This window comes from Actinomadura sp. GTD37 (assembly GCF_041951365.1).
Taxonomy (GTDB): Bacteria; Actinomycetota; Actinomycetes; order Streptosporangiales; family Streptosporangiaceae; genus Spirillospora.
The window spans coordinates 223149-336913 of record NZ_JBGNUS010000008.1 but is presented as its reverse complement, the minus strand read 5'-3'; the positions used below and the strand labels follow the sequence as shown (position 1 = coordinate 336913).

At 73.0% G+C, this 113765-nt stretch carries 103 protein-coding genes (1 of these 103 only partly in view); 43 read left to right on the top strand and 60 right to left on the bottom strand.

The window, feature by feature from the left end:
• A protein-coding gene (gene hflX, locus ACA511_RS33670) for a GTPase HflX (RefSeq protein WP_375028724.1) crosses the window boundary here: on the bottom strand, positions 1–710 show its start. The gene continues 739 nt to the left of window position 1, outside the view; the window shows 710 of its 1449 coding nt (coding positions 1–710); its start codon is at positions 708–710; its stop codon lies beyond the left edge, outside the window.
• A gap of 234 nt (positions 711–944) precedes the next feature.
• On the opposite strand from hflX, the gene aceB reads away from it, so the two are divergent.
• The 5 genes from aceB to ACA511_RS33645 all read left to right on the top strand — a co-directional run bounded on the left by aceB (position 945) and on the right by ACA511_RS33645 (position 7411).
• Positions 945–2552, top strand: coding sequence for a malate synthase A (gene aceB, locus ACA511_RS33665; RefSeq protein ID WP_375028723.1), 1608 nt, complete (start codon positions 945–947; stop codon positions 2550–2552).
• Between the two features lie 95 nt (positions 2553–2647).
• Positions 2648–4087: an FAD-linked oxidase C-terminal domain-containing protein gene (locus ACA511_RS33660; protein ID WP_375028722.1), complete on the top strand. Its 1440-nt coding sequence runs from the start codon at positions 2648–2650 to the stop codon at positions 4085–4087.
• Positions 4087–5283: an FAD-binding oxidoreductase gene (locus ACA511_RS33655; protein WP_375028721.1), complete on the top strand. Its 1197-nt coding sequence runs from the start codon at positions 4087–4089 to the stop codon at positions 5281–5283. The genes ACA511_RS33660 and ACA511_RS33655 overlap by 1 nt, the downstream gene beginning before the upstream one ends.
• Positions 5283–6569 carry a (Fe-S)-binding protein gene (locus ACA511_RS33650; protein WP_375028720.1) on the top strand — a complete coding sequence of 429 codons (1287 nt, stop codon included), beginning with the start codon at positions 5283–5285 and terminating at the stop codon, positions 6567–6569. The genes ACA511_RS33655 and ACA511_RS33650 overlap by 1 nt, the downstream gene beginning before the upstream one ends.
• A gap of 122 nt (positions 6570–6691) precedes the next feature.
• On the top strand, positions 6692–7411 hold the full coding sequence (locus tag ACA511_RS33645; protein ID WP_375028719.1) for a hypothetical protein: 720 nt from the start codon (positions 6692–6694) through the stop codon (positions 7409–7411).
• A 19-nt stretch (positions 7412–7430) separates the two neighbouring features.
• Here the strand turns inward: ACA511_RS33645 and ACA511_RS33640 are convergent, their stop codons facing one another.
• The 5 genes from ACA511_RS33640 to ACA511_RS33620 form a co-directional block, all read right to left on the bottom strand.
• Positions 7431–9068 (bottom strand): ABC transporter family substrate-binding protein, encoded by a 1638-nt coding sequence (locus tag ACA511_RS33640; protein ID WP_375028718.1) that lies wholly within the window; start codon positions 9066–9068, stop codon positions 7431–7433.
• A 32-nt stretch (positions 9069–9100) separates the two neighbouring features.
• The gene (locus tag ACA511_RS33635) at positions 9101–10900 is read right to left on the bottom strand and encodes a dipeptide ABC transporter ATP-binding protein (RefSeq protein ID WP_375028717.1); all 1800 of its coding nucleotides are present in this window, start codon (positions 10898–10900) and stop codon (positions 9101–9103) included.
• Positions 10897–11691 (bottom strand): ABC transporter permease, encoded by a 795-nt coding sequence (locus ACA511_RS33630; protein ID WP_375028716.1) that lies wholly within the window; start codon positions 11689–11691, stop codon positions 10897–10899. The genes ACA511_RS33635 and ACA511_RS33630 overlap by 4 nt, the downstream gene beginning before the upstream one ends.
• The gene (locus ACA511_RS33625) at positions 11688–12677 is read right to left on the bottom strand and encodes an ABC transporter permease (protein WP_375028715.1); all 990 of its coding nucleotides are present in this window, start codon (positions 12675–12677) and stop codon (positions 11688–11690) included. The genes ACA511_RS33630 and ACA511_RS33625 overlap by 4 nt, the downstream gene beginning before the upstream one ends.
• Before the next feature lie 124 nt (positions 12678–12801).
• Positions 12802–13071 carry a helix-turn-helix transcriptional regulator gene (locus tag ACA511_RS33620; RefSeq protein WP_375028714.1) on the bottom strand — a complete coding sequence of 90 codons (270 nt, stop codon included), beginning with the start codon at positions 13069–13071 and terminating at the stop codon, positions 12802–12804.
• 86 nt (positions 13072–13157) lie between these two features.
• On the opposite strand from ACA511_RS33620, the gene map reads away from it, so the two are divergent.
• Together map and ACA511_RS33610 are read left to right on the top strand one after the other, a co-directional pair.
• Positions 13158–13949, top strand: a complete 792-nt coding sequence (gene map, locus ACA511_RS33615; protein ID WP_375028713.1) for a type I methionyl aminopeptidase — start codon at positions 13158–13160, stop codon at positions 13947–13949.
• A gap of 244 nt (positions 13950–14193) precedes the next feature.
• Positions 14194–16158 carry a histidine kinase gene (locus ACA511_RS33610; protein WP_375028712.1) on the top strand — a complete coding sequence of 655 codons (1965 nt, stop codon included), beginning with the start codon at positions 14194–14196 and terminating at the stop codon, positions 16156–16158.
• Between the two features lie 256 nt (positions 16159–16414).
• Here the strand turns inward: ACA511_RS33610 and dapF are convergent, their stop codons facing one another.
• Positions 16415–17215 carry a diaminopimelate epimerase gene (dapF, locus tag ACA511_RS33605; protein ID WP_375028711.1) on the bottom strand — a complete coding sequence of 267 codons (801 nt, stop codon included), beginning with the start codon at positions 17213–17215 and terminating at the stop codon, positions 16415–16417.
• A 21-nt stretch (positions 17216–17236) separates the two neighbouring features.
• Complete coding sequence (miaA, locus tag ACA511_RS33600) at positions 17237–18148, bottom strand: tRNA (adenosine(37)-N6)-dimethylallyltransferase MiaA (RefSeq protein ID WP_375028741.1); 912 nt, start codon at positions 18146–18148, stop codon at positions 17237–17239.
• Positions 18149–18270: 122 nt separating this feature from the next.
• Here miaA and ACA511_RS33595 point away from each other — a divergent pair, with 122 nt between their 5' ends.
• Entirely contained in the window at positions 18271–18543 is a 273-nt protein-coding gene (locus ACA511_RS33595; RefSeq protein ID WP_375028710.1) for an antitoxin, read from the top strand.
• Between the two features lie 53 nt (positions 18544–18596).
• Here ACA511_RS33595 and ACA511_RS33590 read toward each other — a convergent pair whose 3' ends face one another.
• Positions 18597–19298: a hypothetical protein gene (locus ACA511_RS33590; RefSeq protein WP_375028709.1), complete on the bottom strand. Its 702-nt coding sequence runs from the start codon at positions 19296–19298 to the stop codon at positions 18597–18599.
• 130 nt (positions 19299–19428) lie between these two features.
• Positions 19429–20964, bottom strand: coding sequence for a tRNA (N6-isopentenyl adenosine(37)-C2)-methylthiotransferase MiaB (miaB, locus tag ACA511_RS33585; protein ID WP_375028708.1), 1536 nt, complete (start codon positions 20962–20964; stop codon positions 19429–19431).
• Positions 20965–21253: 289 nt separating this feature from the next.
• Between miaB and ACA511_RS33580 the strand changes: the two genes are divergently transcribed.
• The 5 genes from ACA511_RS33580 to ACA511_RS33560 all read left to right on the top strand — a co-directional run bounded on the left by ACA511_RS33580 (position 21254) and on the right by ACA511_RS33560 (position 26888).
• Complete coding sequence (locus ACA511_RS33580) at positions 21254–21976, top strand: amino acid ABC transporter ATP-binding protein (RefSeq protein ID WP_375028740.1); 723 nt, start codon at positions 21254–21256, stop codon at positions 21974–21976.
• A gap of 39 nt (positions 21977–22015) precedes the next feature.
• Positions 22016–22885 (top strand): glutamate ABC transporter substrate-binding protein, encoded by an 870-nt coding sequence (locus ACA511_RS33575; RefSeq protein WP_375028707.1) that lies wholly within the window; start codon positions 22016–22018, stop codon positions 22883–22885.
• 142 nt (positions 22886–23027) lie between these two features.
• Entirely contained in the window at positions 23028–23711 is a 684-nt protein-coding gene (locus tag ACA511_RS33570) for an amino acid ABC transporter permease (RefSeq protein ID WP_375028706.1), read from the top strand.
• The gene (locus ACA511_RS33565) at positions 23708–24700 is read left to right on the top strand and encodes an amino acid ABC transporter permease (RefSeq protein ID WP_375028705.1); all 993 of its coding nucleotides are present in this window, start codon (positions 23708–23710) and stop codon (positions 24698–24700) included. Before ACA511_RS33570 ends, ACA511_RS33565 begins: the two co-directional genes overlap by 4 nt.
• A gap of 154 nt (positions 24701–24854) precedes the next feature.
• Positions 24855–26888: an alpha/beta hydrolase family protein gene (locus ACA511_RS33560; protein ID WP_375028704.1), complete on the top strand. Its 2034-nt coding sequence runs from the start codon at positions 24855–24857 to the stop codon at positions 26886–26888.
• A gap of 48 nt (positions 26889–26936) precedes the next feature.
• Here the strand turns inward: ACA511_RS33560 and rny are convergent, their stop codons facing one another.
• The 3 genes from rny to recA form a co-directional block, all read right to left on the bottom strand.
• The gene (gene rny, locus ACA511_RS33555; RefSeq protein ID WP_375028739.1) at positions 26937–28496 is read right to left on the bottom strand and encodes a ribonuclease Y; all 1560 of its coding nucleotides are present in this window, start codon (positions 28494–28496) and stop codon (positions 26937–26939) included.
• A gap of 628 nt (positions 28497–29124) precedes the next feature.
• The gene (locus tag ACA511_RS33550) at positions 29125–29679 is read right to left on the bottom strand and encodes a regulatory protein RecX (protein WP_375028703.1); all 555 of its coding nucleotides are present in this window, start codon (positions 29677–29679) and stop codon (positions 29125–29127) included.
• A 205-nt stretch (positions 29680–29884) separates the two neighbouring features.
• Positions 29885–31006, bottom strand: coding sequence for a recombinase RecA (recA, locus tag ACA511_RS33545; protein ID WP_375028702.1), 1122 nt, complete (start codon positions 31004–31006; stop codon positions 29885–29887).
• A gap of 244 nt (positions 31007–31250) precedes the next feature.
• On the opposite strand from recA, the gene ACA511_RS33540 reads away from it, so the two are divergent.
• Complete coding sequence (locus ACA511_RS33540) at positions 31251–32120, top strand: ATP-grasp domain-containing protein (RefSeq protein ID WP_375028701.1); 870 nt, start codon at positions 31251–31253, stop codon at positions 32118–32120.
• Positions 32121–32127: 7 nt separating this feature from the next.
• On the opposite strand, the gene ACA511_RS33535 is transcribed toward ACA511_RS33540, so the two are convergent.
• Positions 32128–32322, bottom strand: a complete 195-nt coding sequence (locus tag ACA511_RS33535; RefSeq protein WP_375028700.1) for a DUF3046 domain-containing protein — start codon at positions 32320–32322, stop codon at positions 32128–32130.
• A gap of 10 nt (positions 32323–32332) precedes the next feature.
• Positions 32333–33610 (bottom strand): alpha/beta hydrolase fold domain-containing protein, encoded by a 1278-nt coding sequence (locus ACA511_RS33530; protein ID WP_375028699.1) that lies wholly within the window; start codon positions 33608–33610, stop codon positions 32333–32335.
• A 120-nt stretch (positions 33611–33730) separates the two neighbouring features.
• Here ACA511_RS33530 and ACA511_RS33525 point away from each other — a divergent pair, with 120 nt between their 5' ends.
• On the top strand, positions 33731–38437 hold the full coding sequence (locus tag ACA511_RS33525) for a DEAD/DEAH box helicase (protein ID WP_375028698.1): 4707 nt from the start codon (positions 33731–33733) through the stop codon (positions 38435–38437).
• A 245-nt stretch (positions 38438–38682) separates the two neighbouring features.
• Here ACA511_RS33525 and secA2 read toward each other — a convergent pair whose 3' ends face one another.
• The gene (secA2, locus tag ACA511_RS33520; RefSeq protein WP_375028697.1) at positions 38683–41007 is read right to left on the bottom strand and encodes an accessory Sec system translocase SecA2; all 2325 of its coding nucleotides are present in this window, start codon (positions 41005–41007) and stop codon (positions 38683–38685) included.
• Between the two features lie 233 nt (positions 41008–41240).
• On the opposite strand from secA2, the gene ACA511_RS33515 reads away from it, so the two are divergent.
• Positions 41241–41372, top strand: a complete 132-nt coding sequence (locus ACA511_RS33515) for a hypothetical protein (protein WP_375028696.1) — start codon at positions 41241–41243, stop codon at positions 41370–41372.
• An 89-nt stretch (positions 41373–41461) separates the two neighbouring features.
• Here the strand turns inward: ACA511_RS33515 and ACA511_RS33510 are convergent, their stop codons facing one another.
• Positions 41462–42688: an ROK family protein gene (locus tag ACA511_RS33510; RefSeq protein ID WP_375028695.1), complete on the bottom strand. Its 1227-nt coding sequence runs from the start codon at positions 42686–42688 to the stop codon at positions 41462–41464.
• A 254-nt stretch (positions 42689–42942) separates the two neighbouring features.
• On the opposite strand from ACA511_RS33510, the gene ACA511_RS33505 reads away from it, so the two are divergent.
• The 7 genes from ACA511_RS33505 (at position 42943) to ACA511_RS33475 (ending at position 50010) form a co-directional block, all read left to right on the top strand.
• A complete protein-coding gene (locus ACA511_RS33505) occupies positions 42943–44220 on the top strand; it encodes an extracellular solute-binding protein (protein WP_375028694.1) in 1278 nt (425 codons plus the stop codon).
• A gap of 21 nt (positions 44221–44241) precedes the next feature.
• Positions 44242–45213: a carbohydrate ABC transporter permease gene (locus ACA511_RS33500; protein WP_375028693.1), complete on the top strand. Its 972-nt coding sequence runs from the start codon at positions 44242–44244 to the stop codon at positions 45211–45213.
• Entirely contained in the window at positions 45210–46103 is an 894-nt protein-coding gene (locus tag ACA511_RS33495; RefSeq protein WP_375028692.1) for a carbohydrate ABC transporter permease, read from the top strand. Before ACA511_RS33500 ends, ACA511_RS33495 begins: the two co-directional genes overlap by 4 nt.
• A complete protein-coding gene (locus tag ACA511_RS33490) occupies positions 46100–47581 on the top strand; it encodes a glycoside hydrolase family 3 protein (RefSeq protein ID WP_375028691.1) in 1482 nt (493 codons plus the stop codon). The genes ACA511_RS33495 and ACA511_RS33490 overlap by 4 nt, the downstream gene beginning before the upstream one ends.
• A 117-nt stretch (positions 47582–47698) precedes the next feature.
• A complete protein-coding gene (locus ACA511_RS33485) occupies positions 47699–48163 on the top strand; it encodes an RrF2 family transcriptional regulator (RefSeq protein ID WP_375028690.1) in 465 nt (154 codons plus the stop codon).
• A 3-nt stretch (positions 48164–48166) separates the two neighbouring features.
• Complete coding sequence (locus tag ACA511_RS33480) at positions 48167–48946, top strand: DNA-formamidopyrimidine glycosylase family protein (protein WP_375028689.1); 780 nt, start codon at positions 48167–48169, stop codon at positions 48944–48946.
• 161 nt (positions 48947–49107) lie between these two features.
• Complete coding sequence (locus tag ACA511_RS33475) at positions 49108–50010, top strand: LysR substrate-binding domain-containing protein (RefSeq protein ID WP_375028688.1); 903 nt, start codon at positions 49108–49110, stop codon at positions 50008–50010.
• A gap of 107 nt (positions 50011–50117) precedes the next feature.
• Here ACA511_RS33475 and ACA511_RS33470 read toward each other — a convergent pair whose 3' ends face one another.
• The 11 genes from ACA511_RS33470 to ACA511_RS33420 all read right to left on the bottom strand — a co-directional run bounded on the left by ACA511_RS33470 (position 50118) and on the right by ACA511_RS33420 (position 62862).
• Positions 50118–50585 carry a Dps family protein gene (locus tag ACA511_RS33470; RefSeq protein WP_375028687.1) on the bottom strand — a complete coding sequence of 156 codons (468 nt, stop codon included), beginning with the start codon at positions 50583–50585 and terminating at the stop codon, positions 50118–50120.
• 128 nt (positions 50586–50713) lie between these two features.
• Positions 50714–51067 carry a helix-turn-helix domain-containing protein gene (locus ACA511_RS33465; protein WP_132198595.1) on the bottom strand — a complete coding sequence of 118 codons (354 nt, stop codon included), beginning with the start codon at positions 51065–51067 and terminating at the stop codon, positions 50714–50716.
• A gap of 111 nt (positions 51068–51178) precedes the next feature.
• Positions 51179–52474 (bottom strand): CinA family nicotinamide mononucleotide deamidase-related protein, encoded by a 1296-nt coding sequence (locus ACA511_RS33460; RefSeq protein WP_375028686.1) that lies wholly within the window; start codon positions 52472–52474, stop codon positions 51179–51181.
• Between the two features lie 494 nt (positions 52475–52968).
• Entirely contained in the window at positions 52969–53559 is a 591-nt protein-coding gene (gene pgsA, locus ACA511_RS33455) for a CDP-diacylglycerol--glycerol-3-phosphate 3-phosphatidyltransferase (RefSeq protein ID WP_375028685.1), read from the bottom strand.
• Complete coding sequence (rimO, locus tag ACA511_RS33450; protein ID WP_375028684.1) at positions 53556–54977, bottom strand: 30S ribosomal protein S12 methylthiotransferase RimO; 1422 nt, start codon at positions 54975–54977, stop codon at positions 53556–53558. Before rimO ends, pgsA begins: the two co-directional genes overlap by 4 nt.
• A gap of 84 nt (positions 54978–55061) precedes the next feature.
• Positions 55062–55811 carry a helix-turn-helix domain-containing protein gene (locus tag ACA511_RS33445; RefSeq protein WP_375028683.1) on the bottom strand — a complete coding sequence of 250 codons (750 nt, stop codon included), beginning with the start codon at positions 55809–55811 and terminating at the stop codon, positions 55062–55064.
• A gap of 141 nt (positions 55812–55952) precedes the next feature.
• Positions 55953–58565, bottom strand: a complete 2613-nt coding sequence (locus ACA511_RS33440) for a DNA translocase FtsK (RefSeq protein WP_375028682.1) — start codon at positions 58563–58565, stop codon at positions 55953–55955.
• Positions 58566–58683: 118 nt separating this feature from the next.
• Entirely contained in the window at positions 58684–60369 is a 1686-nt protein-coding gene (locus ACA511_RS33435; protein ID WP_375028681.1) for a ribonuclease J, read from the bottom strand.
• Positions 60366–61304, bottom strand: coding sequence for a 4-hydroxy-tetrahydrodipicolinate synthase (gene dapA, locus ACA511_RS33430; protein WP_375028680.1), 939 nt, complete (start codon positions 61302–61304; stop codon positions 60366–60368). Before dapA ends, ACA511_RS33435 begins: the two co-directional genes overlap by 4 nt.
• A gap of 141 nt (positions 61305–61445) precedes the next feature.
• Positions 61446–61667 carry a hypothetical protein gene (locus tag ACA511_RS33425; protein WP_375028679.1) on the bottom strand — a complete coding sequence of 74 codons (222 nt, stop codon included), beginning with the start codon at positions 61665–61667 and terminating at the stop codon, positions 61446–61448.
• Positions 61668–61806: 139 nt separating this feature from the next.
• Positions 61807–62862 carry a hypothetical protein gene (locus tag ACA511_RS33420; RefSeq protein ID WP_375028678.1) on the bottom strand — a complete coding sequence of 352 codons (1056 nt, stop codon included), beginning with the start codon at positions 62860–62862 and terminating at the stop codon, positions 61807–61809.
• Between the two features lie 217 nt (positions 62863–63079).
• On the opposite strand from ACA511_RS33420, the gene ACA511_RS33415 reads away from it, so the two are divergent.
• The gene (locus ACA511_RS33415) at positions 63080–63274 is read left to right on the top strand and encodes a hypothetical protein (RefSeq protein WP_375028677.1); all 195 of its coding nucleotides are present in this window, start codon (positions 63080–63082) and stop codon (positions 63272–63274) included.
• On the opposite strand, the gene ACA511_RS33410 is transcribed toward ACA511_RS33415, so the two are convergent.
• Positions 63264–64208, bottom strand: a complete 945-nt coding sequence (locus ACA511_RS33410; protein ID WP_375028676.1) for a DMT family transporter — start codon at positions 64206–64208, stop codon at positions 63264–63266. The genes ACA511_RS33415 and ACA511_RS33410 overlap by 11 nt on opposite strands.
• Between ACA511_RS33410 and ACA511_RS33405 the strand changes: the two genes are divergently transcribed.
• Positions 64207–65598, top strand: a complete 1392-nt coding sequence (locus tag ACA511_RS33405; RefSeq protein ID WP_375028675.1) for a PLP-dependent aminotransferase family protein — start codon at positions 64207–64209, stop codon at positions 65596–65598. The genes ACA511_RS33410 and ACA511_RS33405 overlap by 2 nt on opposite strands.
• 27 nt (positions 65599–65625) lie before the next feature.
• Here ACA511_RS33405 and ACA511_RS33400 read toward each other — a convergent pair whose 3' ends face one another.
• Positions 65626–65985, bottom strand: a complete 360-nt coding sequence (locus ACA511_RS33400; RefSeq protein ID WP_375028674.1) for a VOC family protein — start codon at positions 65983–65985, stop codon at positions 65626–65628.
• A complete protein-coding gene (locus ACA511_RS33395; protein WP_375028673.1) occupies positions 65982–66278 on the bottom strand; it encodes a hypothetical protein in 297 nt (98 codons plus the stop codon). The genes ACA511_RS33400 and ACA511_RS33395 overlap by 4 nt, the downstream gene beginning before the upstream one ends.
• A gap of 123 nt (positions 66279–66401) precedes the next feature.
• Between ACA511_RS33395 and ACA511_RS33390 the strand changes: the two genes are divergently transcribed.
• From ACA511_RS33390 to ACA511_RS33375, 4 genes are all read left to right on the top strand, one after another.
• A complete protein-coding gene (locus ACA511_RS33390) occupies positions 66402–66959 on the top strand; it encodes a CGNR zinc finger domain-containing protein (RefSeq protein ID WP_375028672.1) in 558 nt (185 codons plus the stop codon).
• Positions 66960–67044: 85 nt separating this feature from the next.
• Complete coding sequence (locus ACA511_RS33385) at positions 67045–67584, top strand: GNAT family N-acetyltransferase (RefSeq protein ID WP_375028671.1); 540 nt, start codon at positions 67045–67047, stop codon at positions 67582–67584.
• A 48-nt stretch (positions 67585–67632) separates the two neighbouring features.
• Positions 67633–69288, top strand: coding sequence for an MFS transporter (locus tag ACA511_RS33380; RefSeq protein ID WP_375028670.1), 1656 nt, complete (start codon positions 67633–67635; stop codon positions 69286–69288).
• Between the two features lie 34 nt (positions 69289–69322).
• Positions 69323–70189 carry a 1,4-dihydroxy-2-naphthoate polyprenyltransferase gene (locus ACA511_RS33375; protein WP_375028669.1) on the top strand — a complete coding sequence of 289 codons (867 nt, stop codon included), beginning with the start codon at positions 69323–69325 and terminating at the stop codon, positions 70187–70189.
• Here the strand turns inward: ACA511_RS33375 and ACA511_RS33370 are convergent.
• On the bottom strand, positions 70153–71169 hold the full coding sequence (locus ACA511_RS33370) for a hypothetical protein (protein ID WP_375028668.1): 1017 nt from the start codon (positions 71167–71169) through the stop codon (positions 70153–70155). The two genes, ACA511_RS33375 and ACA511_RS33370, sit on opposite strands and share 37 nt — an antisense overlap.
• Positions 71170–71243: 74 nt before the next feature.
• Complete coding sequence (locus ACA511_RS33365) at positions 71244–71918, bottom strand: uracil-DNA glycosylase (protein ID WP_375028667.1); 675 nt, start codon at positions 71916–71918, stop codon at positions 71244–71246.
• Between the two features lie 114 nt (positions 71919–72032).
• On the opposite strand from ACA511_RS33365, the gene modA reads away from it, so the two are divergent.
• Complete coding sequence (gene modA, locus ACA511_RS33360; RefSeq protein ID WP_375028666.1) at positions 72033–72812, top strand: molybdate ABC transporter substrate-binding protein; 780 nt, start codon at positions 72033–72035, stop codon at positions 72810–72812.
• Positions 72813–72846: 34 nt separating this feature from the next.
• Here modA and ACA511_RS33355 read toward each other — a convergent pair whose 3' ends face one another.
• The 17 genes from ACA511_RS33355 to rimP form a co-directional block, all read right to left on the bottom strand.
• Entirely contained in the window at positions 72847–73383 is a 537-nt protein-coding gene (locus ACA511_RS33355) for a transglutaminase family protein (protein ID WP_375028665.1), read from the bottom strand.
• On the bottom strand, positions 73383–74120 hold the full coding sequence (dapB, locus tag ACA511_RS33350; protein ID WP_375028664.1) for a 4-hydroxy-tetrahydrodipicolinate reductase: 738 nt from the start codon (positions 74118–74120) through the stop codon (positions 73383–73385). Before dapB ends, ACA511_RS33355 begins: the two co-directional genes overlap by 1 nt.
• Before the next feature lie 37 nt (positions 74121–74157).
• Positions 74158–74781: an FMN-dependent NADH-azoreductase gene (locus ACA511_RS33345; RefSeq protein ID WP_375028663.1), complete on the bottom strand. Its 624-nt coding sequence runs from the start codon at positions 74779–74781 to the stop codon at positions 74158–74160.
• 86 nt (positions 74782–74867) lie between these two features.
• Positions 74868–75242: a phage holin family protein gene (locus ACA511_RS33340; RefSeq protein WP_375028662.1), complete on the bottom strand. Its 375-nt coding sequence runs from the start codon at positions 75240–75242 to the stop codon at positions 74868–74870.
• A gap of 37 nt (positions 75243–75279) precedes the next feature.
• Positions 75280–76599 (bottom strand): M16 family metallopeptidase, encoded by a 1320-nt coding sequence (locus ACA511_RS33335; protein ID WP_375028661.1) that lies wholly within the window; start codon positions 76597–76599, stop codon positions 75280–75282.
• 84 nt (positions 76600–76683) lie between these two features.
• The gene (locus ACA511_RS33330; protein ID WP_375028660.1) at positions 76684–79029 is read right to left on the bottom strand and encodes a polyribonucleotide nucleotidyltransferase; all 2346 of its coding nucleotides are present in this window, start codon (positions 79027–79029) and stop codon (positions 76684–76686) included.
• 263 nt (positions 79030–79292) lie between these two features.
• The gene (gene rpsO, locus ACA511_RS33325; protein WP_021599383.1) at positions 79293–79562 is read right to left on the bottom strand and encodes a 30S ribosomal protein S15; all 270 of its coding nucleotides are present in this window, start codon (positions 79560–79562) and stop codon (positions 79293–79295) included.
• A gap of 227 nt (positions 79563–79789) precedes the next feature.
• Positions 79790–80734: a bifunctional riboflavin kinase/FAD synthetase gene (locus ACA511_RS33320; protein WP_375028659.1), complete on the bottom strand. Its 945-nt coding sequence runs from the start codon at positions 80732–80734 to the stop codon at positions 79790–79792.
• A 96-nt stretch (positions 80735–80830) separates the two neighbouring features.
• Entirely contained in the window at positions 80831–81499 is a 669-nt protein-coding gene (locus tag ACA511_RS33315; RefSeq protein ID WP_375028658.1) for a hemolysin III family protein, read from the bottom strand.
• Positions 81500–81656: 157 nt separating this feature from the next.
• Positions 81657–82529 carry a tRNA pseudouridine(55) synthase TruB gene (gene truB / locus ACA511_RS33310; RefSeq protein WP_375028657.1) on the bottom strand — a complete coding sequence of 291 codons (873 nt, stop codon included), beginning with the start codon at positions 82527–82529 and terminating at the stop codon, positions 81657–81659.
• A gap of 15 nt (positions 82530–82544) precedes the next feature.
• Entirely contained in the window at positions 82545–83618 is a 1074-nt protein-coding gene (locus tag ACA511_RS33305; RefSeq protein WP_375028656.1) for a bifunctional oligoribonuclease/PAP phosphatase NrnA, read from the bottom strand.
• 83 nt (positions 83619–83701) lie between these two features.
• Positions 83702–84241: a 30S ribosome-binding factor RbfA gene (rbfA, locus tag ACA511_RS33300; protein WP_375028655.1), complete on the bottom strand. Its 540-nt coding sequence runs from the start codon at positions 84239–84241 to the stop codon at positions 83702–83704.
• Positions 84242–84386: 145 nt separating this feature from the next.
• On the bottom strand, positions 84387–84695 hold the full coding sequence (locus tag ACA511_RS33295) for a DUF503 domain-containing protein (protein ID WP_375028654.1): 309 nt from the start codon (positions 84693–84695) through the stop codon (positions 84387–84389).
• Between the two features lie 213 nt (positions 84696–84908).
• Positions 84909–88019 carry a translation initiation factor IF-2 gene (gene infB / locus ACA511_RS33290; protein WP_375028653.1) on the bottom strand — a complete coding sequence of 1037 codons (3111 nt, stop codon included), beginning with the start codon at positions 88017–88019 and terminating at the stop codon, positions 84909–84911.
• A gap of 108 nt (positions 88020–88127) precedes the next feature.
• Positions 88128–88430, bottom strand: a complete 303-nt coding sequence (locus ACA511_RS33285; protein ID WP_375028652.1) for a YlxR family protein — start codon at positions 88428–88430, stop codon at positions 88128–88130.
• 4 nt (positions 88431–88434) lie between these two features.
• Positions 88435–89484, bottom strand: coding sequence for a transcription termination factor NusA (gene nusA, locus ACA511_RS33280; RefSeq protein ID WP_375028738.1), 1050 nt, complete (start codon positions 89482–89484; stop codon positions 88435–88437).
• Between the two features lie 25 nt (positions 89485–89509).
• Complete coding sequence (rimP, locus tag ACA511_RS33275) at positions 89510–90181, bottom strand: ribosome maturation factor RimP (RefSeq protein WP_375028651.1); 672 nt, start codon at positions 90179–90181, stop codon at positions 89510–89512.
• A 273-nt stretch (positions 90182–90454) separates the two neighbouring features.
• Between rimP and ACA511_RS33270 the strand changes: the two genes are divergently transcribed.
• The 3 genes from ACA511_RS33270 to ACA511_RS33260 all read left to right on the top strand — a co-directional run bounded on the left by ACA511_RS33270 (position 90455) and on the right by ACA511_RS33260 (position 93084).
• Positions 90455–91420 carry a DUF4439 domain-containing protein gene (locus tag ACA511_RS33270; RefSeq protein WP_375028650.1) on the top strand — a complete coding sequence of 322 codons (966 nt, stop codon included), beginning with the start codon at positions 90455–90457 and terminating at the stop codon, positions 91418–91420.
• Positions 91421–91500: 80 nt separating this feature from the next.
• A complete protein-coding gene (locus ACA511_RS33265; protein ID WP_375028649.1) occupies positions 91501–91887 on the top strand; it encodes a hypothetical protein in 387 nt (128 codons plus the stop codon).
• A 96-nt stretch (positions 91888–91983) separates the two neighbouring features.
• Positions 91984–93084 (top strand): TRM11 family SAM-dependent methyltransferase, encoded by a 1101-nt coding sequence (locus ACA511_RS33260; protein ID WP_375028648.1) that lies wholly within the window; start codon positions 91984–91986, stop codon positions 93082–93084.
• A gap of 5 nt (positions 93085–93089) precedes the next feature.
• On the opposite strand, the gene ACA511_RS33255 is transcribed toward ACA511_RS33260, so the two are convergent.
• Positions 93090–93791, bottom strand: coding sequence for an HAD family hydrolase (locus ACA511_RS33255; protein ID WP_375028647.1), 702 nt, complete (start codon positions 93789–93791; stop codon positions 93090–93092).
• Between the two features lie 105 nt (positions 93792–93896).
• Between ACA511_RS33255 and ACA511_RS33250 the strand changes: the two genes are divergently transcribed.
• The 3 genes from ACA511_RS33250 (at position 93897) to ACA511_RS33240 (ending at position 97117) form a co-directional block, all read left to right on the top strand.
• Positions 93897–95453, top strand: coding sequence for a hypothetical protein (locus tag ACA511_RS33250; protein ID WP_375028646.1), 1557 nt, complete (start codon positions 93897–93899; stop codon positions 95451–95453).
• Positions 95454–95540: 87 nt separating this feature from the next.
• Entirely contained in the window at positions 95541–95810 is a 270-nt protein-coding gene (locus ACA511_RS33245; protein WP_375028645.1) for a hypothetical protein, read from the top strand.
• 113 nt (positions 95811–95923) lie between these two features.
• A complete protein-coding gene (locus tag ACA511_RS33240) occupies positions 95924–97117 on the top strand; it encodes a YbhN family protein (RefSeq protein ID WP_375028644.1) in 1194 nt (397 codons plus the stop codon).
• A gap of 28 nt (positions 97118–97145) precedes the next feature.
• On the opposite strand, the gene ACA511_RS33235 is transcribed toward ACA511_RS33240, so the two are convergent.
• The 6 genes from ACA511_RS33235 to ACA511_RS33210 form a co-directional block, all read right to left on the bottom strand.
• Positions 97146–98372: an ROK family protein gene (locus ACA511_RS33235; RefSeq protein ID WP_375028737.1), complete on the bottom strand. Its 1227-nt coding sequence runs from the start codon at positions 98370–98372 to the stop codon at positions 97146–97148.
• Positions 98372–99130, bottom strand: a complete 759-nt coding sequence (locus ACA511_RS33230; RefSeq protein ID WP_375028643.1) for an ATP-binding cassette domain-containing protein — start codon at positions 99128–99130, stop codon at positions 98372–98374. Before ACA511_RS33230 ends, ACA511_RS33235 begins: the two co-directional genes overlap by 1 nt.
• Positions 99131–99319: 189 nt before the next feature.
• Complete coding sequence (locus ACA511_RS33225; RefSeq protein WP_375028642.1) at positions 99320–100603, bottom strand: sugar ABC transporter permease; 1284 nt, start codon at positions 100601–100603, stop codon at positions 99320–99322.
• Positions 100604–100614: 11 nt separating this feature from the next.
• Complete coding sequence (locus tag ACA511_RS33220) at positions 100615–101400, bottom strand: ATP-binding cassette domain-containing protein (RefSeq protein WP_375028641.1); 786 nt, start codon at positions 101398–101400, stop codon at positions 100615–100617.
• 118 nt (positions 101401–101518) lie between these two features.
• Positions 101519–102601, bottom strand: a complete 1083-nt coding sequence (locus ACA511_RS33215) for a sugar ABC transporter substrate-binding protein (RefSeq protein ID WP_375028640.1) — start codon at positions 102599–102601, stop codon at positions 101519–101521.
• Between the two features lie 366 nt (positions 102602–102967).
• Entirely contained in the window at positions 102968–103261 is a 294-nt protein-coding gene (locus tag ACA511_RS33210) for a hypothetical protein (protein WP_375028639.1), read from the bottom strand.
• Between the two features lie 186 nt (positions 103262–103447).
• On the opposite strand from ACA511_RS33210, the gene ACA511_RS33205 reads away from it, so the two are divergent.
• Positions 103448–104203: a hypothetical protein gene (locus tag ACA511_RS33205; RefSeq protein ID WP_375028638.1), complete on the top strand. Its 756-nt coding sequence runs from the start codon at positions 103448–103450 to the stop codon at positions 104201–104203.
• 54 nt (positions 104204–104257) lie between these two features.
• Positions 104258–106774, top strand: a complete 2517-nt coding sequence (locus ACA511_RS33200; protein ID WP_375028637.1) for a M14 family zinc carboxypeptidase — start codon at positions 104258–104260, stop codon at positions 106772–106774.
• A gap of 30 nt (positions 106775–106804) precedes the next feature.
• Here the strand turns inward: ACA511_RS33200 and ACA511_RS33195 are convergent, their stop codons facing one another.
• Positions 106805–107473 carry a hypothetical protein gene (locus ACA511_RS33195; protein ID WP_375028636.1) on the bottom strand — a complete coding sequence of 223 codons (669 nt, stop codon included), beginning with the start codon at positions 107471–107473 and terminating at the stop codon, positions 106805–106807.
• Between the two features lie 102 nt (positions 107474–107575).
• On the opposite strand from ACA511_RS33195, the gene ACA511_RS33190 reads away from it, so the two are divergent.
• Together ACA511_RS33190 and ACA511_RS33185 are read left to right on the top strand one after the other, a co-directional pair.
• Positions 107576–108646, top strand: coding sequence for a hypothetical protein (locus ACA511_RS33190; RefSeq protein ID WP_375028635.1), 1071 nt, complete (start codon positions 107576–107578; stop codon positions 108644–108646).
• A 415-nt stretch (positions 108647–109061) separates the two neighbouring features.
• Positions 109062–109892: an SAM-dependent methyltransferase gene (locus tag ACA511_RS33185; protein WP_375028634.1), complete on the top strand. Its 831-nt coding sequence runs from the start codon at positions 109062–109064 to the stop codon at positions 109890–109892.
• Here ACA511_RS33185 and ACA511_RS33180 read toward each other — a convergent pair.
• Positions 109889–110470: a TetR/AcrR family transcriptional regulator gene (locus ACA511_RS33180; protein WP_375028633.1), complete on the bottom strand. Its 582-nt coding sequence runs from the start codon at positions 110468–110470 to the stop codon at positions 109889–109891. The genes ACA511_RS33185 and ACA511_RS33180 overlap by 4 nt on opposite strands.
• Before the next feature lie 54 nt (positions 110471–110524).
• Between ACA511_RS33180 and ACA511_RS33175 the strand changes: the two genes are divergently transcribed.
• Complete coding sequence (locus ACA511_RS33175; protein ID WP_375028632.1) at positions 110525–111868, top strand: MFS transporter; 1344 nt, start codon at positions 110525–110527, stop codon at positions 111866–111868.
• A gap of 13 nt (positions 111869–111881) precedes the next feature.
• Here ACA511_RS33175 and ACA511_RS33170 read toward each other — a convergent pair whose 3' ends face one another.
• On the bottom strand, positions 111882–112469 hold the full coding sequence (locus tag ACA511_RS33170) for an HAD family hydrolase (protein ID WP_375028631.1): 588 nt from the start codon (positions 112467–112469) through the stop codon (positions 111882–111884).
• 127 nt (positions 112470–112596) lie between these two features.
• On the opposite strand from ACA511_RS33170, the gene ACA511_RS33165 reads away from it, so the two are divergent.
• Together ACA511_RS33165 and ACA511_RS33160 are read left to right on the top strand one after the other, a co-directional pair.
• Entirely contained in the window at positions 112597–113265 is a 669-nt protein-coding gene (locus ACA511_RS33165; protein ID WP_375028630.1) for a TetR/AcrR family transcriptional regulator, read from the top strand.
• 210 nt (positions 113266–113475) lie between these two features.
• The gene (locus ACA511_RS33160) at positions 113476–113706 is read left to right on the top strand and encodes a hypothetical protein (RefSeq protein ID WP_375028629.1); all 231 of its coding nucleotides are present in this window, start codon (positions 113476–113478) and stop codon (positions 113704–113706) included.
• The last annotated feature ends 59 nt before the right edge of the window (positions 113707–113765 follow it).

The window sequence follows — 113765 nt, the reverse complement described above, 5'->3', positions numbered from 1 at the left end:
CGGCGCAGCTTGGCCATCCGGGTGCGGATCCGCCGCCGGTCCAGCTCGATCTTGGTCTCGCCGGGGCCGCGACCGCCGATGCCGACGCCGCCCGCGGCGCGCCCGCCGACCTGCCGGGACAGGTTGCCGCCCCAGCCGCGCAGTCGCGGCAGCAGGTAGCTGAGCTGCGCGAGCTCGACCTGCGCCTTGCCCTCGCGGCTCTTGGCGTGCTGGGCGAAGATGTCGAGGATCAGCGCGGTCCGGTCGATGACCTTGACCTGGACGGTCTCCTCCAGGTGCCGCAGCTGGCTCGGGGCCAGCTCGCCGTCGCAGATGACGGTGTCGGCCCCGGTGGAGATCACGACGTCGCGCAGCTCCGCGGCCTTGCCGGAGCCGATGTAGGTGGCCGAGTCGGGGCGGGACCGGCGCTGGACGAGCCCTTCGAGCACCTCGGAGCCCGCGGTCTCGGCGAGCAGCGCCAGCTCGCGCAGGGAGTTCTCGGCCTGCTCGGCCGTTCCCTCCGTCCAGACGCCCACGAGGACGACCCGCTCCAGCCGCAGGGCGCGGTACTCGACCTCGGTGACGTCGGTCAGCTCGGTGGACAGGCCCGCGACGCGGCGCAGTGCCCTCCGGTCCTCCAGGTCGAGTTCGCCCGTCATGGGCTGGTACTCGAACTCGTCCTGGGTCTGGTCCTGGGCCTGGGTCTTGTCTGCAGAGAAAGGTTGAGTCATATGTCCTCAGTAGAACGCCGCTTCGCGGCCGTATCTTCCCGGCGATCGTCTCACGCGCGTCCACGGTGGTCACGCGGTTATCGCGGTGTCTTCCCTCCTGGGTTGACGTAAGCGCGCGCGGGGAGATGTGGCAGGGATACCCGCTTTGACCGAGCCTCCCACCGCCGAGTACCGTTCTCCACGTAACAGAAGTTGAATTTCACCATACGAAAAACCGTAGGAAAGGGCGAGCAGATGGCTGGACTGGAAGGCATCGAGGTCACCGGACCCCTCGGCGATCGCTACGAGGAGATCCTGACCCCCGAGGCGCTCGGCCTGCTCGCCGCCCTGCAGCGCGAGCTCGGCGCCCGCCGCAAGGAGCTCCTCGCGGCCCGCGCCGAGCGGCAGCGCAAGCTGTCCGCGGGCGGGACGCTGGACTTCCTGCCGGAGACGGCGGACGTCCGCACCGACGACGCCTGGCGCGTCGCCGAGCCCGCGCCCGGCCTGGTGGACCGCCGCGTCGAGATCACCGGCCCGACCGACCGGAAGATGACGATCAACGCGCTGAACTCGGGCGCGAAGGTGTGGCTGGCCGACTTCGAGGACGCCAACACCCCGCTGTGGGACAACATGATCGAGGGCCAGCTCAACCTGCGGGACGCCCTCGACCGCACCATCGACTTCACCGACGCCAAGTCCGGCAAGAGCTACGCGCTCAAGGCCGACGAGGAGCTCGCGACCATCGTCGTCCGGCCGCGCGGATGGCACATGGAGGAGAAGCACCTCCTCGTCGACGGCGAGCCCATGTCCGGGTCGCTGTTCGACTTCGGCCTCTACTTCTTCCATTCGGCGCGCCGCCAGCTCGGCAAGGGCAAGGGCCCGTACTACTACCTGCCGAAGATGGAGAGCCACCTTGAGGCGCGGCTCTGGAACGACGCGTTCAACCTCGCCCAGGACGCCCTGGAGATCCCGCGCGGCACCATCAGGGCGACCGTCCTGATCGAGACGATCCCGGCCGCGTTCGAGATGGAGGAGATCCTCTACGAGCTGCGCGACCACTCCGCCGGGCTGAACGCCGGACGCTGGGACTACCTGTTCTCCGTCATCAAGAAGTTCCGCGACCGGGGCGCGGACTTCATCCTCCCCGAGCGCAACGCGATCACGATGACCGCGCCGTTCATGCGCGCCTACACCGAGCTGCTCGTCCGGACGTGCCACAAGCGCGGCGCGCACGCGATCGGCGGCATGGCGGCGTTCATCCCGTCCCGCCGGGACGAGGAGGTCAACAAGGTGGCGCTGGAGAAGGTCCGCGCCGACAAGACCCGCGAGTCCGGCGACGGCTTCGACGGCTCCTGGGTCGCGCACCCCGACCTCGTCCCCGTCTGCCGCGAGGTGTTCGACGGCGTCCTCGGCGACCGGCCGAACCAGCGCGACCGCCTCCGCGAGGACGTGCGGGTCTCCGCCGCCGACCTGCTCAACGTCAAGGACACCCCCGGCGCGATCACCGAGGCCGGCCTGCGGGGCAACGTCGACGTGGCGCTGCGCTACCTCGCCACCTGGCTGGACGGCGCCGGCGCGGTCGCGATCCACAACCTGATGGAGGACGCGGCCACCGCCGAGATCTCCCGCTCCCAGGTCTGGCAGTGGATCTACAACGGCGTCTCCACCGCCGAGGGCAGGAAGATCACCAAGGAGTGGGTGGAGCAGCTCCTGGACGAGGAGCTCGGCAAGATCCGCGCGGAGCTGGGCCAGGCGTACAACGAGCCCCGCTACGACCAGGCCGTGACCCTGTTCAAGGAGGTCACGCTGGCCGACGAGTACTCCGAGTTCCTCACCACCCCCGCCTACCAGCAGTTCCCGTAGCGGCGCGCCGGGGGCACGGGGCCGGGCGGCGCGGGCCGTCCGGCCCGATCTTGCGGGGGTGCCGGGGGCGGAGGATGGTGGTAGGGATGGAATCCATGCTCACAGGGCTCGCGGCCCGGCTCGCGGAGATCGCCGGGGCGGAACGGGTGATCAGTGATCCGGTGCGGCTGCGCACGTACGAGTGCGACGGCCTCACCAATCACCGCGCGACGCCCGGGGTGGTCGTGCTGCCCGAGACGGCGGAGCAGGTCGCGGCCATTGTGCGGGCGTGCGCGTCGGCGGGCGTGCCGTACGTGGCGCGCGGGTCCGGGACGGGGCTGTCGGGCGGCGCGCTGCCGCGCACCGACGGCGTGCTGATCGTCACGTCGCGGATGCGCCGGATCCTGGAGATCGACATCCCGGGCCAGCGGGCCGTGGTGGAGCCCGGCGTGATCAACCTGGACGTGACGCGGGCCGTCCGGCCGTACGGGTACTACTTCGCGCCCGACCCGTCCAGCCAGCAGATCTGCTCGGTCGGCGGGAACGTGGCGGAGAACTCCGGCGGCGCGCACTGCCTGAAGTACGGGTTCACCGCGCACCACGTGCTGGCCTGCGAGGTCGTCACGCCGGACGGCGAGCTGGTGGAGCTGGCGGCGGACGCGCCCGGCTACGACCTGCTCGGCGTCTTCGTCGGGGCGGAGGGCACGCTCGGCATCACCACCAAGATCACGGTGCGGCTCACCCGGGTCCCGGAGACCGTGCAGACGCTGCTGGCGGCGTTCGACTCGATCGAGGCGGGCGGGACGGCGGTGTCGGCGATCATCGGGGCGGGCGTCGTCCCGGCGGCGATCGAGATGATGGACGCCCTCGCGATCGAGGCGGCCGAGGCCGCGGTGCGCTGCGAGTACCCGGCGGGCGCCGGGTCGGTGCTGATCGTGGAGCTGGACGGCCCGGACGCCGAGGTCGCGGCCCAGTTCGCCGGGGTGGAGCGGCTGTGCCGGGACGCGGGCGCGTTCGAGATCCGGATCGCCGCGAGCGACGAGGAGCGGGCGCTGATCTGGAAGGGCCGCAAGTCGGCGTTCGCGGCGGTGGGCCGGATCAGCCCCGCCTACCTCGTCCAGGACGGCGTCATCCCGCGGACGGTGCTGCCGCAGGTCCTCGCGAGGATCGACGCGCTGTCGGCCGAGTCGGGCGTGCGGGTCGCGAACGTGTTCCACGCGGGCGACGGCAACCTGCACCCGCTGGTGCTGTTCGACGACGCCGAACCGGGTGCGGAGGAGCGCGCCGAGACGGTGTCGGGCGCGATCCTCGACCTGTGCATCGAGCACGGCGGCTCCATCACGGGCGAGCACGGCGTCGGCGTCGACAAGTCCCGGTACATGCCGCGCATGTTCACCGACACCGATCTGGACACGATGCAGATGGTCCGCTGCGGGTTCGACCCGGCGGGGCTGTGCAACCCGGGCAAGGTCTTCCCGACGCCGCGGCTGTGCGGCGAGGTGCCCGGCAAGCGCAAGGGCCCCCACCCCTACGAGGGAAAGGCGGACATCTTCTGATGCGGCCCCTGGACGCTCTGGCGAAGGTCTGCGCCGACGTGCGGCCCGGCGAGCCCGCGGAGGGCGTGCTCGGCGTCGAGCCCGCGCTCGTCGCCGCGCCCAAGGACCTCACCGAGGCCGCGGACGTCATGCGCGTCGCCGCCGAGAAGGGGCTCGCCGTCGTCCCGCGCGGGGCCGAGACCCGCCTGGACTGGGGGAAGCCCCCGGAACGCTGCGATCTGCTCGTCGACACCCACCGGCTGGACGGGCTCGTAGAGCACACGGCAGGCGACCTCGTCGCGAAGGCGGAGGCCGGGCTGCCGATGGACGTGTTCGGCGAGCGGCTCGCGGAGCGGGGGCAGCGGCTCGCCCTCGACGTGCCGCTCCCCGGTTCGACGGTCGGCGGGACGGTCGCGGCGGGTGCGGCGGGTCCGCTCCGCACGCTGTACGGGACGCCCCGCAACCTGGTCATCGGGCTCACCGTCGTGCGGGCGGACGGCCGGGTCGCGCGGTCGGGCGGCAAGGTCGTCAAGAACGTCGCGGGGTACGACCTGGGCCGGCTCTTCTCCGGCTCGTACGGCACCCTGGGCCTGATCGTGGAGGCCACCTTCCGCCTGCATCCGATCCCGACCGCGTCCGCGTACGTGACGTGCACCGTGGGCGGGGCGGAGGACGCGCATGACGCCGTCCAGAGCGTCCTGCACTCTCCTGTCGCGCCCAGTGCGGTCGAGTACATCGGCCCGGGAACGGTCTCGGTCCTCCTGGAAGGCGTACCGGACGGCGTCGCCGCGCGCGCTGGGCAGACCGCAGAACTCCTCGGGGAGGGCACCGGAGTCTCCGAGACCGCACCGGACGGCTGGGGGCGCTACCCGGACGGCACCACCCTCGTCGACATCAGCGCACCACCGCCTTCGCTCCGCGACGTCCTCGACCTGCTCGGGCGGGACGTCCCCGTCACGTGGAGCGGTAGCGGGCACGGGCACGTGGGTCTGCCCCCGGAGATGACCCCGGACGACGTGGCCGACGTCCTGGGCCGTCTACGGGACGCCCTGGCCCGGCACCGTGGCCACGCCGTCGTCCGCTACGCCCCCGAAGAGGTGCGCGGCGCGATCGACCTGTGGGGGCCGGTTCCGGCGCTCGCACTGATGCGGCGTGTGAAGGACCAGTTCGATCCGGATCGCAGGCTGTCCCCCGGCCGCTTTGTGGGAGGTATCTGATGAGCGCCCAGGACGACCTTCCGGATCTGCTCAGCGACTGCGTCCACTGCGGTTTCTGCCTGCCCACATGCCCGACGTACGTGCTGTGGGGCGAGGAGATGGACTCCCCCAGGGGCCGCATCCACCTCATGCAGCAGCACGTGGACGGCGCGCCTCTCAGCGAACCCATGGTCGAGCATTTCGACCGCTGCCTCGGATGCATGGCCTGCGTGACGTCCTGCCCGTCCGGCGTCCAGTACGACCGTCTCATCGAGACCACCCGCGCGGAGGTCGAGAGCGAGCATCCGCGTCCGCTGAAGGAGCGGGCCATCCGCGAGATGGTGTTCCAGCTGTTCCCGTACAGGCGGAGGCTCCGCGCTCTGCGGGGCCCCCTGCGCGCCTACCAGAAGTCGGGTCTGGAGCGGCTCGTCCGGCGCAGCGGGATCCTGGAGCGCATCTCGCCGTCCATCGCGGCGATGGAACGGCTCGCGCCGCCCCTCGGGAGGGCGCCGCGGCTGCCCGAGCGCGTCGCCGCGCGCGGCGGGCGCCGCGCCACGGTCGGGATGCTGACCGGCTGCGTGCAGAGCGAGTTCTTCCCCGGCGTCAACGCCGCCACGGCCCGCGTCCTGGCGCTGGAGGGCTGCGACGTCGTCATCCCCCGGAACCAGGGGTGCTGCGGCGCCCTGTCCATGCACTCCGGGCGTGCGGACGAGGCCCGCGCCTTCGCCCGCCGGACGGTCGAGACGTTCGAGTCCGTCGACGTCATCGTGGTGAACTCGGCGGGCTGCGGGTCGGCGATGAAGGAGTACCGGGCGCTGCTCGCGGACGACCCCGCCTGGGCCGCGCGCGCCGAGGCGCTCGCGGAGCGGACCCGGGATCTCGCCGAGTACCTCGTGGAACTCGGGCCCCGCGCGGAGCGGAGGCCACTTCCGGTCACCATCGCCTACCACGACGCCTGCCACCTCGCCCACGCCCAGGGCGTGCGGACCCAGCCCCGGGCGCTGCTCGCGGCGATTCCCGGGCTGACCGTGCGGGAGATCGCCGAACCCGACGTCTGCTGCGGCTCCGCCGGAACCTATAACCTGTTCCAGCCGGAGGCCGCCGGAGAACTCGGCGACCGCAAGGCGGTGAACGTCGGCGCCACCGGAGCCGAACTACTGGTCGCCGCCAACCCCGGCTGCTCGATGCAGATCGCCACCGCGCTGCGCCGGCGCGGCGCCGGCATCGCGGTCGCGCACACCGCGCAGGTGCTGGACGCCTCCCTGCGGGGACTCGGCCGCCACGCCCTCATCGCGCGCGGTTCGTAACCCGCGGGCCTGGACCACCGCCGATCCGGGCGTCCGGTATCGTGGCCAGCCACCCTTGCCGACCCCAACTCGATAGGCCGCGCTTACTGAGCCTGGAGAGGCCCGAGGGAGCACGCACCATCATGTCCAACAGCTACCAGCCGCACCGCTCGCACCGCCGGCGCAGGAAGACGAGCGCCGGAAGGCTCGGCCTCGCCGGGGCCCTCACGGGCGCCGTGGGGATCGCCGCGGTGGCCGCCGGGATCGTCTTCCTGCGGCCCGGCGGCGACGGCGTCGAGGAGACCGCCCAGCCGACCCTGGCCAGCCAGGGCGACGGCGGCCCGGCGGGTTCCGCCGTGCCCGCGCCGGAGGCCGGGCCCGCGGTGAACTTCACGACGCCCGAGGGGTACGGGTACAGCCTCGCCGGGGTCAAGGCCGGGACCGGGCGGCAGCCGCTCGGCGCCACCAAGGCGCCGCCGTCGGGGACGACGTACGCCTACGCCGACTACATCCTGACCAACACCCAGCGGCGGCCCGTCCTGCTGGACTTCCCCGGCGACCTGTTCATGCCGAAGGCGCGGATGCCCGCGGCGGCGCGGGACCGGTGCATGCCGCAGGCGGGCATCCCCGGCGACATGTGCACGCTGCCCAACCACAGCAAGATCACGGCGCGGATCGACGGGTCGAAGGCGCCGGTCGAGGACAGCGGCAGCGCGATGATGCCGGCCGGCGCGTCCTACGTGGTCCGGATCGCCTCCGACCTGCCGGTCGACGACGACATCTCCGCCGACGACCTCCGGCTGTACGTGTGGAACGCGCGCTACACCAGCGACCGCAAGGGCATCCGGCTCGCGTTCCCCTGACGGCCGTGCCAGGGCGGGGCTAGGGCCGGCGCGTGAACCCGATGTCCTGGTAGTCGGGCTCAAGGAAGCCGCAGGCGCCCATGTTGGCCAGGTCCGCGCGCGCGGCGACGAGCTGCGGACGCTGGTACAGGGGCAGGACGGACGCCTGGCGCCAGATGAGCCGGTCGGTTCTGTTCACAAGGGCGTGGATCCTCGCCGGGTCGGTCTCCGCGATCGCCCGGTCCATCGACTCGTCTATGGCGGCGGTCCCGGTGCGGGAGTAGTTCTGCTGGACGCGGCCTCCGCGCGGGCGTGCGAACACCGCTCTCATCGGCGAGACCGGGAACGAGGTGCCCAGCCATGAGAACGGGACGATGTCGAAGTTCCCCCGCGTGACGTAGGCGTCCAGCGCGTCGTCGGCCGGGATGAGGTCGATGTCCACCCGGACACCGATCCGTTCGAGCAGCGCGCGCGTCAGCTCCCCTTCACGTCGGCTTATGGGGACGCCGGACGGCACCGCGAACCGGAGTGCGAGCGTGCGTCCGTCCTTGGCGCGGTACTTGCCGTGCCGCCGCCAGCCCGCCTCGTCCAGGAGCCGTCCGGCGCGAGCCGGGTCGTACGCGCCGAGCTCTTCGGAGTTGTCCTGGTAGCCGTCCTGGGTGTTGACGTAGAAGTGGTTGCCGAGCGTCTGGACGGGCAGCCCGAGCCCGGCCATGTCGGACCGCGCGATGACGCGCCGGTCGATGCCCAGGACGACCGCCCTCCGCACGCGCACATCGGACAGGGCGGGAGCGGCCGCGTTGAAGGTGAAGTGCCTCCAGTCCGGTCCCCCTGCCCGGCGAACGTCGGTCTCGGGGACGTGCCGGACGCGTTGCAGCGCGCTTGCGTCGAGGCCGATGTCCATGAGGTCGATCTCGTTGTTGGCGAACGCGCCGGGCATGGCGCTGGTGTCCATGGCGCGGTAGACGATGCGGTCGAGTTTGGCGGGTGGGCCCCACCAGGACGGGTCGCGGGCCAAGATGACCGTCTTGGCGGTCTGGTCGATCCGCTCGATTCTGAAGGGGCCCGCCGTGATGGGCAGGCGGTTCACCCAGCCGGTGTTGAACGAGCGTGGGCTGGAGTAGGCGGCGGCCGGGTACAGCGGGCTGAACAGGCTTTTCCAGTCGGCGTACGTCTGGGCGAACGTCACCTCGACCTCGTGTTCGCCCGCGCCCCGTCCGATGTGCTCGATCAGGCGGTAGCCGCTGACGGTGGAGACCTCGTAGCGCGGGTCGCGTCCGGAGAGCGCATGCGCCTGGGCCGCGAAATCGGCGTAGCCGATGGGCTTGCCGTCGGACCACCTGGCTCGCGGGTTGAGCCTGTAGGTGACGGTCTGCCCGCGCCCGGTGCGTTTCAGCGCGGCCGACTCCAGATACTCCGGGACGGGATGCGGGACGGCCTTCTCGTCCGCGCGCATCAGGTACGGGAGAGCGCCCTGGACAACGTGCCCGACCGCGCCCGTGGTGCCGTTGACGTGGTTGAAGTTCCACTGGGACGGAAACTCCGGCAGCGGCCAGCGGAGCGTCCCGCCGTTCACGACACGGTCGCGCGGGGCCGGGTTGACGTCGGACGCCGGCAGCCGCCCGGACGTGCTGGTCTCGTCCCGCCGCTCCGCGCCGCCGCATCCGGCCACGAGCACGACGCCTAGGAGAACCGCACCGAGTATCCGTTTCAATGGTCGGCCTCGGCTCCGCCGGGAGGGTGATGGCAGGCGACCCATCGGTCCGGGCCTCCGCAGGGCTGCGGGTCTTGCTCTTCGCATACGCGCGCGTCCATTGCGGTGAGCGTGAGGTAACGGGGGCAGCGGCCGCGGAAACGACAGCCTGCGAGGGGTGACATGGGGTCGGGTGGATCTCCTCGTAGAGGGACGCGACGACGCCCCGGGGACGGATCTGGCAGAGGGATCGCGTCCAGCAGCACGCGCGTGTAGGGGTGGGACGGCGCCTCGTACACGTCGCGCACCGGCCCCGACTCGACAATGCGGCCCATGTGCATGACGGCGACCCGGTGGGCGATGCGGTGGACGACGGCAAGGTCATGGGCGACGACCAGATATGCGAGGCCGAGACGATCGCGGAGATCCTCCAGCAGGGCCATGACACTCGCCTGCGCCGATACGTCCAGGGCCGCCACGGGCTCGTCCAGGAGCAGGAGGCGAGGTTCCAGAGCGATCGCCCTGGCGATGCCCACGCGCTGCTTCTGCCCGCCCGACAGCGCGTGGGGGCGGCGTAGAGCGTGCCCTGGCTCCAGGCCCACCAGCTCTAGCAACTCCTTGACGCGGCCACCGATGTGCGAGGACGGGACACCGTGCGCGGTCAGAGGCTCGGCGATGATGTCGGTCACGCGCATCCTGGGGTTGAGCGAGGCGGCGGGGTCTTGGAACACGACCTGGACGTCACGCCGCAACACCTTCCGCCGGGCCGCGCTCAGGGACGCCGTGTCCCGGCCGAGGACGACCACACGTCCCTCCTGCGGGCGTGCGAGCCGCAGGATCTCCATCAGGGTCGTGGTCTTGCCGCACCCCGACTCCCCCACGAGTGCGAGGGTCTCACCCTCCCGGACGTCGAATTCGATGCCGTCCACGGCGCGCACGGTCCCGACCCGGCGCCGCACCAGCGTCCCGTTGAGGACGGGATAGTGCCGGACAAGACCGTCCACGCGCAGCACGACAGGACGCCCGGGACGAGGCTCGGGCGCACCCTTGCCGTCCAGGCGGGGAGCCGAGCGCAGCAATCCGGCCGTGTACGCCGCACGCGGCCGCCGGTAGACCTGCTCCACCGGTCCCGTCTCCACGACCCGTCCCCCGTGCATGACCATGACCCGGTCGGCGAACCCCGCGACGACGCCCAGATCGTGCGTGATCAGGACGATCGCGGCGCCGGTCGCCTCCTTGGCGGTGCGGAGAACGTCCAGGATCTGGGCCTGGACGGTCACGTCCAGCGCGGACGTCGGCTCGTCCGCCAGGATCACGCCCGGATCTCCGGCGATCGCCATGGCGATCATCACCCGCTGCCGCATCCCGCCGGAGAACTCGTGCGGGTACGCGCGGGCCCGCCGGGCCGCGCCCGGGACGCCGACCATGTCGAGCAGCTCCACGGCCCGTCCGGAGGCCGCCGGCCGCGCGGCCCCGGAGTGGACCCGGACGGCCTCGGCGATCTGGTCGCCCACGGTGCGGACGGGCGTGAGCGCCGGCTCCTGGAACACCATCGCCAGGTCCCGGCCCCGCACCCGCGACAGCTCGGCGTCGGACCGCCCGACCAGTTCGGCGCCGCGCAGCCGCACCGATCCCGTCACGGCGGCGCCGTCCGGAAGGAGGCCCATCACGGCGAGCGCGAGCGCGGTCTTCCCCGCCCCGGACCCGCCGACGATCCCGAGCACCTCCCCGGCCTCCACCGCGAAGCCCGCTCCCCGCACGGCGCGCACGCCGCTCCCGAAGCCGACCGTCAGGCCGGTGACCCGCAGAACCGTCACCGCGCGTCCCGCAGCGGGTCGAGGACGTCCCGCAGGCCGTCGCCGAGAAGGTTCACGGCGAGGACGATCAGCACGAGCAGCCCGGCGGCGGCTCCGAAGGGCCACGTGGCCGCAGCGCCCTGCCCGTCCGCGATGACGGTGCCGAGCGAGACGTCCGGCGGACGGACCCCGAGGCCGAGGTAGGACAGCCCGCCCTCCGCGGTGATCGCGACGCCGGCGGTCAGGCTCGCGTCCGCCACCAGCAGCGACGCCGCCTGCGGCAGGACGTGCCGGACGATCAGTCGCGGTACGCCCACCCCCGCGAACCGGGCGGCGAGCACGTGCTCGCGCTCGCGCGCCGCCAGCGTCGCCGCCCGCACCATCCTGGCCGCGGGCATCCACATGAGCGCGGCGAGCAGCGGGACGAGCACCGGCCATCCGCGCGCCGGCGCCAGGACGGCGACGACGAGGAGCGGCGGCGGCACGAGCAGGAGGTCGGCGCCCCGCATCAGCGCCCGGTCGACCGGGCCGCCCGCGTACCCGGCGACCGTGCCGACGACCGCGGCGAGGGCGGTCGAGAGCACCGCGACGAGCAGGCCGATCAGCAGCGACTTCTGCGCCCCGCGCAGGACGAGGGCGAAGACGTCCCGTCCGCCCTGCGTGGTGCCGAGCCAGTGCCGCGCCGACGGGCCCTGGCGAAACGCCGTGAAGTCTGTCTCGTCCCACCGCCAGGGCGACACGAGCGGCCCCGCGAACGCCAGCAGCACCACCGCCGCGAGCAGCACGAGACCCGCGACGCCTCGCCGTGTCACCGCCCGGCCCCGGAGCGGACGCGGGGGTCGAGCACGCCGGTCAGGACGTCCGAGACGAGACCGGCCAGGAGCACCGCGCACGCGGCGACGCAGCCGATCGCCGCGACCGCGTTGACGTCGCCGCGCGCGATGGACTCGACCAGCCACTCGCCCACCCCGTGCCGGCCGAAGGCCTTCTCGACGAACACGCCGCCGAGGACGAGCAGCCCGGACGCATAGGCGAAATACGTCGCCATCGGGATCAGCGCGGTGCGCAGGCCGTGCCGCAGCAGGGCGCTCCGCCTCCGCAGCCCCTTGGCCCGCGCGGTCCGGACGAAATCGGCGTGCAGGACGTCCAGTGTCAAGCCGCGCTGGTAGCGGCTGTAGAGGGCGGCCTGGGCCAACCCGATCACGGCCGCCGGAAGCAGCAGATGCCGGGCCCGGTCGACGACCCCGCCGAGCGGGCCGGGCTCCCCCGGCGCGGACTCCCCGACCCACACGAACACCCGCACGCCCAGGGCGCCGTTCACCCTGACGGCGATCGTCTGCGACAGCACCGCGAGGACGAACACGGGAACGGCCAGGACCAGATACGACCCGATCGAGATGACCCGGTCGGCGACTCGTCCGCGCCTGGCCGCAGCGAGAGCGCCGAGAAGAACTCCCAGAGCGCTCCCCAGAACCGCTCCGGGAACCAGCGACCGCAGGCTCACACCGACCCGGCGCCATAACTCCGCGTTGACCGACTCGCCCTCTTGCGTCCGCCCCAGGTCACCGCGCAGGACGCCCCGCGCCCAGGTGCGGTAGCGGTCGGCGAGGGGCGTCCGGTCGTTGAGGTTGAGCGCGCTGAGCCGGGCGTCGACCACGGCGTCCGGTGGACGCGGAGCCCGCCCCGCGAACCCGGCCCGAGGGTCCAGCGCCGCGGCGGCGAGCAGGTAGGCGAGGCTCCCGGCGAGAAGGACCAGCACCCCGCGGCTCGCCGTCCGCCGCAGCAGGAACCCCGCCAACGCGCCACCTCCCGGACCGTTCAGCACAGAACACGGAATGCTACTGAACGATCACACAACGCGTAGGAAAATCACCGAAGCCGGGAGATCGACGCCCTTCCGCCCGGCCGCGGGCCGCGACCTCCTAGGAGATGGCCTCCAAGGGGAGGGCGGTGCCGCGCCAGGTGGTCGCCAGGTCCTGCATCGGCACGCCGAGGGCCTCGCCGAGGCGGACGACCGTGCCGAACCCCGGGGAGGGCAGGCGGCCGGTCTCGATCTTGCGCAGGGTCTCCGGCGAGATGCCGGCCGCGGCCGCGACCTCCGCGAGGTCGCGGCCCGCCCGCGCGCGGCGCAGCAGTGCGCCGAGACGCCGGCCGGCTTCGATCTGTTCGGACGTGAGCGGTTGGCGGACCATGCCCACAGGGTAGAACTGGTATTTCTATACCGTCAAGCGCTAGAGTTCCGGTATAGAAATACCACACTCCCTTACGCGAGGTACTTGTGATCGAACTGAAGACGCCCGCGGAGATCGAGCGCATGCACGTGGCCGGGCGTTTCGTCGCCGAGGTGCTCTCCGAGGTCCAGAGGATCGCCGCGGTGGGCGTCAACCTCCTGGACCTGGAGCACCACGCGCGCGCCATGATCGAGCGCCGCGGCGCGGAGTCGTGCTACTGGGACTACGCGCCGTCCTTCGGCAACGGCCCGTTCCGCAACGTCATCTGCCTGTCGGTCAACGACGCCGTCCTGCACGGCCTGCCCCACGACTACGTGCTGCGCGACGGCGACGTCCTCAGCGCGGACCTCGCGGTCGGCGTCGACGGCTGGGTGGCCGACTCGGCGTGCACGGTCGTCGTCGGGACCGCCGCCGAGGAGGACCTGCGGATCATCCGCGCCACCGAGGAGGCGCTGGAGGCGGCGATCGAGACGGCGCGCCCGGGCAACCGGGTGGGCGACATCTCCGCCGCGATCTGGGCGGTGGCCCGCGACTACGGCTACCCGGTCAACGACGAGTTCGGCGGCCACGGCCTCGGCCGCACCATGCACGAGGGGCCCCACGTGTCGAACAGGGGCACGGCGGGGCGCGGCCTCACGCTCCGGCCGGGCCTGACCCTCGCGCTCGAACCCTGGTTCGCCCGCACGACCGACCGGATCGTCTACGACCCCGACGGCTGGACCATCCGGTCGGCCGACGGCTCGCGCACGGCCCACTCCGAGCACACGGTGGCCGTCACCGAGGACGGCCCCCTGGTCCTCACCCGGCGCGAAGCGGAGCACCCCCGTACCGGCCGGTAGCGGACACGGAGTGCCGCACTCCGGCCACGAAGCGTACTGGAATGTTACGAAAGACGCTCTGACCTGGGCCTTCCGTTCTCCTTAGCAGATTCCGCGGTTACCATCACGGCACGCCCGCGCGCGCCGTGCCCGCGGGCCGCGCCCACCGGCCGCGGCGGCGTGTCCTGAGCCGGACGCCGCGCAGACTGCAGGACGAGGAGCTGGAAGCTTTAACATTCCATTACTTTCGGGCGGGGAGCGGACGATGGAGACGGCAGCACACGACCGCGCCGCGGGACGCGCAGGCGTCCTGCTCGCGCTGACCGCGGTCGCGTCCGTCGCCGCGTCCTTCGCCATCGGCGCCCGGCTGCCGCCGGACGCGCGGATGGTCTGGTGGCATCCGGAGATCCTCGTCGCGCTGGCCTGGACGCCCGTCGGCGCCGTCCTGCTGCGGCACCGCCCGGGGCTGAAGGTCGCCTGGCTGATGCTCGGCGCCGGGGCCAGCGCGGCCGTGTACGTCCTGGCGCTGAACCTCGGCCCGTGGGCGCAGCGGCACGACTGGGCGTTCGCCGGGTTCGTCGACTGGGTCGGCACCTGGCTGTGGGCGGTCGACACCTACGCGCTGACGCTGGTCCTGCCGCTGATCTTCCCGGACGGCCGGCTGGTGTCGCGCTGGTTCCGCCCCGTGCTCGCCCTCGCCTGCCTCGTCCCCGTCATCGTCTGCGTCCACCTGACGGTCGACCCGGAGGTGCGCGGCTGGCACAACGGGGTGTCGGTCTACCCGTTCGGCGGGATCCCGCTGCCGATCGCCGTCGTCATCATCGGCACCCTGGCCGCGGGCCTGCTCTCGGTGGCCGTCCGGTTCGTCCGGGCGGCGCCGGACGTCCGCCGGCAGATCGCCTGGGTCGTCTACCCCGGCATCCTCGCCGAGGCGGTCATCTACGTCGGGGAGAACGGCCCCATCGGCGACCCGCTCCGCAACATCACGATCGTCGCCGTCCCGATCTGCATCGCCATCGCGATCACCCGGTACCGGCTGTACGACATCGACCTCGTGGTCAGCCGGACGCTCGTGTACGCCGGGCTCGTCGTCGTCATCACCGGCGTGTACTTCGCGCTGGTCGGCGCCGCGAGCCTGCTCGCCCACGGCAAGGGGGGCGCCCTCACCGGCCTGGCGGGGGCGATCGCCGCCGGCGCGGTGTTCGAGCCCGTCCGGCGGCGCCTCCAGCGCACCGTGGACGGGTTCATCCACGGCGAGCGCGACCCGTACCGGATCGCCGACCGCCTCAACCGGCGGCTGCAGACCGCCGCCGACGCCCGCTCCGCGCTCGCCGTGGCGGCCGAGGTGTCCCGCTCCGCGCTGCACGCGTCCGGCGTGGTGATCGAGGTGCTGGACCGCGACGGCCGGACCGTCTCCGCGGAGGACGGCGTGCTCGGCAGGCGCCCCCAGCTCATCCCGCTGGTGTGGCACGGCGAGCCGGTCGGCCGGCTGCTGTTCGGCGTCGCCCGCGCCCCCGACGCGCGGCTGTCCGGCGTCCTCGCCCGCAACCTCGCCGAGCTGGCGAACGCGGCCCGGCTCGCCGCCGACGTCCAGCGCTCCCGCGAGCACATCCTGCGCACCCGGGAGGAGGAGCGGCGACGGCTGCGCCGCGACCTGCACGACGGGCTCGGCCCCACGCTGGCCAGCCTCGCCATGACGGTGGACGCGGCCCGCATCACGCTCAAGACCGACCCCCAGGCGGTGGACGCGCTCCTGGAGGACCTGCGCGCCACCATGGGACGCACGATCGGCGACATCCGCGACCTCGTGTACGGGCTGCGTCCGCCCGCGCTGGACGACCTCGGGCTGGAGGGCGCGATCCAGGCGCTCGGCGGCGTCGTCGCGACCGGGGACGGCCCGCGGGTCGACGTGCGCGTCGAGGGCGACCTGAAGGGCCTGCCCGCCGCCGCGGAGGTCGCCGCGTACCGGATCGTCCAGGAGGCGCTGACGAACGTGCACCGGCACGCCGGCGCCGGCTGCGCCGAGGTCACGCTGTGCCTGAACGGCGACCTGCACGTCACGGTCGGCGACGACGGAGTGGGGCTGCCCGACCGGGTGCGATCCGGTATCGGCATGTCCTCGATGCGGGAACGCGCGGCCGAACTCGGCGGATCCTGCACGGTGGGGCCCGGCCCCGAGGGGGGCACACTCGTCCGGGCCAGGCTGCCGGTCAACGGCGGCCATTCCTGACGCGCGCCTCCCCGGAAGATCCACCGGCCCCACCCTGGTGGGAGGGCCGGTGACCGCCCCCCGCCAAGAAGGTCGCCACCGGCCCTCGGGCTCCATACGGCGCCGGGGCTCCCATCCCGGTCCGTACGGGCCATTCACCAGAGGGTGTGCAAGAAGAAAATTACGCGGCCCACGGTCCCGTTGGAGAGGGACACCTGTCCCGTTCATGCCGGGACCCCTCCGAAACCGCCACAATCCCTGGTGGGGAGGCGTTCGGCTAGAACCAGCCGGGTCGGGTCTCGCCCTCCGCGACCAGGACGGCCGGGCCCCGTAGAAACGCGGTCTCCCCGTCGAAGGCGACGGTCACGCGGCCGCCGGGGACGTCCACGGTCCACTCGGACGCGCCCGCCGTCCCGGAGGCCGCAGCCGCAGCCACGGCCACGGTGCCCGTGCCGCAGGAACGGGTCTCGCCCGAGCCGCGCTCGTACACCCGCATCTCGACGTGCCGCTCCCCGACCGTCCGGAAGAACTCGACGTTCACGCCCTCGGGGAACACGGCCGGGTCGAAGCCGGGCGCACGCGACAGGTCCAGCGCCGCGACGGGCCCGTCCACCCGGCACGCCAGGTGCGGGTTCCCCACCGAGACCCGGCGGCCCTGGAACGTCGTCCCCGCCATGGACGCCTCGCCGTAGCCGAGGACCTCGGGAAGGCCCATGTCCACGCTGACGTCGCCGGACGCGCCGAGCGCGACGCGCCGCAGGCCAGCGCGGGTCGCCACGTCCCACTCGCCGGGCGCGGCCAGGCCCGCGTCGACGAGGTAGCGGGCGAAGACCCGCACCCCGTTGCCGCACATCTCGGCGATGCTGCCGTCCGCGTTGCGGTAGTCCATGAACCACTCGGCGCCGGCCTCGTACTCGGCGGCCTTCGTCCGGACGGCGCGCAGCACGCCGTCGGCGCCGATCCCGGCCCGCCGGTCGCACAGCCGCGCGACGGCCTCCGGCGTCAGGTCGAGGACGCCGTCCGGGTCGGGCAGGATCACGAAGTCGTTCTCGGTGCCGTGGCCTTTGACGAACCGCATACCTCGATCGTATTGCCTCCGTCAGGCGTCCCGCCCGCCCGCCTCCGCGATCATGGCGAGAGCACGTCCGGCCAGGTCGGGGGCGTCGTAGGGGAGCCACTGGACGCGCGGGTCGCGGCGGAACCACGACTCCTGCCGGCGGGCGAAGCGCCGCGTCGTGCGGATCGTCTCCTCCTTGGCCCGCTCCTGCGTCCACTCCCCCGCGAGGAACCGGAGCACCTGCGCGTAGCCGAGGGCCCGCCCGGCGGTCAGCCCGTCCCGCAGGCCGCGCTTCTCCAGCTCCCGCACCTCGTCGACCAGGCCCGCGTCCCACATCCGCTCCACGCGCAGGGCGATGCGCTCGTCCAGCGCCTCGCGCGGGACGCTCACCCCGATCTGCAGGGCCGAGCCGTAGCGGTACCGGTGCTCGGGCAGCGTCGCGGTGAACGGGCGGCCGGTGATCTCGACGACCTCCAGGGCCCGGACGATCCGGCGGCCGTTGCTCGGCAGGATCGCGTCGGCGGCGGCGGGGTCCAGCTCGCGCAGCCGGTCGTGCAGCGCGCCGGGGCCGAGCCGCGCCAGGTCCGCGTCGAGGCGCGCCCGGACGGCCGGGTCCGTCCCCGGGAACTCCAGGTGGTCGAGCGCCGCCCGGACGTAGAGGCCCGACCCGCCCACCAGGACGGGCAGGCGCCCCCGGCCCCGCACGTCCGCGATGACGTCGGCGGCGAGGCGCTGGTACTCGGCGACGCTCGCCGTGCGCGTCACGTCCCACACGTCCAGCAGATGGTGGGGGACGCCGCGCATCTCGGCCGCGGTCAGCTTCGCCGTGCCGACGTCCATCCCCCGGTAGAGCTGCATCGAGTCGGCGTTGACGGCCTCGCCGTCCAGCCGCAGCGCCAGTTCGACGGCGAGGTCGGACTTCCCGGCCGCCGTCGCCCCGACGACGGCGATCACGTACGGAGCATCAGGTGAGGTCACGGGAATGATTGTGGCAACAGAACGGGTATAGCCGGGTTGTACGGGTGTCGCGCGCCTGCGCCGCACCGATCGAGACGAGGGATCCGGGGGGATCGGGAATGTCCATCGTCGACAAGGTCAAGCAGATGCTCGGGCAGCACTCCGACAAGGCCAAGAAGGGCGTGGAGCGGGCCGGGGACATGATCGACGAGCGAACCGGCGGCAAGTACGCCGACAAGGTCGACAAGGTCCAGGAGAAGGCCGGCGACTACATCGAGCGCGGAAGCGACCGGCCCGGCGACACGGGCCGCTCCGACTCGGGCGGGGGCATGGGGCAGGGCGGCGAGCCCGGCCAGGGCGGCATGGGGCAGGGCGGCGGCCGGCAGCCCTAGCCCGGCGGCCCGCCTGCGCCTTCAAACGGCCGCGCCTTCAAACGGCCGCGCCTTCAGCCGACCCGCCGGGACCAGGCCGCCGCGAAGTAGCCGACTCCGTACGGCGCCTCGTCGGCGAGCAGTTCGCCGGTGAGAGCGGCGCCGCCGACCGCGCCGGCCAGCACCTGCCACGCCGCGCGCCCAGCCGCCTGGACGTCCCGGGAGATCCCGGGGTCCAGCGCGGCCAGGGCGGCGGCGTCGGCCGTGCCGAGCGCGCGCGCCACGCCCTCGTCATGAGGGCGCGCGCGCACGTCGAGATAACCGGGCGCCTTCTCCGAGCGGCACGCCGACCCGTCGCCCATCACCAAGAGCGCGACGCGCTCGGCCGACTCCGCCAACTCTCTCCCCAGCGCCGCGCACGCTTCGGGCTCTGTGTCGAACCCCACCGCCTGGTAGCGGGCGCCCGCGGCGAGGCCCTGCCGCTCCAGCAGCCAGCGTCCGATCGTGAGGGACAGCGGGAGCGCCTCGGCGCCCGCCCCGGGGCCGCTGGGACTCGTCCAGCCGAGCCCGTACGGCCTGAGGGACGCGTAGGCGCCCGCCCCGTACGCCCGCGTCTCCGGCCCGCCGCCGACCGCGATCAGCGCGCCGGCGCCGCGGAGACGCCCGACGGCCTCGTCGCACGCGGCGCGCAGCGCGTCCAGTTCCGGCGCCGCCTCCCCCGCCATCTCCGGGACGAGGACGGGCGGATGCGGGCACACCGCCGCCGATACGAGCACGCTGCCTCCTTGGGAACCGGGCCGGACCGCACGGTGCTGATCGACGTGCTGCCGATCGACGTGCTGCTGATCGACACGGGGCCGGACCGCGCGGAACCGGACCGCGGGCCCGATCCGATCATGCCCCAGTTCAGGACCCGGCGGCGCAGCCCTGGCCGGAGGGCGCGGCGGGCGGCGCCGGACGCCCGATCGACGGCATGCCCAGCGAGACGCCGCGCTCCCCGCCCTGACGGGCCTCCCACGCGTCGCCCGCGCGCGTCCTGCGGACGGCCTGCGCGGGCTTGTCGGCGACCAGGTGGTGCGGCGCGGCGTAGGTGACCTCGACGGTGACCATGTCGCCGGGCCGGACCGGCTCCTCCGGCACGCCGAAGTGGACCAGGCGGTTGTCGCGCGCGCGTCCCGACAGCCGGCGGGTCGCCTCGTCCTTGCGCCCCTCGCCCTCGGCGACGAGGACCTCCAGGGTGCGGCCGAGCTGCTTCTTGTTCTCCGCCCAGGAGATCTCCTCCTGGAGGGCGACGAGCCGCTCGTAGCGCTCCTGGACGACCTCCTTCGGGAGCTGGCCGTCCATCGTCGCGGCCGGGGTGCCCGGACGCTTGGAGTACTGGAACGTGAACGCCGACGAGAAGCGCGCCTCCCGCACCACGTGCAGGGTCTGCTCGAAGTCGGCCTCGGTCTCGCCGGGGAACCCCACGATGATGTCGGTGGTGATCGCCGCGTCCGGGATCGCGGCCCGGACCTTCCCGATGATGCCGAGGTAGCGCTCCTGCCGGTACGAGCGGCGCATCGCGCGCAGCACCGCGTCCGAGCCGGACTGGAGCGGCATGTGCAGCGACGGCATCACGTTCGGCAACTCGGCCATCGCGGCGATGACGTCGTCGGTGAAGTCCTTGGGGTGCGGCGAGGTGAACCGGACCCGCTCCAGGCCCTCCACTCCCCCGCACGCGCGCAGCAGCCCCGCGAACGCGGACTGGCCGCCCTCGGTCATGGCGCGCACGTCGTCCGGCGCGGCGGACAGGGCGCCGAAGCCCGAGCCGTAGGCGTTGACGTTCTGCCCCAGCAGGGTGACCTCCAGGGCGCCCTCCGCGACGAGCGCCTCCACCTCGGCGAGGATCTCCCCGGGCCGGCGGTCCTTCTCCTTGCCGCGCAGGGACGGGACGATGCAGAACGTGCACGTGTTGTTGCACCCGACGGAGATCGACACCCACGCGGCGTACGGGGACTCGCGTCGTGTCGGCAGCGTCGAGGGGAAGGTCACCAGCGACTCTTCGATCTCGACCTGCGCCTCGCTCTGCACACGCGCGCGTTCCAGCAGCGCGGGCAGCGACCCGATGTTGTGGGTGCCGAACACGACGTCCACCCAGGGGGCGCGCTTGACGATGGTGTCGCGGTCCTTCTGGGCGAGGCAGCCGCCGACGGCGATCTGCATGCCGGGATGGCCGTCCTTGACGGGCCGGAGATGGCCGAGGTTGCCGTAGAGGCGGTTGTCGGCGTTCTCGCGCACGGCGCAGGTGTTGAACACCACCACGTCGGGCTCGGCGTCCTCCGCGCGGACGTAGCCGGCCGACTCCAGCAGCCCGGACAGCCGCTCGGAGTCGTGGACGTTCATCTGGCACCCGTAGGTACGGATCTCGTACGTACGGGTGGCGGTCTCCATTGGCGCACTCATGACGGTAACCAAGGGTACGGGCCCTCGGCGGACGCGCGGAACGCCCGGCGCGGAACGGACGGCCGCACCGCTCCCACCTGCCCAGATGATCAGCCCGCGCCCCGATGGACCCCGTCCGACATGGGGATTCGTGATCGTATCGGTACCGCGCGGCGACTTTCGCGATTCTGCCCATGACGTAAAGTCCGACCGCATGACGGACAGCGAAGGCGGGCTCGACCTCACCAAGGACGAGCCGGAGGACTCTGGTCCGGAGCCGGCCCCCACGGGTGGCGACCGGCCCCTCGTCGTGGTGGAGAACGTCAACAAGCACTTCGGCGAGCTGCACGTCCTCAAGGACATCAACCTCACCGTGAACTCCGGCGAGGTGGTCGTCGTCATCGGCCCGTCCGGCGGCGGGAAGTCGACCCTGTGCCGGTCGATCAACCGGCTGGAGCCCATCGACGGCGGAACGATCCTCGTGGACGGCAAGGAACTGCCCAAGGAGGGCAAGGATCTGGCGAAGCTCCGTGCCGACGTCGGCATGGTGTTCCAGTCGTTCAACCTCTTCGCCCACAAGACGATCCTGGAGAACGTCACGCTGGGGCCGGTGAAGGTCCGCAAGCAGGGCAAGCAGGAGTCGCAGAAGCACGCGATGGAGCTGCTGGACCGGGTCGGCATCGCCAACCAGGCCGGCAAGTACCCGGCGCAGCTGTCCGGCGGGCAGCAGCAGCGGGCGGCGATCGCGCGCTCCCTCGCGATGAAGCCCAAGGTGATGCTCTTCGACGAGCCCACCTCGGCGCTGGACCCGGAGATGGTCAACGAGGTCCTCGACGTCATGACGGGCCTGGCCCGCGAGGGCATGACGATGATCGTCGTCACGCACGAGATGGGCTTCGCCCGCCGGGCCGCGCAGAAGGTCGTGTTCATGGCGGACGGCCAGATCGTCGAAGAGAACACCCCCGACGAGTTCTTCACCAACGCGCGAACCGACCGCGCGAAGGACTTCCTTTCAAAGATCCTCACGCACTGAGCCGCGGGGCTCCGGCAGAGAGCAGAGGTAGGACGAGCAATGCGAGTACGTCGTTTCGGCGCCCTCATCGGGGCGGGGATGGCGCTGTCCCTGGCGCTCAGCGCGTGTGGCAGCGACACCGAGAAGACCGAGGCCAAGACGGTCGTCCAGAAGGCCAAGGACGACAAGAAACTGACCATCGGCATCAAGTTCGACCAGCCTGCGCTGGGCCTGAAGAAGCCCGACGGCACCTATGACGGCTTCGACGTGGACGTCGCCAAGTACGTCGCGCAGAAGCTGGGCGTCCCCGAGAGCGGCATCACGTTCAAGGAGACGACCTCCGCGAACCGCGAGTCGTTCATCGGCGGCGGCCAGGTCGACCTGATCTTCGCCACCTACTCCATCACCGAGGCGCGCAAGCAGCAGGTGACCTTCGGCGGTCCCTACTACGTCGCGCACCAGGACACGATGGTGAAGGCGAACAACACCGACATCAAGAAGACCGCCGACCTCAAGGGCAAGAAGCTCTGCAAGGCGGCCGGGTCCAACTCCTTCCGCCGCATCACCGAAGGCCCCCCGGACGGCAAGCTCAACATCAAGGGCGTCACGCTGGTGGACGCCAGCAGCTACTCCGAGTGCGTGAGCAAGCTGAAGTCCGGCGCGCTGGACGCGGTGAGCACCGACGACCTGATCCTCGCCGGGTTCGCCAACCAGCAGAAGGGCTCCTTCAAGGTCATCAACGACCCCTTCACCGACGAGAAGTACGGCGTCGGCATCAAGAAGGGCGACACCGAGACCTGCGAGGCCGTCAACAAGGCCATCACCGACATGTACTCGGACGGCACCGCCAAGACGATGCTGGAGAAGCACTTCGCCGGCACCGGGCTGAAGCTCGCCACGACCGCCCCGCAGATGGAGGGCTGCTCCTGACCGGGGGCCGCGCCTGACGCCCGTCACGCCGGTGCGTCCCCGCGGAGCGGCTCCCGGGGACGCGCCGGCCTGGCCTGACACCGCCGGCCGGGCTCGACACCGCTGGCCCGACACCGCTGGAACGCCATGAAACAGCTGAGCAATGTTTGACTTCAGCCCGTTCTTCGATCATTTCGACGAGATCCTTCAGGGCTTCTGGGCGACGATCCGCCTCGCGGCCGCCGCCGCGGTCCTCTCCCTCGTCATCGGCACCCTCCTGGCGAGCTTCCGCGTCGCTCCCGTCCCGATCCTGCGCAGCTTCGGCACCGGCTACGTCAGCATCGTGCGGAACACGCCGCTGACCCTGGTGCTGCTGATGTGCAGCCTCGGCCTCAACGACATCCTCGCGCTGAAGTTCTCCGCGACCTCGTCGGTCTCCTACTACTGGTGGGCCGTCCTCGGCCTGTCGGCGTACACCGGGGCCTTCGTCTGCGAGACGCTGCGGTCGGGGATCAACACCGTCCCGCTGGGGCAGGCGGAGGCGGCGCGGTCGATCGGCCTGACCTTCACCCAGTCGCTGCGCGTGATCATCCTGCCGCAGGCGTTCCGCGCGATCATCGCGCCGCTGGGCAGCGTCCTCATCGCGATGATCAAGAACACCACGGTCGCCGCCGCGGCGAGCTACGGCGAGGTGGCGCTGGTCACCAAGACCATCGTCGACGCCCCGTCCTTCAGCAACGGGGTCATCCCGCTGTTCCTCGGCGTGGCCGTCGGCTTCCTGATCCTCACCCTGCCGACCGGGTACTTCTTCGGCTGGCTGGCCAAGCGGATGGCGGTGGCGCGTTGAGCAAGGAAGCGACCGTACTCTTCGACGTCCCCGGGCCGCGGGCGCACGCGCGGAACCGGATGCTCGGCATCGGCGTGACGGTGACGCTCGCCGCCGTCCTCGCCGCGCTGATCTGGCGGCTGGCCGACAAGGACCAGTTCGCCGCGAACCTCTGGACGCCGTTCACCGAGTGGACGGTCTGGCGGCACCTGATCATCCCCGGCCTGCTGAACACGCTGAAGGCCGCCGCGGTCGCGACCGTCCTGGCGCTGCTGTTCGGCATCGTGTTCGGCCTGGCCCGGCTCTCCGACCACTGGTGGGTCAGGCTGCCGGCCGGGGCCGTCGTGGAGTTCTTCCGCGGCATCCCGCTGCTGATCCTGATCTTCCTGGCGTTCTTCGTGCCGAACAAGATCAGCCCGCAGATCGCCGAGTCCCAGTTCGGCCAGCTGCAGCGCGTCTCGGTCGACTACTTCTTCTCGGTCTTCGGGGTGGAGAGCAACGCCGGCGTGATCACCGTGCCCGCGTTCGCCGCGGTCGTGTTCGGCCTCACCATGTACAACGGCTCGGTGCTCGCCGAGGTCATCCGCGCGGGCGTCCTGTCGATCCCGAAGGGGCAGTCGGAGGCCGCCTACTCCATCGGCCTGCGCAAGAACGGCGTCATGCGGCTCGTCCTGCTGCCGCAGGCCATCACCGTGATGATGCCGGCGATCGTGAGCCAGATCGTCGTCCTGCTGAAGGACACCGCGCTCGGCTTCATCATCGCCTACCCCGAGCTGCTGCAGGCCGGCTTCAAGCAGGTGCCCGCCAACTACAGCAACAACGTCCTGCAGGCCGGGATCGTGGTCGCGATCATCTACATCGCGATCAACATGTCCCTGAGCCGGGTCGCGACGTGGCTGGAGGCGCGCAGCCGCCGCAGCCGCAAGACGGAGGCCAAGACCATGGGCACGGGCGGCCCGCCGCCGGTCGCGGGGGTCGGGGTCGCCCAGCAGACCGTCCCGTCGGTCTGACCTCCTGGACGTCCGCTTCGGGGGCGCCGCCGGTTTCCCGGTGGCGCCCCCGCCCGGTTACCGGTGAGTCCGCTGGTCGCCGCCTTGTATCTTTCCGAAGTCAAAGCGCCCGTCATGGCCCCAACCGATCCCCGTATGCGGGACGATTCCTGTTATGACCGCTCGTGCGACCCTCCCCTACGGCTCCTGGCCCTCCCCCATCTCCGCGGCCGATGTCGCCCGCGCCCGGCTGCGCCTCAGTTTTCCCACCGTCGCGGGCGACGACGTGTGGTGGCAGGAGACCCGGCCCGAGGAGGACGGACGGACCACGGTCATCCATCTCAACGGCGGTCACCGCACGGAGCTGCTGCAGGCGCCCTGGAACGCCCGTACCCGCGTCCACGAGTACGGGGGCCGGTCGTACCTGCCGGTCCGCACCGCCGAGGGCTGGTCGGTCGTCTTCTCCAACTACGACGACCAGCGGCTCCACCGGCTCGACGAGGGCGACCCCAAGCCCTACCCGCTGACGCCCGAGCCGGCCGTCCCGGCGGGGCTGCGCTACGCCGACTACGTCCTGTCCCCGGACGGGACGGAGATCTGGTGCGTCTGCGAGGGCCACATCGCCGCGCCGCCGGCGCCCGCCCCCGCGGAGGGCGAGGAGGCCGCCGCCCTCCCGGCGGAGGAGCCCGGCGTCACCGGGATCCGCCGCGCCATCGTCGCCGTCCCGCTGGACGGCCGCGCCGCCGAGGACGCCGGCGCCATCCGCGAGCTGGTCGCCGGCGCGCAGTTCTACGCGAACCCCGCCCCGTCGCCCGGCGGCGGGCACCTGGCGTGGGTGCAGTGGAACCACCCGCGCATGCCCTGGGACGGCACCGAGGTGCGCGTGGCGGCGCTCGAGGACGGCCGCACCGTCGCGCCCCGGACGGTCAAGGGCGGGCTCAAGGAGTCGGCCCTGGCGCCGCTGTGGCGCGACGAGGCGTCCCTGTACGTCATCTCCGACTGGCCCGGCTGGTGGAACATCTACCAGGTCGGCCTGCACGGCGAGTCCCCGCAGGCCCTCTACCCGGCCGAGGAGGAGTTCACCGGACCGCTCTGGCAGCTCGGCGGCATGCCGTACGCGCTGCTCGGCGACGGGCGCCTCGCCGTCCTGCACGGCGAGGGCGACATGCGGCTCGGCGTCTACGACCCGGAGACGCTCGACCTCGTCGACCTGGAGGTCCCCTACGAGCACTGGGCGACGCAGCTGTCCGCGGACGGGACGACGATCGTCGGCATCGGCGGCGGCCCCGACCTGCCGCCCTCGGTCGTCCGCGTCGACACCACGACCGGGCGCGTCGAGGGGCTGCGCCGCGAGCTGGCCGAGCTGCCGGACGTCGCGTACCTGTCCAGGCCGCGCGCCGAGCGCCTGGAAGGGCCGTTCGGGCGTCCCGTCCACGCCTACGTGTTCCCGCCCACCAACCCGGAGGCGACCGCGCCCGAGGGCGAACTGCCGCCGTACGTCGTGTTCGTGCACGGCGGGCCCACCGGCAGCGTCTCCAAGGTGCTCGATCTGGAGCGGGTGTACTTCACCAGCCGCGGCATCGGGGTCATCGACGTCAACTACGGCGGGTCGACCGGCTACGGCCGCGCCTACCGTGAACGGCTGCGCCGCCAGTGGGGCGTGGTCGACGTAGAGGACGCCATAGCGGCGGCCCAGGCGCTCGTGGACGGCGGCATAGCCGATCCGGCGAGGCTGGCGATCCGGGGCGGTTCCGCGGGCGGCTGGACGACGCTGGCCGCGATCACGCAGACCAGCGTGTTCAAGGCCGCGACGTCCTACTTCGGCATCAGCGACCTGCAGAGCTTCGCCGAGGCCACCCACGACTTCGAGTCGCACTACCTGTTCGGCCTCATCGGCCCGCTGCCCGGCTTCGAGCGCGCCTACGAGGAGCGTTCGCCGCTCAGCCGCGCCGGCGAGACGGCGTGCCCGGTCCTGCTCCTGCAGGGCCTGAACGACCCGGTGGTCCCGCCGGACCAGTCCGAGCGCTTCGCGCTCGCGCTGGCCGACAAGAAGATGCCCTACGCCTACCTCACGTTCGAGGGCGAGTCGCACGGGTTCCGCAAGGCCGGGACCGTCCTCCGCTGCCTGGAGGCGGAGCTCGCCTTCTACGGGCAGACCCTCGGGTTCGAACCGCGCGGCGTGGAACCCATCAACCTCACCGTGGGCTGACCACTCCGCCCGTCCGCCCCCGAACGGGCGGGCGGGCGCGCCACCGGCTCAGCGGGCGAACTCGGTTGCGCGGGACTCCCGCACCACCGTCACGCGGATCTGGCCCGGGTAGGTCAGCTCGTCCTCGACCTGCTTGGCGATGTCGCGGGCGATGACCTGCGCCTGGATGTCGTCGACCGAGTCGGGCTTGACCATCACGCGGATCTCGCGCCCGGCCTGCATCGCGAAGACCTTCTCCACGCCCTCGTGCTTCTCGCGGGCGATCTGCTCCAGCCGTTCGAGCCGCTTGACGTAGGCCTCCAGCGACTCCCTGCGCGCCCCCGGACGGCTGCCGCTCACGGCGTCCGCGGCCTGGGTGAGGACAGCCTCCACCGTCCGGACCTCGACCTCGTTGTGGTGCGCCTCGATCGCGTGGACGACGTCCTCGTGCTCCCCGTACCGGCGCGCGATCTCGGCGCCGATCAGCGCGTGGCTGCCCTCCACCTCGTGGGTGAGCGCCTTGCCGATGTCGTGCAGCAGCGTGCACCGCTTGGCGACCTCCACCGGCAGCCGCAGTTCGCTCGCCATGACGCCCGCGATGTGCGCGGACTCGATCAGGTGCTTCAGCACGTTCTGCCCGTACGACGTCCGGTACCGCAGCTGCCCGAGCAGCGCGATCAGCTCCGGGTGCATGTCGGCGATGCCGACGTCCACCAGGGCGTCCTCACCGGCCCGGACGCACAGCTGCTCCACGTCGCTCTTGCTGCGCTCGTAGATCTCCTCGATGCGCTGCGGATGGATGCGCCCGTCCAGGACGAGCTTCTCCAGCGTCAGCCGCCCGACCTCCCGGCGCACCGGGTCGAAGCAGCTCAGCAGGACCGCCTCGGGCGTGTCGTCGATGATCAGGTTGACGCCCGTCGTGGTCTCGAACGCCCGGATGTTGCGGCCCTCGCGGCCGATGATGCGGCCCTTCATCTCGTCGCTCGGCAGGTGCAGCACCGACACGACCGACTCGGCCGTCTGCTCGCTCGCGACCCGCTGGATCGCCAGCGTCACGATCTTGCGGGCGCGCTTCTCGCCCTCCGCCCGCGCCGAGTTCTCGATCTCCCGGACGATCGGGATCGACTCCCGCTTCGCCTGGTTCTCGACCGCCGCGACCAGTTCGCCCTTGGCCTGCTCGGCGGTGAGGCCGGCGGCCCGCTCCAGCACCTTGCGCCGCTCCTCGGCGACGCCGGCCAGCTCCTCCTTGCGGGCGTCGAGGGCCTGCCTGGCCTCGGCGAGCCGGCCCTGCCGCTCCTCCAGGCGCCGCATCTCGCCGTCCAGCCGCTGCTCGCGCTCGGCGAGCCGGGCCTCCCGGCGCTCCAGATCCTCCCGGACGGTCCGCAGGTCGTCGCGGAGGGCGCGGCCCTCCTCCTCGGCCTCGGCGCGCGCCTCGGACGTGATCCGCCGCGTCTCCCGCTCGGCCTCGTCCAGGACGTCCTGCGCGTCCTGCTGCGCCTTCGACCGGATCTCGTCGGCCTCGCTCTGTGCCCGGGCGATCTCCGCCGCGGCTCTGCCGGGCATGCCTGGACGCCACAGGACGACGATGACGAGAGCGGCCAGGGTCACCAGCAGTGCTGCACCCAGCAGGACGCTCTCCATGAGGCAGATCCTTCCTCGCCGCGGACCCGTCCGGACTTCGGGCCCTGCCTAGCGAGGATTTACTCGCGCGCGGATGCACGACAGCACGGGACCGCGCGCGGCGCGCCCCCGGCGACTCGGCCGATTCCGGTCGACGAACCTGTCCTGTCTGCCTCTCAGCTGCTGGAACGTGCTCGGTCGTATGGCAATCCGCGAGACGCGGAGTAACTCCTCACTACCGTAACGGTAAGCGGCATGGAGGTAATGAGCAAGCAAACGGGGGGCATTCCGGACTAACCGAACGTCAACGTGAGTCCTTCCTTACCGCCCCTCCTGACCCGGCGCCCCCCTCCCCACCAGCCCCGCGACCCTCGGTCAGAGCCGGAGCCTCGGAACCCCCGCACCCCCGGAACCTCGCGTCCTCGGACCCCCACGCCCCGCCCCGCCCCGCCCCGCGGTCGGCGTGCCATCGCGCAGCGGCGTGTCACCGTGAGGCCGACATGTCACCGCGCGGCCGACCTGTCATCGCACAGCGGGCGTGTCATCGGGGGGCCGACGTGCCATCGCGCGCGGCCGGCGTGTCACAGCGAGGTCGGTCTGTCACCGTGCGGTGACGGTGTGTCACCACACGGCCGGGTCAGTCGAAGGAGTCCGAGGGGTCGGGGACGGAGTCGAGGTCGGCGCCCTCTTCGGCCAGGGCCTCTTTGACCACCCGGTAGGCGACGCCGGGCGGGTAGCCCTTGCGGGCGAGCATGCCGACCAGGCGGCGCATGCGCTTGGCGGGGTCGACGCCTCGGGTGGCCGGGAGCCTGCGGAGGACCAGGGCCCGCGCCGTCTGCTCCTCCTGGGCGGGGTCGAGGGACTCGACGGCCTCGTTGACGGTGTCGGAGGCCACGCCGCGGCGGCGGAGCTCGGCGGCCAGAGCGCGTTTGGCCAGGCCGCGGCCGGTGTGGCGGGACTGGACCCATGCCTGCGCGAACGCCTCGTCGTCGATGAGGCCGACGTCGGTGAAGCGGCCGAGGACTCGTTCGGCGACGTCGCCGGGGATGTCCTTGCGGCGCAGCGCGTCGGCCAGCTGGGCCCGGGTGCGCGGCGACCCGGACAGCATGCGCAGGCAGATCTCGCGGGCCCTGGCCTCGGGATCCGCTCCGCCGCCGTCCCCGTCGCGCCGTCCCCTCGACGCCACGCTCACCCGCCCCCGCCCCGCAGTGCGCGGCGCACCGTGATCGCGTGAGGGCCCGGACGCGCCGACCTGCGGGCGGAGCCCGTGGGAGCGGCGGCGCCATCGGGGAAGATCCGGGCACCGGTCGTGCGGTGCCGGGTAAGGCGCCGCCGCCCTGCATACGAGATCATCGCTCACTCTTCGTCAAGAGTCACCCATATCAGGGGATTCCTCGTCAGGAATCGCCCACCTTGGCGCCCCTCGCCGCCTTCTTCGCAGAGACGGGCTTGGGAGCGGTGACGAGCGGCGGCGGGGGCGCGGGGGCGGCGTCCGGGGCGGCGGGCTCGGCCTCCTTGTCGACCTTCGGGCCGATGCCGAGCTTCTCCTTGATCTGCTTCTCGATGCCGTCCGCCATGTCGGGGTTGGACTTGAGGAAATTGCGGGCGTTCTCCTTGCCCTGGCCGAGCTGGTCGCCGTCGTAGGTGTACCAGGCCCCGGACTTGCGGACGAAGCCGTGCTCCACGCCGAGGTCGATCAGGCCGCCCTCGCGGCTGATGCCATGGCCGTAGAGGAGGTCGAAGTCGGCGACGCGGAACGGCGGGGCCATCTTGTTCTTGACGACCTTGACGCGGACGCGGTTGCCGACGGCCTCGGTGCCGTCCTTGAGGGTCTCGATGCGGCGGACGTCCAGCCGGACGGAGGCGTAGAACTTCAGCGCCCGGCCGCCGGTGGTGGTCTCCGGGGAGCCGAACATCACGCCGACCTTCTCGCGGAGCTGGTTGATGAAGATGGCGGTGGTCTTGGTCTGGTTGATCGCGCCGGTGAGCTTGCGCAGGGCCTGCGACATGAGGCGGGCCTGGAGGCCGACGTGGCTGTCGCCCATCTCGCCCTCGATCTCGGCGCGGGGGACGAGCGCGGCGACGGAGTCGATGACGACGATGTCGATCGCGCCGGAGCGGATCAGCATGTCGGTGATCTCCAGGGCCTGCTCGCCGGTGTCGGGCTGCGAGACCAGCAGGGCGTCGATGTCGACGCCGAGCTTGGAGGCGTACTCGGGGTCGAGCGCGTGCTCGGCGTCGACGAACGCGGCGATGCCGCCCTTCTTCTGGACGCTCGCCACGGCGTGCAGCGCGACGGTGGTCTTGCCGGAGCCCTCGGGGCCGTACACCTCGACGACGCGGCCGCGGGGCAGGCCGCCGATGCCGAGCGCGATGTCGAGGGCGATGGCGCCGGTGGGGATCACCTCGACCGGCGCCCGCGCCTCCTCGCCCATCCGCATGACCGACCCCTTGCCGAACTGACGCTCGATCTGGGCGAGTGCGGTCTCGAGAGCCTTCTCCCGGTCGTTCGCTGCCATTGAGATGTCCTTCTCGTCGTGACTGTCGGCTCTCGGCCGCTGCTGGCGATGTCGAGGGCGACGTTACGGCGGGCCACCGACACTTTCGAGCCGCCGGCGCGATTGTGGATGACGCCGCGTGCCGCGCACCAGCCTACCGAACATCCGTTCGATCATCGTCCGGTATGGCGATTTGGACGGGAATCGCCGTGCGTTACCTAGTCCGAACCCCGTACGCTGGCGCCGTCCACGGAGGGTTCCAATCATGACGCTGACCGTCCTCTTCTGCGTCGATCCGCTCCACCCCCGGCGCGTTGACCCCCATTTCTCCCGTGAGGCCGCGGCCGTGCGGGACCACTACGGCGAGACGGCCCTGATCGACCACGACGCGCTGGGGCGCGGTGACGTGGAGGACGCGGTCGCCGCCGTCCCCTCCGGCCTGGGACCGGTCTGGTACCGCGGCTGGATGGTGTCGGCGGACGAGTACGCCGCCATGGCCGCCGCCCTGAAGCGGCGCGGGACGACCCTGCTGACGCACCCGGACGACTATAGGCGCGCGCACGAGCTGCCGGGCTGGCACGAGACGTTCGCCGGGCTGACCCCGCACAGCGTGTGGCGCCCGCTCCGCGCCGGCCAGGACCCTGGCGACCTGGCCGAGCTGGCCGAGCTGGTCCGGCCGCTGCGGAGCGGGCCCGCCGTGGTCAAGGACTACGTGAAGTCGTGCAAGCACGAGTGGGAGGAGGCGTGCTTCGTCCCGGACGTGAAGAACCCCGCGCAGCTGCACGACATCGCCTCCAAGATGGTCGCGATACGGGACGACCATCTGGCGGGAGGTCTCGTCGTCCGCGAGTTCGAGGAGTACGACGGCGACGGCGAGGCGCGCGTGTGGTGGGTGGACGGCGAGCCCGCACTGGTGGGGCCGCACCCGGACAGCCCCGGCATGGACCCCGATCCCGACCTGGACTCCGTGGCGCCGGCCGTCCGCGCCCTGGGCTGCCGGTTCATCACCACCGACCTCGCCCGCCGGACGGACGGCGCCTGGCGCGTCGTGGAGGTCGGCGACGGCCAGGTCAGCGATCTGCCGTCGTCCCTGGACGCGATGGACCTCTACGCCCACCTGCCCGTTCCGGACTGACCGGCTCCTACCGGAGGGCCGAGGGGACGTCGAAGGTGGCCACGACCGCCTGCCAGACCTTCTTGGCCGACTCGCCGTCGGCGAGCGCCTGCTCGACGGTCCGCCCGCCCAACTCGGCGATGACGTAGTCCTTGGCGACGCTCTGGGCATAGCTTTCGCCGAACTGCTGGTTCATCCGATCCCAGAACATTGTGAGCCGCACGTCCTCCACGCTATCCGACGGAGGGCTCCCCCAGTGACCGTGCGACCTCGCCGGGGACGGCTGGTCCGGCGCCTTGGCGGTACTGGCGGTGCAGGCCCGTCAGGTAGCGTTCGACGCCCTCGATGACGCGGGCCGTCCGGTAGGAGGGGAAGACGTCGAACCCGTGCTGGGCGCCCTTCATCTCGGCATAGACGACCGGTGACGCGGAGACGTCCCGGAGGCGCTCGACGAATCGCCGGGCCTCCGCCGCGGGGATGAGCGAGTCGCGGCTTCCGTGGATGACGAAGAAGGGCGGCGCGTCCTCGCCGATGTGGGTGACGGGGGACGCCTCGGCGTACACCTCGCGGTTCTCCGCGAAGGGCTTCTTGACCACCATCTTCTCCATGATGCGCGTGGCCCCCATGGGGACCCGCCACGGCCCCGCCTCGACGAGGTTGTAGACGCCGTAGAACGGGACGGCGCCCTGCACGGCCGTGTCGACGTCCTCGAAGCCCGGCTGGAACGCGGGCTGGTTCGCGGTCAGCGCCACCAGCGCGGCGAGGTGCCCGCCGGCCGACCCACCGGTCACGCAGAGGAAGCCCGGGTCGGCCCCGTACTCCTCGGCGTGCTCCTTGTACCAGGCGAGGAAGTGCTTCAGGTCGATCAGGTGCTCGGGCCAGGTCGCGCGGGGGCTGAGCCGGTAGTTGACGTTGAAGCCGGCCCATCCCTGCAAGGCCATGTGGTTGAGCAGCGGCAGGCCCTGCTCGCGCTTGTCCCCGATGACCCACGCGCCGCCGTGGATCTGCATGAGCCCCGGACGCAGCCCGCCGTCGTCGGCTCCGTCCGCCGGACGGAACACGTCCAGTCTGAGCCGGAGCCGGCCCTCCTCCCGGTACACGACGTTGCGTTCGACGCGCACGCCCTTGCGCGGGATCAGGCACAACGGCGGGACGATCAGGTGCGCCAGCGGATAGCGGGGAGCGCCCTCCGGGTCCAGATCGAGGGGTGCGCCGCTGTCCCGCAGCGTGACGACCGTGCGGCGGGACGCGACGACGGTGGCCGCGACGCCCGCCATGGCGGCGAGCGCCAGGACGAGGCCCGTCCAGCCGGCCCAGCCGTCCAGTCCGCCGAAGGCGGCCGTGAGTCCCGTGGCCACGGCCCAGGTGACGAGCACGTGCGGCGCCATCTCGATCGTGAGCCAGCCCAGGAAGAAGCTGGGCGCGAGCAGGACGGCGCTGCGCCTCGGCGCGAACGCGTTGGCGGCGGCCAAGGCGAACAGGATCCCGAGGGTGAGCAGGACGTAGGGCATGGAAACTCCCTCTGGGGGTGGGCGTCCTACCGGAAGACCATGCCCGGACAAGCGCTTGCTTACAATGTGACGGCCGCCACATCGCCGCGTTCTGTCCGACCCGCGAGGCAGTATGGCGCCATGGGCGGTGACGTGCTAGAACGCTTCTCCCCGGCGACCCGTGCCTGGTTCTCCGGGGCGTTCGCCGCGCCCACGCCCGCCCAGGCGGGGGCGTGGGAGTCGATCGCGGGCGGCGACAACACGCTGGTGGTGGCGCCGACGGGGTCCGGCAAGACCCTGGCGGCGTTCCTGTGGTCCCTCGACCGGCTCGCCCACGAGCCCCTCCCCGACGACCCGCTGCGGCGCTGCCGCGTCCTGTACGTGTCGCCGCTGAAGGCCCTCGCCGTGGACGTCGAGCGCAACCTGCGCGCGCCGCTGACCGGCATCCGGCAGGCGGCGCGGCGGCTGGGCCTGGCCGAGCCGGGCGTCCGGGTCGGGATGCGGTCGGGCGACACCCCGGCCGACGAGCGCCGCCGGCTCGCCGTCAAGCCGCCGGACATCCTCATCACCACGCCGGAGTCGCTGTTCCTGATCCTCACCTCGCGGGCGCGCGAGTCGCTGCGCGGCGTCGAGACCGTCATCGTGGACGAGGTGCACGCCGTGGCGGGCACCAAGCGGGGCGCTCACCTGGCGCTCTCCCTCGAACGCCTCGACGCCCTCCTCGAACGGCCAGCGCAGCGGATCGGCCTGTCGGCGACCGTCCGTCCGGCCGGCGAGGTCGCGGCGTTCCTCGGCGGTCCGAGGCCCGCGGCGGTCGTCCAGCCCCGGTCCGACAAGGTCTTCGACCTCGACATCGTCGTCCCCGTGGAGGACATGGGCGAGGTGGGCCGGTTCATGGACGACTCCGGCACCGCCGACCCCCGCCAGCGCAGTATCTGGCCCCATGTCGAAGACCGCCTGCTCGACCTCATCCAGGCGCACCGGTCGACGCTGGTGTTCGCGAACTCGCGCCGGCTGGCCGAGCGGCTCTGCGGGCGGCTGAACGAACTCGCCTACGAGCGGGCGACGGGCGAGCCCCTGCCCGAAGACCACTCCCCGGCCGCCACGATGGCCCAGGCGGGCGCGGCCAGAGGCGCGCCCATGGAGATCGCCAGGGCGCACCACGGCTCGGTCTCCAAGGAGGAGCGGGCCGGCATCGAGAACGCCCTGAAGGAGGGGCGCCTCCCGGCGGTCGTGGCGACGTCCAGCCTGGAGCTGGGCATCGACATGGGCGCCGTCGACCTGGTCGTCCAGGTGGAGTCGCCGCCCTCGGTGGCCAACGGGCTCCAGCGGGTCGGGCGCGCGGGCCACCAGGTCGGCGCCGTGTCGAAAGGCGTGATCTTCCCCAAGTACCGGGGCGACCTCGTCCAGACGACGGTGGTGGCCGAGCGCATGCGCAGCGGCGAGATCGAGGAGCTGCGCTACCCCCGCAACCCCCTGGACGTCCTCGCGCAGCAGGTCGTCGCCATGGTCTCCATGGACGAGTGGACCGTCGACGACCTCGATTCGCTGGTCAGGCGCGCCGCGCCCTACGCCGCCCTGCCGCGTTCGGCGCTGGAGGCGTGCCTCGACATGCTCGCCGGCCGCTACCCCAGCGACGAGTTCGGCGAGCTCCGCCCCCGCCTCGTGTGGGACCGCGTCACCGGCGTCCTGCGCGACCGCCCCGGCGCCCAGCGCCTCGCCGTGACGAGCGGCGGCACCATCCCGGACCGCGGCCTGTTCGGCGTGTTCCTGGTCGGCGAGAAGTCGTCGCGCGTGGGCGAGCTGGACGAGGAGATGGTCTACGAGTCGCGCGTCGGCGACGTGTTCGTCCTCGGCGCCAGCTCCTGGCGCATCGAGGACATCACGCCCGACCGCGTGCTCGTCTCCCCCGCCCCCGGCCAGCCCGGCAAGCTCCCGTTCTGGCACGGCGACACCCTCGGCCGCCCGGCCGAGCTGGGCCGCGCGCTCGGCTCGTTCACCCGCGAGCTGGCCGGGCTGCCCGCCGAGGAGGCGCGCGGCCGCGTCTCCGCCGCCGGGCTGGACGCCTGGGCGTCCGCCAACCTCGTCTCCTACGTGAACGAGCAGCGCGAGGCCACCGGGCACGTGCCCGACGACCGCACGATGGTCGTCGAACGCTTCCGGGACGAGCTCGGCGACTGGCGGATGGTCGTCCACTCCCCGCTGGGCGCGCGCGTGCACGCGCCCTGGGCGCTCGCCATGGCGGGCCGCCTGCGCGAGCGGTACGGCGTCGACGCACAGGCCATGCACGCCGACGACGGCATCGTCATCCGCATCCCCGACATGGACGAGCCGCCGGGCCCCGACCTCGCCGTCTTCGACGCCGACGACATCGAACGCATCGTGGTGGACGAGCTCGGCGGGTCGGCGCTGTTCGCGGCCCGGTTCCGCGAGTGCGCAGCCCGCTCGCTGCTGCTCCCCCGCCGCCGTCCGGACAAGCGCATGCCGCTCTGGCAGCAGCGCCAGCGCGCCGCGCAGCTCCTCGCCGTCGCGAGCAAGTACCCGTCGTTCCCGATCGTGCTGGAGACCATGCGCGAGTGCCTGCAGGACGTGTTCGACGTCCCGGGCCTGGTGCAGCTGATGCGCGACCTGTCGGGACGCAAGGTCCGCATGGTCGAGGTGGAGACGCCCGAGCCGTCGCCCTACGCGCGCTCCCTGCTGTTCCACTACGTCGGCGCGTTCATGTACGAGGGCGACTCCCCGCTCGCCGAGCGCCGCGCGCAGGCGCTCGCGCTCGACTCGGCGCTGCTCGCCGAGCTCCTCGGCCAGGCCGACCTCCGCGAGCTCCTCGATCTCGACGCGGTCGCCGAGACCGAGCGCGAGCTCCAGCGCCTGGCCCCCGACCGCCGCGCCCGCGACCTGGAGGGCGTCGCCGACCTCCTGCGCACCCTCGGCCCCCTGACCACGGCCGAAGCCGCCGAACGCACCCTGCCCGCCCCCGCCCCCGCCGGGCCGGACGGCGCCGCGTCGCCGGCGGCCCCCGGCGCCCCGGACTCCGGCGGCATGAGCGCCGACGGCGCCCGGCCGGACGCCCCGGTCCTCGCGGGCTCCGGCGAACCGGCGGTGGTCTCCGGTGAGGCGGTCGCGCAGGCGGCGCGGTGGCTGGTCGAGCTGGAGGGGACGCGGCGGGCGATCCGCGTCCGGATCGCCGGCGAGGAGCGGTGGACCGCGATCGAGGACGCGGGGCGGCTGCGCGACGCGCTCGGGGCGCCGCTGCCGGTGGGCGTCCCGGAGGCGTTCCTCGAACCGGTGGACGACCCGCTCGGCGACCTGATCTCCCGGTACGCGCGCACGCACGGGCCGTTCCGGGCGGGCGACGCCGCCGCCCGGTTCGGGCTGGGCTCGGCCGTGGTCGTCGAGACGCTGCGGCGGCTGGCGGGCGCGGGGCGGATCGTCGAGGGCGAGTTCCTGCCCGTCGAGGCCGTCGCGGGCCCGCTCACGACCGAGTGGTGCGACGCGGGCGTGCTGCGGATGCTGCGGCGCCGTTCGCTGGCCCGGCTCCGCGCCGAGGTGGAGCCGTCGCCGCCGGAGTCGCTCGGCCGGTTCCTGCCGGTCTGGCACGGCATCTCGGGCGGGTCGCGGCTGCGCGGCGTCGACGCGCTCGTCCAGGCGATCGAGCAGTTGCAGGGGGCGGCCGTTCCCGCGTCGGCGCTGGAGTCGCTGGTCCTGCCGTCCCGGGTGCCCGGCTACACCCCGGCCATGCTGGACGAGCTGACGTCCGCGGGAGAGGTCGTGTGGGCGGGCCAGGGCGGCCTGCCGGGCGGCGACGGCTGGGTGGCGCTCTACCTGGCCGACACCTCGCCGCTCCTGATGCCGGAGCCCGCGGAGATCACCCTCACGCCGGTGCACCGGGCCGTACTGGACGCGCTGGGCGACGGCGGCGCCCACTTCTTCCGCACGCTGTCCGACCGGGTGAACAAGGACGTCACCGCGAACGACGCCGACCTCGTCACCGCCCTGTGGGACCTCGTGTGGTCGGGGCACCTCACCAACGACACGATGGCCCCGCTGCGCGCCGCGCTGGGGTCCGGCCGTCCGACGCACCGGTCCAGGACGACGCGGCGCGGCCGTCCCGTCCTGCCGTCCCGGACGGGCCCGCCCACGGTCGCCGGACGCTGGTGGCCGCTCCCCGAACGGGAGACCACCGCGACGCTGCGCTCGCATGCCCTCGCCGAGGCGCTGCTGGAGCGGTACGGCATCGTCATACGCGGCGCCGTCGCGGCCGAGCGGATCCCCGGCGGGTTCTCGGCGGTCTACCCGGTGCTGCGCGCGTTCGAGGAGACGGGCCGGTGCCGCCGGGGCTACTTCGTCGAGGGCCTCGGAGCCGCCCAGTTCGCCCTGCCGGGCGCCGTCGACCGGCTCCGCGCCCTCCGCCCCGCGACCGCTCCCCCGGACGACCTGTCCGCGCTCTGGGAGACGCCTCCCAAGCCCGGCGTCCGCGCCCTGGTGCTGGCGGCCGCCGACCCCGCCAACCCGTACGGGGCCGCGCTGCCCTGGCCCGGACGCGGCGACGAGGGCGCCGCCGGCCACAAGCCCGGCCGCAAGGCGGGCGCGCTGGTCGTGCTGGTCGAGGGCCGCCTCGTCCTCTACGTCGAGCGCGGTGGCCGCACCCTCCTCACCTGGGACGACTCCCCGGACGTCCTGCAACCGGCGGTGGACGCGCTCGCCCTGGCCGTCCGCGAGGGCGCGCTCGGCAAGCTGACCGTCGAACGCGCCGACGGCGAGTCGATCAACGACTCCCCGCTGGCCGCCGCCCTCGAATCGGCGGGCTTCCACCCGACCCCCCGGGGCCTCCGCCTCCGCTCCTGACCCGCCGGGGGGCGCGCAGGACCACCGTGCCCGCAACGGCGCGCACACCGCGAGGCACGCACCATGGGCACGCACATCACTGGGCGCGCACCACTGGGCACGCACCACTGCGGTGCACATCACTGCGGTGTGCACCACGGCGGTGTGCACCTGTACGGGGCGCGGTCGGCGCGTTCAGTGTGGGCGGCGCCGTGCGGGGCCCGCGCCGTGGACGGGGTGGTGCTCCCGCGGTTCCCGCGCGGGGGTCAGCGGCGTTTGAACATGCTGATCAGGCCGCGCATGGCGCGTTCGTCCAGGGAGCCGAAGGGGTTGTCGTGGACGAGGTAGGTCCAGGTCGCGGAGGGGCGTTTCAGGCCGGCGGCGTCGAGGTCGATGCCGTCCTCGGTGGCGGTGAGGGCCTCGAACGCCTCCACGGAGCGTTTCCGGGCGTCCGGGAGGAGCCGTTTGCCCGCCGGGACGGCCTCCCGGTTGAACTCGACCAGCGGGTCGAGGCCCCGGCCGAGCGACCGCAGGTGGATGCCCTCGCGCAGGTCGGCGAGGTAGGCGAGGTGCTCGGCCCAGCAGCGGTCGAGCTGGTAGAGGACGATCTGGCGCGCGGCGGCGGCCACCGCGTCCGCACCGGCGGTCTTGGTCAGCTCGGCGTGCCTGCCGGGGGCGGACGAGGCCATGGCCCGGTCGGCGGCGTCGCCGGTCAGGACGGCGTCGCGCTCGGCGAGCAGTTCGCGGCGCTGGAGCCCGATCAGGTGGTTGTAGCGCCAGGTGTTGCGGTGCAGTTCGAGGTCGACGCCCTCGGCGACGCGCTGGGCGTGGCCGACGAGCCACTGCGCGCCCTTGTCGGTGATGAGTCCGTCGTCGTCGGAGGGCGCCTTGACGTTCTCGTCGGGCGCGTAGCGGGTCACGAGGTCGTCCTGGAGGCTCGTGAAGAAGACGGAGGCGCCGGGGTCGCCCTGGCGTCCGGAGCGTCCGCGGAGCTGGTCGTCCAGGCGGCTGCTGTGGTAGCGGCCAGTCCCGATGACCAGCAGGCCGCCGGCCGCCGCGACGCGGTCGCGGTCGGAGCCGGGCGTGTCGGCGGGGGCGGTGCCGGGCGCGGTGGGCGGGCTGCCGCCGAGCCGGATGTCGGTGCCGCGGCCGGCCATCTGGGTGGAGACCGTGATCGCGCCGTACGCGCCGGCCTCGGCGATGATCGCGGCCTCCTCCGCGTCGTTCTTGGCGTTGAGGACGACCCGGTCGAGCCCGGCGCGGGCGAGGCTGCGGGCGAGGCGCTCGGACTCGGCGACGTCCCCGGTGCCGACCAGCACCGGGCGGCCCGCGGCGTGCGCGGCGGCGATCTCCTCGACGATCGCGACCTCCTTGTCGGGGGCGGTCGCGTAGAGGCGGTCGGGCCGGTCGTCGCGGACGCGGGGCCGGTTGGGCGGGACCACCGCGATCTGCAGCGCGTAGAACTCGGTGAGCTGGCCGGACACGGCCATCGCGGTGCCGGTCATGCCGCACCGGACGGGGTAGCGCCCGATCAGCTCCTGGACGGTGATCGAGTCGAGGATCTCGCCGCTCGGGGACGCCTCCAGGGCCTCCTTCGCCTCGACCGCGGCCTGCAGGCCGTCCGGCCAGCGCTGCAGCAGCGCGACCCGGCCGCGGGACTCGCTGATCAGTTTCACGGCGCCGTCCCGGACGATGTAGTCGACGTCGCGGTGCAGCAGGGCCTCGGCGTGCAGGGCCACGTTCACGGCGGTGAGCGTGCGGAGGTTCTCCGGGGCGTAGAGGTCGAGGCCGAGGACGCGCTCCACCTCGCGCGTCCCGGCGGGCGTGAGCTGGACGTTCCGCGCCTCGTCGTCGGTCGAGTAGTGCAGCCCGGGCCGCAGCCGCCGGACGAGGTCGGCGAACCGGGGGTCGGCGGCGTCGAGGTCGGCGGCGCCGGCGAGGACGAGCGGCACCATGGCCTCGTCCACCAGCACGGAGTCGGCCTCGTCGATCAGCGCGACGGACGGCGGGGGCTGCACGGCATCGCCGGCGTCCGTGACGAGCCGGTCCCGGAGGAGGTCGAACCCGACCTCGCTGACCGGCGCGTACGTGACGTCGGCGCGATACGCGGCCCGCCGCTCGGCGGGCGTGGACGACTGCCCGACCCAGCCGGCCGAGACGCCCAGCAGCGCGTACAGCGGGCCCATCCACTCGGCGTCGCGGCGCGCCAGGTAGTCGTTGACCGACATCACGTGGACGCGGCGGCCGCGCAGCGCGTACCCGGCGGCGGCCAGGGCCCCGGAGAGGGTCTTGCCCTCGCCGGTCGCCATCTCGGCGACGTGCCCGGACAGCAGCGCCAGCGTCCCGATCAGCTGGACGTCGAACGGCCGCTCGCCGAGCGCGCGGCGCGCGGCCTCCCGGCCGAGGGCGCACAGCTCGGCGAGGTCCTCCGCCTCGCGCAGGGCGGACGCGGCGGCGGTCAGCTCGGCGCCGGACAGCTCCCGGACGCGGGACTCGCGCCTGCCCGCCTCGTCCACCACGGCGCGGAAGGGCGCGAGGTCGACGCTGCCCGGCTTCTGGACGAGCCGCCGCAGCCGGTCACGCAGCGCCATGGCGGCCCTTCGGTTCTTCGCTCACGGTTCCCCCAACGGGCGGGTACGGGACGGCGTTCCCCTCCATGATCCCAGGGGGACCGCGGCCGAGACCAGGGCGTCCTAGTCTGTTGGTCTGACCTCGAATTCATTCCTCGGATGGATACCCCGCCCCCCTCTCCCCTGAGAGCATGGGTGCATTACGGGGTTTGCGGTGACCAGGGGAAAGCGTCACCGCGGAACGGGGTTCGACCATGACACCTACGGCACGGAAGGCCGCCGCGCTCCGGCGCAAGCGCCAGATCATCAACCAGACCGTCATCGACCGCGCGCTGAACGATCCGCGGCGCCGCAAGGAGGCCGCGGTCGCGGTGGCGGCCAAGTAGCCGCACAGGCGGGTAGCCGCAGCGGAGAAGCGCCCCCGGCCGTCCGGCCGGGGGCGCTTCCCTTTCGCGACGCCCCCGCGAGACGCCTGCTACGAGGCCCCGTCCGCCGAGAACACGTCGTCGCGGGCCTTCTGCAGCGCGGCGTGGAGGGCGCCGCGCAGCACGGGGTTGCCCTCCACCTCGGTCACGGCCACGGTGGGGCGGGTGGGGCTGATCCGGCCGACGATCCGCTCGATCCGGGCGGCGAGGGGCCGTCCGCCGGCCCGGCCGAGGCTGCCCGACAGCACGACGAGACCCGGGTCCAGGACGATGTTGACCGAGGTCACGCCGTAGGAGATGCGGGTGGCGAACGCGTCCAGGAACGGCCCGCCGCGGTCCTCGTCGGCGGCGGCCGCGCTGACGCAGTCGAACGCGGTGGCCTCGGCGATCCCGTGCTCGTGGGCGAGGGCCCGGACGGCGTCCGCGCCGACCAGGGCCCCGTAGCCGCCGGCGAGGGTCGGGATGCCCCAGGTCGTCGACTCGGTGACGCCCTGCGCCTCCTGCGGCCCGCGCCGGGCGGCGCCGAGCGGCAGCGGCGCGCCGGGGACCGGCAGGTAGCCGATCTCCCCGGCGCCGCCCCACCGGCCGCGGTGCAGCCGCCCGCCGAGCATGACCGAGAGGCCCATGCCGCGGTCGAACCACATCAGCGCGAAGTCGTCGGCGTCCCGCGCGGAGCCGTAGGCCCGCTCGGCGATGGCGGCGAGGTTGACGTCGTTCTCGATGGTCACGGGCCGGCGCAGGTCGGTCCGCAGCGCGGCGAGGACGCCCTCGTGCCAGGACGGCAGGTCGAAGGCGAACTGGACGTCGCCGGAGCGCGGGTCGACGACGCCGGGCGTCCCGATGACGAAGGCGCTCAGCTTCGACACCGCGACCTTGGCGGAGCGGCAGGCCTTGACGACGGCGTCGTGCACCGTCTTCACCGCGTCGTCCGTGCCGTTCGGGTCGACGGTGACCTGTGCGGCGACGTGCCCGGTGATGTCGGCGACGCCCGCGGTGACGCCGTCCGGCCCGACCTCCAGCCCGGCGACGTAGGCGCTCGACGGGACGACGGCGTACAGGGCGGCGTTGGGCCCCCGCCCGCCCGCCTGCTCGCCGACGACGGAGACCAGTCCGCGCTCCTCGAGTCTCGACAGCAGCTGCGAGGCGGTTACCTTCGATAGCCCGGTGTGCTCGCCGATCTGCGCGCGGGTCAGCGGGCCCCGCTCGACGAGCAGGTCCAGCGCCGCACGGTCGTTCAGCTCACGCAGCAGCCTCGGCGTTCCCGGGCGTCTGGCCATGCCGGTCCCCTCGATGTCTCAATCCGCTAACGAGCAGTTTTGTTTAGGAAAGTTTCTTGTTAGTTTACGCCCAAGCGCCGACCGGTCCGGTACCCCGGGCCGGGGGCGCGCGCAGAGCGCGGACTGGCGAGCAGGGCGCCCGCGAGCGTTGCGAACGCGAGGAGGGCATGGCCAGGACCCTAAAGGGTCCGGGCCGTCTCCCTCGCACCGCAGGCCACAAGGCCGCGCGAGGCGATGCCGGAAAGGATCCCCCAGTGAAGTACATCAAGATTGCGGCCGCGGCGGCCGCGATCGCCCTGGCCGCCACGGCCTGCGGCGGCGACGGCGACGGCAAGGACGACAAAGCCGGCGCGGGCAAGGACCCGGCGCAGCTCAAGGTCTGGATGATGGGCGACGGAACGCCCGAGCAGACCAAGTTCCTCGACGACGTCGAGACGGAGTTCAAGCAGAAGCACCCGGGCACCGACGTCCAGATCAAGTACGTCCCGTGGCCGCAGGTCGCCACCACGTTCCAGAAGGCGGCGGCGGGCGGCGAGGGCCCCGACGTCACCGAACTCGGCAACACCGACGTCCAGTCCCACATCGAGCAGGGCAGCCTCGCCGACATCTCCGGCGAGTTCAAGGGCTGGGCGGACGGCAAGACCCTCAACAAGACCGCCCTTGAGAACGACACCGCCGGAGGCAAGACCTACGCGGTGCCGTGGTACGGCGGCGTCCGCGGCGTCTGGTACCGCACCGACTGGTTCCAGGAGCTCGGCATCCAGGCGCCGAAGACCTGGGCGGAGCTGAGCGCCGCGGCGAAGAAGGTGCAGGACGCCAAGAAGGTGCCCGGCATCGGCATCCCGAGCGACCAGACCAACGCCCTGCTCAGCTTCATCTGGGGCAACAACGGCACGGTGGCCGTCGACGACGGCGGCGGCGGCTGGAAGGGGCAGCTCGACCAGCCCGCCGCCGTCGAGGCCGTGAAGTACTACGCCGGCCTCGTCGGCACCGAGAAGGTCGCGCCCGAGAAGTACATCGGCAAGAACGAACTGGAGGGCCCGCAGCGCGACTTCGCGCTCGGCAAGCTCGGCATGTACTTCGACGGCAGCTGGGCGCTGAAGGAGATGAAGAAGGTCTCCGAGAAGAACGCCGGCAAGTGGGGCGTCTTCCCGATCCCGAGCAAGGCCGGCGGCAACGCCCCGGTCATGGCGGGCGGCTCCGACCTCGCCGTCTGGAAGGACAGCAAGGCCAAGGCGGCGGCGTTCGACTACGTCACGGTCCTGAACAACGCCGAGAACGCCAAGGCGTGGGCCGACTACAGCGGCTTCTCGTCCATGCGGTCGGACGTGAAGTTCTCCGACCCGAAGCTGGAGATCTTCACCTCGATCGCCGGCAACACCAAGTTCCCGCCGATCGGCCCCGGCTGGGCCGAGTTCGAGCAGGCCAAGAAGGTGCTGCCGAACACGGTCAAGGCGATCATGCAGGGCAAGAACGCCGACGAGGAGATGAAGAAGGCGAACGAGCAGGCCAACACCCTGCTGAACCCCTAGTCCAGGCTGATCGGAACGTCCATGCTCGACACCGCACCCGCGGTGCGGGGGACGCCCGGCCGGAGGTCCTCCGGCCGGGCGCGGCCCCGCCGCCGACCCCGCCTCGGGCCCTACCTGCTGATCGCGCCGACCGTGCTCGTGATCGCCGTCCTGATGTTCTGGCCGATGATCCAGATCGGGATCATGTCGTTCCAGAAGGTCGGCAACCGCCAGCTGCGCGGCGAGCCCGCCGAGCAGGTGGGGACCGAGAACTTCGACAAGATCCTCAACGACCCGTTCTTCTGGCAGACCCTCCGGCACACCGTGCTGTTCGCGGTCGTCGCGGTGAGCCTGACCCTGCTCATCGGAACGCTGGTGGGGATGCTGCTCCACAAGCTCGGCAAGCGGATGTCGAGCTTCGTCGCCGGCGGCGTGATGGTCGCCTGGGCGACCCCGCCGGTCACCGCGGCGATCATCTTCAGCTGGCTGTTCGGCACCACCGGCGGCCTGGTCAACTGGTCCCTGGACCTGCTGCCCGACTTCCTCGTCGGCGGCGGCTGGCTCGACTACAACTGGTTCGCCACCCCGCTGTCCACCTACACCGTGCTGACCGTGTGCGTGGTGTGGCAGGCGTGCCCGTTCGTCGCCGTGTCCGTGCTGGCCGGCCTCAAGAGCGTCCCCGGCGAGCTGTACGAGGCGGCCCGGGTGGACGGGTCGGGCCCGTGGCGGACGTTCTGGAGCATCACCTACCCGATCCTCAAGCCGATCTTCATGGTGCTGCTCGTCATGTCGATCATCTGGGACTTCAAGGTCTTCACGCAGCTGTTCATCATGTCCGGGCTGGCGAACCGCGACGCGTTCAACCTGTCGCTCTACGCCTACTCCGAGGCGTTCGGCTCGCTCAATCCGAAGCTCGGCATGGGCTCGGCCATCGCGCTCGTGCTCACGTTCATCCTGCTCATCGTCACCGCCCTGTACGTGCGGGTCATGGTCCGACAGGGGGAGACGCGATGAGGCCCACCACCGCGCGGCGGCCGGACGGCGCGCTGCGCCGTCCCCTCGTGACGAAGCGCATGCCGCGCAAGATGATGCTGAACGGGACGGGGCTGCTCGTCTTCCTCGTCGCGGTCTTCCCCGTCTTCTGGATGGCGTCCACCGCGTTCAAGCCGAACACCGAGATCTTCAGCACGACGCCGAAGCCGCTGCCGGCGCACCCGACGCTGGAGCACTTCGACCTGGTGCTGAACGGCGGCATCGCCGAGGTCTCCTTCTGGGAGTACTTCGCGAACAGCGCGATCCTCGCCCTCGTCACCGTCGTGGCGTCGGGCCTGCTCGCGCTGCTGGCCGCGACCGCCGTCGCCCGGTTCCGCTTCCGGTTCCGCACCACGTTCCTGGTCATGCTGCTGATCGTGCAGATGGTGCCGCTGGAGGCGCTCGTCATCCCGCTGTTCCTCGACCTGAAGCAGCTCGACCTGCTCAACAGCCTGGCGGGCCTCTCGCTCGTCTACATCGGCTTCGCGGTCCCGTTCGCGATCTGGATGCTGCGCGGCTTCGTCGCCGCGGTGCCGCGCGAGCTGGAGGAGGCCGCCGCCATCGACGGCGCCGGGCCCGTCCGGACGTTCTTCACGGTCATGCTCCCGCTCGTCGCGCCCGGACTCGTCGCGACCAGCATCTTCTCCTTCATCACCGCCTGGAACGAGTTCATCTTCGCCTACACGTTCCTGGAAGACCAGGACAAGTACACCCTGCCGATCATGCTGCAGTTCTTCTTCGGCCGCAGCGGCAACGCCTGGGGGCCCATCATGGCAGCGTCCACGCTGCTCACCATTCCCGTCATCGCCTTCTTCCTGATCGTCCAGCGCCGCATGGTGTCCGGCCTCACCGCCGGGGCGGTGAAGGGGTGACGACCGACGACATCGCGACCACGGCGGAGATCGCCCGGCTGGCCCGCGGCACGCTGCTCCCGTCGTTCCCCGGGGCGACCGCGCCGCGCTGGCTGCTGGACGAGCTGGAGGCCGGCCTCGCCGGCGTCACGCTGTTCGCCCTCACCGGCAACGTGCCGAGCCCCGAGTCGCTCGCGGCGCTCACCGCGCAGATGCGCAAGGCGGGCGACCCGTTCGTCACGATCGACGAGGAGGGCGGCGACGTCACCCGGCTCGGCGGGCACGCGACCGGCAGCCCCTACCCGGGCAACGCCGCGCTCGGCGCCGTGGACGACCCGGAGCTGACCCGCCGCATCTACCGCTCCATGGGCGCCGAGCTTGCCGAGGTCGGCGTCAACTTCAACTTCGCGCCGTCGGTGGACGTCAACACCGCCGACGACAACCCCGTCATCGGGACCCGCTCGTTCGGGTCCGATCCCGAGCTCGTCGCCCGGCACGCCGCCGCGTCCGTCACCGGGACGCAGGAGGCCGGCGTCGCGGCCTGCGCGAAGCACTTCCCCGGCCACGGCGCGACGGTGGACGACTCGCACCTGTCGATCCCGCTCGTCGACGCCGACCTGGAGCTGCTGGACCGCCGCGAGCTGGTGCCCTTCCGCGCCGCGATCGCCGCCGGCGCCCGCGCGGTGATGACCGGGCACCTCAACCTGCCCTCGATCACCCGGGGCGCGCCGGCCACGCTGTCGCACGCCGCGATCACCGGGCTGCTCCGCGAGCACCTCGGCTACCAGGGCGTGGTCGTCACCGACGCGCTCGACATGGAGGGCGCGAGCGGCGCGATCGGCATCCCGGAGGCGTCCGTGCGGGCCCTCGTCGCGGGCGCCGACCTGCTGTGCCTCGGCCCCCGCGAGCACGCCGAGACCGTCGAGGCGACGCTTGCCGCGATCGACGAGGCGGTGCGGACCGGGCGGCTGTCGCCGGGCCGGCTGCTGGACGCGGCGGAGCGCACCGCGCGGCTGAAGGAGTGGCTCGGCGGGCCCGGCGCCGCCGCCGCGGACCGCGCCGCCGGGCTGGAGGCCGCGCGCCGCGCCGTGCGGGTCACGGGAGCGCTCCCAGGTTGGACCGGCGGCCCGCCCCTGGTCGTCGAGACGGAGTCGGCCGGCAACATCGCGGCCGGCCCGACCCCGTGGGGGCTGCACCCGTGGGCGCCCGATGCCGTCCGGGCCGGGGACGAGGACGGCGCGGCGGACCGGATCCTGGACCGTGCCAAGGGCCGCGGCCTGGTCGTCGTGCTGCGCGACGCGCACCGGCACGCCGGCCAGCGGGCCCTCGCCGCGGCCCTGCTGACCGCCCGTCCCGACACCGTCGTCGTGGAGATGGGGCTGCCCGTCTGGCGTCCCGGATCGGCCGTCTACCTGGCCACCTACGGCGCCGCCGCCGCCAACGCCCAGGCCGCCGCCGAACTGCTCGGGCTGACCGGCTCCGCGGCCCCGGCCGGCTAGACCCGCGGCGCGCCCGCCGGGCAGGAGCCCGGTCCCGGCGGGCGCGCCGCGTCCACCGCACCGCGCTCCGCCCCGGGCAGTGCCCGACCGGTCCGATCGGCAAGGGATAATACGTCCATGCGATTGTCCGCCAGGGTCGACTACGCGTTGCGTGCCGCCGCCGAGCTCGCGGTCGCCGGGAGTCACCCGGTGACCGCGGTGCAGCTCGCGGAGGCCCAGCAGATCCCGCCCAAATTCCTGGAGAACATCCTCGGCCAGCTGCGCCGGTCCGGCCTCGTCCGGAGCCAGCGGGGCCCCGAGGGCGGCTACTGGCTGGCCCGGCCGGCCGAGCGGATATCCCTCGCCGACATCATCCGCGCCATCGACGGGCCGCTGCTCGGCGTCCGGGGCGAGCGTCCCGAGCACGTCGGGTACCAGGGGCCCGCGCATTCCCTCCAGGAGGTGTGGATCGCGCTGCGCGCCAGCGAGCGGTCCATCCTGGAGCAGGTCACGCTCGCGCACATCGCGGCCGGGAAGCTGCCCGCCCCCGTCCAGAAGCTGACCGAGGACCCGTCCGCCTGGGAGAGCCCCTCCTACATCTGAGCCATGCCTGAAGGGGACGTGGTCTGGCTGACCGCCCGGCGGTTGCGCGAGGCGCTCGCCGGGCGAGTGCTGACGCGCTCGGACTTCCGCGTCCCCCGGTTCGCCGCAGCCGACCTGCGCGGGCGGACGGTCCTGGACTCCGTGTCGCGCGGCAAGCACCTCCTCACGCGGGTCGAGGGCGGGCTCACCGTGCACACGCACCTGCTGATGGAGGGGCGCTGGCAGATCCGCCGGGCGGGGCCGGCGCCGCGCGACCACCGGGTCCGGCTCGTGCTGGCGAACGCGCAGTGGCAGGCGGTGGGGTATTCGCTCGGCCTGGTCGAGCTGCTGCGCACCGCCGAGGAGGACGGCGCCGTCGGTCACCTCGGGCCCGACCTCCTCGACCCGTCCTGGGACGCGGAGACGGCGGCCGTGGCCGCGGCGCGGCTGGCCGAGCGGCCCGGACGGCCGATCGGGGAGGCGCTGCTCGACCAGACGAGGCTCGCGGGCATCGGCAACGTCTACAAGGCCGAGGTCCTGTTCCTGAGAGGCGTGAACCCGTGGGCCCCCGTCGAGGACGTCCCCGACGTCCCGGCGCTCGTGGAGCTCTCTCACCGGCTGCTGGACGCCAACAAGGAACGGCACGGCCACATCACCACCGGCGACCTCGGGCGCGGCCGGGAGCACTGGGTGTACGGGCGGGCGGGGCGCCCCTGCCGGCGCTGCGGGACGCGGATCGAGCGCGCCGCGCAGGCCGAGCGCGCCACGTTCTGGTGCCCGCGCTGCCAGCCCGCGCCCGCATAGCGGACGGTCGGCGCCCGCCCCGGCCCCCCGAGGCCGCCCGGGCGGGTCGCCGCCTGATCGGGTCGCCGGATCCTGCGCCCGTGCCACGATCTTCGGCCTGCGATCGTTCCAAGTCAATTCTCGGGTATTCTTATTGATCGCTTAGCTCTAGCTTGGGCGGCATGACCCTGGACGATCTCCGCGTGTTCGTCGCCGTCTGCTCGGTGGGCAACCTCAGCGCCGTGGCGCGGGACCTGTCGTGCAGCCAGTCGGCCGTCAGCCAGCACGTCAAGCGGCTGGAGCGGGAGACCGGCCTGGTCCTGCTGGAGCGGCGCCCGCGCGGCGTGGTGCCGACGCGGGCCGGGCGCGTCCTGCACCGGGCGGCGACGGAGGGCATCGCGGGGCTGGACGCGGCGCTGCGCCACCTCGACGATCTGCGCCGCGGCGTCGGCGGCACCGTCCGGGTCGCGACCGGCGCGACGACCGTCCGGCACTTCATGGCGGCGGGCGTGGCCGCGTTCCGGGACCGGCATCCCGAGGCGGCCCTCCAGTTCGAGACCGCGGGCTCCAGCCGCCGCTGCCTGGAGGCCGTCCGCTCGCACACCGCGGACCTGGCCTGGGTGACGATCGGGCCGCCGCTCGACGGCGTGGAGCAGCGCGCGTCCTACGAGCTGCCGTGGATGCTCGCCGCCCGCGCGGATGACCCCCTCGCGGGCCGCTCGTCCGTCACGCTGGACGACCTGCCGGGCATCCGGTACATCGAACTGCCGGCGCACTCCACGTCCCGCGTCCACCTGGAGACGCACCTCGAACGGCACGGGGTGCGGCTGGCGTCCACGACGAGCGTCGCCGACTGGGACACCGCGCTCCTGCTGGCCGAACTGGGGCTGGGCCACGCGATCCTTCCCGCGCTTCCCGGCTGGGGGCGCGGCACGGGAGACGTCCGGCTGGTCCCCGTCCCGGACCTGCCGCCGCTCGCCGCCGGCTGGGCCGCGCGCCGCTGGGACGCCCTCAGCCCCCTCGCGATCGAGTTCGCCGACACCGTCCTGGACCATCTCCGGGCCCGGCCGCAGGCCGGGACGTGAAATGCGGGTCGGGACGTGAAAAGCCCCGGCCCCGCCGTGATCGGCGGGGCCGGGGCTTCGCGCTCGGGTCGGGCGGGCCGCCGTCACGGCTGCCGGCGCCCGGCCGGTCAGGTCTGGGCCTGGAACATCCAGTGCTGCTTCTCCAACTCGGCGGTGATGGAGATGAGCAGGTCCTGGGTCACCGGGTCCGGCTCGTCGGTCGCGGCGATCCGCTCCCGGAACCGGCCGATGATCTGCGCCAGGACGTCGGTCACCGCGGCGACGACCTTGTCGTCGTCCAGGTAGCCGGCCTCCAGCTGGGGCAGCGTGGTCCGGTCGGCGACCGTGCGGGCACGGCCGTCGGGGTTCACGCCGATCGCCACGGCGCGCTCGGCCACATCGTCCTGGCCGCCGCGGGCGAGCGCGACGACCTCGTCGAGGTGCTCGTGCACGACCTTGAAGTTGCGCCCGGTCAGGTTCCAGTGCGCCTGCTTGGCCACGAGGGACAGGTCGATCAGATCGACGAGAGAGCCCTGCAGGGCCTCCCCCACCGCCTTCATGGCCTCGTCGGTGAGCGGGCTCTTGACCGTCGCCATTATCGGGCTCCTTCCGCGTCGTTACGGTTATCCGTTACAACCCGGAAAGATCCCCTGAAATGCCGCATTCATGCGTGAGGCCGCGCACACCCGCGGCCCCGATAGGGCATGAACGCACCAAGAACAGGTCAGGCCGCGACCATGTCGGGGCGGAGTTCCCCGGTGATCTCCTCCGGAGTCTCCGGAATGCTCTCGGTGGTGATGCGCTCGTGCTCCGGCGCGCCCGCCATGACGGGCTCGTGCTGCAGCTCGGCGAGGGCTAGCTGATCCGCGACTTCCCTCAGTACGTGCGACAGCGGGACGCCCAGGGCTTTGCAGATCGAGGACAGCAGTTCCGAAGAAGCCTCCTTCTGCCCCCGTTCGACCTCGGAGAGATAGCCGAGTGACACCCGCGCCGCCGCGGACACCTCACGGAGGGTGCGTCCCTGGCGCAGCCGCAGCTGCCGCAGTACGTCACCGAGCAGCTGGCGAAGCAGGACCATCGTCTCGCTCCCTCCCTCAGTTCGGACCATCTGCCGGTTCCACCGTACCCGGCTTGGCGGTAGCCATGGCAGACCGTTGATTTCGTGTTCGCTCGGAACGTAACGCTGTAATCAGTCCCGGTCTTCCCGATCTGCCTGAGCCTCCTCGTTCCCGCCGTCGGCGTCAAGCCCCATCAGGACGCGTCGCAGCAGCTCAAGGGCGTGTACGACGGTCATCCGCCGGATCACCGCGCGGATCTCCGGCCCGGTGCCGGGCACGGGGAGTTTCGGGCTGACCACAGTGCGCGAATCGCCGGGACCGGCCACGCCGATATAGACCGTTCCCACCGGCCGGCCGTCCTGCGGGTCCGGCCCGGCGACGCCCGTCACCGCGAGCCCGTAGGTGGCGCCCACCGCGTCCCGGACGCCCGCGGCCATCGCGGCGGCCACGTCCGGGTGGACGGCCCCGTGCGCGGCGAGCAGGTCCGCCGGGACGCCCAGCAGCCGGTGCTTGGCCTCCGTCGCGTACGTCACGACGCCGCCCGCGAAGGTGGCGGACGAGCCCGGCATCGCGGTGAGCTCCGCGCCGATGAGCCCGCCGGTCAGCGACTCCGCCGCCGCGACGGTCTCCCCGCGGGCCGCGAGCAGCCGGTGGACGACGCGGTCCAGCGTCTCGTCCTCGGCCCCGTAGACGGCCGGGCCGAGCAGCGTGCGGACGCGCGCCTCCACGCTCGCGAGCCGGTCGGCCGCGTCGGGGCCGGACACCGTGATCCGGATCTTCACCTCCGCCGGGTCGGGCAGGTAGGCGAGCCTCACCCCGTCCATCGCCTCGACCTCGGCGAGCCGCGTCGCGACGACCGACTCCCACAGCCGTGCGGTGCGCAGCGTGCGGCGCGCGACCGCGGGCAGCCCGGCGACGCGGGCGAGCTCCGGCAGCACCACCTCGTCCATGATCGTGCGCATCTCGAACGGGACGCCGGGGAGCGCGTAGACGACCCCGCCCGGCAGCTCCACCCGCAGGCCGGGCGCCGAACCGGCGGAGTTGGCCAGCACCCGCGCGCCCTTCGGGACGTCGGCCATGCGCAGCGCCATCGGCTGCAGCTCGCGGCCGGCCCGCGCCACCCGCTCGCGGAGCCGCCGCTCCAGGTGCGGGTCGCGGACGAGGGGGACGCCCGCCGCCGCGGCGAGCGCGTCCCGGGTGAGGTCGTCGTAGGTGGGGCCGAGCCCGCCCGTGGTGATCACCGCGTCGGCCCGGTCGAGCGCCGACGCGGCGGCCGCGACGATGACGTCCAGCTCGTCGCCGACGACGACGCTGCGGGTCACCTCGACGCCGTGGTCGGCCAGCCGGCGGCCCAGCCACGCCGCGTTGCCGTTGACCGTGTCGCCGAGGAGCAGCTCGTCCCCGACGGTGAGCAGTTCGACTCGCATGGCGTCCCCATCCCCGCCGCCGGCGGCCGCGGCTCGTGGCGAATCTACCGGCGCGCGTCCGCGACGGCCCTGGCGCACCACCGGTTCACCGCGAAAGACGGCCGCATCAGGACGGCGCCGGCGCGGGCGGGCCCGCACCGGTCCGGACGGCCGATCCCCATTCCGTCGCGGCGCGAAAGGGACGGCCGCGCATTGTCCTCCGGAACGAAGCCGCGTGCGCCACGGCACGCGGGCGCACCGGGGGCCGGGGCGCGCATCGTCGCCGCACGTCATCGGCCGCGCGTCCGACCAATACCTGGAAGTGCAGGTCACATTGTGAGTCAAAACTCATTTGATCGATTCGTCCGCCCGGACGCGGGCGAGGATAATCGACATCGCGTGGCGCCCGCGGATCGGGGCCGCGGGACGCGACCGGGGTGGGCGTGGTTTCGCGGCTCCTCCCGGGCGCCACGGTCGTTCCGGCCCGCGAGCGGTCAGGAGCGCCTGGGACGCGGTCAGGACGTCCCGGACGCGCGGCGCATCCGCCACGCCCGCAGCACGTAGTCCGCGCCCGTGACGACGGTGACGACGAGCGCGGCGGCCATCGTCGCCCAGCGCACGTAGTCGAGGGGGCCGGGCAGGATGTAGAAGCCGATGGCGATGACCTGGAGCATCGTCTTCAGCTTCCCGCCCTTGCTCGCCGGGATCACGCCGTGCCGGAGCACGACGAAGCGCAGCACCGTGATGCCGATCTCGCGGACCATGATCACGACCGTGACCCACCACCACAGCTCCCCCATCACCGACAGGCTGACCAGCGCGGCGCCGGTGAGGGCCTTGTCGGCGATCGGGTCGGCGATCTTGCCGAAGTCGGTGACCAGGCCGCGGGCGCGGGCGATGTCACCGTCGATCTTGTCGGTGATCGAGGCGGCGGCGAACACCGCGAACGCGGCGAGCCGCCAGGCGGTGCCGTCCAGGAACAGCATCCACACGAAGACCGGCACCAGCACGATCCGGAGCATCGTCAGCGCGTTCGCGATGTTCCAGACGCCGGCCGGGGGCGGGTCCGACGCCCCCGCGACCGGTTCCGGGGTGCCCGCGATCATGCGTCGCCCGCGATCGGTTCCGCGCTCAGGTCCACCCCGTCGCTGCCGGTGACGCGGACCTCGACGATCTCGCCGAGCGCGAGGCCCGCGCCGCGGACGAGGACCGTCCCGTCCACCTCGGGCGCCTGGTGCTCGGCGCGGCCCTCGAACCCGCCGCCGTCGGCCTTGTCCTCCAGCAGGACGCGGACCCGCGTGCCGACGCGGTCCTCGGCCCGCTGGGCCGTCAGCTCCTCGGCGAGGGTCGACAGCTCCTCGACGCGGGCGGCGACCTCGGCCGGGTCGAGCTTGCCGTCCAGGTCCGCGGCCTCCGTGCCGTCCTCGTCGGAGTAGCCGAACACGCCGACCGCGTCGAGCCGCGCGGCGGACAGGAACTCCGCCAGCTCCTCGAAGTCGTCCTCGGTCTCGCCGGGGAAGCCGACGATGAAGTTGGACCGCACGCCCGCGTCCGGCGCCAGCTCGCGGATCTGGCCGAGCAGCCCGAGGAACCGCTCCCGGTCGCCGAACCGCCGCATCGAGCGCAGCACCGGGCCGCTCGCGTGCTGGAACGACATGTCGAAGTAGGGCGCGACGCCGGGCGTGCCGCAGATCGCCTCGATGAGGCCGGGGCGCGTCTCGGCGGGCTGCAGGTAGCTGACCCGGACGCGCTCGATCCCGTCCACGGCGGCGAGGTCCGGCAGCAGCCGCTCCAGCGCGCGCAGGTCGCCGAGGTCCTTGCCGTAGGACGTCGAGTTCTCGCTGACGAGGACGAGTTCGCGGACGCCGTGCCCGGCGAGCCAGCGCGCCTCCTCCAGCACCTCCGCCGGCGGGCGCGACACGTACGCGCCGCGGAACGCGGGGATCGCGCAGAACGTGCAGCGCCGGTCGCAGCCGGACGCCAGCTTCAGCGGCGCCACCGGGCCGCCGCCGAGCCGCCGCCGCAGCACCCGGGGGCCGGACGCGGGCGCCAGCCCGTCCGGGAGGTCGGCCGGGCCGTGCCCCGGGACCGCCACCCGGGACGCCGACCGGTCCACCGGGCTGATCGGCAGCAGCGTCCGGCGGTCGCGCGGGGTGTGCGCGTCCCGCCTGCGGCCCGCCATGACGTCGTCGAGCCGCTCCCCGATGCCGGCGTAGTCGTCGAAGCCGAGCACGGCGTCGGCCTCCGGCAGCGCCTCCGCGAGCTCCCTGCCGTACCGCTCGGCCATGCAGCCGGCCGCGACGACCTTGGCGCCCGAGTCGTGCGCGGCGAGCAGCGTGTCGATGGAGTCCTTCTTCGCGGCCTCGATGAACCCGCAGGTGTTGACGACGACGACGTCCGCGCCGTCCGCGCCGTCGGCCACGTCCCAGCCCGCGTCCTCGATGCGCGCGGCGAGTTCCTCGGAATCGACCTCGTTGCGGGCGCAGCCGAGCGTGATGAGCGAGACCTTGCGGCGAGTCGACATGCCCTTAAAGGTAATGGGCCGGGGCGCCAGGACGTACCACAGCCCGCCCCTTAGCGCGTCGCGGAAACCCCGCCCCCGCCCCGGCTAAGCGGGTTCGGGGTCGTTGCGGTCGAAGCTCAGCCGCTGCACGCCCTTGCCCTTGCCGGGCGAGCCGATGTCCTTGCCGTTGACGGTCAGGTTGACGCTGCCGCCGACGCCGACCACCAGCTTGACCTTCTTCTTGGCGGTGAAGTCCTTCTGGTCGCCCTCGTGGAGGGTGCCGATGAACAGCGTCCGGCCCTTGTCTCCGATGACGTTCAGCCACGTCGTGTGCTTGGCCTCAACTCGCACGACGACCTCGGTGCGCGGCGCCTCCGCGACCGGCGCGCCGGTCTTGGGCGGCGCGGACGCGGCCGGCGAGGACGGCGCGGGAGTCCCGGCGACCTGCCGCGCGGTGCGCTGCTCGCCGCGGTCCCCGGGACCGACCAGCTGGACGACCCCGTAGATGACGACGAGGGCGAGCGCGAGCGCCATCGCGGCGCTCCAGTTCGGCGCCTTGCGCTCGCGGAACGCGATGGGCTGCTCCGGCTCGAACGCCGACACCGCCGAGACGGGCTGCGGCGCGCCGCCGTGCGCCTTGTCGAACTCGGCGACGAGCGGCTCCGGATCGATGCCGATGACCCGGGAGATGCTGCGGATGTGGCCGCGGGCGTAGAAGTTGCCGCCGCACGCGGAGAAGTCGTCGGCCTCCATGCCGCGGATCACGGTCTCCCGTATCCGGGTCTGGAGACTCACCTGTGTCACCGAGAGACCGGCCCGCTCGCGCTCCTCCGCCAAGGTCTCACCGATGCTCACCTCGGGCCTCCTTCGGGGGCGCTCGTGGCCGATCTTCTGGGACACCAGTCTAGGAACGGCAATGCCCGCTGGGCGACAGCCAACACGTTCGAAACAGGGCAAGATTTCGCATCATTCCGCAATGCCCCCCGCCGCGGCCGCTCAGCCGCCGCGCAGTTCCGCGAGCACCCCGGGGAGATCGTCCGGCTTGGCCAGCACGTCCCGCGCCTTGGAGCCCTCGCTCGGCCCGACGATGTCGCGGCTCTCCATCAGGTCCATCAGCCGCCCGGCCTTGGCGAACCCGACGCGGAGCTTGCGCTGCAGCATCGACGTCGAGCCGAACTGCGTCGACACGACCAGCTCGATGGCCTGGACGAGCAGGTCCATGTCGTCGCCGATCTCCTCGTCGATCTCCTTCTTGGGCTTGCTCGACTCGGCGACGTCCTCCCGGTACTTCGCCTCCATCTGCCCCTTGCAGTGGTCGACGACCGCGTGGATCTCCTTCTCCGCCACGTAGGCGTTCTGGAGCCGCATCGGCTTGCTCGCGCCCATCGGCAGGAACAGCGCGTCGCCCTGACCGACGAGCTTCTCCGCGCCCGGCTGGTCGAGGATGACGCGGCTGTCGGACAGCGACGACGTCGCGAACGCCAGCCGGGACGGCACGTTCGCCTTGATGAGCCCGGTGACGACGTCCACCGACGGGCGCTGCGTCGCGAGGACGAGGTGGATGCCCGCGGCGCGGGCGAGCTGGGTGATGCGGACGACCGAGTCCTCCACGTCGCGGGGCGCGACCATCATCAGGTCGGCCAGCTCGTCGACGATGACGAGCATGTACGGGTACGGCGTGTAGACGCGCTCGCTGCCGGGCGGCGGAACGAGCTTGCCCGCCTTCACCGCCTTGTTGAAGTCGTCGATGTGCCGGTACCCGGACGCGGCCAGGTCGTCGTAGCGGCGGTCCATCTCGCCGACGACCCACTCCAGGGCCTCGGCGGCCTTCTTCGGGTTCGTGATGATCGGCGTGATCAGGTGCGGGATGCCCTGGTACATCGTCAGCTCGACCCGCTTGGGGTCGACGAGGATCATCCGCACCTCGTCCGGCGTGGCGCGCATCAGGATCGAGCTGATGAGCCCGTTGATGCACGTCGACTTGCCGGCGCCGGTGGCGCCCGCGATGAGGATGTGCGGCATCTTCGCCAGGTTCGCCACGACCGTGCGTCCCTCGACGTCCTTGCCCAGCCCGACGATCATCGGGTGGTGCTCGTTGGTCGCGGCGGGCGAGCGCAGCACGTCGCCGAGGCTGACGATGTCCTTGTCGGTGTTGGGGATCTCCACGCCGATCGCGGACTTGCCGGGGATCGGGGAGATGATCCGCACGTCGGCGCTCTTCACCGCGTAGGCGATGTTCTTGGTCAGCGCGATGACCTTCTCGACCTTCACCGCCGGGCCCAGCTCGATCTCGTACCGGGTGATCGTCGGGCCGCGGGTGAACCCGGTGACCTGCGCGTCGATGTCGAACTGCTCCAGCACGCCGGTGAGGGCGTTCACGACCGTGTCGTTGGCCTTCGTCCGCGGCTTGGACACGCTGCCGGGCCGCAGCACCGACGGGTCGGGCAGCACGTAGATCTCGCCGGACGACGACAGCGGAAGCTGCTCCGAGCGGCGCGGCGCCGGGGTCGGGTCGGGCGCCTCGGGCGGAGCCGCGGCGCCGGACTCCGCCATGGTGTCGTCCGCGACGTGCTCGTCCATGGGCTCGTCGTCGAGCGGCGGCGCGGGCGGCGGCACGTCGGCGCCGAACGGGTCGGGCTCGAACAGCTCGTCGGCGAGGTCGCGCCTCGGCCGGTCGGCCTTCTTCGGCGCGTCCTCCAGCAGCGGCGTGTCGTAGGGCCGGGAGTGCTCGCCGACCTCCAGCTCGTCGGCCGGGTCGTCGGTCTTCTTCTTGCGGCGGCGCTTCTTCGGCTCGTCCTCGCCGTCCTTCTCGCCGGCGGACGGACGCTCCGGACGGCCCTGCAGCGTCGCCACCGCCCACAGCTCGGTGACGCGCTCGGGCACCTTCGCGATCGGCGTCGCGGTGACCACCAGCAGGCCGAACCCGGACAGCAGCAGCAGCAGCGGCACGGCCACCCAGCCGCTGAGCGCCGCGTCGAGCGGGGCGGACACCAGCCAGCCGACCACGCCGCCGGCCTCGCGGACGCCGTTCATGTCCTTCGCCGGGGACGGGACGCCGGCGGCGGTGTGCAGGATGCCGAGCACGCCGACGCCGAGCGCGGTGACGCCGATGACGACGCGCCCGGTGTCCTCGTGGTGCTCGGGGTGGCGCAGCGTCCGCCAGGCCAGCAGGGCCAGCAGGACGGGCAGCACCATGGCCATGATGCCGAGGCCGCCGCGCACGACCTTCTCCAGCGCGATCGTGACGACGCCGTCCGGCCGGAACCAGGTGACGGAGGCCAGCACGATGGACGAGCCGAGCAGCGCCAGCCCGAGGCCGTCGCGCCGGTGCTCGGGGTCGAGGCTGCGCGCGCCGTGCCCGTAGGCGCGGAAGACGGACCCGACCGCGACGGCCGCGAGCAGATACAGCTTGAAGAGGAGCTTGAAGAACCCGAGGACGGCCTGGGAGATCGGGTCGGGTTTCTGCGGGGGACGCCCCCGCCCCGAGCCGCGGCCGCCCTTGGAGGTGCCGCTCGGTCGCTTCCGGGGGGACGGACCTGCGGGCTTGCGAGCCCCACTGCCCCCCGCACGCGAAGAGGTTTTCGCACCCCCGGACGCACGTGTGGCCATGCTTATGAGAGTAACCAAGGACCCTCGAGGTTCCAGGGACCAGGAGAGGGCGTGTTGGGGAACGGACGGCCGCGGGGTCCCCGCGGCCGTCCGGACCCGTGCGCCGGTCTCCGCGGCCTCAGACCTCCACGACGACGGGGACGATCATCGGGCGGCGCCGGTAGTTGTCGCTCACCCACTTGCCGACGGTGCGCCGGATGAGCTGGCTCATCTGGTGCTGGTCGTTCACGCCGTCGCCGCCGGCGTCCCGCAGCACGGACTCGATGCGCTGGATGATCTCGTCGAAGTCCTCGTTGAGGATGCCGGCGCCGCGCGCGTGCACCTCCGGCCCGGCGACGATCTTGCCGGACGTCGAGTCGATGCCGACGACGATGGAGACGAAGCCCTCCTCGCCGAGGATGCGCCGGTCCTTCAGCGAGGTCTCGGTGACCTCGCCGACCGACAGCCCGTCCACGTACACGTAGCCGGCCGGGACGGCACCGACGATCTTGGCGCGGCCGTCGACGAGGTCGACGACGACGCCGTCCTCGGCGATGACGATGCCGTCGTCGGGGACGCCGGTGAGCGCGGCGAGCTTGGCGTGCGCCCGCAGGTGCCGCCACTCCCCATGGATCGGCACGAAGTTCGCCGGCTTGGTCACGTTCAGCACGTACAGCAGCTCGCCGGCCGACGCGTGCCCGGACACGTGCACGAGCGCGTTGCCCTTGTGCACGATGCGGGCGCCCCACCGGGTGAGGCCGTTGATGACGCGGTTGACGGCGTTCTCGTTGCCCGGGATCAGCGAGGACGCCAGCAGCACGGTGTCGCCGCCGGTGATGCGGATCGAGTGGTCGCGGTTGGCCATCCGCGACAGCGCCGACATCGGCTCGCCCTGCGACCCGGTGCACACCAGCACCAGCCGGTCGCCGGGGATGTCGTCCAGCTCCTTCTGCTCGACCATGATGCCGTCGGGCACGTTCAGGTAGCCGAGCTCGCGCGCGACGCCCATGTTGCGCACCATCGACCGGCCGACGAAGCAGACCTTCCGTCCGTTGGCGACGGCCGCGTCCAGGACCTGCTGGACGCGGTGGATGTGCGAGGCGAAGCAGGCGACGATGAGCCGCTCCTGGGCGGTGCGGAACACCTCGTCCACGACCGGGCCGATGTTGCGCTCGCTGGTGACGAAGCCCGGCACCTCGGCGTTGGTCGAGTCGGACATCAGCAGGTCGATGCCCTCGGCGCCGAGCCGGGCGAAGCCGGGCAGGTCGGTGAGCCGGCCGTCCAGCGGCAGCTGGTCCATCTTGAAGTCGCCGGTGTGCAGGACGAGCCCGGCGGGCGTGCGGAGCGCGACGGCGAGCGCGTCCGGGATGGAGTGGTTGACGGCGAGGAACTCGCAGTCGAACGGCCCGAAGGTGCGCCGCTCCCCCTCCACCACCATGTCGGTGACCGGTTTGATGCGGTGCTCGGCGAGCTTGGCCTCCAGCAGCGCGAGGGTGAGCCTGGAGCCGACGATGGGAATGTCGCGGCGTTCGCGCAGCAGGTAGGGCACGGCGCCGAGGTGGTCCTCGTGGCCGTGCGTGAGGATGACGGCCTCGATGTCGCCGAGGCGGTCTCTGATGTATTCGAAGTCGGGCAGTATCAGATCGACGCCGGGCTGCTCGGTCTCGGGGAACAGCACGCCGCAGTCGACGACGAGCAGGCGACCGCCATACTCGAACACCGTCATGTTGCGGCCGATCTCCCCCAGCCCGCCGAGCGCGACGATGCGCAGGCCGCGTTCGGGCGGTGCGGGCGGGTCCGAGAGCTCCGGGTGAGGATGACTCACCGGGCGACCTCCGGGATGACGACCTCCGGCACTTTGACTCCCCCTATCGTGAGGTCTTCTCGCAGGCGCGCGGCGAACTCCGGCGTGGCCTCCACCAACGGCGCGCGGAGCGGGCCGCCTCCGGGAAGGCCGAGCAGGTTCAGCGCTGCCTTGACGGCGATGGCGCCCTGCGTACGGGTCATGATGGCGGCGACCACGGGCAGCAGCCGCCGGTGGATCTCCAGCGCCCGCCCGTGCTCTCCGGCGCGGTATGCGTCGATCATCTCATGGAGTTCGGCGCCGACGACATGCCCGACCACGCTGACGAACCCCGCGGCGCCGACCGACAGCCAGGGCAGGTTGAGGTTGTCGTCGCCGGAGTACCAGACCAGATCGGTCGCGGCCATCACGCGGGACGCGCCGAAGAGGTCGCCCTTGGCGTCCTTGACGGCGATGATCCGCGGGTGGTCGGCGAGCTGGACGAGCGTGTCGTTCTCGATCGGCACCCCGGCGCGCCCCGGGATGTCGTACAGCATGCAGGGCAGGCCCGTCGCGTCGGCCACCGCGGTGAAGTGGCGGACGAGGCCCTCCTGCGGGGGCTTGTTGTAGTAGGGGGTGACCACGAGCAGGCCCTGCGCGCCGGTGGCCTCGGCCTGCCGCGCGAGCTGCAGGGTGTGCTCGGTGTGGTTCGTCCCGGCACCGGCGACGATCACGGCGCGGTCGCCGACCGCCTCGATGACCGCGCGCAGAAGCTTGCTCTTCTCGTCGTCGCTCGTCGTGGGCGACTCGCCCGTCGTCCCGTTGACGACGAGGCCGTCGTGGCGCCGCTCGTCGACCAGGTGGGTCGCGAGGCGCGCGGCGCCGTCGTAGTCGACGCCGCCGTCGGGCAGGAACGGAGTGACCATGGCGGTCAGCATCCGTCCAAACGGAGCGTCAGTCGTTGTGCTGGGTGCCATGCAACGAACGGTACCGTTCCGGCCGTTCGACTTGGACCCGCAGGTCGTACAGAAAGGGAGAAGCCGCCGCCACACGCTCGGGGGTACGCGTGGCGGCGGCTCCCACAGCACATCGTGGCACGCAAAAGCGGCGTTACGGGGTCAGTCCGGCCACTTCCCGGACTCGATCCCATAACGTGACCCAGCGGTCATCTCTTGCAGCCGGACGCGCAGCTCCTCGACGTCGGGAGTGCGCACGAGATCGTTGCCGCGGACGGCCCACCAGAGCCCGGACCCGCCCCGTCCGATCCGCCAGCCGGCGAACTCGGCTGACAGCTCGCCGATCCGGTCGGCGTCGCGCCGCGCGGTCTGCTGAGTGCCCATCGGCCTCGTCCCCACTTCCTTTGCCATCCGCAGGCCCGGTCTTGACTTCCGCACGGGGCAATACCCCCGGAGGCGAACGGCTACCCAACCCTTTTCACCTGCGTCTACAAGAGAATCGGAACGTGGCCGGGCGGGTTTCTCAACCGGCAGGACTTTCTGTCGTCCGGGGCAGCCAGGTGGACCTGTAACGGGCCCATTCGCCCTGGTCGGTCGTCCAGCCCGCGTACATCCCGACGCCGTACGGGCGCCTGGGCGGGCGGTCCAGCTGGTCGACGCCGCGCCGGACGCCGCGCAGCGCGACCGGCAGGTCCTCGGCCCAGTCCATCAGGGGACGGTAGGTGGGGATGCCGATGAACACGGTCGTCCGGTCGCCGATGAGCTCCAGCGTCGCCCGCGTGTGCCGGGCGTAGTGCCATCCGGCGAGGGACCGGGTCGGCAGCGCCACGTCGTAGGTCATGATCGCGACCTGGTCGGCGCGGTCGGCGATCGCGCGCAGGAACTCCCTGGTCGGGCGCGGCGGGTAGTGGACCGGGCCGGTGCGCGGGACCAGCGCCCTGTAGACGGGCTGGAGGGCGTCGAAGAGCGTCGGCTGCTCCAGCGCCACCGACAGCAGCCTGCCCCGCGCCCTGGTCAGCTCGCGGGTGCGGTCCATGAGCGTCATGAACGCGCGGTCGTCGGGGTAGATCGGCTCGAAGTCGTAGTGGATGCCGTCGAACCCGAGGTCCAGGAAGGCGGCGTCGGTCTTGAGGACCCGCTCCCGGACGGCCGGGTCGTCGAGGTCGATGACGCCCTTGCCCTCCACCATCCGGATCTGCCCCAGGTACGCCTGGGCCCGGACGCCCGGCGCGTACTCGCGCATGGCCGCGATGAGCTGCCGGGCGTAGCGGTGCTTCGAGGCGGGGACCGTCCCGTCCGCCTCGAACGGGCCCGCGTGGAAGAACACGTCGGTGATGCGGTTCTGCTTCAGGAGGCCGCCGAACTCGCGGTACTCGGCGTCGCTGTGCGCCTCGCCCACCCACTGGTGCCGCGCCCACAGCGCGTTGGTCTCGGTGCCGCGCGCCTCCGGTTCGGGCTGCCACCACACCCACGCACCGGCGAGGACGAGGGCCGCGAGACCGAGCAGGTACGCCGCCGTCCATCCGGCCCCGCGCAGCAGCCTGCCCAGACCACCGGAAACTCGCCCTTTGCGCTCCATAACGCAATGATCTCGGATTCGCGGGGTGCGCCGGACGCCGCGGGCCAGGAACGTCCCATGAAACGATCATGATTGCGCGGTGATCGCGCGGCGCGCGCGGCAACCGTTGACATCGGGGGAACCCTGTGATGACGAGGCGGCTCAGCGATGTCGCCCGTCGTCCCGACGGGAAGCCGCCCCGGTCCTTACCGTCCGTCCGGATGGAGGTCGAACCGGCATGCGAGTACCACCGGAACTGCGAGTGCCGCCGGAACACGGCGAGCCGCGCCCGCTGATCAGCACGCGGGCACTCGTGATCATCATCGTGGCGATCGGCGCCGCGGCCCTGACCGCCGCCGCGCCGCGGCTCGCGATCCCGATAGGCGTCGGCGTCGGCGTCGTGACCCTGCTCGCCCAGATCGTCAAGGATTGACCGCGCCGTCCCCGGCGGGGGCGCGGGCCACGCGGGCCCGCTGGGTGAGGGCCACGCAGACCAGCACCGCGACGGCGGCCAGCGCGGTGGTCGCGTCGATCGGCTCGCCGAGGAGGATCCCCGACCAGATCAGGGTCAGCACCGGCTGCGCGAGCTGGACCTGGCCGCCGCGCGCGATCCCGGCCCGCGCGAGGCCCTCGTACCAGGCGAAGAACCCGAGGTAGGCGGAGAACGCGGCGACGTAGCCGAAGCCGAGGACGGCGCGTCCCGTCCAGTCCGGGCGGGTGGCGGCGAGCAGCCACCCGGTCACCGGGACCGTGACGGGCGCGGCCAGCACCAGCGCCCAGGAGATGACGCGCCAGCCGGGCATGTCGCGGGTCAGCCGCGCGCCCTCGGTGTAGCCGGCCGCGGCGGCGAGGAGGGCCGCGAACAGGAGCAGGTCGGCGGCCGTGACCCGGCCGGCGCCGCCGACCAGCGCGAACCCGGTGACGCAGGCGGCGCCGGCCGCGCTCGCGAGCCAGAACGCGCGGGACGGCCGCTCCCCCGCGCGCAGCACGCCGCACACGGCGGTGGCGGCGGGCAGCAGCCCGACCACCACCGCCGAGTGGGCGGACGTGGCGCCGTGGTCGAGCGCGAGCGTGGAGAGCACCGGGAACCCGAAGATCACCCCGGCGGCGACGACCGCGAATCCGGCCCACTGGTCGCGGCGCGGCGGGCGCGCCCGCACCGATAGCAGTGCGGCGGCGGCGAGGACGGCCGCGGCGGCGGACCGGCCGATGCCGATCACGTACGGGTCGAGCCCGTCCAGGGCGAAGACCGTGGCGGGCAAGGTGAGGGAGTAGATCAGGACGCCGAGCCCGGCGAGCTGGAGACCGCGCGCCGCGGTGCCGTCCGCTATCGACGTGGCGGCGATAGCGCTATCCTTGGTCTTCATGAATCACGATAGCAGTGTGGCGGCGCTCGCCGACGCGCTGCGCGCCGACGTCCGCCGCATGAGCCCCGGCGAGCGGCTGCCGTCGAGCCGGGCGCTGGTCGAGCGGCACCGGGTCAGCCCGGTCACGGTGTCGCGCGCGCTCGGGCGGCTGTCCGCCGAGGGGCTCGTCGTGACGCGTCCGGGCAGCGGGGCGTTCGCCGCCGGACGGCGGCCGGCCGCCGCGGACCCGGCCGACTTCGGCTGGCAGGCGGTGACGCTCGGCGACCGGTCCGTCGACCCGTCCGGCGTGTCGTGGCTGCTCACCCCGGCGCCCGACGGCGTCGTCCCGCTCAGCGGCGGCTACCTGCACTCCGCGCTGCAGCCGGCCCGCGCGCTCGCCACGGCGGCGGCGCGGGCCGCCCGGCGCCCGGACGCCTGGGAGATGCCGCCGCTCGGCGGGCTGCCCGGGCTGCGCGCCTGGTTCGCGCGGACGGTCGGCGGCGCCGTCTCCCCCGCGGACGTCGTCGTCACCAGCGGCGGGCAGCAGTCGCTGACCACCGTGCTGCGCGCGCTGCTGCCGCCCGGCGCGCCCGTGCTGGTCGAGTCGCCGACGTATCTGGGCGTCCTCGCGATCGCGCGGGCGAGCGGGCTGCACCCGGTGCCCGTCCCGGTGGACGCGGACGGGATCCGTCCCGGCCTGCTCGCCGAGGCGTTCGCGATGAGCGGGGCGCGGGTGCTCTACTGCCAGCCGGCCTTCCACAACCCGACCGGCGCGGTGCTCGCCGCCGAGCGCCGCGCGCGGGTGCTGGACGTGGCGCGCGCGGCGGGCGCCTTCGTGGTGGAGGACGACTACGCGCGGCACCTCGGCATCGAGCCGCCCCCGCCGCCGCTGATCGCGGGGGACGCCGAGGGCCGGGTCGTGCACATCGCGTCCCTCACGAAGGCGACCGCGCCGAGCCTGCGGGTCGCCGCGGTGATCGCGCGGGGCCCGGTCGCCGAGCGGATCCGCGCGACGCAGCTCGTCGAGGAGTTCTTCCCCGCCCGGCCGCTCCAGGAGACGCTGCTCGAACTGGTCGGCTCGCCGGGCTGGCCGCGGCACCTGCGGGCCGTCCGGGCCGCGCTGCTGGCGCGCCGCGACGCGCTGCTCGCCGCGTTCGCCCGCGACCTGCCCGAGCTGCGGGTGAACCGGCCGGCGGGCGGCCTCCACCTGTGGGCGCGGCTGCCGGACGGCGCCGACGACGTGGCGCTGGCCGAGGCCGCCCTGCGCGCCGGGGTCCTGGTCAGCGCGGGGCGGCCCTTCTTCCCCGCCGAGGCCCCCGCCCCGTACCTGCGGATCAGCTACGGGACGGCGGCCTCGGAGGCGGAGCTGGCCGAGGGCGTCCGCCGGCTCGCCACCGTCCTGCGGTCGTGAGCCGTCCCCGCCGACCGGCGGGGCGGCTCAGGCCGTGCAGAGGCAGAACTCGTTGCCCTCGGGGTCGCGCCAGACCTGGAAGGGGGTCTCGGGGCTCCCCGCCGGCTCGCCGGCCGGGGCGGCCCCGAGCCGCACCGCGCGCTCGCCGGCGGCGCGGATGTCGGGCACGGCCAGGTCGAGGTGCAGCCGGTTCTTGATCTCCTTGCTCTCGGGGACGAGCTGGAACGCCAGCACCGGGCCCCCGCCGGCGAGCGGCTCCAAGTCCAGCCAGTCGTCCTCGCGCGCGGTCGCCTTCATGCCGAGCAGCCCGCCCCAGAAGGCGGCCATGGCGTCCAGGTCGGTGCAGTCGAAGACGAGCGTGGTCACTTTCGGGGTCGCGTCGGTCATCGGGTTCCTCCAGCGGTTCGCGGGACGTGGGCGGAGCGGGCGGCGGCCCGGCTGCAGAACGGATCGGGCCGGACGGAGCGGGCGGGCCGGACGGAGCGGGCGGGCCGGCGCAGGGCGCCGATCCGGTCGGGCACGCCGCCGAGCAGCCACCGGCGGATCCGGGCGGCGCGCTCGGCGTCGCGGGCACGGGCGGTGAGCCGCGCCTCGACGAGGTCGGCGTGGAGCCGCGCGTACTCGCGCTCCGCCCAGGCGTGCCGCATCGCGAGCGTCGCCAGGTACGGCAGCGGATTCATTGCGTCCTCCCGTTCGTTGACACCACCTAAACCGTAACGCTGGTGTCGGCACGACGCAACCGGTGAAACCTTAATGACGGTGTTGCGGCTTGGTAGAGTTGCCCGTGACGAGCAGGAGGGGCTATGGCCGACGCTCACGCCGATGGAGACCCCGCGCTGCTGCTGACGGACTTCGTCAACACGCTCGACGTCGACTCCGGGGCGGACGGGATCAGCACGCCCGCCGGCCTCGCCGGATGGCTGGCCGGGCGCGGGCTCGCCCCGGCGGCCGCGGCGGCCGGCGACGCCGACGTGCGGGTGGCCGCGGCGCTCCGGGAGGGCCTGCGCGAGGCCATGTCCGCCCACCACGGCCCGGAGGGCGCCGGCTTCCCGGACGACCTGGAGGACGCCCTCGCCGCCCTCCCGCTGCGCATCACGCTCGCCGGGCCGCGGCCCGCGCTCGTCCCCCTCGACCCGCCCGGCACGGCCGCCGACGGCCTCGCCCGCGTCGCCGCCGCGATCATGGACTCCGCCGCCGCCGGGACCTGGCCCCGGCTGAAGGTCTGCCAGGAGGACACCTGCCGCTGGGCGTTCCTCGACACGTCCAAGAACCGGTCCCGCTCGTGGTGCTCGATGCGCGTCTGCGGCAACCGCACCAAGACCCGCGCCTACCGCGCCCGCCGCAAGATCCCCGGCGACTGATGTCCGGGGGGCGTCCCCCCGAGGCATCGCGGTGCCGCTCGCTAGGGTGGGCGGCGGGTTTCCGGCGCGAGGACGGGGGGACGGCATGGCCGATGTGGGGGTGCGGCCCGCCCGGCGGGCGGACGCGGCCGCCGTCGCCGACATCCAGGTGCGGGCGTGGCGGCACGGGTACCGCGACCTGCTGCCGGCGGGCGTCCTCGACGAGGTGACCGGACCGGCCGCCGTGGAGACGTGGCGGGACCGGTGGGCGGAGGCCGCGGCGGCGCCGCCGACACCCCGGCACCGGCTGCTCGTCGCGGTGGCGTCCGACCTGGTCGTGGGGTTCGCCGCGCACGGCCCCGCCGAGGACGGCGACCTCGACCCCGCCGCCGCGGCGGAGCTGATCGCACTGCTGGTCGATCCGCTGCACACCCGCGCGGGGCACGGCAGCCGGCTCCTCGCCGCGAGCGTCGACCTGCTCCGCGAGGACGGCTTCACCACCCTGGTCAGCTGGGCCTTCGAGGACGACGAGGTCACCCGGACGTTCCTCGGCTCGGCCGGCTGGGGGCCCGACGGCACGGCCCGGACCCTCGACATGGGCGAGCCCGTCCGGCAGATCCGACTGCACACCGACATCAGTGCGTAAGCAGGGGTCGGTGAGGTGCACTGCCGCCGCGGCAATATCTTTGAAGTCGTGCCCGAGTCCACCTCCCTGACGCCGCCGCGCGCCTCCGCCGCGGCGGCGCCCGCCGTCCGGCACCGCTGGCTCGGTCTGGCCGTCATCAGCCTCGGCGTCTCGCTGATCGTCGTCGACGCCACGATCGTCGGCGTGCTGCTCCCCCGGATCGTCGCCGACCTCAGCCTCACGACCTCGGACGCCGAGTGGGTCACCGCGGTGTACGCGCTGGTGTTCGCGGCGCTGCTCATCCCGTTCGGACGGGCCGGCGACCTGTTCGGGCGCCGCCGGATGTTCGTGCTCGGCACCGCGGTGTTCGCCGCGGCGAGCGTCGCCGCCGCCCTGGCCGGGACCGGCTCGGCGCTGATCGGCGCCCGCGCCCTGCAAGGCGTCGGCGCCTCGATGATCCTGCCGGCCACGCTGTCCACGCTGAACGCGGTCTTCACCGGACGGGACCGGGCCGTCGCCTTCGGCGTCTGGGGCTCGATGATCAGCGGAATGGCCGCGCTGGGCCCGCTCCTCGGCGGGGCCGTCGCCGCAGGCGGCGGCTGGCGCTGGGCGTTCGGGATCAACCTGCCGCTCGGCGCGCTGCTCGTCGCCGGGGCGCTGTGGCTGCTGCCCGAGACCCGGCGGCCCGGCGCCGGGAGCGCGCGGCGCGAGATCGACTGGGCGGGCGGGCTGCTGTCCGCGCTCGGGCTCGGCGCGCTCGTGTGCGGGATCATCGAGGGCCAGACCTACGGCTGGTGGGCCGCGACCCGCCCGTTCTCGGTGGCCGGGCACCGCTGGCCGGAGACCGGCCTCTCCCCCGTCCCGGTGGTCCTCGCGCTCGGGATCGTGCTCCTCGGCGCGCTCGTCGTGGTGGAGCGGTCCCGCGCGGCGGCCGGACGCCCGGTGATGCTCGACCTCGACCTGTTCCGCATCCCCAACTTCCGCCATGGCAACCTGGCCTCGGCCCTGATCAACGTCGGCGAGCTGGGGCTGCTGTTCGTCCTGCCGCTGTTCCTGCTGGGCGTGCACGGCGCCGACCCGCTGGAGATCAGCCTGGCGATCCTGCCGCTCGCGCTCGGCGCCTTCCTGTCCGGCGGGTACGCGGGCAGGCTCGCGAACCGGCGCGGCGCGCACCGGGTCGTGCAGATCGGCATGGTGCTGGAGGTCGCCGCGGTCGCCGCGCTCGGCCTCACCGTGTCGGCGACGACCGGCGGGCTCGGCCTCGCGCCCTGGATGCTGCTGTACGGGCTGGGCCTCGGCCTGACGTCGGCGCAGCTGACGAACGTGTCGCTGGCGGACGTCCCGCGGGCGCAGTCCGGGCAGGCGTCCGGGACCCAGTCGACGGCCCGGCAGGTCGGCGCGGCACTCGGCATCGCCGCGATCGGGACGGTGTTCGCGACGAGCCTCGGGCACGCGATGACCGACCGGCTGGCCGCGGGCTCCGCGCTGCCGCCCGAGCGGCAGGCGGCCATGGCGCACGACCTGCGGGAGAGCGCCGGCACCTACGGCCGCGACCTGCACGGCGCCCCCGGGCTCGCGGCGGAGGCGCACGCCGCCGACGCGAGCCTCGCCGACGCGACCCGGCACGCGGCGCTCACCACCGCGGCGATCCTCGCGCTCGGGCTCGCCGTGTCCCTGCGGCTGCGCCCGAGCGGTGATCTCCATCGGGAAGAATCGAAGCGGTAGTCCCCCTGTCGTCCAGCGAGAACAAGCGGTAACTGTGGCCACGCTCACCCAATGGGTCGCCGGATCCCGGCCCCGCACCCTGCCCGCGTCCCTCGTTCCCGTCGTCGTCGGCACCGGCGTCGCGGTCGGCGAGGGCGAATCCGTCTGGTGGCGCGCCGCCCTCGCCGCGTTCGTCGCCCTCGTCCTGCAGATCGGGGTGAACTACTCCAACGACTACAGCGACGGCGTCCGCGGCACCGACGAGGAACGCGTCGGCCCGCTCCGCCTCGTCGGGTCGAAGACCGCGCCGCCGAAGCAGGTCCTCGGCGCCGCGCTGGCCTGCTTCCTGGCCGCGGCGGTCGCCGGGCTCGTGCTCGCCGCCGTGACGACCTGGTGGCTGCTGCTCGTCGGCGCGTTCGCGATCCTCGCGGCCTGGTTCTACACGGGCGGCAAGACGCCGTACGGGTACCGCGCGCTGGGCGAGGTGTCGGTGTTCGTCTTCTTCGGCCTCGTCGCCACCGTCGGGACGGTGTACGTCCAGGTCGAGGGGATTCCGTGGGAGGCGTGGGCGGCGGCGGTGCCGATCGGGCTGCTGGCCTGCGCGCTCCTCGTCGCGAACAACCTGCGCGACATCCCGACCGACCGGGAGTCGGGCAAGCGGACCCTCGCCGTGCTGCTCGGCGGCCCCTGGACCCGCATCCTGTACGCGGCCTGCACCGCGCTGCCGTTCATGTTCGTCCTGGCGCTGGCCGCGCCGCACCCGTGGGCGCTGCTCGCGCTGCTCGCGGCGCCGCTCACGCTGCCGCCGACGCAGCGGGTGCTGAACGGCGCGGCCGGTCCCGCCCTGATCCCGGTGCTGGGCGAGACCGGCCGGCTCCAGATCGCCTACGGCGTGCTGCTGGCGGTCGGGCTGGCGCTCTGACGCTCGGTGAGCAGGACGGCGCCGGCGACCCCCATGAGGAGCCCGGCCAGCAGCCCGCCGAGGGCGGTGAGGTTCGCGGCCGCCGTCGAGTCGGACGCCAGGAGGCCCGGCCGGCCGAGCGTCACGAGGAGCGCGTACAGCGACCAGGCGAACGTCGCGGCCGCGCCGACCCAGGCGACGGCCAGCGGAAGCGCGAGCCTTTCCGGACGGCCGGCACGCTGGACGATCGCCAGGAGGGCGGCGGCGCCGGCCAGCGCCAGGGCGCCCCACACGCCGTCGGCCAGTTGCTGGGCCGCGTTCCGGTGGACGATCTCGTCGCCGCGGAGCCCGGCCGTCCCGCCGAACGCCCAGAAGAGGTGCACGGCCGCGAAGCCCGCCGCGAACACGCTCGCCGCGCGCGCCAGGAGCACCTGTAGCGCGTGGGTCGCGCCCTTGGGGACGTCCCTTGTGCGGATGGTGAAGACGTCCGCCCACCGGTCCTTCGCGTACAGGACGAAGGCCGTGAGCAGGCCGAGCCCCTGCACGGTGAAGCCCGTGTAGACGACGCCGTACACCCAGCCTTGGATCGCGGCGTCGCCGCCGGTCAGCGGCTCGGACGAGAAGAGCGCCTGCAGCAGCGCGCCCAGCGGGACGGCGAGGACGATCGGCGCGAGCAGCCCGGCCGCGATCCAGATCGGCGTCAGCACCAGCCAGGCCGGGATCCGCCGCCCCCAGCGGAACGTGAACGCCAGCGCGACCAGCACGGCCAGCGCGTCCATGCCCATGGTGACCGCGTTGGCGACGTAGAGGCCCGAGCCCCGCGCCGCCTCCACGTCGTTCCACCCGGCCGTGCTGCCGGACAGCCACGCGGTCTTGAGGATGAGGTACGGGACGCACGCGGCGATCGTCGCGGCGCAGACGGACAGCCGGACAAGGCCGGGGCCGGGGCCGCCGCGCGCGGCGCGCCGCCGCCCGGTGAGGGCGTGAACTGAAACGGTCATGCCCCGACGATGCCCCGGACGTCCGGGGGCGCGCCTCCCGCCGCCGGGGGAGCCCGCTCCCCCGGCGGGCGGAGCTACCCCCAGCCGATCTCGGGGCGCCCGGCGTCGACGAGCGCCTTGTTGACGGCGCTGAACGGGCGCGTCCCGAAGAACTTCTTGGCGCTCAGCGGGCTCGGGTGCGCCGACTCGATCACGGTGTGCTGCGGGCCGGTGATCAGGCGGGCCTTCTTGCGGGCGTAGGCGCCCCAGAGCACGAAGACGACGCGCTCGCTCTTGTCGTTCAGGGCGCGGATCGCGGCGTCGGTGAAGTCCTCCCAGCCCTTGCCCGCGTGCGAGCCCGCCTCGCCGCCGCGGACGGTCAGCACCGCGTTCAGCAGCAGGACGCCCTGGTCGGCCCAGCGGGTGAGGTCGCCGGACGCCGCCGCCGGGACGCCGAGGTCGGTCGCCAGCTCCTTGTAGATGTTGCGCAGCGACGGCGGCAGCCGCACGCCGTCGCGGACGCTGAAGCTGAGCCCGTGCGCCTGGCCGGGGCCGTGGTAGGGGTCCTGCCCGAGGACCAGCACGCGGGCGCCGTCGAACGGGCAGTGCCGGAACGCGTTGAACAGGTCGTCGCGCGGCGGGTACACCGTCTGCGCCTCGTACTCCCCCGCGACGAACGCGCCCAGCGCGGCCGTGGCGACCGGGTCGAGCAGCGGGTCGAGCCGCTCCCGCCAGTCGCCGGGCAGCAGCTCCATCAGGTCGAGGGACATGGTGTCGGGCCTCCGAGGACGTGATCTCCAGTTGCCGGAAACACTAGTGCGGGCCACTGACACGCCACGCCGGTTCACGGGTCCGAAAGGGGTCCGACCCTAGGATGAAGCCATATGCCCGATACCCCCCGTCGGCGGCGGCTCCGCGCGTCCGCCCTGCTCGCCGCGCTCGTCCTGCCCGGTCTCGGCGCGGGCTGCGGCGGCCCGTCCGGGCCGGTGACGCTGACCGTCCTCGCCACCTCGTCGCTGACCGAGGTGTTCGGCGAGATGGGGACGGCCTACCAGCAGGAGCATCCGGGCGTCCGGCTGCGCTTCGCGTTCGGCGCGTCCCCCGAGATGGTGGACCGGCTGTCGGACCACACGCCCGGCGACGTCCTCGTGACGGCCGACCAGGCGAGCATGGCGGAGGCCGCCGGCCACCTGGCCGGACGGCCCCGCACCGTCGCCCACGACACGCTCACCATCGCGGTCCGGCCCGGCAACCCGCGGCGCATCCGGAGCCTGCGCGACCTGCAGCGGCCGGGCCTGCGCGTGGTGGTCGGCGCGGGCACGGTGCCGGTGGGCCGCTACACCCGCCGGGTCCTGGAGAAGGCGGGGCTGACCCTCCGGTGGAGCTCGGAGGAGATCAGCGCGCGCGCCGTCCTGGACCGGGTCCGCTCCGGGGAGGCCGACGCGGGGATCGTCTACATCACCGACCTGCGCTCGGCGGGCATCGCGGCGAGCAGCGTCCCCATCCCGGCGGACCTGAACGTCACCGCCGCCTTCCCCGCCGCCCCCGTCCAGGACTCCGCCCACCCGGACGCCGCCGCCGCGTTCGTCTCCTGGCTGCTGACGCCCGCCGCGCAGAAGCTCTTCCACAAGTACGGCTTCATCAACCCACCCTCTCCCCGCTGACCCCCTCCGCGCGGACGCGGGGCGGGTCGGTAGCTCATGGGAGGAGGGCGGGGAGGCCCGTGGGGGCGGGCATGGCCTTGAGGCCCTCCAGGACGGGCTCTGGGGGTGCTGCGTAGACCGTGGGGTGGATCGGGTCGTCGGGGTACGCGAGGCGGTCCTCCGACGCGGAGAACTGGACGTCGATGCCCGGCTTGTTGCCGCGCGGGTCGAGGAGGACCCAGCGGTCGTCCACCAGGGCGGCCGTGAGGCCGTGCAGGACGCCGGACGACTGCTGGTAGCAGAGGCCCGCCTGGACGCCGCCCGCGCGCAGCAGGGCGACGTAGGCGTGGGACTTGGCGTAGCAGAGGCCCGTGCGCTGGCCGAGGACGTCGGAGGCGCGCCAGGGGACGCGGGTGTCGCCGGAGTCCATGGAGTGCGGGACCTGGTCGCGGACGTAGTCGAACGCCGCGTGCGCGTAGGCGATGTCGTCGCCGGTGCGCAGCTCCGCGGCGACCGACTGGACGAGCGGGTGCTCGATGTCGATCGCCTCGGACGCGGCGAGGTAGTCCCAGGGGTCGGCGTCGAAGCGCATCACAGTCCGAGGAGCGTCTCGATGCCGATGGTGAGGCGGTCCATCTCGGGGACCTTGCGGACGGCGAGCAGGACGCCCGGCATGAAGGACTCGCGGTTCATCGAGTCGTGGCGGATGGTGAACAGCTCGCCGTGCCCGCCGAGGACGACCTCCTGGTGGGCGATGGCGCCCGACATGCGGACGGCGTGCACCCGGACGCCGTCCACGTCCGCGCCGCGGGCGCCGTCGACCTCGGAGGTGGTGGCGTCCGGGGACGGGGCCGCGCCGGCCTCCGCGCGGGCGGCGGCGACCAGCTCGGCGGTGCGGTAGGCGGTGCCGGACGGCGCGTCGGCCTTGTTCGGGTGGTGCGTCTCGACGATCTCGACGGACTCGAAGAACGGGGCCGCCTTCTGCGCGAAGTGCATCATCAGCACCGCGCCGATCCCGAAGTTGGGCGCGATGAGGACGTTCCCGGACGACTCGTCGGTCAGCCAGGACCGGACCGTGTCGACCCGTGGCGGGTCGAACCCCGTGGTGCCGACGACGGCGTGCAGGCCGCGCTCGACGCACCACTTGAGGTTGTCCATGACGACGCCGGGGTGGGTGAAGTCGACGACGACCTCGGCGGAGGCGAGCGCGTCGAGCGCGTCCCCCTGGTCGACGGCCGCGACGAGCTCCATGTCGCCGGCCCCTCGCACGGCACGGCACACCTCGGCCCCCATGCGGCCCTGCGCGCCCAGCACCCCGACCTTGATCACGTGTTCCTCCCGGTTGGCGTCCGGCCAGAGCCTACCGTCAGAAGCGCTTGCCCAGCTCGCGCGCCTCGGCGTGCGCGGCACGGCGTCCCGCGTCGGCGTCGGCGGTGGCGAGGTTGGGCCGGAACTCGACGCGGGCGAGGTCGGTGACCCCCGTCCAGCGCAGCCAGCCGTCCAGGAACGCGGCCTGGTGGTCGCGGCCGAACGCGGGCGGACGCCCCTCGCCGTAGACGGCGCTGGTGTAGACGACGGCGGCCTTCTTGCCGTGGAGCAGGCCCGTGTACCCCTCCTCCGCGTCGAAGCGGAACACCCAGCCGGGCTGCGAGACCACGTCGATGAACTGCTTGAGGACGTACGGGACGCCGGAGTTCCACATCGGGACGCTGAACAGGTAGCGGTCGTAGGAGTCGTACCGCTCGAAGACGGCGCGGGCGGCCCGCCACGCGGCGGCCTGCTCGCCGGACGGCTCCGCGCCCGCGAGCACGGTCATCTTGGCGCCGGCTCCGGCGGGCCCGAACTCGGGGAGGGCGCCGTCCCACAGGTCGAGGTGGTCGACGACGTCGCCGTGGACGTCGCGGTAGGCGTCCGCGAACGTCCCGGCGATCGCCAGCGACTCCGACGCGGCGCCTCGGGGGGACGCGGAGATGTGCAGCAGGCGTGACATGGGGGGACCTCTCGGCAGAGAAATACGGACCACAGTCCGATTACTCCTTCGAGATTAACGGACTCCAGTCCGCTTAACAAGGCGTGTCAGTCGTCGTCCGCCACGAACAGGTTGAGGAGCCAGCTGACGACGCCGATGATGATCGCGCCCCAGAAGGCCGGCCAGAACCACTCCACATGGAAGGGAAGGTCCAGTTCCCCCGCGACCCAGCTCGTCAGCATGAGCAGCCCCGCGTTCACGAGCAGCGCGAACAGCCCGAGGGTCAGGATGTAGAACGCGCAGCCCAGAACCTTGATCACGGGCTTGAGGACGGCGTTGACCACACCGAAGATCACCGCGACGCCGAGCAGCGTGAGCACCCGCTCCGTCGTGCTCCCGGCGGTGAGCTCGACGCCGTCGACCAGCGCCTCCGCGACCCACAGCGCGATCGCGGAGATGACCAGCCTGATGAGGATCTTCACGCGCCCGATCTACCCGGGCGGGAAGGCCCCTAACGGATCACGCGGCGAAGTCGCGGTCGCCGACCGGGCCGATGACGGTCAGCGCCTGCGGCGCCGACAGCACCTCGCGGGCGATCGCGCGGACGTCGTCCAGCGTGACGGCCTCGATCCGCGCCAGGACCTCCTCCACCGGCAGCAGCGACTCGTAGACCAGCTCGCTCTTGCCGATGCGGCTCATGCGGGAGCCCGTGTCCTCCAGGCCGAGGACCATGCCGCCGCGCAGCTGGCCCTTGCCGCGCTCCAGCTCCTCGGCGGTGAGGCACTCCTCGGCCGCCTTGCCCAGCTCGTCCCGGCAGATCGACAGGACCTCCTCCGCCTTGGCGGGCTGGCAGCCGGCGTACACGCCGAAGATGCCGGAGTCGGCGTACTGGGCGGTGTAGCTGTAGACCGAGTAGGCGAGGCCGCGCTTCTCCCGGATCTCCTGGAAGAGGCGGGACGACATGCCGCCGCCGAGCGCGGCGTTCAGCACGCCGAGCGCGAACCGGCGGTCGTCGGTGCGGGACACCCCGGCGCCGCCGAGGATGATGTGCGCCTGCTCGGTGTCCTTGTCGATCACCACGTTGCGCGGGTCGAGCGGGACGGGCGCGCCGTCCAGGCGGGGCGCGGCCGGCGCGGCGTCCCCGGTGAGGTGCTCGGCGAACGCGCCGGACACCAGCCGGACGACCTCGTCGTGGTCGATGTTGCCCGCCACCGACACCACCAGCTTGGACGGGACGTAGTGCTCCCGGTAGTAGCCGTGGATCCGGTCTCGGGACAGGGCGTTGATGGAGTCCTCGGTACCGAGGATGGGCCGCCCAAGCGGGGTGTCGCCGTACAGCGCGGTGGAGAACTCGTCGTGGATCAGGTCGCCCGGGTCGTCGTCGCGCATGTGGATCTCTTCGAGGATCACACCGCGCTCGGCCTCGACGTCCTCGGGGCGGTTCACCGACTCGGCGACCATGTCGGAGACGACGTCCACGGCGAGCGGCAGGTCGGCGTCCAGCACCCGCGCGTAGTAGCAGGTGTACTCCTTGGCGGTGAACGCGTTCAGGTCGCCGCCGACCGCGTCGACCGCCGCCGACAGCTCCAGCGCCGACCGCCGCTTCGTGCCCTTGAACAGCACGTGCTCCAGGTAGTGGCTCGCGCCGGCGTCGGCGGGCCCCTCGTCCCGCGAGCCGACCGCCGACCAGATGCCGAACGCGGCGGACCGCACGGTCGGCATCGTCTCGGTGATGATCCGCAGCCCGCCGGGCAGCACGGTGCGGCGCACCGCGCCGGCGCCGTCGGTGTGGATCGTCTCGGTGGTGCCGGGCTCCTGCGCCCGCGCCGGCAGGGTCACGTGTCGCTCACATTCCGTCGTTGGAAAGCGTCCGACCGGCCGTCCCGCCGGAGGGCGGGACGACCGGCCGGTCAGTAGCCGAGATCAGGAGTTGCGCTGGCCGGCGTCGTCGCCGGTGCGGCGGGTGCGGCGGCGGCGCGGGCCGCGGTCGCCGTCGTCCCGGCGGGGCCGCTGCTCAGCGGAGTCGCCGTCCTCGGACGCCTCGGCGGCGCCGTCGCCGGCGTCGCCCTTCTCCGCGGCCTCGCGCTCGACCACCTCGACCGGCACCAGCGACAGCTTGCCGCGCTGGTCGATCTCGGTGACCTCGACCTGGATCTTCTCGCCGACGCCCATGACGTCCTCGACGTTCTCGATCCGGGCGCCGCCGTGCAGCTTGCGGATCTGCGAGACGTGCAGCAGGCCGTCCTTGCCGGGCAGCAGCGACACGAACGCGCCGAACGTGGTGGTCTTGACGACGGTGCCGAGGAACCGCTCGCCGACCTCCGGCATGTGCGGGTTCGCGATCGAGTTGATCGCCTGCCGCGCGGCCTCGGCGGACGGGCCGTCGGTCGCGCCGACGTAGATGGTGCCGTCGTCCTCGATCGTGATGTCGGCGCCGGTGTCGTCCTGGATCGAGTTGATCATCTTGCCCTTGGGGCCGATGACCTCGCCGATCTTGTCGACCGGGACCTTGATCGTGATGATCCGCGGCGCGTTCGGGCTCATCTCGGCGGGCGCCTCGATGGCCTCCTGCATGACGTCCAGGATCGCGAGACGCGCGCCCTTGGCCTGCTTCAGCGCGGCGGCCAGCACCGAGGCGGGGATGCCGTCGAGCTTGGTGTCGAGCTGCAGCGCGGTGATCAGGTCGCGGGTGCCGGCGACCTTGAAGTCCATGTCGCCGAACGCGTCCTCGGCGCCGAGGATGTCGGTCAGCGTGACGTAGTCGTCGCCCTCGTTGATCAGGCCCATCGCGATGCCCGCCACCATCTGCTTCAGCGGGACGCCCGCGTCCAGCAGCGACATGGTGGACGCGCAGACCGAGCCCATCGAGGTGGAGCCGTTGGAGCCGAGCGCCTCCGACACCTGCCGGATCGCGTAGGGGAACTCCTCGCGGGTCGGCAGCACCGGCAGCAGGGCGCGCTCGGCGAGCGCGCCGTGCCCGATCTCGCGGCGCTTCGGCGAGCCGACCCGGCCGGTCTCACCGGTCGAGTACGGCGGGAAGTTGTAGTTGTGCATGTAGCGCTTGGTGCGCTCGGGGTTCAGCGTGTCGATCGTCTGCTCCATGCGGAGCATGTTCAGCGTCGTCACGCCGAGGATCTGCGTCTCGCCGCGCTCGAACAGCGCCGAGCCGTGCACGCGCGGGATCACGTGCGCCTCGGCGGTCAGCTGGCGGATGTCCTTCAGGCCGCGGCCGTCCATGCGCAGCCCGTCGCGGATGACCCGCTCGCGGACCAGCTTCTTGGTGACGGCGCGGTAGGCGGCGGAGATCTCCTTCTCGCGCCCCTCGAACTGCTCGGCGAGCTTCTCGGCCACGGCGGCCTTGATCTCGTCGAGCCGGGACTCGCGCTCCTGCTTGCCGGCGATGGTCAGCGCCTGCGCGAGGTCGCCGCTCGCGGCGTCGGTGACGGCGGCGAGCACGTCGTCCTGGTAGTCCAGGAAGATCGGGTACTCGCGGGTCTCCTTGGCGGCGACGGCCGCGAGGTCGCTCTGCGCCTTGCACAGCGCCTTGATGAACGGCTTGGCCGCCTCGAGGCCCTCGGCGACGGTCTCCTCGGTGGGGGCGGCGGCGCCCTCGCCGACGAGCCGGATCGTGTCGCGGGTGGACTCCGCCTCGACCATCATGATCGCGACGTCGCCGTCCGCGAGGACGCGCCCGGCGACGACCATGTCGAAGGTGGCGCGCTCGAGCTCGGGGTGGGTCGGGAAGCCGACCCACTGGCCCTCGATCAGCGCGACGCGGACGCCGCCGATCGGGCCGGAGAACGGCAGCCCGGCCAGCTGCGTGGACATCGAGGCGGCGTTGATCGCCACGACGTCGTACAGGTGGTCGGGGTGCAGCGCCATGATCGTCTCGACGACCTGGATCTCGTTGCGCAGGCCCTTGGTGAACGACGGGCGCAGCGGACGGTCGATCAGCCGGCAGGTGAGGATCGCGTCCTCGGAGGGCCGGCCCTCGCGGCGGAAGAACGAGCCGGGGATGCGCCCGGCCGCGTACATCCGCTCCTCGACGTCCACGGTCAGCGGGAAGAAGTCCAGGTTGTCCTTGGGCTTCTTCGACGCGGTGGTCGCCGACAGCACCATCGTCTCGTCGTCGAGGTAGGCGACGGCCGAGCCGGCCGCCTGCCGGGCCACGCGGCCCGTCTCGAAGCGGATGGTGCGGGTGCCGAACGTGCCGTTGTCGATCACGGCTTCGGTGCTCTGCGCACCGTCGATGCGCACGGCTTCTGTCACGGGAAACCTCCTATGGGTTCCATGTCGGTCCTCGCGGCCGTTTCCCGTTGGCTTGTCACGCTGCCGGTCTTCGATCGAAGCACCCGGATCGACAGGGTCCGCCGATGCGGCGGAACGGATCCGGAAGCCACTACCGAGGACCGGCCCGCACCAGCGGTGTCCGCGAGGCTTGTCTGCAGTTGTGCGGCCGGGCGGACGCTCCTCGCGGCCCGCCGGCCATATGAGGAAGGGAGTGGCCCCGCGTGGGCCACTCCCTCACCGTGCTAGCGGCGCAGGCCGAGTCGCTCGATCAGCTGCCGGTAGCGGTTGATGTCCTTGTTGCTCAGGTACTTCAGGAGGCGGCGACGACGGCCGACCAGCAGCAGGAGGCCGCGGCGGCTGTGGTGGTCGTGCTTGTGCTCCTTGAGGTGCTCGGTCAGATCGTTGATGCGGCGCGTGAGCAGCGCGACCTGGACTTCCGGCGATCCGGTGTCACCCTCAGTGGTCGCGTACTCGGCGATGATCTGGTTCTTCGTGGCGGTGTCGAGCGACACGTGGCTCCTTCGATGAAATCGTCACCCGCAGATCCTGGCCCGGAGGGCGCACGGGTCCGCATGGTGCGTGTGTTGAAGAGGGTGGCGGGCCGCATGAGGGTGCAGCCAGCCGCGCCGGGGCCCTTCCCGGCGACTATTCACCGTACCACGCCGGAAACCCACCCCGTCACGAAGCGAAAACCCTTGTTATCGCAGGGTACGCACCGGAAAAGAGTTGTTCGCCGGAGTCATTCCGCGGTGTTCTCCCTGATCCGGTCCACGTCGCGGTGCATCTGCTCGATCAGCGCCTCGACCGAGTCGAACTTCAGGGTGTCGCGGACGCGGGAGGTGAAGTCCACGCCCATGTGCTCGCCGTACAGGTCGAGGTCGTCGCGGTCCAGCGCGTACGCCTCGACGGTCCGCTCCCCGGCCCCCTCGAACGTCGGGTTCGTCCCGATCGAGATCGCGGCCGGCCAGCGGAAGCCCGGGTAGCGCTCGGAGTCGCAGACCAGCCAGCCGCCGTAGACGCCGTCGGCCGGGATCGCGGTGTTCGCCGGCATCTCCAGGTTGGCCGTGGGGAACCCGAGCGCGCGGCCCCGCTGGTGGCCGCGGACGACGATGCCCTCGACGCGGTGCGGCCGGCCCAGCGCCCGCGCCGCCGCGTCGACCTCGCCCGCGTCGAGCCGCTCCCGGATGTAGGTGGACGAGATCGTGTCGCCGTTGGCCACAAGCGGCATGCCCTCGGCGGTGAAGTCGTACTTCTCACCGAGCTCGCGCAGCAGGGCGACGTCGCCCTTGGCCTTGTGGCCGAACCGGAAGTCCTCGCCGACGATGACGTGCGCCGCGTGCAGCCGGTCGACCAGCACCTGCTGGACGAACTCGTCCGGCGGCGTCCTCGACAGCTCCAGGGTGAACGGCACCACCACGACCGCGTCCGTGCCGAGGCCCTCCAGCAGCTCGACGCGGCGCCTGGTCGTGGCGAGCAGCGGCGGATGCGTGCCCGGCCGGACGACCTCGTCCGGATGCGGGTCGAAGGTGATGACCACCGAGCGCAGGCCGCGGCGGCGCGCCTCCTCCGCCGCGGCGCCGACGATCCGCTGATGGCCGCGGTGCACGCCGTCGAACACCCCGATGGTGATCACTGAACGGCCCCAGTCCGCGGGAACCTCGTCGAGGCCATTCCAACGCCGCACCATTCTCTCCCTGCGTAGGACGTGCCTGCCCGTCTTCTTCTGCCGTCCTTAAGAGTGCCATGCGCGGGGCGCTCCGGTCGCACCGAGGGGTACCCGTCAGCCCGACTGGTAGACGACGAGCGACACGGCGATGTACTGCAGGATGTACGCGGCGAGCGTGAAGGCGTGGAAGACCTCGTGGAAGCCGAACCAGTGCGGCGACGGGTCGGGGCGGCGGAGCCCGTAGACGATGCCGCCGACGCTGTAGCAGATGCCGCCGGTCGCGACCAGCACGCACGCGGCGACGCCCGCGCCGTCCAGGAACTGCGGCAGGAAGAACACCGCGACCCAGCCCAGCACGATGTAGAGGGTCACGTAGAGAGCGCGCGGGGCGCCGATCCAGGCGGTCCGGAAGACGACGCCCGCGATGGCGCCCGTCCAGACGGTGACGAGGACGGCGATGCGCACCCCGCCGTCCAGCGCCACGACCGCGAACGGCGTGTACGTCCCGGCGATGATCAGATAGATGTTGGCGTGGTCGAACCGGCGCAGCACCTCGATCAGCCGGTGCGACCGCTGCCGGTGGTACGTCCCGGAGATCCCGAACAGCATCCCCGATGCCGCCACGTACACCGCCGACGCCAGCCGCGCGTGCACGCTCGGGCCGAGCGCCACCAGCACCAGCCCGGCGACCAGCACCGCGGGGAACGCGCCGAGGTGCAGCCAGCCGCGCAGCCGCGGGCGGGTCGGGGACGCCACCGGGGGGTGGTCCTTCACAGTGGTCACGGACACCTCCTCACCAACGAACCTACGCTCACGTAGGTTACGCGTGCGTAGGTTGTCGCGCATCCCCCTCGTCCCGTGATGCTCACCACGGGCGCGCCGCCCGCGGATCAGTGCGGGCCGGATCAGGACACGGCTCGGGTCAGGGCACCGGGCAAGGTCAGGGCACGAACACCGCGAGGGGCTTCGCGAGCCCGCCCCGCTCCTCGACGAGGGCGAGCAGCGTGCCGTCCGGGCCGAAGACGCCGACCGGGCCCGGCCCGAGCCCCGCCGCGGGGAGCCGCCCGCCGTGCGCGACCTTGCGGGCGTCCTCGTCCGAGACGTCCCTGCGCGGGAACACCGCGGCGACCGCCTCGCCCATCGGGAGGATCTCCAGCTTCTCCGCGAGCTGGTCCAGCGTCCGCGCCATGGGCAGGTCGTAGGGCCCGACGCGGGTGCGGCGCAGCGCTGTGAGGTGCCCGCCGCAGCCGAGGGACGCGCCGAGGTCGCGGGCCAGCGCCCGGATGTAGGTGCCGGACGAGCAGGAGACGGACGCGTCCACGTCGATCAGGTCGCCCTGCCGCCGCACGTCCAGGACCGTGAACCCGTGCACGGTCACGGGACGGGCCGCCAGCGCGACCTCCTCCCCCTTCCGGGCCATCTTGTAGGCCCGCTCGCCGTTCACCTTGATCGCACTGACCTGCGGCGGAGTCTGCTGGATCGGCCCGGTCAGCGCGGCGACGCCCGCGCGCAGCGCCTCGTCGGCCACGGCCGCCGCGGACGCCGTCGCGGTGATCTCGCCCTCCGCGTCGTCGGTGTTCGTCGACTGGCCCAGGCGGATCGTGGCGTCGTAGCCCTTCTCCGTCAGCGCGAGATGGCCGAGGAGGCGGGTGGCCTTGCCGATGCCGAGGACGAGCACGCCGGTCGCCATGGGGTCGAGCGTGCCCGCGTGCCCCACCCGGCGGGTCTTGGCGAGCCGCCGCATCCTTCCGACCACGTCGTGCGACGTCCAGTCGGCGGGCTTGTCCACGATGACGAGTCCCGAGTTGTCCACGCGCGCTCCGAAATGTCAGTCGTCGTCGGGGTCGCCGGGCACGCGCAGCGCGGCGCGCAGCCGGTCGATGATGCAGGCGGGCTCCCCGCCCATGGTGAACGCGGCGGCGGTGCGGTGCCCGCCCCCGCCGAGCTCGACGCAGGCGCGGCCCACGTCGACCGCGCCCTTGGAGCGGGTGGACACGTACCACTCGCCCCGGTCGTTCTCCTTGCACACGACCGCGACCTCGGCCTCGTCGGTGCGCCTGAGCTGGTCGATGACCCCTTCGAGCTGGTCGTAGTCGACGTCGCGGGCGGCCCGGTCCGCGCGCGCGATCGTCGTCCAGACCAGGCCGAGGCCGCCGGCGGCGTCGCGCTCCAGCCGGGCCCGCGCCAGCGCGCCCGCGAGGACCTGCAGGTAGCCGAACGGCGCCCGGTCCCACAGCTCGCGGCTGACCGCGTCCGGCCGGACGCCCGCCGCCAGCAGCCGTCCCGCCAGGTCGTGGACCTCGGGGGTCGTGCACGGGTACTTGAACGAGCCGGTGTCGCTGGCGAGCCCCGCGTACAGGCCCTGCGCCATGTCACGGTCCAGCGGGACGCCGAGCCTGCGGATCAGCTCCTCGACCAGCACCGCGGTGGCGGCCGCGTCCGGGTCGACGAGCCGCACACCGCCGAAACCGGTGTTGGACGCGTGGTGGTCGACGACGATCAGCGCATCGGCCCGGTCGGCGCGCCCGGCGAGGCCGCCGAGCCGCGCCCGGCCCGCCGCGTCCAGCGCGATCATCAGCTCGGGGGCGGACGGCATCCGCGCGGGCTCGACCAGCATCTCCTGGCCCGGCAGGAACCGCAGGATCGCCGGCACGGTGAACGGCTCTCCGAAGGACGCCGCGCACCGCTTGCCCAGCACGCGGAGGGCCCGGGCGAGGGCGAGCATGGAGCCGAGCGCGTCGCCGTCCGGGGCCACGTGGCAGGCGAGGCAGATGTCGTCCGCCGCGCGGATCAGCTCGACCGCGCGGTCCCACTCCAGTTCGGCGGAGGTACCGGCAGGCCCGGTGGACCCGCCGTCGCGGACGCCGCCACCGCCGCGCGGGACGACGTCATGACCGCTCACGGCATGCCCGTCCACATCGTGCAGACGGCATTCCTCCGGCCGGCCGGCGGCGCCCGGCGCCTCCGCCCGGCCCCCGGGCCCGTTCACGGCGACGGGCGTCCGGAGCGGCCGTCCGCACCGTCCCCCGCAGCGTCGTGGCCGTCGAAGTCCTCCTCGTCGGCGTCCTCGGCGTCCTCGTCCTCGTCGTCGGGGTCCTCGTCCTCCGGGCCGGCCACGCGGTAGGGGTTCGCCTCACCGGCGGGGGACGCGCCCTTCGCGGCCCGCGCCACCTCGGCGTCCTTCGCGCGGGCCTGGGCCAGCAGGTCGTCGATGTGGGCGACGTTCTCCATCACGGAGTCCATGACGAAGGTGATGCTGGGCGTGTGCCGGACCCCGGTCTTCCTGCCCACCTCCGTCCGGATGACGCCCTTGGCGCTCTCCAGCGCGGCGGCCGTCTCGGCGCGCTCGCCGTCCGACCCGTACACCGTGTAGTACACGGTCGCGTCGCGCAGGTCGTTGGTGATGCGGGTGTCCGTCACGGTCACGAAGCCGAGCCGCGGATCCTTGATCCGCCTCTCCAGCATCTCGGCCACGATCTGCTGGATGCGGTCGGCGAGCTTGCGGGCCCGAGCTGCGTCCACCATGATCGCACTCCCTTTCTATGGTCTGCCGACCCCTCTGTGGTCCGACGGCGCGAGCCGCCGCTTCATTGTGGGGGACGCCCCCACCCCCCGATGCGCGTCCGAACGGCCTCTCGCGGGCCGCCGGCGCTCCGTTCCCGGACGCCGTTCAGTCCTCGTCGCTGAAGACGCGCTGGCGGGCCGACAGGAGTTCGATCTCCGGCCGCCCGGCCACCAGCCGCTCGCACTGGTCGAGCACCTGGGTGCAGTTCGCGGCGGTGCCCGACACCACCGCCACCCCGATCTCCGCCCTGCGATGCAGGTCGTTGCCGCCCGTCTCGGCGACGGCCACCGCCGGGAAGTGCTTCTGCACCTCGGCGATGACGGGCCGGACGACGGACCGCTTCTCCTTCAGCGAGCGGACGTCCCCCAGCAGCAGGTCGAGTGTCAGCGCACCCACGTACACCTGGTCGATCACCTCGGGATCTTTCGAAGATTGAACGACGGGGGTCGCCCGCCGTGTTCCCGGCCGCGCCCGCGGGCGGCGGACGGGCCGGACATGACGGACGCCAGGCTAGAAGATCCGCCTGGCGTCATGTCACTCGATTTCAACGACCGCATCGGCGACGAGCGGGCCGCCGCGCGGACCCGGCCCGGGAGGGGCCGGGACCGCGCGGACGTGCCGGCTGCCTCAGACGCGGGGCTTCTCCCGCATCTCGTAGCACTCGACGACATCGCCGAGCTTGATGTCGTTGTACCCCACGCCGATACCGCACTCGAAGCCCTCGCGGACCTCGGTCGCGTCGTCCTTGAAGCGCCGCAGCGACGACACCGTGAGGTTGTCGGAGATGACGACGCCGTCGCGGATGAGACGGGCCTTGGCGTTGCGCTGGATGATCCCCGAGGTGACCATCGAACCGGCGACGTTCCCGATCCGCGGCACCTTGAAGATCTCCCGGACCTCGGCGGTGCCGAGCTGGACCTCCTCGAACTCCGGCTTGAGCATGCCCTTGAGGGCCGCCTCGATCTCGTCGATCGCCTGGTAGATGACCGAGTAGTACCGGATGTCGACGCCTTCGCGGTCGGCCAGCTCCTGCGCGTTGCGCTCGGGCCGCACGTTGAAGCCGATGATGACCGCGCCCTCTTCGGACGCCAGCGACAGGTTGACGTCGTCCTGCGTGATCGCGCCGACACCGCGGCGGATGATCCGCAGGCTGACCTCTTCGCCCACGTCGATCTTGAGGAGCGAGTCCTCCAGCGCCTCGACCGAACCGGACACGTCGCCCTTGAGGATGAGCAGCAGTTCCTGCCGCTTGCCCTCCTGGAAGTCCTTGAACAGTTCTTCGAGGGAGCTGCTCTTGCGGCTCTTGAGCAGTTCGGCGTTGCGCTTGCGCGCGACCCGCTTGTCGGCGATCTGCCGGGCGACCCGGTCGTCGTCGACGACCAGGAAGTTGTCGCCCGCGCCGGGCACGGCCGCGAGGCCGAGCACCATCACCGGACGGGACGGGCCCGCCTCCTCGACGCTGTTGCCGTTCTCGTCGAGCATCGCCCGGACGCGGCCGCTGGCCACGCCGCAGACGATCGAGTCGCCGACCCGCAGCGTGCCGCGCTGGACCAGCACGGTCGCCACGGCGCCCCGGCCCTTGTCCAGGTGGGCCTCGATGGCCGAGCCCTGGGCGGGCATGTCGGGGTTGGCCTTCAGGTCGAGCTCGGCGTCGGCGGTCAGCACGACCGCCTCCAGCAGCCCATCGATGTTCGTGCCCTGCTTGGCGGACACGTCGACGAACTGGGTGGTGCCGCCGAACTCCTCGGCGACCAGGCCGTACTCGGTGAGCTGCGCCCGGACCCGGTTCGGGTCCGCGCCCTCGACGTCGATCTTGTTGACCGCGACGACGATCGGGACCCCGGCCGCGGTGGCGTGGTCGATCGCCTCCGTGGTCTGCGGCTTGACGCCGTCGTCCGCGGCGACCACCAGCACCACCAGGTCGGTGGTGTCGGCACCGCGGGCACGCATGGCGGTGAACGCCTCGTGGCCCGGGGTGTCGATGAAGGTGATCTTGCGCTCCTCGCCGTCCACCACGGTCTCGACCTGGTAGGCGCCGATGTGCTGGGTGATGCCGCCGGCCTCGCCCGCCTGCACGTTGGCGTGCCGGACGGCGTCCAGCAGCTTGGTCTTGCCGTGGTCGACGTGGCCCATGACGGTGACGACCGGCGGACGCGACTGGAGGTTCTCCTCGCCGCCCTCGTCCTCGCCGTACTCGATGTCGAACGACTCGAGCAGCGCGCGGTCCTCGTCCTCGGGGCTGACGACCTGGACGTCGAAGTCCAGTTCGGCCCCGAGCAGCATGAGGTCGTCCGGGTCGACCGACTGGGTCGCGGTGACCATCTTCTGGAGATGCATCATGATCGCGACGAGCGACGCCGGGTTGGCGCCGATCTTCTCGGCGAAGTCGGTCAGGGTCGCGCCCTGCGGCAGCCGGATCGTCCGGCCGTTGCCGCGCGGAGCCGAGACGCCGCCGGCGGCGGGCGCCTGCATGTTCTCGAACTCTTGACGACGCGCCCGCTTCGACTTGCGTCCGCGTGCGGGACGTCCGCCGGGACGGCCGAACGCGCCCTGCGTGCCGCCGCGACCGCGGCCGCCGCCACCCGGACGGGGACCGAAGCCGCCGCCGCCACCGGGACGACCGCCGCCACCCGCGCGGGGGGCGCCGAAGCCGCCGCCGCCACCGGGACGACCGCCGCCGCCGGGACCGCGGCCACCGCCGCCGCCACCACCGGGACGGCCACCGCCGCCGGGGCCGCGGCCGCCGCCGCCGCCACCGGGGCCGCCGCGCCCGGGGGCGCCGGCGGGCCGCGAGGACGGCATGTTCATCGGGCTCGGCCGCGGGCCGCCCGGCCGGGGCGGCATGCCCCCCGGGTTCGGGCGCGGACCGCCGGCGCCGGGCGCACCGCCCGGACGGCCGCCGCCGGGGCGCGGGCCGCCGGCGCGCTCGCCGCCGGGACGCTCCCCACCGGGACGGTCGCCGCCGGGGCGGTCACCGCCCGGCCGCGGGCCGGGACGCGGGCCCGGCTTGGGCGCCTGGCCCATGCCGGTGTTGGTCGAGCTGAACGGGTTGTTGCCCGGACGCGGCCGGCCGCCGCCTCCGCCGCTCTGCCGCGGGCCGGGGCGCGGCCCCGGCTTCGGGCCGCCCGGCGTGCGGGGACCCGGCTTCGCGCCGCCCGGCGCGCGGTTCCCGGCGCCGTTGCCGGTCGCCGGAGCGGCCGGCGGGGCGGCCGGCGGACCGGCTGCCGGACCTGCCGCGGGCGGGGCGCTCGGGGCCTGCGCCGCGGGCACGTCCACCGGCGCGCTCGGCGCCGGCGGGACGGGCGGGCGCGGACCCGGCTTGGGCATGCCGCCCTGGCCGGCTCCCTGACCGCCGCCGGCTCCCTGGCCGCCGCCGGTTCCCTGACCGGCGGGGGCGCCGGAGGCCGGCTTGGGCGCGGGCGGGCGCGGCGCGGCGGGCCGGGGGGCCTGCTGGCGCGCACCCTGCCCGTCGGACGCGCCGCCGCCGGGCGGACCCGGACGCGGCGCGGCGGGACGCGGACCCGGACCCGAAGGTCGCTTGGGCGCGCCCCGCTTGTCCCCCTGCTTGGAGGACGAAGAAGAATTGGAGAAGGCTTCTGTCAGCCTGCGAACGACCGGCGCCTCGATCGTGGAGGACGCCGACCGGACGAACTCGCCCATTTCCTGGAGCTTGGCCATGACGACCTTGCTCTCTACACCGAACTCCTTGGCGAGTTCATATACCCGGACCTTGGCCACTGCACTCCCTACTCGGTCCGGGGGTGCGGCCTCCGGACCGTCGCTAACTTGCCGTACTCATCGCGGCGTGCTCATCGAGCGCTCATAGCAATCTCGACCTGCTTCCGACTAGACGTCGCTTACCGTTCGGCCATCCTGCTGCTGCGCGGCGCGTGCCGCAAGCCGCTCCCGCAGCGCACTGGCGTCGAGCGGCCCCGGAAGGCGAAACGCCCTCGGGAACGCCCGACGTCGCTCTGCGAGCTCGAGACACCCCAGGTCGGGATGCAGATGCGCACCCCGTCCCGGCAGCCGCCCACGGGGGTCGGGGACGATGACGCCCTCGACCGCCACAAGGCGCAGCAGGTCGGACTTGGCCGTGCGAACCCGGCAGCCCGCACACGTGCGAACAGGGGCCGCCCGGCCACGTTTCATGAGTCTACCGCGCCGAGGCGTCCGCGGGGCCGGTCGCATGCTCTCCTGACGTAGAAGATCCGGTTTCGCCGGTCTCGGCGGGCTTCACGGGCGTCTGCTCGGGCTCGGTGTCGGACCGGATGTCGATCCGCCAGCCGGTCAGCCGAGCGGCCAGCCGCGCGTTCTGCCCCTCTTTGCCGATGGCGAGGGACAGCTGGTAGTCGGGCACGATCACCCGGGCGACCCGGGCGTCGGCGTCGACGACCTCGACACTCGAAACCCGCGCGGGCGACAGGGCATTCCCGACGAGGTCGGCGGGCTCGTCCGACCAGTCCACGATGTCGATCTTCTCGCCGTGCAGCTCGGCCATCACGTTGCGGACCCGGCTGCCGAGCGGCCCGATGCAGGCGCCCTTGGCGTTCACGCCCGGCTTGCGCGAGCGCACGGCGATCTTGGTGCGGTGGCCGGCCTCGCGGGCGATCGCGGCGATCTCCACGGTGCCGTCGGCGATCTCCGGGACCTCCAGCGCGAACAGCTTGCGGACGAGGTTCGGGTGCGTCCGCGACAGCTGGATCGACGGGCCGCGGTGCCCCTTGCGGACCTGCACCACGTAGGCGCGCAGCCGCTCGCCGTGGTCGTAGCGCTCGCCCGGCACCTGCTCCTGCGGCGGCAGCACGGCCTCGATCTTGCCGAGGTCGACGAGCACGTTCCGCGGGTCCTTGCCCTGCTGGATGATGCCGCTGACGATGTCGCCCTCGCGGCCGGCGTACTCGCCGAACGTCAGCTCGTCCTCGGCGTCGCGGAGCCGCTGCAGGATCACCTGCTTGGCCGTGGTCGCCGCGATCCGGCCGAACCCGGTCGGGGTGTCGTCGTACTCGCGGAGGTCGCTGCCCTCCTCGTCGGTCTCGGTCGCCCACACGGTCACGTGCCCGCTCTGCCGGTCCAGTTCGACGCGCGCCTTCGGCGCCGCGCCCTCCGTCCGGTGGTAGGCGATCAGCAGGGCGTCTTCGATGGCCTTGACGGCCACGTCGAGCGAGATGTCCTTCTCGCTCTCCAGGCCCCGCAGGGCGGTCATGTCGATGTCCACGAGGTTCCCCCCTCTAGTCCGGCTCAGCCGGAGAACGCTTTTCCTCGGCCTTGTGGTCCAGGGGTTTGAACTCCACCTGCACACGGCCGCGCCCCAGCTCGCCCAGGCCGAACCTGCGCCGCACCGTCTCGGCGGCCTTCGGCCCGGCGGCCTTGCCCCCGGCCTTCGCGCCGCTCTTCGCCCCGGCGCCCGCCCCGGCTCCCTTGCCCCGGCGCTTCTGGACGACGTCGATCTCGACGGCCTCGTCGTCGGCCGCGACCACGCGGCCCTCGATCTGGCCTCCTGCGGTGAGCGGGGCGACGACCAGCCGGCCGACGGCGCGACGCCAGTGCCGCGGCTCGGTGAGGGGGCGGTCGACGCCCGGCGAGGTCACCTCCAGCACGTACGGCGAGGTCCCCATGACGTCGGACTCGTCGAGCAGCCCGGAGACCGCCTCGCTCACCCGGGCGACGTCGTCGAGGCTGACCCCGTCGTCCCCGTCCACGACGACCCGGACGAGCCGGCGGCGCCCGGCCGGGCGCACGTCGACCTCCTCCAGGTCGAGGCCCAGCTCGGCCACGGCGGGTGCGAGCAGCCCGGTCAGCTCTGTGACGGCGGCGTCGCGGGCGGGGCGCGCGGCGTCGTCGGGGCGCCGCCCGGCGGCGCGCCCGCCCTGAGCGCGGCCACCGCGGGACTCGACGCTCATGGGCCCTCCTCGTTTTCCCTCTGTTGTCATGTCTGCGATCGCGGATGTCACCGTTCGTCCGACGACACCTCAAGACTATCGACAGCCGGGGACCGCGGCGGTCTTTCGGACGGCTCACCGGCGCGGCGGATATGGAATGCTTGAGCTGGCCCGATGGACGCGTCCAGGCCGGGGACCGCGGCGGGCCGCCACCACGTCCGCCGAGAAACTCCGCCACGAAGCTCCACCACCGTGCTCAGCCACCGTGCTCCACCACCGGGTGAGGAGTCTGCCTTGCCAGAGGCGATGCCGCGGCGCGCGCTGCTGCTCGGCGGCGGGGCCGCGCTGGTCCTGCCCTGGCTCTCGGGGTGCGCCGCCGAGGCGGCCCAGCCGTCCGGGCCCGCGCGCGGCGACGTGCCCGTGCTCGTCGGCGCGATCGCGTCCGAGCAGAATCTGATCGCCGCGTACGAGGCGGCGCGGTCGGCGCGACCGGCGCTGGCCGGCCGCCTCGATCCCGTCCTCGCCCACCACCGGGAGCACCTGGCGGTGCTGAAGCGCCATTACGTGCCCGGTTCCGGCGACCGCGCGGACGAAGGGGGCGCCCTCCCGCCGCCCCCCGGCCCGCCCACGGCGTCCCAGGGCTCCCCTCTCGCCGAGCTGCGCGCCGCGGAGGACCGCGCGGCACGGGGGCGGATCGCCGACGCCGCCAAGGCCGGCCCCGCGCTCGCGCAGCTGCTCGCCAGCATCGGGGCCTGCGAGGCGGGCCACGCGGGGGTGGCGGGGGGCGGGGTCCCGGCCGTCCGGTCGACGTCCGGGGCGGAGGCGGTGCAGACCGCGCTGGCCGCCGAGCACGCGGCCGTGTACGGGTACGGGGTGCTCGGCGCCCGGCTGAGCGGGACGCTCCGCGCGACCGCCAAGGACATGTGGAACGAGCACCGCGCCCAGCGGGACGAGCTGCGGTCGATCCTCACCGCCGAGCCCGTCCAGGCGGCGACCGCCTACCGGCTGCCGGTCAGGGTCACGTCCACGCGCACCGCGGCGCGGCTCGCGGCGGCGCTGGAGGACGGCCTCGTCCCCGCCTATGTCGGTCTCGCCGGCGTCTCCTCCCCCGGCCTGCGGGCCTTCGCCGCCGACAGCGCGCGGCGGGCGATGGCGCGGTCGGCCCGGTGGCGCGCGAGGGCGGGCGGCGCGGCGCCGCGCGACGCGTTCCCCGGGCTGCCGGCCGCGGCCCTGGCGCCGCGCCCCGAACCCGGTGAGTGATCTTCCACACGACGGGAACGATGCGCGGGATCGATCGCGTTGGTCCCGGTGCGGGGACTACTCGGGGGAGGAGCCCAGACGTGACCACTGATCCGCGGGAGGGCGGGCGAAGCGCCCTCGACGAGCTGCGGGACACCTACCGCGAACAGCTGGACCGGCTGGCGGCCGAGCGCGACGCCGCGCGGCGCCAGGCGCGCAGGGCGCAGGCGCAGGCCGACGTGGCGCGCGCCGATCTGGCCAGCCTCCAGAGCCGCGTGCGGGAACTGCTGACCGCCGCGTCGCGGCACCTTCCGGACCTGCCGGCCGTGGAGGGCCCGGCCAGGCCGGAGCTCCCCGCCGGTGCGGCGCACGCGCTGCCCGCCGATCCTGACGCTCCCGCGGCGCCCGACGCGGCTGACGCGACTGGGAACGACACGTCCGAGAACGACGGCGGAGCGCGTCCCGACCGTCCTGTGCGGGCGGCCTGACCCGGGAGGAACGGCCCACCCAAGGGCCGTGCGGGGGCCGCCGGGAGCGTTCGGCCCCGGCGGTCTCCGCTCTCGGAATCCCTTAGGGTTCTGCGAATGACCGAGTACGGCCTCCTCGTCTCCCCCTCGCACAACCGCGTCTACGCCCAGGCGGCGGCCGATCTGGTGAAGGCCGAACTGACCGTGTTCAGTGAGAGGGCCCTCGGCGGGCGCGTTCGCGACGTCCGGGAGACGGTGATGGGCGGCGTCCCGTACGTGGCGTTCTCCGCCGACGGGCTCACGGAGCAGGACGTCCGCCTCCTGTCGAACCTCTCGTCGCTCTACGCGCTGTTCCAGTTCGAGGGCGAGCTGCTCCGCCCGGTCATGCTGCAGCCCCTCGACGTGTTCGGCAGCGACCTGCTCACCATCCAGAAGTACCCCGGCAAGACGAACGAGTACTTCACCAAGCTGCTGCTGAACGTCACGGCCATGGCGACGGATTCGCCCATGGACCTGCTGACCGGCCGTCCCCGCGTCCTCGACCCCATGTGCGGACGGGGCACGACCCTCAACCAGGCCATGATGTACGGCCTGGACGCCGCCGGGATCGACATCGACGGCAAGGACTTCGACGCCTACGCGGCCTTCATCAAGACCTGGCTGAAGAACAACCGGGTCAAGCACCAGGCCGAGATCACGAACATCCGGCGGGAGAAGGCCGTCCTCGGGCGCCGCCTCAACGTGACGCTGGGGGCGTCCAAGGAGCGCTACAAGAGCGGCGAGACGATGGAGATCACCGTCGTGAACGCCGATTCCGTCGGGGCCGGGAAGTTCTTCCGCCCCGCCTCCTTCGACCTGGTCGTGACCGACGCGCCGTACGGCGTCCAGCACGGCAGCCGGCACGGCCGGGCGGGGGGCGCCCCCCGCCCGGCCGCCAAGGGCGCGCAGCACGGGGGCAGGGGGAGGCCGCAGCTGTCGCGCAGCCCCGTCGACCTGCTGGCGGCCGCCGTGCCCGAGTGGGCGCGGCTGCTGCGGCCGGGCGGCGCCATCGGGATCTCCTGGAACACGTTCGTCGGCCGCCGCGAGGAACTCGCCGGGATCCTCGCGTCCAGCGGCCTGGACGTCCAGGACGGCGATGCCTACCGGGGCTTCCGGCACCGCGTGGACCAGGCCATCTCCCGCGACCTCATCGTGGCGCGCAAGCCCTCAGGGACGTGATCCGCTCACGCTGAGCACCACTGCTCCACGTGCGGGAGCAGTTCGTCCAGGCCGCGGATGCGGGCGTCTGGCGGCCGGAGGCCGGGGCGGTCGAAGGCGTGGGTGGTCTGGTGCAGGATCTGGACGGCGCGCAGGCCGGCGGACTTGGCGCCGTGGATGTCGTCGTAGGGGCGGTCGCCGACGAAGACGCAGGACGCGGGGTCGGTGGCGCCGACGGCGTCCATGGCGGCGCGGAAGGCCCCGGCGTGCGGCTTCGTCCAGGGGATCTCGCTGGAGTAGACGGCGCCGTCGAGCAGGTGGAGGACGTCGTCGCGGGCGAAGACGCGCTCGTGCCACTCGCGCGACCAGATGGTGTTCGACAGGACGCCGACCTTGATGCCGCGCTCGCGGAGGGTGTGGAACAGGCCGGGGACGGCGGGGTCGGTGTGGGTGTGCGGGGTCCAGGTCTCGAAGTGCGTCGCGAGGAGTTCCTCGGAGAGTTCCACGCCCGCCATCTCGAAGGCCTCGGCGAGCGTGGCGCTGCGGTGCTCCTCGGTACCGCGGCGCCACAGCTCCAGCTCGGCGTCGGCGAGCGCGGCGGCGGCCTTCTCGACGGCGCCGGCGGGCAGGTGGGCGGAGCAGATCGCGCGCCACATGTCGGCCAGTTCGAGGTCGTGCCAGGGGGTCAGCGTGCCGCCCCAGTCGAAGATCACAGCTTGTACGCCCATGAACCGGATCGTAACCATACGAGCGGATCGGACGATCATCCTTTACCCTGTGGATCGTCCCGGAGGGCGCGACCGGGCCGCCGCACGCCCGTCTAGGAGCCCTCCATGCGCAGACGCCCGCTCGCCGCCCTCCTCGCCCTCGCCCTGGCCGGCGCCCTCGCCGGCGTCGCGGCGCCGGCGGCGGCGGACCCGATCCCCGACGGGCCCGGCCGCGGCTTCGTCCCGGCGTACGTCGGCGGCCCGGCCGCGCCGCAGCCGCTCGCCGGGCGCCCGGTTCCGGCCAACCCGCACCAGGGTCCGGTGGGGACGTCGTCCATGCACGCCGACAGCTACGCGTCCGACACCTACCCGTTCGCGGGGCCGCTCGGCCGCGCTCCCGAGGTGCTCGGCGAGGCCAAGGGCGGCGGCCTGCCGGGGCTGTGCTCGACGGTGACGTTCGCCCGCCGGACGGGCCTGATCGTCGCGCAGTGCACGCGCGGGCAGAACTTCGTCCTGCGGCTGATCGACCCGACGACGCTGAAGGACCTCGCGACGTACGACCTGCCGCCGAGGCCGTCGACCGTCCAGGCGGTGTTCTCGCTGAGCCTGGACAAGGTGCTCACCGACACCTCGGGCGGGGCCTACTACTACCTGGACCCGCAGGACCGCGCCGTCCTGGCCGACTCGGCGTTCCATCTGCGCCGCTTCGCGCACGACAAGGGGCCGGACGGCAAGTGGCGCTTCACGGTGACCGACGACTGGGACCTGAGCGGGTACCTCCCCCACGACTGCGCGGCCTGGACGAATCCGTGGCCGAAGGGCGAGTGCGATCCCATCACGGCGGTCGGGCCCGACTGGGGCGGCCTGATCTGGTGGATCACGCGGAACGGGCGGGTCGGCACGGTGGACCCGGAGTCCGGCACGGTCCGGATGACGCGGCTCGCCGGTGAGAGCATCCAGAACTCGTTCGCCGCCGCCGAGGACGGCGTCTCGGTCGTCTCCGACCATGCGCTCTACCGGATGCGGGCCGACGCGAGCGGCATGCCGGAGGTCGTCTGGCGGCAGCCCTACGACCGGGGCACCGGACGCAAGCCCGGCCAGATCGACCAGGGTTCGGGGACGACTCCCACGTTCTTCGGCGACGGCTACGTGGCCATCACCGACAACGCCGACGACCGCATGCACGTGATCGTCCGCCGCCGGGACGACGGCGGGCTCGTGTGCCAGATCCCCGTGTTCGCCAGCGGAGCGAGCGCGACGGACAACTCCCTCATCGGCTACGGCGACAGCCTGTTCGTCGAGAACAACTACGGCTACCGCAATTTCTTCGAGCTTCCGCCGGGAGGGTCGTCCGTGGGCGGTGTCAGCCGCGTGGACGTGAAGCCGGGCGGGCAGGGCTGCGAGACCGTCTGGACGAGCGCGGAGCGGTCGCCGTCCACCGTGGCCAAGGTCTCCGTTCCCGCCGGGCTCCTCTACCTCTACACCAAGGAGCCCCGCAAGGACCTCCTGGACGCCTGGTACCTGACCGCGGTGGACGTCCACACAGGCCGGACCGTCTACAAGGTGCTCACCGGCATGGGCAAGTGGTTCGACAACAACTGGGCGCCCATCAACATCGGCCCGAACGGGACCGCGTACGTCGGCGTCCTCGGCGGGCTGGTCGCCGTCCGCGACCGGGAGTAGGGACGCCGTCCGCGACCGGGAGTAGGGACGCGGTCAGCGGGGATACCGGTTCGATCAGGCGAAACCGATGCGAACCGGGAGGAATATATGAGGGCGCGCAGGCCCGGTGAGTCCCGCGACTTCCGCGAGGACATCGACGACATGGGCGACAACGATCAGGACGAGGAGATCGCCCTGACCGAGGAGTACGTGACCGATCCGCCCGAGGACCTGGTGATCGAGGAGCCCACGCAGAGCAGGGACGGCCTCGGCATCACCGAGTACGAGCGGCAGGTGGCCAGGGACGGCGACGACGAGCGCCCCCGTCCGGACACCGCCGCCGAGTCCGACGCGGTGAACCCCACCCGCAGGCCGTGACCGCGTGACCCCTGTGGCGGGGGTCTCTTTGCGGTTCGTTTTCGCACCGAGGGGAATGTCATAGGCGGGCCGTAGGTTGCGCAATGCGGGCGAGCTTGCGAGGTGACCGGGACATGCATGAGACAGTCACGGCACCGGTCAGCCCCCCGGCCGACGCCGACCCCCCGCTCCCGCTCCAGGACGCGCGGGCACGGCGTCCCTGGTGGCGGCGCAACGCGGGCCGGATGGTCCAGTGCGCGCTGGTCCTGGCCGTGCTCGCCGCCCTCCCGCTCTACGCCGACGAGCTTCCCGACCTCGGCGCCGTCTGGTCCGCCGTGTCGCACGCCGACCCCGGCTGGCTCACCATGGTCGTGCTGGCCGTGGCCGGGTCGATGGGCGCGTTCGCCCGGCTGCAGCGCCGGCTGCTGCGCGTCGGCGGCCTGCGGATGCCGCTGCGCCGCGCGTTCGCGATCACCTACGCGGGCAACGCGCTGTCGACGACGCTGCCGGCGGGCCCGGCGGTGAGCGTCGTGTACACGTTCCGGCAGTTCCGCCGCGGCGGGGCGTCGGCGCGGCTCGCCACCGCGGTGATCCTGGCCGGCGGCGTCATCACCACGACCGCCTACTCGCTGGTCGGCCTGCTGGCGCTGCTCGCCGACCCGCACGCGCGCGGGCCGGCGCTGACCGCGCTGGCCGTCCCGCTGGTCCTCGCGGTGCTGCTCGTCCCCGTGCTGCGCCGGCCCGGGCCGCGCGCCCTGGTCGCGGCGCCGCTGCGCCGCGGCTACCGGTTCGCCCTCGCCCACCCGGGCATCGCGCCGTACGCCGAGCGGCTGGCCGGCATCCGCGACGTGCTGCGCCCGACCCGCCGCGACTGGGCGGCGCTCGCCTCGCTCGCCCTGCTGAACTGGCTGTTCGACATCCTGGCGCTGCTGTCGGCGGCGCACGCGGTCGGCATCGACGTCCCGCCGAACGGCGTCGCCCTCGCCTACTTCGCCGCCCAGGCGGCGGGCAGCGTGCTGCCGCTGCTGCCGGGCGGCCTCGGCGCGATCGAGGGCAGCATGGCCGCCTCCCTGGTCGCGTTCGGCGCCACCCTGTCCCCCGCCGCCGCGGCCGTGGGCGTCTACCGCCTCGTGTCCTACTGGGCCGTCGTCGCGGTCGGCTGGCTGGCCTGGGCGACCCTGCACGAGCACGCCCGCCTGGGCGCGCGGATCAGGTCCAGCCTCACCTCCGCCGGCAACCTCCTGATGGACGGCATGACCGCCTTCGCGTTCGTCGCGCCCTACGGCGCCGTCCCGCTTCAGCCCCAGGCCAAGCACCCCAACCCGTGAGCCGCCCCGGAGCCCCGGCCCGCCGCCGTCAGACGGGGGTGTCCTCGGGGGCGCGCAGGCGCGTCAGGACCTGGACGGGGTCGGCCAGCACCTCCGCGAACGCGAACTCGGCGGCGCCGACGAGGGTGGTGTCGTCGCCGAGCGCGGCGGTGCGGAGCCTGACCTTCTCGCGGGGCGCGGCGAGCGCTCCGGTGGCGAGCACGCTGCGGATCTGCGCCGCGGCGCCGAGATAGATGTCGCGGAGCGTCCCGCCGAAGACGATCATGCCCGGGTTGAACACGTTGACGAGGCTGGCGACGCCGAGACCGAGCCAGGTGCCGACCCGGTGCAGCGCCTCCCGCGCCGCGATGTCGCCCGCGTCGGCGGACGCGAGCACGTCGCGGACCGCGTCCCGTCCCGCCTGCCCCGGAACCTCCTCGCGGCCGGCGTGGTGCAGCAGCGCCCGCTCGCCCACCTCGGCCTCCAGGCAGCCCTTCGAGCCGCAGGCGCAGCGCCGGCCCCCGGGGTTGATGATCATGTGGCCGATCTCGCCGCCGAACCCCTCGTCGCCGCCGAGCAGCCGCCCGTGCGCGACGATGCCGCCGCCGACGCCGACGTCGCCGTGCAGGTAGATGAGGTTGTCGCAGTTCACGCCGACGCCGCGCTCGTGCTCGGCCAGGGCGCCGAGGTTGGCGTCGTTGCACACCGAGACGGAGATGCCGAGGCCGAGGCGGCGCGACAGCACGTCGCCGAGCCGCACGTCGCCGACGTCCAGGTTGGGGCCGAACATGATGGTGTCGTCGGCGCGGCGGACGGTGCCCGGGAAGCCGAGGGCGGCGCCGACGCAGACGGCGTCGCGTTCGGCCTTGCGGACCAGGGACCGGGCGCCCGCGACGAGCGCGCCGAGCAGCTCGGCCGGGTCGGAGTCGCGGGCCCGCACGCCCTCCCGGCGGTCCAGGACGACGCCGCCGAGGCCGACGCGGGCGACGACGAGCCGGTCGACGCCGACCTCGAACGCCAGCACGTACACGCGGGTCGACTCGGGCCGCACGACGAGGGAGGGCCGCCCGGCGCGCCGGCCGGGGCCGCGCGGCAGCTCCTCGCGGACCAGCCCGGCCGCGGTGAGGTCGGCCGTCAGCGCCATGATCGTGCTGCGGTTGAGGCCGAGCGACTCGGCCAGCACGGCCCGGGACGCCGGTCCGCGCAGGTGCACGAAGCGCAGCAGCGTGCCGAGGTTGTGCCGCCGGATGTCCTCCTGTGACGGGCCCGCCTTCATCATCGGCGCAGCCCCAGCTCTCCCCCGGTGCCCGAGGTGATCAGCTCGACGACCTGCCGGTGGGTGACGTCGGCCGTCCTGACCTGGGCGACCATCCGGCCGAGGTAGAGCGCGGCGATCCGGTCGGAGATCGCGAAGACGTCGTTCATGTTGTGCGAGATCAGCACGACGGCGAGGCCCTTGTCGGCGAGCCGCCGGACGAACTCCAGCACCTGCTGGCTCTGCGCGATGCCGAGCGCGGCGGACGGCTCGTCCAGCACGACGACCTTGGCGTCCAGCAGGACGGCGCGGGCGATCGCGACGATCTGCCGCTGCCCGCCCGACAGGGTGGCGACCCGCCGCCGGACCGAGCCCAGCGTGCGGACGGCGAGCCCCGACAGCGCGGTGCGCGCCGTCTCCTCCATCATGTCCTCGTCGAGGGTGAGGCCGCTGCGCCGCTCCCGGCCGAGGAAGAGGTTCTGGACGACGTCGAGGTTCTCGCACAGCGCGAGGTTCTGGTGGACGATCTCGATGCCGAGCCGGGTGGCCGCCCGCGGGCTGCCGAGCCGCACCGGCTCGCCCTCGAACCGGTACTCGCCCTTGTCGATGGAGTGGATGCCGCCGATGCAGTTGACCAGCGTGGTCTTGCCGGCGCCGTTGTCGCCGACGAGCGCGGTGATCTCACCGGGGTAGGCGGAGAACGACACGTCGTGGAGGACCCTTACGGAACCGAAGCTCTTCTCGATGCCGCGCAGGTCGATGGCTGGCGTCACTGACATGCCGAGGGGCTCCCACCGTGCCGCACCGCCGCCGCGCGCCAGGCGGGCGTGATCAGTGAGAGTATCAGCCGCGCTCGCGCCGCCGGTACCGCCGGAAACCCCGTCCGGCCACGTCTGGGAGCCGATGGCGCGGGCCACCGGCTCCCGGGCGTCCCCGGCCGCGTTCACGGGGTCACCGGGCCCGCGGGCTCATCGCCCGGCGGACGTCCGCCGGCGCCTGGCCAGCGCGTCCATGGTGGCGGCGAGCAGGAGCACCACCCCGGTGATGAGGAAGCTCAGGTAGGCCTTGGTGCCGAGCAGGCCCAGCCCGTTCTCGATGATCGCGATGACGAGCCCGCCGAGGATGGCGTCGCGGGCCTTGCCGCGCCCGCCGAACAGGCTCGTCCCGCCGATGACGGCGGCGCCGACCGCGTACAGCAGCGTGTTGCCCGCGCCCGCGTTGACGGCGACCGAGTTGAGCCGGGACGCGGCCACGATGCCGCTCACCGCCGCCAGCCCGGACCCGATCATGAAGACGGAGATCCGGATGCGGACCACGTTGATGCCGGCCCGGCGCGCGGCCTCGGCGTTGCCGCCGACGGCGTAGATGTGCCGGCCGTAGGCGGTGCGGCCCAGCACGAACGTGCAGATGATCAGCAGGATGCCGACGAGCAGGACGCCCCACGGGATGCCGCCCAGCGTGATCAGCGGGCTCGGCGCGCGGTCCTGGCTGAGCACGAAGGTGCTGATCAGCAGCGCGGCGGAGACGACGCCGGACTGGGCGAGCACGAACTCGATCGGCTTGGAGTGCAGTTCGCGGACGCGCTGCCGGCGCCAGCGCAGCACCTGCGTCGCGGTGTAGCCGGCGGAGCAGGCCACGGCGAGCGTCCAGCCGAGCCAGATCGGCATGTTCTTGGTGGCGAGCGCCACGATGACCTCGTCGCGGACGGGCACGGTGCCGCCCTCGCCGATCAGCCGCAGCGTGATGCCCTGCAGCCCGAGGAAGAACGCGAGCGTGACGACGAACGACGGTATTCGCAGGACGGAGACGAGCCAGCCGATCACCGTGCCGATGATGATGCCGGTCGCCACCGCGCTGATGATCGCGACGTACCAGGGCTGGCCGCCGTCCACGAGGATCTTGGCCATGACGGCGGCGCTGAGCCCGCTCGCCACGCCCGCCGCCAGGTCGATCTCGCCCACCAGCAGGACGAACACCAGACCCATCGCGAGGATCGTGATGGGCAGCGCCTGGGTCGACAGGTTGGCGATGTTCGCCTTGCTGAGGAACGTGTCGGGCTTCAGTGCGGTGAACAGGATGACCAGGGAGATCAGGCCGAGGATGGCGGGGAGCGCGCCCAGCTCACCGGCCTTGATCTTGTTCCAGTAGTCGAGCGCCGCCGACCTCATGTCGTGTTCGCGCCGGTCGGTCGCGAAGTCCGAGTCCGCCAGCTTCACGGCGGTCTCCTTCGGGCTCGGGATGTCGGTGGACACGTGGTCCCCCCTCAGATGCTCTCGGCGGCGGTCGTCGGCGCGAGGCCGAGATCACCGGAACGGCCGGCGGTGATGAGCTCCACGACCTGGCCGTGGGTGACCTCGGAGCGGGCGACGTCCGCGGCGACGCGGCCGAGGTACAGCGCGGTGATGCGGTCGGCGACCTCGAAGACGTCGTTCATGTTGTGCGAGATCAGCACGACGGCGTGGCCGCTGTCGGCGAGGCGCCGGACGAGGCCGAGGACCTGCTCGGTCTGGGCGACGCCGAGCGCGGCGGTGGGCTCGTCCAGGATGACGACCTTGGACTCCCACAGCGCGGCCTTGGCGATGGCGACCGTCTGCCGCTGCCCGCCGGACAGGCTGGACACCTGCTGGCGGACGGACTTCATGGTGCGGACCGACAGCCGGGCCAGCACCTCGCGGGCGGACTCCTCCATCGACGCCTCGTCCAGCACGAGGCCGGAGCGGCGTTCCCGGCCGAGGAACATGTTCTGCACGATGTCGAGGTTGTCGGCGAGGGCGAGGTCCTGGTAGACGACCTCGATGCCGAGGTCGGCCGCGGTGCGCGGCCCGTCGATGGTCACCGGGCGCCCGTCGAACTCGATCTGCCCCGAGTCGAACGGGTGGATGCCGGCGATGCACTTGATCAGGGTCGACTTGCCCGCTCCGTTGTCGCCGACGAGGGCCATGACCTCGCCGAGCCGCAGCGTGAAGTCCACGTCGTGCAGGACGTGGACGGCACCGAAGCTCTTGTTGAGCCCGGTCAGGCGGAGGACGGGGTCTCCGTTTTCAGCCACGTGCTTCCTTCCAGGTTCTGCCGTGCGCCCGTGGCGGGCCCCCTGGCGTCCCGGGTTTCCGGGTATCCGGGACGCCTTCAGCGGTGCGGGGCCCGCCACGAGGTTTCGGCGGGGGTCGTTACTTGACCGTGACGCCGGCGGCCTCGCACTTGGCCACGTACGCCCCCTTGCAGAGGTCGGTCGCCTTGACGGCGCCGTCGTCGACGACCTGCTTGATGTTCTCCTTGGTGATGCCGACCGGGGTCAGCAGCACCGACGGGACGTCGCGCTTGCCCACCGGGTCGTGCTCGGTGGCGGTGGTCGCGCCCTTCTCACCCTTGATCAGGGAGATGGCGAGCTTGACGGCGGCGTCCGCCTCCTGCTTGGTCGGCTTGTAGACCGACATGCATTGCGTGCCGTCGAGGATGTTCTGCAGGCCCTGCACGGTGGCGTCCTGGCCGGTGACCGGGACCTTGCCGGACCGCTGGTTCTTCTTCAGGATCGAGATCACCGCGTTGGCGAGGTTGTCGTTCGCGGCGAGCACACCGTCGATCTTGCCGTGCTGCTCGGTCCACATCTGCTCGAACAGCGTGGCGCCCTTCTCGGCCTCCCAGTCGGGGACGGGCTGCTCGGCGACCTTCTTGTAGGTCGTGACCTTGTCGAGGACGTCGTGCGCGCCCTTGGCGAAGAGCGTCGCGTTGTTGTCGGACGGGGCGCCGTTCAGGTAGACGATGTTGGCGTCCTTCTCGCCCAGGCACTTCTGCAGGCCCTCGCCCATCGTGGCGCCGACCTTCACGTTGTCGAAGGAGACGTAGTAGTCGGCGACGCCGCCGAGGGTGAGGCGGTCGTAGTCGATGGTCTTGACGCCCTGCGCCTGCGCCTTGCGCTGCACGGCGGCGGCGGAGTTGGAGTCCAGCCCGGTGACGAGCAGGACGGTGACGCCGCTGGTCAGCATCTGGTCGGCGATGGTCTGGAACCGCTGCGCCGAGCCTTCGGCGTTCTGGATGTCGCTCTGGACGCCGGCCGCCTTGAACGCCTGCTCGAGGTAGGGCCGGTCGAAGTTCTCCCAGCGCGCGGACGAGGCGGTGTCGGGCAGGATCACGCCGACCTTGCCCTTGGCCTCTCCGGAACCGCCGGAGTCGTCGCCGTCGTCCCCGCACGCGGTGAGGCTGAGTGCCGCGGCCGTCGTGAGGGCCATCAGGCTGAGGATCCCCTTGCGCATTGCCCGGGTCCTTTCTGGGGGCGGCCGCCGTGCCGCGGCCGGGGTCTTCTGAACCGGTGAGCGAGATCAGCCGTCCACCGGGGGGTGAATGTTGTGTCCCGCAACTTATGTCGCACTTGTCCGTCGCGCCAGACCTGACGGCATGTTGATTTGTTGTCGGCGGTAACAATCACGTAACACGAGATCAACATGGGTGGAACACGGCGTGGCGGCGGTCCGGGACGCGGGCGCGCGGCGGTGGCCGGGAACGGACCCGCTCCCGGCCACGGCGGCGGAAATGTTCCGCGGCTCAACATTCACCGTGACCCAGGTCACGGCGCGCTTCACCCCGGGGGCGGCCGTCAGGCGGGCGCCCGGGGGCGGCGGTCAGGCGGAAAGGACGAGGGCCACCCGGTCGGCGGCGGCGGCGACGTCGGCGGCGGGCGCGATGCGCTCCGCCCACGACCACCAGTACCACCAGCCGTCCGCGCCCTGCTCCGCGAGGATGTTCTCGGTGAGGGCGGCGGCGTCCGGATTCATCACGTGCAGGCTCGGCGACTGCCCGCGGGGCAGCGTGAGGCGCACCCGGAGGCCGCGCTTGACCAGCTCGCCACCGAGTTCTTCCAGATATTCGATCCGCGTCTTCGACGGCGCGGCCGTTCCCGTATCGTCAGGCGTCATCCTTGTTCCCTCACGGACTCCGCGCGGCCCGACGTGCTCTCACCCTCCCGCTTCACCGGCCGGGGTGCAAGCACCGCGGCTGGTCAGCGCGGGGGCGGCGCCGGCGCGGCCGGCGACCGGGGGGTGCGGACGGCCCGCGTTTCGGAGGTCCACGGGACCCTATCCGGGATATCTTGCGCGTAACACATGAACAGGAACATGGGGGCGAAGATGACGGTGGGCGCGGGCCCCGGTCCAGGATCCGACCCGGACGCCACGCCGGCCCTCGGCGTCGCGCCGCAGGCGACGCCCGGCCAGGCGCAGAGCCCGGCGGCGGGCCAGGCACAGAGCCCGGCGGCGGAGCAGGCGCAGAGCCCGGCGCCGGGGGCGGTCCCCGGCCCGGTGCAGGGCGGCGGACGGACGTCTCCGAGTACGCGGACGTGGCACCGGTTCCACTACGCGGTCGGCGTGTTCATCGTCGCGTACGGCGTGACGGGCCTGGTCAGCGCGGTCGTGCTGTGGGGCGACCGGCAGGAGGAGATCGAGGGCTACTTCGGGTCCGGCCCGGCGGCGGGCGTCCTGGTCTTCGCCAAGGCGGTCGAGGCGCTGCTCGTCCTCAGCGCGGTGGCGGGCGTCGTGCTCCGCCGCGACGTGCTGTTCGTGCCGCCGCTCGCGGGCTGGATGGCCGGGTTCGCGATGTTCGCCGTCCTGGACGTGTTCAAGGGCCGGTGGGGCGGCCTGGTCGAGCACCTGCTCTACCTGGCGGCGTTCGTGGTGCTGCTGTTCCTGTCCTACGGGTTCAGCGCGAAGGCCCAGCTCGCCGGCGCGCGCAGGGAGGCCGAGCCCGGCTCGTCCCCGGTCGGGCCGCACGGGCTGACCCGCACGCAGGAGTTCGCGCTCCAGGCGATCAACCGGGCCGTCGCGCTGACCGGGCCGCGCCCGCGCCCCGAAAGGCGCGACTGATCTTGGCAGATGTTGCCATTGGTGCGGCCTCCGCCCGATGTCACGTTGTGCCTCATGAGAGCGCGAGAACTGGCGTTGCCGGTGGTCCTGGCGGCGTCCCTGGCCGTGCCCGCGTCGCTCGCGGCGCCCGCGTCGGCGCGGCCCGCCGCGCCCGCGGCCGCCTGTGACCCCACCGGGACCGCACCGGTCTACCGGGGGAGGGTCCCCTCCCCCGGGCAGGTCCTCGGCTTCGAGCTCGGCGAGCGGCCGGTCAGCGCCGCCGAATCCGACGGCTACCTGGAGGCGGTCGCCGCGAAGAGCGAGCGGGTCGTGTCCGGAACGCTGGCCACCACCGCGCAGGGGCGCCCGCTCAAGTACGCGATCGCCGGGCGGCCCGCGCTGATGTCCAGGGCGGGGCTCGCCGAGGTGCGGCGGGAGGCCGGGTTGCTGCGCGACCCCCGCACGCCGGAGGCGCTCGCGCGGCGGATCACCGAGCGCGGCGTCCCGATCCTGTGGATCAGCGGCAACGTCCACGGCGACGAGCCGAGCGGCACGGACGCGGCGCTGCGGGTGCTCCGCGACCTCGGCGACCGGACCGACTGCGCCGCCGCCGCGATCATCGAGAACGCGCTCGTCGTCGTCCTGCCGACGCAGAACCCGGACGGGCGCGAGCTGAACACCCGCCAGAACGCCTACGGGTTCGACATGAACCGCGACTGGTTCGCGCGCACCCAGCCGGAGACGGACGGCAAGCTGGCGATGCTGAACGCGTACCCGCCGGCGCTCTACATCGACGCGCACGAGATGGGCGGGACGTCCTACTTCTTCCCGCCGAACGCCGACCCGATCTACCACGAGACGCCCGAGCAGGCCGTTGGCTGGATCAACGACCTGTACGGCGCGGCGATGGCCGCCGAGTTCACCCGGCAGGGCATCGACTTCTTCAACCGCGACGTCTACGACCTCTTCTACCAGGGGTACGGGGACACGGTCCCGACCAGCGCGTTCCACGCCGCCGGGATGACGTACGAGAAGGGCGACGGCAGCCCGTACCCGGAGCGGGTGAAGGAGCAGTACCTCACCCAGTGGGTGTCGCTGTCGGCGGCGGCCCGCGAGCGGCGCCGCGTCCTCACCGAGTGGCGCCAGATGACCGTGGACGCCTACGCGCAGGGCAAGGCGGGGGAACTGGAGCCCAACCAGATCTACAACCCGCCGAACCAGATCGACCGGCCGGTGCCCGACCGGAAGGTGCGGAGCTACTTCCTGCGGGACGACGACCCGGCCAAGCGCGCCGAGGCCCGGCTGATCGTGCGGCGGCTGCAGCGCATGGGCGTGCGCGTCCAGAGGCTCGCCCGGCCGCTGCACGTCCCGGACTTCAAGGCGTACGGGCGCGCCGAGGCCGCGGCGACGCTGCCCGCCGGCACGTACTGGATCTCGATGGCCCAGGGCCAGAAGCACTGGATCCAGGCCATGCTGAACGAGGACTCCTACACGCCGTTCCCGTACTTCTACGACGTGACGGCGTGGAGCCTGCCGCTGCTCGGGAACGTGTCCGGGGGCTCGTCCGGGGCCGTCCTGCGCCCGCGGGCCGTGCCGGTGCCGGCGCTGCCGGCGCCGCGCCCGGGGCATGCCGGGAAGGCGCCGAAGCTCGGCGTCCTGCAGCTGTCGTCGACGTCGTCGGCGGCGCGGCAGTCGGCCGGCTGGCTGCGGCACCGCCTCGACCGCGACTGGAGGCTGCCGTTCACCCCGCTCACCCCGGCGGACGTCGCGGCGGGCAAGCTCGACGGCGTCGAGGTCCTCGTCACGCCGGACGGCCCCGCGCAGTCCGCCTACACCGCGCTCGGGGACGCCGGGCGGGCCGCGCTCCAGCAGTGGGCGCGGGACGGCGGCCGCTACGTCGGCTGGCAGGGCGGCGCGCAGCTCGCCGCGCGGCTCGGCCTGACGACCGCGACGCTGACGGAGCCGACGTCCGACATTCCCGGCACGCTGTTCCGGGTGCGGGTCGACGGGGCGAGCCCGCTGGCGGCGGGCGTCGGCGCGACGGCGTGGAACTTCACGTCCTACGACCTGGTGATGAACGCCTCCAGCGGCGTCGCCGTGTCGTACCCGGAGTCCGGCTCGCCCGACTGGTTCGTGTCCGGGTTCGAGCGGGGCGCGTCCGAGCTGGGCGGCACCGCGGCGGTCGTGGACCAGCCCGTCGGGAAGGGACGTTCCGTGCTGTTCGCGGCCGAGCCGAACTTCCGCGCGTTCAGCGACGGCACGGCGAAGCTGCTCTCCAACGCGATCCTCGGCCCCGACCCGGCGCCTGCCCCGGCGCCGCGGGGGACGGCGAAGGCGGCGCGGGAGGCGGCGGAACTGCCGTCGTACGAGTCGCCGATCCGCGTGTCGGTGCGGGCGGCGGACGCCGCGAGGACCGCGTCCGTGCTGCGGTCGGCCGGCGCGACGTGGGCCGAGTCCCGCTCCGGCGGGGTCGTCCGCTACGTGATCGACAACCCGCGCGGCCTGCCGGTGGACCACCACCCGTTCGCCGGGCGCCTGCCGTCCCTGATCCGGGAGGCCGGCATCGCGCCGGTCGCCGTCACCCTGCCCTGACCGTCCGCGCGGCGTGCCGGCGCGCCGCCCTTATTTACGGACGATCCACGCGATCGCGGTCATCGTGCCGGGCGTGACCTCGGTGAACCCGCCGTCGCGCACGGCCACGGCCGCCCTCCGCACGGACTCGCTCCACGGGACGTCCCTGACCAGGCGCACCGGAGCACCCGCATCGACCCATGCCGCCACGTCCTTGCGACGGCCCTGGCGGAGGAGCATCTGGGCGGCGTGCCCGCACTGTGCGGCGGCCTTCCCGGTCGTGATCGTCACGTCCGGGTTGAGGCCGATGGCCGCGTACGGGGGTTCGGGCGGCGGCCCGGCCTCCTCGGTCTCGGCGAGATCGAGGCCCGCGACCTGGAGCTTGGCGAGCTGGGGCGGGACGTCCGACACGGGTCCGGGCGGGAAGGCCCGCACCTGCGCGCCCGCGTGCTCGACGGTCACGCCGGGCAGCGCCAGCACCTCCGGCCACCGCACGCCCCGCGCCCGCCTCGTCACCTTCCGTATGCGCCGCGACTCCCACTCGCGGACGGCCTCCCGCCACTCCCCCTCGACGGCGCGCGGGTCGGTGAGCAGCCGGACGACCGCGGTCGCCGCCGCCTCGCAGACCGTGCCGTGACCCGGCGGAGCGGCCTTCTCGGCGCGTACCACCAGTTGCATCGCCCAGGGCGGATCATCGAGGGGGTCGTAGTCAGGTCGCACCCGAGGAGTATTCCAAAACCCGATCCGGCTTTTCCCGGGCGGATGCGGGGTAATGCAACTCTTACCGACCCCCGGACGTCGTTCAGGGAGGGGAGGCCGCCGGTGACCAGTGGCGCGTGGAGTGATCGCATACCGGGCGTCGGCACGTACTTCGTCGGTATCGACGTCGCCCCCGGCCGCTACCGATGCGACGAGGGCAAGGGCGGCTGGTGGGTGCGCTTCACCGGTCCGGGCGGCGGCGACCCCGTCGGCTCGTGGCCGCTGCCCCCCGGTCCGACCGAGATCGAGATCGCCCGCACCGACTTCGCGTTCGAGACCCACGTCTCCACGTCCTGGCGCCGGATCGCGCCGCCGCGCGCCCCCGAGGACGGCTCCCCCGCCGAACCGCGCCCGGTCGCCGACCCGACCCTCCGCGCCGAGCTCGACACGATCGTCGGACGCCGCCGCCCGCTGCTCTGGCTCGCGCCGCTGACGGTGCTCGCCCTCGGCCTGGTCGGCTCCCCGCTGCTCGGCTCGCTCTGGCTGATCGGCCTCGGCATGCTCGCCGTGCTGGTCGCGCTCGGCACCCCGTCGGTCTCCCTCGACCTGCGCCGCGCCCGCGAGCTGGAGCAGCGCCGCGACCGCTACCTCACCCCCGAGGACCTCGACGGCGAGGGCCGCGCGCTGCTGGCCCGCGTCCAGGCGGCGGTCGACACCGTCCGCGACTCCGCCGTCAACCGCGAGGGTCTGCTGGACGCGGTCGACAACGCGGTCACGCTCCCCCGCCAGGAATGGGAGATCGCCCAGGTCCTCGCCAAGCAGTCGAAGCTGCGCGCCGACCAGGCGGAGATGGCCGGCGAGGCGACGCTTCCCGAGGTGGAGGCCGCCCTCCGCCCGCTGCGCGACAAGCTGGACATCTCAGTCGAGGCGGTGACGCGCCGCGTGGCGGCCCTGGAACGCTACGCCGAACGCGCCAAGGCGGCCGACGCGGTCCTGCACGCTCAGCGCCACCTGGAGTCGATCGCCGAGAAGGCCCACGAGTACGACGAACTGCTCGCCGACACCGTCCGCGACGACCTGGCGCTCCCCGCGATCGAGCGCCTCACCGAACAGGGCGACGAACTCCTGCGCACCCTCCGCGACCGCCTGGCCAAGGCCGCCGAAGCAGCCACCGAACTCCCACCCCCGCACTGACCGACGTCAGATCCTTCCGGCCCGGCTCGACCTGCTCGTCGACAGATCTTCTCGATGTTCCAGAACAGCCAATGGCGCGGACCGACGAAGTCGGTGAGCGAGGCGGATACCTCGACCGCCTTGGGCGTGGGCTCCGCCATGGTAGGGGCCACCAATTTGTCGGCGGGTGATGCCGACATGGGTCACCGCATGAAGCAGAGTTCGTCCTTGGGATAGGTCTGATCGATTTTTCGGCGGTCTTCTCCGTCGTCCGATACATGTCGGGTCTCCGCGGCCTGTTCTGGGGGCTGTGGCCGTATGCGGCCAAGCCACGGAGGGGAATCGGAGTCGTTCCGCGGTCGGATGACAGCCATAGGCACAGCGGGTTTAGGGTGATGTGCGGAAGTTTTTCTAAATCTGCGGGAAGGTGCCCAGGATGGACGACGGAGCAGCCCAGCCGAGTCCTGTCATCGACAAGACGCGGCCGCACCAGGCGCGCTTGTGGAATCACTGGCTCGGCGGCAAGGACACCTATGCGGTCGACCGGGAGGTCGGGGACCGGATCGCGGCCGTGTATCCGGAGATCGCGGACGTGGCGCGGCAGTCGCGGGCGTTCCTGATCCGCGTCGTGCATTTCATGACCGGCCAGGGCATCAGGCAGTTCCTCGACATCGGGACCGGGCTGCCCGCCGTCGACAACACCCACGAGGTCGCGCAGCGCGACGTCCGGGACTCGCGGGTCGTGTACGTCGACAACGATCCGCTGGTCGTGGCGCATGCAAGGGCGCTGCTGAAGAGCGTCCCGGACGGAACGTGCTCCTACATCGAGGCCGACATCCGCGAACCGGAGGCGATCATCGAGGAGGCCGCGTCCGTCATCGACTTCACCGAGCCCGTGGGGCTGCTGCTGCTCGGCGTCGTCGGGAACATCGCCGACGAGGACGACCCGCCCGGCATCGTCCGGCGGCTCGTGGACGCGCTCCCGTCCGGCAGCCACGTGGCCGTCAACGACGGGACGAACGTCCTGGGCGTGGACGAGTGGACGCCCGCCGAGGCCACCGCCCGGGGCGAGGCGCTCCGGCTGTGCGCGGAGGCGGGCACCGTCCCGTACCACGCGCGCACCCCCGAGTACATCGAGGCGCTGTTCGAGGGCCTGGAGCTGGTCGAGCCCGGCGTCGCGTCGACGCCGCTGTGGCGGCCCGACTTCCCGCAGGTCGGCGACCCCCGCCCCATCGACTCCTTCGGCGGCGTCGCCCGCAAGCCTTAGCGGGGGAGGATCTCGTCCAGGTGGCGGCGGAGGATGTCCATGGCGGAATCCGGGGTACGCCGGCCCACCAGGACGCTCGTGCCGAGGCCGTGCGCCAGGGCGAGCAGCCGCGCCGCCTCGCGTGCCGGGTCGCCGGGCGCACGCGCCTCGGCGAGGACCTGGGCGAGCTGCCGCTCAAGGCGGTCGGGGCCCTCCACGAAGGGCTGCGCCGCCAGCGACGGATCGGTCAGCGCCAGGACGGCGTAGGACGTCCATACCTGGTGGAAGGCGCGGCTCTCCGGGTCGGTCGGGAGCGCCTCGGCGAGCAGCGCCTCCACGGTCTCGCGCGGCGACGGGTCGTCCAGCCCCGCCAGGCGCGCCGCCCACCGTTCGCGGCTCTGCCGTTCGAGCCGCTCCAGCGCCGCGTTCATGAGCCGCGCCTTGCTCTCGAAGTAGTACTGGACGAGCCGTAGCGACACCCCGGCCTCCGCCGCCACCGACCGCATGGTGACGGCGTGCAGGCCGTCGCGCGCGGCGGCGCGGACCAGCCCGTCGATGATCTGCGCGCGCCGCGCGTCGTGGTCGGCGGTTCTCGGCACGCCCCTATGGTACCGATGTATCATAATGATACGGACGTACCATCGAGGAGCCTCATGACACCGCGGCACCGTGCCCTGCTCACGCTGGCGTGCGCCGCGCAGTTCATGGTCGTGCTGGACGTGTCGATCGTGAACGTGGCGCTGCCGTCCATCCAGGCCGACCTGCGCGTCTCCCCCGCCGGCCTCCAGTGGGTCGTCAACGCCTACGCCCTGCCGTTCGCGGGCCTGCTCCTGCTCGGCGGGCGGCTCGCCGACGTCTGCGGGCTGCGCCGCGTCTTCGTCCTCGGCCTGGCCCTGTTCACGCTGGCGAGCCTGGCCGGCGGGCTCGCCGGAGCGCAGGGCCCGCTCATCGCCGCGCGCGCCTTCCAGGGCCTCGGCGCCGCCCTCCTCGCGCCGGCCACGCTGACCGTCCTCACCACCGCGTTCGCCGAGGACGTCCGGCCCCGCGCGCTCGCCGCCTGGACGGCCGTCGGGCTCGCCGGCGGGACGGCCGGCAACCTCGCCGGCGGCGTCCTCACCGAGGCGCTGTCGTGGCGGTGGATCCTGCTGGTCAACGTGCCGGTCGGCGCCCTCGCGCTGCTCTGCTCCGGCCTGCTGCCGGACGGGAGGGGCGAGCGGCGGCGGCTGGACGTTCCGGGAGCCGTCCTCGCCACGGCCGGGGTGGCGTCCCTCACCTACGGCGTCACCCGCGGCTGGAACGCACCCGCCCTGGCCGGCGGCGCCGCCGCCCTGGCGGCGTTCACCGTCCTGCAGTCGCGGGCCCGGCATCCGCTGCTCCCGCTGCGGCTGCTGCGGATCCGCACGGTCGCGGCCGGGAACGCGGCGATGCTGCTCGCCGGGGCCTGCCTGAACCCGATGTGGTTCTTCCTGGCCCTGTCCATGCGGAACGTCCTGCATCTCAGCGCCCTGCAGACGGGCCTCGGCTTCCTCCCGCACACCCTGCTGACCATGGCCGTCGTCCTGCGCGTCACGCCCCGGCTGATGAAGCGCGCGGCCGACCGCACCCTGATCGCCGCCGGGGCGCTGATCGCCGCGGCGGGCTTCCTGTGGCAGAGCCGGCTGTCCCCGGGCGGCGCCTACCTGCCGGACGTCCTCGGCCCCGCGATCCTCATCTCGGCGGGCGGCGGGCTGCTCGGCACCCCGCTCACCGCCGCCGTCACCTCCGGCGTCCCGCCCGGGGACGCCGGCGCCGCGTCCGGCCTGATGAACACCGCGAAACAGATGGGCGCCGCGCTGGGCCTCGCCGTGCTGGCGACCGTCGCCGTCGACTACTCCGACGCCTTCCTCGCCATGGCGGCCCTGCTGATCGCGACCGCCGCCACCGCCCGCGCCCTTCTCCCCGCACGACCCGGCCGAGACCGGGTTCGTCCCGCACCCGCGCGGCACCCCTCCGCCTGACGAGATGACCGCGCTAGCCGGTCAGGGCGCGGACCTGGGCGGGGCCGGTGAAGAGCTCGGCGCGCATGCCGGCTTCGCGGGCGGCGCGGACGTTGCGTTCGGCGTCGTCGAAGAAGAGGACGTCGGCGGGCCGGACGCCGAGGCGCTCGGCGCAGATCTCGTAGGCGCGCGGATCGGGCTTGGCGACGCCGATCCGGCAGGAGTAGACGAGCGCGTCGAAGCGGTCGAGCAGGGCGCCGTGCCGGGCCTCGAAGCGGGGCACGAGGTCGCCGATGATGTTGGAGAGCAGCCCGAGCGTGCGTCCCGCGTCGGCCAGTTCGCCGACGAGGTCGGCCATCTCGCCGTCCACGTCCGTCCAGCTTTCGAGGTCGGCCTCGATCAGCGCGGGGACGTCGGGGAACGCGGCGCCGAGCCGGGCGGCGACGTCCGCCCAGTAGGAGGCGCTCTCCTGACCGGCGTCGTAGGCGGGACGGCAGGCCCAGTAGGCGTCCCAGAACGCGGGGCCGGACGCCCCGGCGATCCCCTCGATCCGCCGGATCGCCTCCGGCGTCTGAGTGCGGGCGATCACTCCGTACAAGTCGAACACGATCACATCGGGCATGGTCCCGAGCCTATGCGGCGCGCGCGAGATACCTCGTGCACAGACGTAGCAAGCGCTTGGTATTGGCCGTAGCCTGGGGCGGCGGCCGAATCGAGCAAGCGGTTGGGCGGCACGGCATAATGAGAGGGTGACGACCACGAGCGCTAAGTCCGGAGGATCCCGAACCCGTGCCGCGGGCGACGGCGGCCCCCGCCGCCGGGGCAGGGGCTCACCGGCCCTGGCGTCGGAACGGCGCGAGCACCTGGTCAGGCTGGCGGCCGAACTCTTCGCGGAGAAGGGCTTCCAGGCCACCACGGTCCGCAACATCGCCGACGAGGCGGGCATCCTGTCCGGCAGCCTCTACCACCACTTCGACTCCAAGGAGTCGATCGTGGACGAGATCCTGGCCGGCTTCTTCACCGAGATCATGGCGTCGTACCAGGCGGTGATCGCCGAGGGCCGCAACCCGCGCGACACGATCGCCGGGCTCGTCCGGGTCGCGTTCGGCACCCTGGAGCCGCACCGGGCCGCCATCACGGTGATGCAGAACGACTGGAACTACCTCAAGGGCATGGACCGGTTCGCCTACCTGATCAAGTCCGAGGACGAGGTCGAGAAGATGTGGGTGGACACGCTCCAGGCGGGCCAGGAGGACGGCTTCTTCCGCCACGACCTCGACCCGAAACTGACCTACCGGATGATCCGCGACACCGTGTGGGTGGCCGTCCGCTGGTTCCGGCCGGGCGGCCGGCTGAACGCCCAGGGCCTGGCGGAGCACTACCTCAAGGTCATGTTCGACGGCATCAACCTGCACTAGCCCTTCGCGCCGGCCCCCTCCGGAGGCCGTGAACACGGCGGACGGGCTCGTCCGCCCCTCCGAACGCCTCCGTTCGAGTACATCCGGCGCGGATCCCACTGTGAGCGGTCCCAAACCCCCATAGTGTGCTTAGTCACAAATGTCCAGGAGGGGTGACGCATTGGCCCGTGGGGACGCTGTTACTGGAGAGATCTACGGGGGGAGGGCGACATGACGGCTCATGGGGACGCCGCCGGTCGTGAGGAGCCCACGCCCGCCGCCATGCGCGCCGCCACGGCGCGCGGCCTTCAGCAGCAGTTTCCGGGCGTGCGCGTCTGGTACGGCGTGGCGACCGGGTCGTGGTGGGCGATGGTGCCGCTGCGGAGCGGTCCGCGGCTGCTGGAGGCCCCGTCGCCGCAGCAGCTCCGCGACGAGATCATGAGCCTGCGGAACCGGGGCTGACCACCCGGGCGGCGAGGCCCGCGGCGTCGGACGGCCGACGGACGTCCAGGCCCGGCCGG

Excerpts from the sequence above, each read along its gene's own strand:
- aceB (WP_375028723.1), top strand. The coding sequence starts at position 945 with ATGGCTGGACTGGAAGGCATCGAGGTCACCGGACCCCTCGGCGATCGC.
- ACA511_RS33660 (WP_375028722.1), top strand. The coding sequence starts at position 2,648 with ATGCTCACAGGGCTCGCGGCCCGGCTCGCGGAGATCGCCGGGGCGGAA.
- ACA511_RS33655 (WP_375028721.1), top strand. The coding sequence starts at position 4,087 with ATGCGGCCCCTGGACGCTCTGGCGAAGGTCTGCGCCGACGTGCGGCCC.
- ACA511_RS33650 (WP_375028720.1), top strand. The coding sequence starts at position 5,283 with ATGAGCGCCCAGGACGACCTTCCGGATCTGCTCAGCGACTGCGTCCAC.
- ACA511_RS33645 (WP_375028719.1), top strand. The coding sequence starts at position 6,692 with ATGTCCAACAGCTACCAGCCGCACCGCTCGCACCGCCGGCGCAGGAAG.
- ACA511_RS33620 (WP_375028714.1), bottom strand. The coding sequence starts at position 13,071 with ATGGTCCGCCAACCGCTCACGTCCGAACAGATCGAAGCCGGCCGGCGT.
- ACA511_RS33610 (WP_375028712.1), top strand. The coding sequence starts at position 14,194 with ATGGAGACGGCAGCACACGACCGCGCCGCGGGACGCGCAGGCGTCCTG.
- dapF (WP_375028711.1), bottom strand. The coding sequence starts at position 17,215 with ATGCGGTTCGTCAAAGGCCACGGCACCGAGAACGACTTCGTGATCCTG.
- ACA511_RS33595 (WP_375028710.1), top strand. The coding sequence starts at position 18,271 with ATGTCCATCGTCGACAAGGTCAAGCAGATGCTCGGGCAGCACTCCGAC.
- miaB (WP_375028708.1), bottom strand. The coding sequence starts at position 20,964 with ATGAGTGCGCCAATGGAGACCGCCACCCGTACGTACGAGATCCGTACC.
- ACA511_RS33575 (WP_375028707.1), top strand. The coding sequence starts at position 22,016 with ATGCGAGTACGTCGTTTCGGCGCCCTCATCGGGGCGGGGATGGCGCTG.
- ACA511_RS33570 (WP_375028706.1), top strand. The coding sequence starts at position 23,028 with ATGTTTGACTTCAGCCCGTTCTTCGATCATTTCGACGAGATCCTTCAG.
- ACA511_RS33560 (WP_375028704.1), top strand. The coding sequence starts at position 24,855 with ATGACCGCTCGTGCGACCCTCCCCTACGGCTCCTGGCCCTCCCCCATC.
- recA (WP_375028702.1), bottom strand. The coding sequence starts at position 31,006 with ATGGCAGCGAACGACCGGGAGAAGGCTCTCGAGACCGCACTCGCCCAG.
- ACA511_RS33540 (WP_375028701.1), top strand. The coding sequence starts at position 31,251 with ATGACGCTGACCGTCCTCTTCTGCGTCGATCCGCTCCACCCCCGGCGC.
- ACA511_RS33530 (WP_375028699.1), bottom strand. The coding sequence starts at position 33,610 with ATGCCCTACGTCCTGCTCACCCTCGGGATCCTGTTCGCCTTGGCCGCC.
- ACA511_RS33525 (WP_375028698.1), top strand. The coding sequence starts at position 33,731 with ATGGGCGGTGACGTGCTAGAACGCTTCTCCCCGGCGACCCGTGCCTGG.
- secA2 (WP_375028697.1), bottom strand. The coding sequence starts at position 41,007 with ATGGCGCTGCGTGACCGGCTGCGGCGGCTCGTCCAGAAGCCGGGCAGC.
- ACA511_RS33515 (WP_375028696.1), top strand. The coding sequence starts at position 41,241 with ATGACACCTACGGCACGGAAGGCCGCCGCGCTCCGGCGCAAGCGCCAG.
- ACA511_RS33510 (WP_375028695.1), bottom strand. The coding sequence starts at position 42,688 with ATGGCCAGACGCCCGGGAACGCCGAGGCTGCTGCGTGAGCTGAACGAC.
- ACA511_RS33500 (WP_375028693.1), top strand. The coding sequence starts at position 44,242 with ATGCTCGACACCGCACCCGCGGTGCGGGGGACGCCCGGCCGGAGGTCC.
- ACA511_RS33495 (WP_375028692.1), top strand. The coding sequence starts at position 45,210 with ATGAGGCCCACCACCGCGCGGCGGCCGGACGGCGCGCTGCGCCGTCCC.
- ACA511_RS33485 (WP_375028690.1), top strand. The coding sequence starts at position 47,699 with ATGCGATTGTCCGCCAGGGTCGACTACGCGTTGCGTGCCGCCGCCGAG.
- ACA511_RS33480 (WP_375028689.1), top strand. The coding sequence starts at position 48,167 with ATGCCTGAAGGGGACGTGGTCTGGCTGACCGCCCGGCGGTTGCGCGAG.
- ACA511_RS33475 (WP_375028688.1), top strand. The coding sequence starts at position 49,108 with ATGACCCTGGACGATCTCCGCGTGTTCGTCGCCGTCTGCTCGGTGGGC.
- ACA511_RS33470 (WP_375028687.1), bottom strand. The coding sequence starts at position 50,585 with ATGGCGACGGTCAAGAGCCCGCTCACCGACGAGGCCATGAAGGCGGTG.
- ACA511_RS33465 (WP_132198595.1), bottom strand. The coding sequence starts at position 51,067 with ATGGTCCTGCTTCGCCAGCTGCTCGGTGACGTACTGCGGCAGCTGCGG.
- ACA511_RS33460 (WP_375028686.1), bottom strand. The coding sequence starts at position 52,474 with ATGCGAGTCGAACTGCTCACCGTCGGGGACGAGCTGCTCCTCGGCGAC.
- pgsA (WP_375028685.1), bottom strand. The coding sequence starts at position 53,559 with ATGATCGCGGGCACCCCGGAACCGGTCGCGGGGGCGTCGGACCCGCCC.
- rimO (WP_375028684.1), bottom strand. The coding sequence starts at position 54,977 with ATGTCGACTCGCCGCAAGGTCTCGCTCATCACGCTCGGCTGCGCCCGC.
- ACA511_RS33440 (WP_375028682.1), bottom strand. The coding sequence starts at position 58,565 with ATGGCCACACGTGCGTCCGGGGGTGCGAAAACCTCTTCGCGTGCGGGG.
- dapA (WP_375028680.1), bottom strand. The coding sequence starts at position 61,304 with ATGGCACCCAGCACAACGACTGACGCTCCGTTTGGACGGATGCTGACC.
- ACA511_RS33425 (WP_375028679.1), bottom strand. The coding sequence starts at position 61,667 with ATGGGCACTCAGCAGACCGCGCGGCGCGACGCCGACCGGATCGGCGAG.
- ACA511_RS33420 (WP_375028678.1), bottom strand. The coding sequence starts at position 62,862 with ATGGAGCGCAAAGGGCGAGTTTCCGGTGGTCTGGGCAGGCTGCTGCGC.
- ACA511_RS33415 (WP_375028677.1), top strand. The coding sequence starts at position 63,080 with ATGCGAGTACCACCGGAACTGCGAGTGCCGCCGGAACACGGCGAGCCG.
- ACA511_RS33405 (WP_375028675.1), top strand. The coding sequence starts at position 64,207 with ATGAATCACGATAGCAGTGTGGCGGCGCTCGCCGACGCGCTGCGCGCC.
- ACA511_RS33410 (WP_375028676.1), bottom strand. The coding sequence starts at position 64,208 with ATGAAGACCAAGGATAGCGCTATCGCCGCCACGTCGATAGCGGACGGC.
- ACA511_RS33400 (WP_375028674.1), bottom strand. The coding sequence starts at position 65,985 with ATGACCGACGCGACCCCGAAAGTGACCACGCTCGTCTTCGACTGCACC.
- ACA511_RS33395 (WP_375028673.1), bottom strand. The coding sequence starts at position 66,278 with ATGAATCCGCTGCCGTACCTGGCGACGCTCGCGATGCGGCACGCCTGG.
- ACA511_RS33390 (WP_375028672.1), top strand. The coding sequence starts at position 66,402 with ATGGCCGACGCTCACGCCGATGGAGACCCCGCGCTGCTGCTGACGGAC.
- ACA511_RS33385 (WP_375028671.1), top strand. The coding sequence starts at position 67,045 with ATGGCCGATGTGGGGGTGCGGCCCGCCCGGCGGGCGGACGCGGCCGCC.
- ACA511_RS33370 (WP_375028668.1), bottom strand. The coding sequence starts at position 71,169 with ATGACCGTTTCAGTTCACGCCCTCACCGGGCGGCGGCGCGCCGCGCGC.
- ACA511_RS33365 (WP_375028667.1), bottom strand. The coding sequence starts at position 71,918 with ATGTCCCTCGACCTGATGGAGCTGCTGCCCGGCGACTGGCGGGAGCGG.
- modA (WP_375028666.1), top strand. The coding sequence starts at position 72,033 with ATGCCCGATACCCCCCGTCGGCGGCGGCTCCGCGCGTCCGCCCTGCTC.
- ACA511_RS33355 (WP_375028665.1), bottom strand. The coding sequence starts at position 73,383 with ATGCGCTTCGACGCCGACCCCTGGGACTACCTCGCCGCGTCCGAGGCG.
- ACA511_RS33345 (WP_375028663.1), bottom strand. The coding sequence starts at position 74,781 with ATGTCACGCCTGCTGCACATCTCCGCGTCCCCCCGAGGCGCCGCGTCG.
- rbfA (WP_375028655.1), bottom strand. The coding sequence starts at position 84,241 with ATGGTGGACGCAGCTCGGGCCCGCAAGCTCGCCGACCGCATCCAGCAG.
- ACA511_RS33285 (WP_375028652.1), bottom strand. The coding sequence starts at position 88,430 with ATGAAACGTGGCCGGGCGGCCCCTGTTCGCACGTGTGCGGGCTGCCGG.
- nusA (WP_375028738.1), bottom strand. The coding sequence starts at position 89,484 with ATGACCGCCCTGCGGGGCCTGGAGAGCGAGAAGGACATCTCGCTCGAC.
- rimP (WP_375028651.1), bottom strand. The coding sequence starts at position 90,181 with ATGAGCGTCGAGTCCCGCGGTGGCCGCGCTCAGGGCGGGCGCGCCGCC.
- ACA511_RS33260 (WP_375028648.1), top strand. The coding sequence starts at position 91,984 with ATGACCGAGTACGGCCTCCTCGTCTCCCCCTCGCACAACCGCGTCTAC.
- ACA511_RS33255 (WP_375028647.1), bottom strand. The coding sequence starts at position 93,791 with ATGGGCGTACAAGCTGTGATCTTCGACTGGGGCGGCACGCTGACCCCC.
- ACA511_RS33250 (WP_375028646.1), top strand. The coding sequence starts at position 93,897 with ATGCGCAGACGCCCGCTCGCCGCCCTCCTCGCCCTCGCCCTGGCCGGC.
- ACA511_RS33245 (WP_375028645.1), top strand. The coding sequence starts at position 95,541 with ATGAGGGCGCGCAGGCCCGGTGAGTCCCGCGACTTCCGCGAGGACATC.
- ACA511_RS33240 (WP_375028644.1), top strand. The coding sequence starts at position 95,924 with ATGCATGAGACAGTCACGGCACCGGTCAGCCCCCCGGCCGACGCCGAC.
- ACA511_RS33235 (WP_375028737.1), bottom strand. The coding sequence starts at position 98,372 with ATGAAGGCGGGCCCGTCACAGGAGGACATCCGGCGGCACAACCTCGGC.
- ACA511_RS33230 (WP_375028643.1), bottom strand. The coding sequence starts at position 99,130 with ATGTCAGTGACGCCAGCCATCGACCTGCGCGGCATCGAGAAGAGCTTC.
- ACA511_RS33215 (WP_375028640.1), bottom strand. The coding sequence starts at position 102,601 with ATGCGCAAGGGGATCCTCAGCCTGATGGCCCTCACGACGGCCGCGGCA.
- ACA511_RS33210 (WP_375028639.1), bottom strand. The coding sequence starts at position 103,261 with ATGACGCCTGACGATACGGGAACGGCCGCGCCGTCGAAGACGCGGATC.
- ACA511_RS33205 (WP_375028638.1), top strand. The coding sequence starts at position 103,448 with ATGAACAGGAACATGGGGGCGAAGATGACGGTGGGCGCGGGCCCCGGT.
- ACA511_RS33200 (WP_375028637.1), top strand. The coding sequence starts at position 104,258 with ATGAGAGCGCGAGAACTGGCGTTGCCGGTGGTCCTGGCGGCGTCCCTG.
- ACA511_RS33185 (WP_375028634.1), top strand. The coding sequence starts at position 109,062 with ATGGACGACGGAGCAGCCCAGCCGAGTCCTGTCATCGACAAGACGCGG.
- ACA511_RS33175 (WP_375028632.1), top strand. The coding sequence starts at position 110,525 with ATGACACCGCGGCACCGTGCCCTGCTCACGCTGGCGTGCGCCGCGCAG.
- ACA511_RS33170 (WP_375028631.1), bottom strand. The coding sequence starts at position 112,469 with ATGCCCGATGTGATCGTGTTCGACTTGTACGGAGTGATCGCCCGCACT.
- ACA511_RS33160 (WP_375028629.1), top strand. The coding sequence starts at position 113,476 with ATGACGGCTCATGGGGACGCCGCCGGTCGTGAGGAGCCCACGCCCGCC.